This is a genomic window from Corynebacterium sp. UBA2622 (genome assembly GCF_002339505.1).
Lineage (GTDB): Bacteria > Actinomycetota > Actinomycetes > Mycobacteriales > Mycobacteriaceae > Corynebacterium.
In genome coordinates this window covers 113,989-228,963 of record NZ_DDJO01000012.1, presented here as the reverse complement: position 1 = coordinate 228,963, position 114,975 = coordinate 113,989, and the positions used below count along the sequence as shown (strand labels likewise).

Below are 114,975 nucleotides of genomic sequence, written 5' to 3'. Positions count from 1 at the left end.
ACGGATCACGGCACCGAGGTTGCGCGGGTCGGTGATGTTGTCGAGGATGACGAACATACCGGTCTCGCCCCGGTCCTTCACACCTCCGATGAGATCGAAGACGTCCGCGTACTTGTACGGCTGGATCTTCAGGCCGATGCCCTGGTGCATGCCGTTGCCGGTCATGTTGTCCAGGTCGCGCCGCGGCACCTCGTGCACGGGCAGGCCTTTCGAGTTGGCCAGGGTGACGGCCTCGCTGAGCCGGTCGTCGTGGCCGGTGCCCTGCGCGACGTACAGCGCCTCCGCGGGAACCTTCGCGTGCAGGCACTCCACGACGGGGTTGCGGCCCACGACGAGGTCCACGCCCTCGCGCTCGTGGCGCCCGGCGGAGCGGCGCTCCCGCTCAATCTTGCGCTTGTGCGCGGAGTGGTAGACGCGATCCTCCGCCTTCGGGGTCGCCCCCTTGCCCGCCAGGCCGCGGCGGCGCTGGCCGCCGGAGCCTTTGGGGGCGCCTTTCTTGCTGGTCTTCTGCTTGTCGGGGCGCTGGTACGGTTTCGCCATAAATTACATTCTCCTTATTTCAGTGCCCACTGCGGGCCGTCGGGGGTGTCGGTGACCTCGATGCCCGCCGCCGCCAGGCGGTCACGCACCTCGTCCGCGGTGGCCCAGTCCTTCGCCGCGCGGGCGTCCGTGCGCCGTTGCAGCTCCGCCCCCACGAGCACGTCGAGCGCGCCGGTTGCGGCATCGCTTGTCGACGCCCCATCGGCCCACTCCCCCGGATCGATGCCGAGCACGGCGGCCATCGCGCGGACGGCGCCCGCGTGCTCCCGGGCGGCGGCGGTGTCCCCGGCGGCGAGGGCCTTGTTGCCGGCGCGGACGGTGTTGTGGATCTCGGCGAGCGCCTGGGGCACCCCGAAGTCGTCGTACAGCGCGCTGGCGAAATCTTCGGTCCATGCGGTGGGTTCGGGCGTGCCCGCGCGGGCGACGAACTCCTCGATGCGCCGGTAACCGGCGGCCGCCTCCCGGAGAGCTTCCGGGGAGTACTCGAGCACGCTGCGGTAGTGGGCGGAGCCGAGGTAGTAGCGCAGCTCGACGGGGCGGACCGTCTCCAGCATGTTGTCGATGGAGAGCACGTTGCCGAGGGACTTGGACATCTTTTCCCCGGCGGTGGTGACCCAGTGGTTGTGCATCCAGAAGCGGGCGAAGCCGTCGCCCGCGGCGTGAGACTGCGCCTGCTCGTTCTCGTGGTGCGGGAACTGCAGGTCGAGCCCTCCGCCGTGGATGTCGAACTCCGGCCCGAGGTACCAGGTGGACATGGCCGAGCACTCCAGGTGCCAGCCCGGGCGGCCGTCGCCCCACGGGGTGGGCCAGCTCGGCTCCCCCGGCTTGGCGGCCTTCCACAGGGCGAAGTCGTGCCGGTCCCGCTTGCCGTGGGTGTCGCTCTCTCCCTGCTCCATCTCCTCGACCCTGTTTCCGGAGAGCGACCCGTAGTCCGAACCCTCCGCGCGCACCCAGGCATCCACGTCGAAGTAGACGGAGCCGTCGGCGGGGTAGGCGAAACCGCGGGCCATGAGGCGCTGCATGTACTCGACCATCTGGGTCACGTGGCCTGTCGCGCGCGGCTCCACCGACGGCGGCAGCACCCCGAGAGTGGAGTAGGCGCGGGTGAACTCGCGCTCGTACGTGGACACCCACTCCCACCAGGGGCGGTTGTTCTGTGCGGCCTTGTCCAGGATCTTGTCGTCGATGTCGGTGACGTTGCGGACGAAGGCGACGTCGTAGCCCTGTGCCATGAACCAGCGGCGCACGATGTCGAAGGCGACGCCGGAACGCAGGTGCCCGATGTGCGGGTCGGACTGCGGGGTCGCCCCGCACAGGTAGATGGAGACGTGGCCGGGGCGCAGCGGCTCGAACGCGCGCAGCGTACGCGTCGCAGTGTCGAAGATGCGCTGGTTGTGTGGCTGGTCTGCGGTGCCTGTACCTGGATTCACGGCCATCAGCTTAGTTCAACCAGGGCCGTGGCAATTGCCGCCCTGCCCTCACCGGAGCCGGTGAAGCCCATGTGGTCGGTGGTCGTCGCCGAAACCGACACGGGGGCACCGAGCGCCTGGGAGAGCACGCGCTCGGCCTCCTCGCGCACGGGGCCCATCTTGGGCGTCTGGGCGATCAGCTGGGCGGAGGCGTTGAGGACCCGCACCCCGTGGGCGTCGAGAAGCTCCCTGAGCTCCTCGAGCAGGCGGATACCGGTGACCCCGGCGTACTCGGGGCGGCCGACCCCGACGAAGGAGCCGAGATCGCCCAGGCCCGCGGCGGAGAGGACGGCGTCAACGATCGCGTGGCTGACCACGTCGCCGTCGGAGTGCCCCTCGCAGCCGTCGGCCCCCTCGTGGAGGATGCCCGCGATCCAGCACTCCTTGCCCGCCTGGTTCTGGTGGGCGTCGAACGCGTTTCCGACTCGGAGGTTGCTCATTGACCCACCATAGCCGGTCCGCCCCCGGTGAGCGCCTCGGCCAGTCGCATGTCCAGCGGGGTGGTGATCTTGAACGCGAGCGGGTCGCCGGGCACCGTGGTCACGCGCTCGCCGAACCACTCCATCAGGCTGGCGTCGTCGGTGGCGGTGAAGTCGGGCCGCGTCGAGAAGTACTTTTCGTTGGCCCGCAGGAGGGTGCGCAGGTCGAAGGCCTGCGGGGTCTGCACCGCGCGCAGCCTGGAACGGTCGGGCGTGGCGACGACCACCTCCCCCGCCACCTCCTTGACCGTGTCCGCGACGGGCACGACGGGGATGACGGCCACGGATTCCGCCGCGGCGCGCACGACGCGGGCGATCATCTCCGGCGGGGTGAGGGCGCGGGCAGCGTCGTGGATGAGCACGTTGGCGTCCTCCAGCCGCGCGGCGCGCAGACCGTTGTAGATCGAGTCCGCCCTCTCGGCCCCGCCGTGGACGAAGGTCACGCGGTGACCGCCTAGGGACTTGCGCGCCAGCGGCTCCATGTCGGGGGAAACGACAACGATGACCCGGTCGACCACGCCCGCCTTTTCGACGCCCGATACCGCACGCTCGAGCAACGTGCGGCCGCGCAGCTCCACGAACGCCTTCGGCAGGGGCGCGCCGAGACGGGTTCCCCGGCCCGCCGCGGCGACGAGGGCGACAACGGGCCGGCTCACGCGCTTACTTCTCGCCTACTTCTCGTCGTCCTCGACGTCGTCGAAACTGAGGTCGTCGAGATCCACGTCGTCCTCGTCGAAGCCGGCGTCCGGATCGACGGAAATGCCCGCCGCGACCTGAGCCTCGATGATCTTCGCGATCTCGGCCTCCATCTTGTCGGCCTTCTTCTCGTCCACCGGCTGCGCAAGGGCGAGCTCGCCCACGAGCACCTGGCGGGCCTTGCCGAGCATGCGCTTCTCGCCGGCGGAGAGCCCCTTGCCCTGGTCGCGGCGCCACAGGTCGCGGACGACCTCGGCCACCTTGTTGATGTCGCCGGAGGCGAGCCGTTCCTGGTTGGCCTTGTAGCGCCTGGACCAGTTTCCGGCCTCCTCGACGTCCGTCTCGCGCAGCACGGAGAAGACCTTCTGCAGGCCTTCCTCATTGACGACATCGCGCACGCCGACCAACTCCGTGTTCTTCACCGGGACACGGACTTCCAGGTCGGACTGGAGGATGTTCAGCACGAGGAAGTCGAGCTTCTCCCCGCCAATCTCGCGCTGCTCAATGTCGGCGATGCGCGCCGCGCCGTGGTGCGGGTAGACGACAACTTCTCCGACTTTGAATTCCATCAACTCTCCTTGGCAGTGGGCGCGGGGTGCCCCGGCGCGGGGGTGCGTCCGGGCGGTTCGGACGCTCTATACAACCACGCCACTTTAGCATCGCGCAGCGACGCGCGCGTCCGGCGGTTTTTGAGCTGGCCCCACCGCCGTGCCGGCCGTCTCATCGGCTGCCGTGACCCGTGACCGCCGTCATACCGGTTGACGGGGGATTACCCCCGATTGACCCCACCGTGTCTCCCGCCGGTGCCCGCCCAGGCGGACGAAACTGGGAAAAACACCCCGCCACCGGCTAAGGTGAACGGAGATAAATACGTGAACTACAGCTATGGAGGACACTCACGTGAAGTCCCTCAAGTCGGCCGCCGCCGTCTCCGCAATCGCCGCATCCGCGCTGCTCCTCGCCGGGTGCTCCGCAGGTCAGATCACCCAGACCTCCGACCAGGTCGCGGCCGTGGACGGTGCCAGCGCCCAGAGCGAGAACAACGAAGTTGCCGTCCAGGACGTCACCGTGGTCCTCGACGAGAACGGCCAGGCTGCGCTCAAGTTCACCGCCGTCAACCAGAACGAGGCCCGCAAGCCCCACACCCTGGAGTCCGTCACCGTCGACGGCACGCCGGTCCAGCTCGGCGGCCCCGCCGAGATCCAGGCCCGCTGCAGCCTCGTCGGTGACTCCGCCAAGGCCCTCAAGGCCATGCCGCAGTCCAAGGACGGCTGCATCAAGTACGTCGCCACCGCTCTGCAGAACAAGAACTTCGCCTTCGGCGGCAACGTCCCGGTCTCCTTCAAGTTCGACACCGGCATTGTCGACGCCGACGCGACCGTCTCCGCCCCGCACCTCACCTCGGGCGAGTCCGACCGCCGCCCGTCGGACGTCGAGGCCCACTAGGGTTCATTTTCAAGCTTCACGTTTTCAGCCGCCGTCCCGCGCTGCGCGGGGCGGCGGTTTTTCGTGGGTGCGGTGCGGTGCGGTTTCGGGGGCTCAGGGGTGTCGGTCAAACCAGTAAAACTAAAACGGTAAAACCCCAGGATGCCCCAGCGTCCGATTTCTCCGTCCTGCGGTTTTACCGTTGTAGTTTTACGGGTTTACGGGTTTGTTGTCGCCGGTCAGCCACCTTTCCCGATCGCCTGGGCGGTCGTGTCCGACCCGTGTCCTAGAGTGTGCGCATGGCGAAAAAACAGCGCACCCTGCACACGTGCTCCGAGTGCGGTTACTCCTCCCCCAAGTGGCTCGGCCGCTGCCCCGAGTGCGGTTCCTGGGGCACCCTGCAGGAACAGACCCCCCTTGCCTCGGCTTCCTCGGCGGTCTCCTCCGGCCCGGTGCGGATGCAGGCGCTCACCCCCACCTCGCCCGCCACACCCATCACTACTGTCGACGCGACCGCCGCGCACACGACCCCGTCCGGAATCGGCGAGCTCGACCGGGTTCTCGGCTCCGGCGTGGTTCCGGGATCGGTCGTTCTCATGGCGGGTGAACCGGGCGTCGGCAAGTCCACGCTGCTCCTCGAGGTTGCCTCGCGCTGGTCCAAGCTGGGCAACCGCCGCGCCCTCTACGTCACGGCGGAGGAATCCGCGGGGCAGGTGTGCGCCCGCGCGGAGCGCACCGACGCCCTGAACGAGACCCTCTTCCTCGCCTCCGAGTCAAACCTCGACGTGGTGTTCGGCCACGTTGAACAGGTCAAGCCCTCGCTCCTCATCGTGGACTCCGTGCAGACCATGCATGCCCCGGGTGTGGAGGGGGTTCCGGGAGGGGTCGCGCAGTCGCGGGCCGTCACCGCGGCCCTGACCACGCTTGCGAAAACCACTAACCTCCCCATCCTGCTCGTCGGCCACGTGACCAAGGACGGCAACGTCGCCGGCCCCCGCGTGCTCGAGCATCTTGTCGACGTCGTGCTCAACTTCGAGGGTGACCGCCAGTCGAGCCTGCGGATGCTGCGCGGGATCAAGAACCGCTTCGGCGCCACCGACGAAGTCGGCTGTTTCGAACAGACGGCCGAGGGCATCCGGGAGGTGCCCGACCCATCCGGCCTCTTCCTCTCCCACCGGGGCCAGACCCCCGATGGCTCCGCGGTGACCGTCGCAATGGACGGCGTGCGCCCCATGCTGGCGGAGGTGCAGGCGCTGACGGTGGAGCCGGTGAACAAGAGCCCCCGGCGGGTGGTCACCGGCCTGGACTCCAACCGGGTTCCGATGGTCCTGGCCGTGCTTCAGGCCAGGTGCGGTGAGCGGACCAACGACAAGGACGCCTACGTGGCCACGGTCGGGGGCGTGAAGATCACGGAGACGGGCACCGACCTCGCCGTGGCCCTGGCCACGTGGTCCAGCCTCCACGAGCGCCCCCTGCCCCCCAAAACGGTGGTGGTCGGCGAGGTCGGCCTCGCCGGGGAGCTGCGGCGCGTTCCCAGCCTGGAACGGCGCCTGCAGGAGGCCGCGCGGCTCGGATACACCCGCGCGGTGGTCCCCGCGGGGGAGAAGCCACGGGTTCCGGGCCTGCGCATCTCTTCGGCCCACACCCTCCGCGAGGCGATTGAGGCGGTGGGCGGTTAACCGGTCCTCCTACGGGCGAGGGACCGCACCCGCGGGCGGATAGAATGTCATCCCATGACCGAAACCGCCCCCCGCCAGCTGCACGAAACCCTGGAGCGCCTCGCGCCCGGCACGCCCCTCCGCGACGGCCTGGAGCGCATCCAGCGGGGACACACGGGCGGTCTGATCGTCATCGGCGACGGTCCGGAGGTGGTCGAGCTGTGCGACGGCGGTATCACCTTCGACGTGCCCTTCCAGCCCACCCTGCTGCGCGAGTTGTGCAAGATGGACGGTGCGGTCATCCTCTCCGCGGACGGGGAGCGCATCCTGCGCGCGAACGTCCAGCTCGTGCCCTCGCCGATTTACCCGACCGTCGAGTCCGGCACCCGCCACCGGGCGGCCGAGCGCACCGCGCTGCAGACGGGGGTGCCGGTGGTCTCGGTTTCGGCCTCCATGAACACCCTGACCCTCTACGCGGAGGGGCAGCGCCACCTCCTCGAGGAGCCGACCGTGCTCATGCAGCGCGCCAACCAGGCGCTTTCCACCATCGAGCGCTACCGTTCCCGCCTGGACCTGGCCAACCAGCGCCTCTTCGTCGCGGAGATGAACAACTACGCAACCGTCAGTGACGTGCTCAACGTGCTGCAGCGCCAGATCATGCTCGAGCGTGCCGCGCATGACATGGACGAGAACATCGTGGAGCTCGGTGTCGACGCCCGCCAGCTGACGCTCCAGCTCTCCGAGCTGCGGGGTTCCGTGGACGACATCGAGATGCTCGTGCGCGACTACATCGCCGCCGACACCATCCCGGACGACGAGCAGATCGCGCAGGTCATGGCGGGCCTCGGTGAGCTGCCCGACTCCCAGCTGCTCAACGCGGCGGCCCTGGCCCGCGCGCTGGGGCTGCCCGCAACGGAGGAGAACCTCATGCAGGACGTGGTCCCCCGCGGTTACCGCGCACTCTCGCGCATCCCGCGCGTGCAGAAGTTCCTCATGGACCGGGTCGTGTCGGCGTTCGGGGAGCTGCCGAACCTGGTCGGTGCGGAGCTCGACGAGATTGCGGCGGCCGACAACGTTTCGCCGTTGTGGGCCCGCCACATCTACGACGGGCTGCGGCGCTTCGCCTGAGGTACCACCGCGCCGGAACCGGCTACCTCAGCGTGAAGTCCGCCGGGTCCGAGGCGTGGTCGCCGATCACGGCGTGCAGGTAGTAGGAGCCGGCGGGCACATCCGCGCGGCTGGAGCAGTGCCCCGGCGCGGAGTCCTTGCGCGACCAGATCGCCTCGAAGTCACGTGCCTTGTTGGGCAGGAACTTCTCCTCGCCGGTGACGACGGCCGGGTGGCAGTCCGTGTCCGACCAGACGCGCTGGTTGGTTGCCATGTCGTAGACCTCGAAGCGCAGCTGGTCCTTGCTCAGGTCGATGGTGCAGTCCGCGGCGGTCGGGTTGGTCACGCTCATGTAGAACGTCGGCTGCTCACCGGAGGCGTAGCTCGGCGCGTTCGTGCGCGCGGTGATCGCCAGGTCCGTCAGCTCGCAGGTCTTCTTGTCGGCCGCCGCGTTGGGGGTGGTCGTCGCGGTGGTCGAGCCGGAAGGGGAGGTCGTCCCGGACGTTGCTGTGGTCGTCGCCGTGCCCGAGGTGCTGGAGGAGGTCGATTCACCCGGAACGGGCACCGTCGGCTCCGTGGTGATGTTCTCCAGCGCGGAGGTCGTCTGCCCCGCCCCCGACTGCGAACCGGACTTCGCGGCCGCGGTCATTCCCCACACCAGAAGAATCGCGAGCACGAGCAGGATCACCAGCGCGGCGACGCGGCGACGCAGGTAGATCTCGGGTGGCAGCGGCCTGCGGTCTTTCCGGGGGTCTGGGGAATGGTACGTCACGGGGCTTACCTTAGCGCTAGAAGTGGCGCGAAACGGTCTCGACGCGGCCGTCCTCGAGGCGGTATCGTGCGGCGACAACTCCCAGCGTGCCCGCGCGCAGCCCCTCCTGGATGGCGGGGATGCGGTCCACCAGGTGCTCGGCGGTGATGCCCGCGTGCGCCTTCTCAATCTCCGAGCTCTCCCGCCGGCCGTGCGCCTGGGCCTCGATGACGCTCGGGGCGATCTTTTCCACGAACACCCGCTGCAGCCCGAGCGGGATCTCGGCCGCGTCGACGGCCTTGATTGCGGCGCCGACCGCCCCGCAGCCCTCATGGCTGAGCACGATCACGAGGTTGACCCCCAGCGCGTCGACGGCGAAGTCGAGCGAGCCGGACACAGCGGCGTCGACGCAGCCGCCGGCGGTGCGGATGACGAAGATGTCGCCGAGCCCGGCGTCGAAAAGCATCTCGACGGGCACCCGCGAATCGGAGCAGGAGAGGATGGCGGCGACGGGGGCCTGGCCGCCGCGCAGCTCCTCGCGGCGGTTGCGGTCGGAGTTGGGGCGCTTGAGGGAGTCGTCGGCGAAGCGGGCGTTGCCCTCCAGGAGCTGCTCCCAGATTTCTGCGGGTGTGGTTGCGGTGATCATGGCAACTATTCTGGCATTTATTGTGATTCAACAGGACAAGGTGACCGAGTATTTCCGGCGCAACGCCCGCGATCTCCCCTGGCGCGCGCCCGGCACGACCCCGTGGGGCATTCTGCTGTCGGAGGTGATGAGCCACCAGACTCCCGTCGCGCGCGTGGCTCCGGTGTGGGAGGAGTGGATCGCGCGCTGGCCCACCCCGGCAGCCTTCGCCGCGGCCTCACCGGAGGAGGTGCTGCGCGCGTGGGGCACGCTCGGGTACCCGCGCAGGGCGTTGAGGCTGCTGGAGTGCGCCCGGGTGATCGTCGGGAAGCATGGCGGGGCCGTGCCGTCGGATGTCGACGATCTCCTCGCCCTGCCGGGCATCGGCGACTACACCGCGCGGGCGGTGGCGTGCTTCGCGTACAGTGCGAACGTCGCGGTGGTGGACACGAACGTGCGGCGCGTCTACACCCGGGCCGTCGAGGGGCATTTCCTGGCCGCGCCCCGCAGGAGCGAACTCGCGGACGTGGCGGCTCTGCTCCCCCGCTCCGACGGGCCCGTCTTCTCCGCCGGCCTGATGGAGCTCGGCGCCCTCGTCTGCACCGCGGTCAGCCCACGCTGCGGGGAATGCCCGCTCAGGGCCGACTGCGCCTGGGTTGCCGCGGGCATGCCGGCACCGGGCGAGGACGAACTGCGCCGGAAAAAGGTGCAGAAGTTCGCGGGGACGGACCGCCAGGTGCGCGGGCGGATCATGAAGGTGCTGCGCGAAGCGGAGGCACCGGTGCCGCGCTCAACTGTCGACGCGGTGTGGGCCGACCGGGCCCAGCTCTCCCGCGCGCTCTACTCGCTTCTCGACGACGGGCTCGCCGCGCAGGACAGCGCCGGTTACTTCCACTTGCCGCGGTAGGCGGCACCGCCCGGGAGGTTGACCCACACACCACCGCGCGAGTTCAGCGTGACCGGCCCGATCTTCGTGGACACGGACGCGCCGGACTTGGAAATGTTGAGCCAGGAGTTCTTGCCCAGCTTCTTCTTGTCGCGGTAGAGGATTCCCATGGGAGGAAAGTCTAGCGCGCCGGGGCCCGCCTAGTGCTCGTGGAGCAGCAGGACACCCACGGCAATGACGGCCATGCCGGCGAAGGCTCCCCACCCGGCGAGCTCGCGGTGGTCGGTGTCGTAGGCCTCCGGCAGGAGCTTGGACACCGCGATGTAGACCATGGCGCCGCCGACACCGGCGAGGACGAGCCCGGAGTTCACGCCCGCGCCCGTGCCGGAGACGAACTGCACCAGGAGCAGGTAACCCAGCGCGGCGGCAGCCGGCCCAACCAGACCCACGGCGGTCGCCCACCCGGCGGCGCGCCACTTCCGCCCCGTTGCGTGCCGGATCGGGGCCGCGACGGCGATGCCCGCGGGCACGTTGTGCAGGGCCACCGCAATGGCGATGGGCACGCCGACGTGGGGGTCCTCCAGCGTGGCGAGGAACGTGGCCAGCCCCTCGGGCACGTTGTGCAGGGCAAAGGCCAGGGCCGTCATCGCGCCCGCGCCCGAGGAGAGGCGGCCGTGGGGCACGAGGGCGTCGACAAGCGCGATGACCGCGAGCCCCACGAAGAACGCGGCGACCGCGGAGGCCGGGGACGCCTCCTCCGAACCGTGCGCGAGGAGGTCTCCCAGCGAGATGTAGAGCATCACCCCGGCCGCGAAACCCAGCGCGGCGGCGAAGAACCGCCTGCTCGGCTCGCGTTTGAGCGCCACAAGCAGCCCTCCGAGACCCATCGACAGGCCAGCCAGGAGGGTGACCACGAAGGCCGTGGCGATCGCAGCGGGGTCGTGGTGCATTCTGCTCCTCAAACTAAGTATTTGGACGGGCTAATCTTAGTAGTATCCCTTGCATGCCAGCATTTTCCCGCCTGACCTCGATGATTGCGGCCGCGGCCCTCGCCGTGTGCGCCGCAGCGCCAGCCTCCGCACAGAGTTCGACGACCCCGCAGCAGCTTTCCGACGGCCTCACCCACGCCGCCACCACCCCCACCGACAGCCCCATCGCGGGCTATGACCCCTTCTACGATGACCCCGTCGCCGAGCTCGGGGCCCCGGGAAGCCTCCTGCGGACGCAACCCGCTCCCCACCTGCTGAACATCCTCGGCCCGGATTTCCCCGGTTACGCCGAGAAAATTCTCTACACCTCCACCACGGTCCACGGCGACCCGGTGGCCACCTCCGGTTTCGTCATCGAGCCGGCCAACCCGTGGCGCGGGCCGGGGCCGGTGCCGACGGTTGTCTTCGCTCCCGGCACCCGCGGCGCGGGTGACGCGTGCGCCCCCTCCCGCGGACCGTGGATGACGGCGCAGATCGACACCCTCGTACCCGCGCTCGGCGTGAACTACGAGCTCGCCAGCTACGAAGCCGCGTCCCTGCTCGGGATGCGCGTGGTGGTGGCCGACTACATCGGCCTCGGCACGCCCGGCGCGCACACCTACGTCCTGAACGACGAGGAGGGCCACGCGCTCATCGACGCCGCCCGCGCCGTCGTTCCGGCGGGCGACCCGGTCGCGTTCTACGGTTACTCCCAGGGCGGCGGCGCGGCGGCCGCGGCGGCGGAGCTCCAGCCGTCCTACGGCGCGGACATCAACCTGCGGGGCACCTTCGCCGGCGCTCCCCCGGCGGACCTGCTGGCCACCATGCAGGGCGTGGACGCGTCCGGAATCACCGCGGTACTAGGTTACGCACTCAACGGCTGGTACGACCGTTACCCGGAGCTGCGCGAGATCGTCGAACCCCAGCTCAACGACCGGGGCCGCGCCTTCGTTGCCCAGACCGCGAACTCCTGCATCCCCGACGACGCCCTGAGGTGGGGCCTGACCGACAGCCGGACCCTGACCGCCAACGGTGAATCGGTCGGCGACATCGTGGCGCGCGAACCGGTGATCCAGAAGATCTTCGATTCACAGAAGCTCGGCCGACGGGTGCCCACGAGCCCAGTTCTCGTATCCACGGGCGGCAACGATGAGCTGGTACCCACCCCGCAGGCCATCCAACTTGCGCGCGACTACTGCGCCGCAGGCGCGCCGGCATCCCTGCTCAACGAGCACATCCCGTCCATCACCCCCGGCATCAAGATCGGGGTGAACCATGCCACGGGAATCTTCACCCAGGCTGTGCCGTCGATGCAGTGGGTGATGGACCGATTCACCGGTGTCCCGGCCGGGTCCAACTGCGGGACGTTTTAGGCCGGGAACGTGAAGAGAGCCCAGCCTCGCGGCTGGGCTCTCTTTCATTCAGTGCGGGCGCGTGCCCTGCCCGGGTGGGCGGGCATCGGGGCCCGCCCTAGAGGGGCTGGCCTGCCCCGGCGGTTCCGGTGCCCTCGTCACCGTCGCCGGGCTTGCGCTCGGTGACGGCGCCGCCCGCGGGCTCATCCTCGGGGCCCACCTGGTCCCCCTCGAGGGAGTCCTCCGGGGCATCGGGGTAGTCGGAGGAACCCTCGGGCGCGGTTCCCTCGCGGGACGGCTCGATGTCGCGGACCTCCTCTTCCTCCTCCACGTCGAAGGTCTCCGGCGGAAGCGGCTTGGGCTTCGGGGTGAAGGTGAATTTCGCGTCCTCGGCGGCCTTGCCGCGTGCGGCGCGGGCGGCCTCCACGTCGCCGTCCCAGTTCTCTACGTCCACGGTGACGATCTCGCCTGCACCGATCTCGCCGTAGAGGATCTTCTCGGAGAGAACGTCCTCGATCTCGCGCTGGATGGTGCGGCGCAGCGGGCGGGCACCGAGCACGGGGTCGAAGCCGCGCAGGGCGAGCAGGTTGGTCGCCTTCTCGGTGAGCTCGATGCCCATGTCCTGGGCCGCCAGGTTCTTGTCCACCCGGCCGATGAGCAGCTCGACCATCTGGACGATCTCCTCCTGCGTGAGCTGGCGGAAGACGACGATCTCGTCGATGCGGTTGAGGAACTCGGGGCGGAAGTGCTTCTTCAGCTCGTCGTTGACCTTGTTCTTCATCCTGTCGTACTGCGCGTCGGCATCCGTTGCGGTGTTCCCGGAGAAACCGAGACCCACCGCCTTGGAGATGTCGCTGGTGCCCAGGTTCGAGGTGAAGATCAGAACGGTGTTCTTGAAGTCGACGACGCGACCCTGACCGTCGGTGACGTGGCCCTCCTCCAGCACCTGGAGGAGCGTGTTGTAGATCTCCTTGTGCGCCTTCTCGATCTCGTCGAAAAGCACGACCGAGAACGGCTTGCGGCGCACCTTTTCGGTGAGCTGGCCGCCCTCCTCGTAACCGACGTATCCGGGAGGGGCACCGAAGAGTCGGGAGGCGGTGAAGCGGTCGTGGAACTCACCCATGTCGATCTGGATGAGGGAATCCTCGTCGCCGAAGAGGAACTCGGCGAGAGCCTTGGACAGCTCCGTCTTACCCACACCGGACGGGCCGGCGAAGATGAAGGAGCCGGAGGGACGCTTCGGGTCCTTCAGGCCGGCGCGGGTGCGGCGGATGGATCGGGACACGGCGCGCACGGCCTCGTCCTGGCCGATGATGCGTTTGTGCAGCTCCTGTTCCATGCTGAGAAGACGCGTGGACTCGGACTCGGTGAGTTTGAACACGGGGATGCCGGTCCAGTTGGCCAGCACATCCGCGATCTGCTCGTCCCCGACCTCGGCAATCTCCTCGAGGTCGCCGTCACGCCACTGCTTCTCCTTCTCAGAGCGCTCCTCGCCGAGCTTGCGCTCGGTGTCGCGCAGACCCGCGGCCTTCTCGAAGTCCTGGGCGTCGATGGCCGCTTCCTTCTCCTTGCGGACCTCCGCAATGCGCTCGTCAATCTCGCGCAGCCCCTCGGGGGCGGTCATGCGCTTGATGCGCATGCGGGCACCGGCCTCGTCGAGGAGGTCGACGGCCTTGTCGGGCAGGAACCGGTCGTTGATGTAGCGGTCCGAGAGGTTCGCGGCGGCGGCGAGAGCGTCGTCGGTGTAGGAAACGCGGTGGTGCGCCTCGTAGCGGTCGCGCAGACCCTTGAGGATGGAGATCGTGTCCTCCACCGAGGGCTCGTCAACCTGCACCGGCTGGAAGCGGCGCTCGAGGGCGGCATCCTTCTCGATGTGCTTGCGGTATTCATCCAGCGTCGTGGCGCCGATCGTCTGCAGCTCACCACGTGCCAGCTTGGGCTTTAGCAGTGAAGCCGCGTCAATCGCACCTTCGGCCGCGCCGGCACCCACGAGGGTGTGGATCTCGTCGATGAACAGGATGATGTCGCCGCGCTGGTTGATCTCCTTCAGCACCTTCTTCAGGCGCTCCTCGAAGTCACCGCGGTAGCGGGAGCCGGCAACCAGGGAGCCGAGATCCAGGGAGTAGACCTGCTTGTCCTTCAGGGTCTCCGGGACCTTGCCGTTCGCGATGTCCAAGGCCAGACCCTCCACAACGGCGGTCTTGCCCACACCCGGCTCACCGATGAGCACCGGGTTGTTCTTGGTGCGGCGCGAGAGCACCTGCATGATGCGCTCGATCTCCTTGTCGCGGCCCACCACCGGGTCAAGCTTGCCCTCACGGGCGGCCGCGGTGAGGTTACGGCCGAACTGGTCGAGGACGAGCGAGTTGGAGCGCTCCCCCTGCTGACCGCCGCCGCGCGGGCCGGGCCCGCCCATGGATCCCGCACCGGAACCCGCGCCCGCGAAACCACCCTGCTGGGGCGCCTCCGGGTTCTGGCCCTCCCCGCCCTCGTAACCGGAGAGCAGCTGGATAACCTGCTGGCGCACCCGCGGCAGGTCGGCGCCGAGCTTGATCAACACCTGAGCCGCGACGCCCTCGCCCTCGCGAATCAGGCCGAGCAGAAGGAACTCCGTGCCGATGTACTTGTGGCCCATCTGCAGGCCCTCGCGGAGAGACAGCTCGAGCACCTTCTTGGCGCGGGGGGTGAAGGGGATGTGCCCGGTGACGGGCTGGCTGCCGTGGCCGATGATTTCCTCGACCTCGCGGCGCACATCCTCCAGGTTGATGCCCATGGATTCGAGAGCCTTGGCGGCGACGCCCTCGCCTTCCTTAATCAGGCCGAGCAGGATGTGCTCGGTGCCCATGTAATTGTGGTTGAGCGCGCGGGCCTCTTCCTGTGCCAGGACGATGACGCGGCGGGCTCTGTCGGTAAACCGCTCGAACATGTGGCTACCCTTCTCTCAAAGTTAGGTTCGCTAAAAGTTGTCACCCACCATAACGCGCGGGTATGACATCCCTTCCCGGGTTCCGTATTCGCGCCCGCACGTACCCAGTGATTCCCCAGCTCACTGGCCGTGTTCACCGTTAGCGAACAGCATCGGGCGCCCGAAAAGCACGGGGCAAACCGGGGCGGGCGGCTGACCGCCAGTAAGTTTTCACGGGTACACCGGAACTGGACGGGCGTGGAGGCGCAATGTGAATTACCGACGGATAGCCCCCCTGGTGCTTCTGGCGCTCGCGGTAGGACGCTGGTTTGTCCAACCGTCCGGTACCGGGCGTGCGTTCCACCCCAGGTACCACATCGATGTCGATGTCTACCGGGTCGGGGGCAGGGCCCTCCTCGACGGGGCCGACCTCTACTCGTCCTACTTCCCCCTTTCAATCAACTTCGCGTTGCCGTTCACCTACCCGCCGTTCTCCGCCCTGCTGAGCACGGTACTGGCCCCGCTGCCGCTCTGGGGAGCTGGTGCCGCGGTCACGCTGGTGTCGTTGCTCGCGTTGTGGCTCGGCATGTTCCTCCTCCTGCGCGAGCTCATTCCGCACCGGGATTACCTGACGTGGAGCCTGTGGGCGACCCTCGCCGGCGCCCTAACCGAGCCCGTGACGGAAACCCTCTTTTTCGGCCAGGTCAACCTGATCCTCGCCGCCCTGGTGCTCGTCGATTTCTTTGCCGTTCCCCGGGGGTCCCGGTGGCGCGGCTGTCTCACCGGTATCGCGATGGCGGTCAAACTCACCCCCGCCGTGTTCCTCGCGGTCCCCTTCGTCCGCCGCGAGTGGAGGATGTTCGCCACCATCGTGGCGTCGTTCATTACCTGCGGGCTCCTCGGGTTCGCCGTTACGCCGGGCAACTCCCGCGAATACTGGACGGAGACCCTCCGCCACTCCGACAGGATCGGGAACGCCAGCTACGCAGCCAACCAATCCCTGCGCGGCGTACTCACGCGACTGGAGCCGGGCGGGGCCGGAACACTGTGGGCCATCGGTGCCATCGTGGTGGTGGCGGTCCTGTGGGTGATCATGGAGGCGGCCGCCCGGCGGTGCGGCAGCGACGTCGGGCTCGTCCTGCTCGCCTCCAGCGCCGCCCTGCTGTGCTCCCCCATCTCATGGTCCCACCACTTCGTGTGGCTCACCTTCGCGATCGCTGTCATGGCCGCCACCGGGCACCGCGCCGCCGCCGGGCTCACCTGGGCCGTGCTCGTCGCCCGGGGCCACTGGTTGGTGCCTCCCCACCACAGCACCACCGACCACTGGTCCGCGTGGCAGCACATCATCGGAAACGATGACTTCCTGCTGACCTGCGTACTCATCGGCTACGCGGCCTATCTCACCTTCAGTGGCCACCGGGGCCGTCTACACCCCTCCACCGGGGATTCCGGCCGCTCGTCCGCGACGCACCCGCTGGGGGTGGGCGGCGCCCGCTCGGGCGTCGGCAAGCGGAGGCCCCTTCCGGAGCACCCGTAACCTCCGCACCGCCCACGCCGCCACCAGCACGGGCACCAGCATCCACCCGATGGTCGGCCCGAGGCTCCAGCGCAGGGCCCCTTGAGGAACGAAGGAAAACAACCCCGACAACCCGCTGAGGGTGAGGAAAATCCTCGGGGCCCCCGATCTCCCCTCCGTCTGGGAGGAGGCAGAGTCCATTCCGGGCTCGTAGCGGTCGCCGCGCGGCCGGAATCAGCGTCAGTAGCTGGATCAAGTCACCCAGCTCCTTTGAAACCGGAGCGAACCTGGAACCCTGCCACTAGTATCCGTACAACTGGGTAATTTTCCGTTCATGTTGGGAGAAGCCGTACCGTGTTCCGAGATGCTAAACCGGCGATCGCAATTTTCGCATTGTCGCTTCCAGTTTCTATTGCTGCCTGCTCAGGTAGCGACACCCCCCAAGAGCCCGCGTTTCGACCGATCGAAACGCTCCAGCAGCCCAGTACTACGGCTTCCGTTAGTCCGACCCGGGAGGCCAAGACGGAGAAGGAAGCGCCCGCTCCCACCCAGGCAGCAGAACAGGTTTCCTCCCCCTCCCCGGCTGAGAAAAGCCAGCCCACTGATCCCCGCTTTTACACCGCGAGCAATGGACGTGCTCCATCTGCCCCCGCGTGCGACGGCCGCTGGATCCTCATTTACGAATCCGTTTATGGACAGGGGGATGCGACCCCGCAAGAGTTATCCCGCGCACTGGGGGCCTACCCGCAGGCGCAGTACGCACTTCCCGGAGCGTGCCCTTCGATGCGCGCGCGCGTAGATGGACAGGACATTTACCCCGTTTACCGCGACTTCGGGTCCGATGTCAGCGCACTTTGCGCGGCCTGGGTTGCCGGAGGGCGTGTTGCGAACCCCCGCTCCCTGAACACCGCGGGCGACTTCTCCCAACCCTGTTAATTCCGCCCTGCGGGCTCCCGCTTCTACAGGGCCCCGATGGACTCGGGGCCGCCTCAGCGACACCGGGGCAGTTCTGTTATTTGCAGATGGGCAAGTAGAGGAGCTTGTCGGCCGCGTTATTCCCGTTGATGGTGATTGTGTAGCGGTCCAGCGTGTCCTCGGGGGCGAGGATGTAGGCGGGCGGGTTCTGACCCTGCAGCTCGATTTGATCGACCTTGCAGGAACCGGACTGCAAAACCACCCGAGTATCCGTCTGCGGAAGTGCGGCGTCGCGGGCACCTTTGTCGCCGTATTCCGCCACGGTGACTCCCAGGTTCTTGTCGGCGCACCGGATCTTGGCCTTTTGGTCTTGATCAGCACTCTGGCTCGAACAGGGAAGGCTCTCCCAGCCCCGGGCGCCGTCACCCCTGGAGATGATGTCGGGGAACGTCCGCGCCAGGTTCGCGTTCCCGCCACGCCAGGCGTCTCCGACCTCGTTTTTCCTCCACCACCAATACCCGCTCGCGGCAGCTGCCACAAGAAGTAGCAACAGAACGGTGAAGAGTGCGAGCCCCCGGCGACTCTTCCGCTGCACCGGAGCAGCGATTGCGGCGGCGGTGTCCGGTTCCATGGTGTCGTAGGTACCTGTGGCGGGCAGAGTGCCCCACTGCTGGTTCCGCGCCATGTCCGGGTCGGTGTCGGGGAAATACTGGATAGGCCCCGTTTCCACGGCATGCGATCCTGGGGCGGGCTCCGCCGCGGCGGGGATTCCCCAGTCGATGGTCGCGGGCGCGGCGGGGGGCACCAGCGCGTCGAGGAGGCCGGTGGCGGTGGACGCGCCCTGGATCTTCGCACCGTCCACGGGCGAACCGGTCATGAAACCGTACAGCTCGGCAATCGCTTCCCGGCTGTTGACCGGGGAGTCCGGGTGGCGGGGTGCCGGGCCGGTCTTTGCCGCCTGGAGGGAAACGTCCGCACCCTGCCGACGCACCACGATCGTGTCCGGTGTCAAGGACCTGCCCAGAAATCCTGCACACCCCTCCCGCTCGAACTGGTCGGCGGCCTCCGCAAGTGGCCGCAGAAGCTGGGCCGCCTCCTCACCTGTGAAGGGGTTGGACCACTTCAAGCGGGTACCTACAAGATCCCGGAGAGTTTCCCCCGAAACCGGTTCCCGGACCACGAAAACCCTGCCGTCAACTACTCCCAAACCTTCCATTCGAGCGACCGCGGGATGTCGGAGGCGCTCAAGCGACGATGCCTGCTCCTCGATTGCGCCCGCAACCGCTTCATCCGGGTGATCATTCGCGTACTCAACCTCTACCTTGCGGTTTCCCCACTGGTTGGACGCTTTGTAGACGACCGACTCCGGAGTCCGGGATACCTCGGTTAATTGGTACAAACCGTATTCGGATTGGAGGAGGTCGGGCAGGGTTGGCTCTGACATGTTGTGCCTTCAGTTCAGGGTTGGTTGTGGGTACTCGTCAGAAAGACAAGTTGTTCACAATGCTGTCGGGCGTGTTTGACGATGAACCGATGGATACGAGCTTTGCATGCCCATCCTGGACCACGTACGTGAGGCGCTTCTTGCTGTCACCACCGTTCTTGTTATTGACGCGGACCATGTAGAGCCCGTCAAGGTTTTCCCGGTCAAGCGCGTCCTTCCACTGGTCGTCGTCGTACACATTCAGCGCGCGGAAGGTGGGAGCAAAGTCGACAACCTCGCCCACGCTCGGACCCTCCGTTCCGAGCGCCCGGTCCACCCCCTTGAAATCGGAGAGGTCGATGTCATCACTGATCTCGTCCTGCTCGTCGAAGACGGCGTTGTCCTTAACCCACTTCTCCGCTTTCTCCCGATCGTTCAGGCGGAGGAATTGATTGGCCGACTTCGCCACTTTTCTCTCCCCGGCTGCGGTGCGGTCGAACCCGAAGCTGATCAAACCACCGAGGAGGAGCATGGCAACGGCTGTGACCAACGCGGTGCCGATGATGACCCGCTTCGAGGACTGCTTGATTTCGGTCCTGGTGTTATCGACGGTGGGCGCCAGCTTCTCCTGGGCCTCCCGGGCGCGCCGGGAGAACACCGCCGTGCTCCCACTGAGCCGGTCCTTGATTCTCGGTTTCCCGCCCGCCGGCACCCCTGCACCGGGTCCCGGGGCTGCGTCCGAGCCGCACACGGAAGATCCCCCGGGCTGCGGACCGAGATCCGCATCCGCCAACTCACGGAGGGAGCCGATGGTGATGTCGGGCGCGGTGGAATCGTCGAGCTTTGCGTCATATAGGGAACGACGCCGGGGATCACCCAGAATCCGGGACGCAATCGAGAGTTCCTCAGTTCCCCCGGGGTTGGTGACCAGCCCGGAGGTCATGCGGTTCTGGAGGTCCGCCGCGATCGTTTTCGAATCCATGCCGCGGTCCAAACCGAGCGAGGAATAGAGATTGTAGTGGGCCACTGTAAGCGGAACCTTTCTAGAGGACGGCTGCCACGGTGTCGGGGACGGTGGCGGGTAAATCGAATGATGCTAGGGCAAGATTAACTGATAGGACACTGTGCATCCCCGGGAAAATCAATAATAATCGGGCAGCGTCCACACTGGGGGGTCGTGGAGCTGGCCGTGGGGAGCGATCGCGCCGTCGGCGGAAATGGTGAAAGAACCCATGCCGGAAATGCAGGTCAAGGTATTGTCATCGGGGTAGCGGCACAAATTTTCCCGCACGGAAATCGACCGGCCATGGTCGAGGGTCCCCTGAGAGGGGCCCACGCCTTCGAAGACCGTGTAATGCATGCCGTCCTCACCCACGTAGATCGCATCCGCCTTACGGGGCGGGAGGGGGACGGCCGTCACCACCGGCGCGTCTGACGGGGTTGTTCCCTGGCACGTGGCACCGTGCGGGCTAATCGCACAGGTCCCCGTACGGGCTCCCACGATGTAGGTGAAGACGCTCATGCCGGCCCGCTCGAAATCCCCGGGGTTGACGGGGACATCGGGCCGGGGTGTCGCCGGTGTCGCGCGCGTCGTCCCCGTAGACGTGGTGCTGGCCCCAGATGAGGAGGTGGACCCTGCATCGGTGACCACGGTGGCGGTGGACATGGGCACCACGTCCCGGTTGTCACCGGCGAGACCGTCCGTTGCGCACCCCGTCAGTGCGACAACCGCGAAGACGGCCCCCGCTGAGAGAGATCCCAAGGACTGCCTAGTGGACACTGCACTCCGCCTTCTTCTTCACGATTGCCTCGGGAACGCCCATCGACCGGAGCTTGCCGGGCTCCCAGCAGGGGACCTCCATACCGGTGCCCTCCGTCCGACCATCCGGGACCACACTCTCCCACTTCTGCCCGTCCCACCGCGCGATTGCTAACGCGTCCGTGCCCGGCATCCCCACTTCCTGGAATTCACTCGTGCAGTCCTTCCCGAGGAACGTGAATTTTGCCAATCCGGGCGTCTGGTGCAGGACGGCGTCATCACACACCGGGGGCGTTCTCGGCTCGGAGCGCATCGCCCCTGTGGACGTCAATGCCGACGACGACCCCGTCGCTGAACTGGGTGAGCTGCTGGAGGTGGCATCGGTGGACGTTGGTGCCTGCGACGAGTCGCCCGCCCGGGATTCCACCGTGGGCTCGGCCAGGGGTTCCGCCGTCTGCGGGGCACACCCCGCTGCGGCGGCGGCCACGACGACGCTCCCGACAACCACAGATCTCCTGCCACGACACCCCGCCACACTCATCACCTCAACACATCCACGCTCGTGGCTTACGGGTCACCGGCAGGTAATCCGCAGCTCCTGTCAAGAATCTCTATGTGCGAGACTGTAACCGCTTGCACCGCCCTTGTCCGGGGAACCGGCGCAGTACCGTCGAAAGTTGGACTGCCATCCGGTCGTGGCGCTCACCGCCGACGGGTGATCCGGTTCTCCCGCACGGCCCACGTCGCCACCACGACGGGGACGAGGGCCCAGCCGACCGTCGGGCCGAGACTCTCCCGCGAGTCGGCGAGCACTCCCTCGGTGAAGAGGCCGGACAACCCGCTGAGGGTGAGCAGCAGGGCAATCCACATCATCGCCCACCGCATCGGGGTGTGGGGGCAGACGATGGTCAGCGCCATGGGGATGAGCCACATCGCGTAGTACCCCTGCAGCAACCCGCCGGCGAGGAAGACCCCCGCAAAGAGCACGCCGAGTGTGGTGAAGGACCACGCCGCCCGGTTGCGCTTCCGGAGCGGAAACAGCGCGGTGACGGCCACAGCCACGGCCACCAGCACCACACCCATCACCGCGAACTGCACCGCGCCGGAGAACCCGAGATCCCCCACCACGGCCCGCAGAGACCCGTTGTCGTAACCGCGGGGCTGCTTCAGGTACGGCACCAGGCGCTCCGTGTACCACTGCACCTCGGAGGTCGTCGCCCACCCCACGGCGAGAAGCGCACCGTAGAACCCACCGCCGACCAGCAGAACCGGCCACTGCAGGAGCAGAACCGGAAGGGCGGTGAGAACGACGAACTGCGGTTTGATGGTCACCGCGTAACCGAGCAAAACCCCGGCGAGGTACGTCTCGGGCCGGGCGAACTGCCGCTTCATCGGCCCGTCGAGAGCTGCCACCGCCCACACGAAGGTCACCATCACCAGCAGGAGGAAGCCGTTGATGTTGGTGTACTCGACGGTTGATCGCACCGGCTCGGAGGTGTTGAAGAACACCCCGACTGCCAACAGCGCGAGTGGCACCGCCCAGGTCCGCGTCAGCAGCCGTGCGGCGATCCAGATCGCCGTGATGACCGACACCACGGTCGCGGCGATCATCACCCACCGCGCGATGGAGAACGAGCCGAAAAGCGCCAGGGGCGCAAGCACGACGTTCGCACCCGGGGAGTAGAGGTAGTGGGGGTCGAGCGTGGAGTAGTCCTCGTTGTAGACGGGCACACCGTGGACGTAGCGCTGCACCGCCGCCCAAATGGGCTCGAAGTCGGTGCCCCGGTTCGCCCGGGAGGCGATGAAGACGGTACGCACCACGCCCACCACCGCCGCGAACCAGAGCGCGCGCAGCACTAATCGACGCCCCACCTCCGCCTCCGGGGAGGCGGGCGCGGGGGCGTCGTGAAGCGATGCCCGCAGGCCCACGCCGAGGCTAGTTGACCTCGGGCTTGACCAGGGGGAACAGGACGGTTTCGCGGATGCCGAGGCCTGTGAGCGCCATGAGGAGGCGGTCGATGCCCATACCCGTGCCGGCGGTCGGGGGCATGCCCTGCTCCATGGCGGCGAGGAAGCCCTCGTCGAGGACCATGGCCTCGTCGTCGCCGTGTGCCGCCAGGCGGGCCTGGTCCTCGAAGCGTTCGCGCTGGATCACGGGGTCGACCAGCTCGGAGTAACCGGTGGCGAGCTCGAAGCCGCGGACGTAGAGGTCCCACTTCTCGGTCACGCCGGGCTTCTCGCGGTGGTCGCGGGTGAGCGGGGAGGTCTCGACGGGGAAGTTGGTCACGAAGGTCGGCTCGTAGAGCTGGTCCGAGCAGAGGTGCTCCCAGATCTCCTCCACGAGCTTGCCGTGCAGCCAACCCTCGTTGTCGGGGACCTTGAGCCCGATGGCCTCCGCGATGCCGGTGAGTTCCTCCACGGTGGAGTCGATCGTGACCTCGGGCTGGCCCGGGTGCTTGCGCTGCAGGGCCTCGTTGAGGGAGGGGTACATCTCCAGCACCTTCCACTCGCCACCGAAGTCGTATTCGGTGCCGTCGGCGAGCGTGACCTTCTCGGAGCCGAAGACCTCCCGGGCCGCGAACTGCACCAGCCCCTTGGTCATCTCGGCGCAGTCGCGGTAGGTGCCCCACGCCTGGTAGGTCTCCAGCATGGTGAACTCCGGGGAGTGGGAGGAGTCCACGCCCTCGTTGCGGAAGTTCCGGTTGATCTCGAAGACGCGCTCGATCCCGCCGACCACGCAGCGCTTCAGGAACAGTTCGGGGGCGATGCGCAGGTAGAGGTCGATGTCCAGGGCGTTGGAGCGGGTGACGAAGGGCCGCGCGGCGGCACCGCCGTGCAGCGTCTGCAGCATCGGGGTCTCCACCTCGACGAAGTCCAGGCCACCAAGGTATTTGCGCACGGCGGCGATGACCCTGATACGGGTCATTGCGTTGTCGCGGGCCGCCTCGCGCATGATCAGGTCGGTGTAGCGGTTGCGGACGCGCTGCTCCTCGTTCATGTCCGCGAAGGCCACCGGCAGCGGGCGCAGCGCCTTGGATGCCATGTGCCAGGACTGCGCCATGACGGAGAGCTCCCCGCGGCGCGAGGCGATGACGCGTCCGCGAACGGAGACGATGTCACCCAAGTCCACGTCTTCCTTCCAGCTGGCAAGGGCCTCCTCGCCGACCTCGGCGAGGGAGAGCATGACCTGCAGCTGGGTGCCGTTGCCCTCCTGGAGCGTGGCGAAACAGAGCTTGCCCGTGTCGCGCTTGAACATGATGCGCCCGGCGACGGCGACCACGTCCTGGGTCTCCTGACCGGCCTCGAGCACGGTCGCGCCCTCCGGAGCCGCGGTCTCCTCGCCCTCGGCGGCAACGTGGTAGCGCCCGCGCACCTCGGTGAGGGAGTCGGTGCGGTCGACGACGGCGGGGTAGGCATCACGGCCTTCGTCGATAAGCTTCTGGCGCTTCGCGCGGCGGTACTGCTGCTGCTCTGAGAGGTCCTGGGTAGTCACGTCCTCATAGAGTAGTGCCTGCCGCGCGCGAGCTGCTACTGCCCCGGGCACAGGGGCAGCTGGAGGCGCTCCTCGGAGCGGCCCCACGTGACCGGCCCACAAGGCCAGCCACCCCGGGCTCACGACGCGAGGTTGGCGAACCCGATGCCCACCGGCACCCCGACGTTGTCGGTAAGCCGCACGCCACCGAGATCCACCGCCCCGAGCAGCCGGGCGTCCCCCTCCCGGGGCGCGGGGCCGAAGGCGAGGTCGCGCAGCTCCAGGTAGGCGGGCTCCACGCCCGCGGCGGCCAGCACCCCGCGGGCGGTTTCCAGCACGGCGCCGGCGCCGCGCTCCGCGACGTGCGCCCCGGCCGTCAACGCCGCGGGCAGTGCCAGGGCGGCCTCACGGTGCTCCTCTGCGACATCACCGTTGCGCAGCGACATCGCCAGACCATCGGCGGTGCGCACGGTGGGCACGCTGTGCAGCCTGACCTCCACGCGCAGGGCGGAGACAGCCCGTTGCAGCGCGACGAGCACCTCGAAGTCCTTCTCCCCGAGGACCACGTCCGTGGCGTGCGTGGCGTTGACTGCGGCCAGCACCCCGGCGACCTGCGCGGAGACCTCACCGGCATCCTCGAGGTGGTTCATCGGGGTACTCACACGCGCCCCCGCACCCAGCTGGCCGTGGAAGACGACGTCGACCTTTTCGCGGGCGAAGACATCGAGGACCTCCTCACCCTGGTAAGTGACCATCACCACGGAGCCGAGCAGCGAACGCGCCGCCCGAATCAACTGCACGTGGCCCGCGTGCACGCCCCGGCCCAGGGGAACGACCACCACGGATTTGCCGACCTTGCGGAACGCCCGCCCGTACGTCGCCAAGCGGGCGGGGTCCGTGACCACCACTGCCGCACCGGGTTCAAAAGCCATCTATTCGCCGTCCTTCTGCATGTCCGTCTTCGAAATCGCCCACAGTTCCGCGTCGAGCTGGCCGGCGCGTTCCGCCTGGCGGCGCTCGAGATCCACGAAGAGCCGCGCCACGCTCGGATCCTCAATCGACCCGTACGCGGATTCCAACTGCGCCACCGGCCGGGCCCCCATGTCGGTGCCGGGCGGGGAAGCGAGGTATTCGCCCATGAACACTTCCGCATCCGGCACAACCGAGCGCAGCAGCTCGAAGGAGTCCCAGCGCAGGACCCCTTCCAGGCCGCGGAGCCGTTGCGCGGCGAGAATGCGGGGGCGTTGCGCGTCCTCAATGGGAAAGCTCACGCCGCCGGATTCCCCGATGAGAAGGCCGATGATCGTTTCCCCCATCTCGTCCGCGGCGGAGGTGAGCCAGTAGGAGCCGAACACGTTGTAGGCCGCCATGACCACCGCACCCTCGAGCTCGGCGTCGTCGAGCAGCTGCACGCCCTCCTGCAGACAGGAATGGACAAACATCTGCCTGCGGCGGATGAAGGGCACGAGCTTTTCGACGCTCCCGCGCACCCATTCCGGGTCATCCCCGTCAAGCAGGACGAGGTCGGCTCCCCCGATGTCCTGCGGCTCAGCGAGCTGGAACACGCTGTGTCCCGCCCGCTCCAGCTGCGTGGCAAGCGGGCTGGACCGGACGGGACCGACTGAGCAGACGCGCAGACGCGGTGCCATCTACTCGCTTTCTTTGCCGCGGCGGGCCAGCAGCTCGGCAACGGAGACGGCACCGGAGCGCTCGTCGCGGCGGCGGCGGCCACCCCGGCGCTCCTGCTCCGTCGCGGCGGAGGGAGCGGGGGTCGAAGTCGCGGCGGGGGCGGGCTTGGGGGCCGCGGGCCTGGCGGTATCGGCGGGGTTTNNGGGTCTTGACGGGCTGCGATGCACCAGGCGCGGGCTCCGCGGGCTTGGCTGCGGCCGGCCGCGAAACCGGGGCGGGCCGCTGCGGCCCGGGCTTCCACCCGGTGGAGGCACCCTCCGGTGCCTCGTGGGCTCCGTGGTGGGTCTCCTTCGTCTGGCGCTCGCTGATCAGCTGGGACAGCGGGTTGTGCTGCGCCGAGCGCGCGCTGGGCTGCGTGCCCAGGCGACCGGAGATGGCATCTGAGGTGGGGGCCCCGGCGGGGCGTCCACCGTGGCGCCGCTTGGGCTCCGCGGTCTCGCGCACGGGCTGGATTCGCGTGGTGTCGGCGGCGGAGGGCTTGTCAGCGGCATCAACCGATTCCGCCGCATCCGTCGCGCCGACCGGGGAGGGGTTGGAGGAGCGGAAGGAGCTGCCGGCGGAGGCACCGGTCGAGCGGGTCTCGCCGAAGGAGAAGGGGCGCGAGGTGTCGGAGGCGGCGGGTTCGGGAATCACGGTCTCCGTCCGCTGCTCCCGCGGCGTGGAGGCAACAGGCTCGGGCGCGCCGATCTCGGCGATGCGCCGGGCCTCCGCCCGCAGGGCCGCGGGCTCGTACTCGAACTGGCGGCCGGAAATCTCCTCCAGCTGCGCGCGCAGGGCCGCGAGCTCCGCCTGGATCTCGCGCAGCACCTGCACGTCGACCCCTACCGGGATGTCCTCGTCGTTGCGCGCCAGCGCGAGCGCGGCCCGGTCGGCCTCCCCGCGGGCCTGGGCGGCCTCGAGCTCGGCCTTGTGCCGCTCCTCACGATCGTCGAGCTGGCGCTTGGCCTCGTCGCGGTCGCGGCGCAGGCGGCTGGTGAGGATGATGCCGGCCGCCGCCGCCCACAGGGCGAGGATGAGGGAGACCTTGAGCATGTTGGCCGAGTTGGTGAACAGCATGACGATTGTTCCCAGCAACGCGAGCACGAAGGGGACGACAACCCAGAGGTTTCCATTGTCGCGCGGCGAGGTCTCGGCATTCATGCCCAACACCTTACTGAACCCCCTCACCCTCGGTGGGCGGCGACACCTCGCAGGTGCGCTCCAGCACGAGCCCCGCCACGGCGAGCGCGACCCCGCCGAGCACCCCGGAAATGACACCCGGCAGGTCCGCCTCCGCGGCGAGGAGCGTCGAGGCCCGCGGGCCGATGTAGACGAGCATCCCGGTGAAGATGCCCCCGCACACGGCCCCGGACCACGCCGATGCCTTGCCCAGCAGCATGAAGTTCGCTGCCATGAGGGGGTTGAGTTGCGAGCGGTCCAGGCCCACCTTCCCCTCCTCGCGGCGCTTCTTCACCATGAACGCGATGAACAGGCACACCGCCGCGACGATCCACAGCGGCATGGAGAAGGTGAGGTCCACCGAGGTCAGCAGACCGTAGAAACGGCGGACGAGGATGAACGTCGCGGCTGCCAGGAACCCGGCGAGCGCGGTGAGCCCGGCGGTGGAGGTGCGGTTCACAGTCTCCTCACCCCCTGGGCGGCGAACTCCTCGCGGCGCTTTTCGACGATCCCCGCGACCTTCTCCCCGCCGAGGCGGGCCTCCGGGTCCACGTCCAGCCAGGGAATCAGCACGAAGGCCCTCTCACCCGCCCGCGGGTGCGGGAGGGTGAGCTCCGGGTCGTCGGACGTCACGCCCTCGATGTCGATGATGTCCACGTCCAGTGTGCGCGGGCCCCAGCGCACGTCGCGCACGCGGTTGGCCTCCCGTTCCAGGCGCTGGCAACGCGCGAGCAGGTCCCGGGGCGTGCCGGGGGCGTCGATAAGCAGCGTTTGGTTGAGGAAGTCCGGCTGCTCCACGCCTCCCCAGGGGGCGGTGGCGTAGACGGGGCTGGCGGCGACGAGATCCGCGGCGAACTCCTCGACCACGCTGCGCAGGTGGGCGCGGGAATCCTCCATGTTGGAGCCGGCGGAGATCACTGCGCGCACGGACGGGCCTTCCGTGAGCAGCGGGCGACCACGGCCACATCGTCGAAGGTCAGCGGGATCGGGGCGTGGGGCTTGTGCAGGGTGACCTCCACGGCGTGCAGCACGGGGTAGCACCGTAGCGCCTCCTCCGCGATCTCGGTGGCCACGGTCTCGATGAGCTGGCGCGGGGTTCCCGCGGCGATGTCGTGGGCCAGCTGCGCGAGCTCGGCGTAGTTGACGGTGCGCGTCAGGTCGTCGTCCGCGGCGGCCGCGGAGAAGTCCAGCCAGCAGGTGATGTCGAGCGTGAACGCCTGCCCGTGGCGCGTCTCGTGTTCCAGGACGCCGTGGTGGGCGTAGACGCGCAGGCCTTTCAGTTCGATGCGGTCGGCCATTCAGCGGCCCCCGTTCTTCCACGCGGCGACCACGTCGACAGCGTCGCGCGAGACCGCCACCTCATGCACCCGCACGCACCAGGCGCCCGCCTGGGCGGACAGCGCGGTGACCGCGGCCGTGGCCGGGTCGGCGTCCATCGGCGAGTGTGCGAGCCCCCGGTCGCGGCGGATGGCGGTGAGGAAGCGCTTGCGCGAGGCCCCCACCAGCACCGGGAACTCACCCGCGACGAACCCGGGCAGCGCCTCGAGCAGCGCCCAGTTCTCCTCGGCTGTCTTGGCGAAGCCCAGGCCCGGGTCCACGGTGATCCGCTCGCGGGACACCCCCGCCTCCATGGCACGGCCGGCGAGGTCCGCGAGGACGGTGTGCACGTCGCGCACCACGTCGCCGCCGTGGTCGGCGGCACCGGAGGCGTTGACGAAGGCCTCGGCACGCCAGTGCATGAGGCACACCGGCAGTTCCGTCTCGGCCATCGCCCGGTACATGTCCGGATCGGCGAGCCCGCCGGAGACGTCGTTAATCAGGTCCACCCCGGCCTCGGCGGCGGCGAGGGCGGTCGAGGCGCGCATGGTGTCCACGGAGGTGCGGATGCCCTCCGCGTGCAGTGCCTCGATGACGGGGCGCACGCGCCGCGCCTCCACCTCGGCCGGCACCCGCGTCGCACCTGGGCGCGTGGACTCCGCACCGACGTCGATGATGTCCGCACCCTGGCAGACCAGCTCGCGGGCGTGCTCGACGGCATCGTCGACGTGTAGCCACCGGCCGCCGTCGGAGAAGGAGTCCTCCGTGACGTTGACGATGCCCATGACGGTCGTGCGCCCGGGCACGGTGAGGTCCTGCACGGTGGTCATGGGTCAGCTCCTGATCAGGCTCATGACCTCGGCGCGCGAGGCCGCGTTGGTCTTGAATCCGCCTCGCACGGCGGAGGTCGTGGTCACGGCCCCCGGCTTGCGGATGCCGCGCATCGCCATGCACAGGTGCTCGCACTCGATGACCACGATCACCGCCTGGGCCCCGAGCTTGTCCACGAGCGCATCCGCGATCTGCCGCGTGAGCCGCTCCTGCACCTGCGGCCGCTTGGCGTAGAGGTCTGCCAGCCGGGCAAGCTTGCTCAGCCCGGTGACCTTGCCCTCCCCACCCGGGATGTAACCGATGTGCGCCTTGCCATAGAACGGCACGAGGTGGTGCTCGCACGTGGAGTAGATCGGAATGTCACGCACGAGCACGAGCTCGGTGTGGTCCTCGGCGAAGCTCTTGTCCAGCACCTCGGTCGGGTCGGTGTGCAGCCCCGCGAAGACCTCCTCGTAGGCCCGGGCCACGCGGGCGGGAGTCTCCTCCAGACCGGCGCGCTCCGGGTCCTCGCCCACGGCCAGCAGGAGCTCGCGCACGGCGGCTTCGGCGCGGTCGCGGTCGAACGTGGGGTTAGTCATCGGCACCGTCCCGCGGCGGTTCGGGGTGGGAGCTCCCCGGCTTTGCGACGTCCCCCGCGTCCACCCGGGGGATCTCCGACGTCGGGTAATCGGACGGGCCGGTCTCCCTGCTCGGCCGCTCGTTCTCGGGCAGGTGGAAGCCGATCAGCGGCTCCCCATTCGCGCCGCGCTGTGTTTGCTGCTCCCCCGGCTGCTGCTCCGCCGGTCGGGCGGGTGCGGCGTGCCGCGGTGCGGACTCGGGGCGGTACCCCTGCTCCGGGGCGGGCTGGCCGTAGTTGCGCATCCCGGGGTGCTGGCCGGGGTACGGGTTCTGCTGCGGCTGGCCGGGTTCCTGGGGAGGCTGCGCGGGCTGCTGCGGCAGCTGCACCGTGCGCTCCTCGCCCCCGGTGTACGTCCAGTCCGGCGGGGGCTTCGGCCCGCCGTATTCGGGTGTGCCGGCAGGCTTCGTCGCGGAGAAGGGGCGCCACTTGGTGGACCCGTTCTGTCCGCCACCGGGCCCGGGGCGGGTGCTGTCCCCCCGCTCAGCCATGCGCCGCTCGCGGGCCTGGCGCGACATTTCCAGGAGGGTGACCTTCTTCGGCGGTTCCTCACCGCGGGCCTCGGCGATCTCCACGGGGGTCTGCACCGGCTCGCGGCCGGGCTGAGCGGTGAAGCGCATGTCCACGGCGGGAAGGCCGGAGCTCTGCGGCTCGATACCCTCGAAGATGGCCTCCAGGTCGGGGCGGCGCAGCGTCTCCTTCTCCAGCAGCGCGGACGCCAGCTTGTCCAGGTAGTCGCGGTTGGCGGCGAGGATTGAGTACGCGCGCTCGTGGGCGGCGTCGAGAAGCTCGTGCACCTCCCTGTCAATGGTCTCGGCGACCGCGGGCGAGTAGTCGAGCGCGGCCCCGCCACCGCGGCCGGAGAAGGGGTCGCCGTCCTCGGAGCCGTATTTGACGGTGCCGAGCACGCTGGACATGCCGTACTCCGTGACCATCGCGCGGGCAATCTTGGTGGCCTGCTCGATGTCGGAGCTGGCGCCGGTGGTGGGCTCGCCGAAGACGAGCTCCTCGGCGGCGCGGCCACCCATGGCGAAGACGAGGCGGGCGTAGAGCTCGTCGCGGTTGTACATGCCCTTGTCGTCCTCCTGCGCCGTCATGGCGTGCCCGCCGGTGCGGCCGCGCGCGAGGATGGTGACCTTGTACACGCGCTCGATGTCCTTGAGCGCCCAGGCGGAGAGGGTGTGCCCGCCCTCGTGGTAGGCGGTGACCTTCTTCTCCTTCTCGGAGATGATCTTGGAGCTGCGGCGCGGGCCGCCGATGACGCGGTCCGTCGCCTCCTCGAGCGCGTCGGCGGTGATGACGTTGCCGCCGATGCGGGCGGTGAGCAGCGCAGCCTCGTTGAGCACGTTGGCCAGGTCGGCGCCGGACATGCCGGCGGTGCGCTTGGCCAGGGAATCGAGGTCGGCATCGGGGCCGAGCGGCTTGTCCTTCGCGTGAACCTTGAGGATCTGCCGGCGCCCGGCCAGGTCGGGGTTGGTCACCGGGATCTGGCGGTCGAATCGGCCGGGGCGCAAAAGGGCCGGGTCGAGGATGTCGGGGCGGTTGGTAGCCGCAATGAGGATGACGCCCTCGCGGTCGCCGAAGCCATCCATCTCCACGAGCAGCTGGTTGAGCGTCTGCTCGCGCTCGTCGTGGCCGCCACCGACGCCGGAGCCGCGCTGGCGGCCGACCGCGTCAATCTCGTCGACGAAGATGATGCACGGCGCGTTCTCACGGGCCTGCTTGAACAGGTCGCGCACGCGGGAGGCGCCGACGCCGACGAACATCTCCACGAAGTCCGAGCCCGAAATGGTGAAGAACGCCACCCCGGCCTCGCCGGCCACCGCGCGGGCGATGAGGGTCTTGCCCGTGCCGGGAGGTCCGTAGAGCAGGACGCCGCGGGGAATCTTCGCTCCGAGCTTCTCGTAGATCTCCGGGTCCTGCAGGAAGTCCACGACCTCCTGCAGTTCGTCGACGGCCTCGTCGGCGCCGGCGACGTCCGCGAATGTGTTTGTCGGGTGGTCCTTGGTCAGCTGCTTGGCCTTGGAGCCGCCGATGCCGAACATCCCGCCCCCGGCCTGCATGCGGTACATGAAGAAGGACAGCAGGCCGAAGACAAGCACCATCGGCAGCATGAAGCCCAGCATGGACATGAGGAAGGACTCCTGCGTCACCTTCGTCTTGTAGGAGTCCGCGCCGGAGTCGCGCACCGCGTCGAAGATTTCGGGTGTGGTGCGGGCCGGGTACTGCGCCATGACGGACTTCACACCGTCATGGTCCTTGACGGTGATGGGTTCCCGCAGGTCGATGCGGACGCGCTGCTCGCGGTCGTCGATCTGCACCTTCTCCGCGTTGTGGCCCTGCAGCTGCTCGATGGCCACCGAGGTGTCCACCGTCTGGTAGGTGCGCGTGTCGTCCCCTATCAGCGTGAACAGGTAGAGAACCATGAGGGCGACGGCGCCGGTGAGGCCCCACCGCAATACTTTTTTGTTGTCCATGTAGTCCTGGGTTCTGTTGTTCGGGGGAAGTCTAAATTTCGGATTCCAGGGGCGCGGCGTCCCCGACTGCCCCGGTCTCGGCCGGCTCGGCGGTCTCCCCGCCGTAGACGCGCGGGTGCAGCGTGCCCACGTAGGGCAGGTCGCGGTAGCGCTCGGCGTAGTCGAGCCCGTAGCCGATGACGAACTCGTTGGGGATGTTGAAGCCCACAGCCATGAGGTCGATCTTCGCTGTCTGCACCTCGGGCTTGCGCAGCAGGGTGATCACGTTGAGCGAGCGGGGCTGGCGCCCGCGCAGGTTCTTCATCAGCCAGGACAGGGTGAGGCCGGAGTCGATGACATCCTCCACGATGAGCACGTCGCGGTCCTGGATGTCCTTGTCCAGATCCTTGAGGATGCGCACCACACCCGAGCTGGTCGTCGAGTTGCCGTAGGAGGACACGGCCATGAACTCCAGCTGGCACGGCACACCGAGCTTGCGCGCGAAATCCGTGAGGAAGAAGACCGCACCCTTGAGCACGCAGACGAGGATGAGGTCGTCCGGGGTGTCGCGGTAGCGCTCCGTGACCATGTCCGCCAGCTCCTGGATGCGCGCCTGGAGGTCCCCCTCCGAGATGAGCACCGCCTCGACATCGTCGCCGTAACGGTGGGCGGGGACGTTGAAGTCCTTCTTGTTGTGCAGCTCGTCGTTGAGTCCGTCATGCAGCTCGTGGTGCAGCTCCTGGTGCAGCTCGGTCATCGGTGCCCTTTCTCGCAAGCCCGCGCGTGTCGCGTAACTTCCTCATCTTGCCACCTACCCGGCACTGCCGACAACCACCAGCGGGTTCGTCAGCGGCACCGGACCAACTCCAGCATCCCGCCCACCCGGCGGACCGCCCGACCCCCGCCGACGTCAACCGGGCCCTGCCCGTGCCAGCCCGTGACCAGCGCCTCCACCGCCGCGAGCTGCGAACCCTCCACCGCCACACCGTGGGAGACGAGCCACGCGGCGATCCTCCGCCTCCTCACGGGCCCCGGGTCCAGGGCGAGCTCCGCGCAGCTGTCGGTGGGTCCGAGCTCGCTTATCGACGCAATCAGCTCCCCGTCCCGGGCAATCCTGTCCGCCGTCCTCGCCAACGCCGGCACCGCGTCTCCCCCGATGAGCTCCCCGAGCTGCGGTATCACCTCGCGCCGCACCCGCACCCGGCGGAAGGCCGGATCCGCGTTCATCGGGTCCTCCCACGGCTGCACCCCGAGCTCCCGGCACGCCCCGGCCGTGTCCGCGCGGCGGACGCCCAAGAAGGGACGCACCACCCGCCCGGCACGCGGGGCCATGCCGGAGGGGTTTCCCCGCAGCGCCCCGAGGATGAGCGTCTCCGCCTGGTCGTCGGCGGTGTGGGCGACCCAGACGTCCCAGCCGGGCTCGAGGAGCGCAGCGTAGCGCACCCGCCGCGCCTGCGCCTCGACGTTCCCCTCCCCCACCTGCACCCGGACGACCTCGGCGGGGATGCCCCACGCCCGGGCCTTCCCGGCGGCGGCCTCGGCGACCCCGGCGGAGCCGTCCTGCAGCCCGTGGTCGACAACCACCGCGCGCACGTTCTTGCCCTCCGCCGCGGCGGCGGCGGCGAGGGCCAGGGAGTCCGCGCCCCCGGACAACCCGATCACAGCGGGTCCGTCGAAGGGCCGCACCGCCCGGCGGCACTCGAGGAAGTGCGGGGAACGGCGCGGCCAGAACGGGCGCATCAGTATTCCCGCAGCGCCGATGCCAGCTCGTCGAGCGCCTGCCGGGCTGCGTTGACATCGCTGCCGTTGGACATCAGGGCGAAGGTGTAGATGTTGCCCACCCGGCTGGTCACCGTACCCACCAGGGCCGAGGTCTCGTCGAGGGTGCCCGTCTTCGCGCGCACCCAGCCGCGCCCGGGGAGGTCGGTGTAGCGGTCCTCTAGCGTTCCCTCGCCGGCGGCGACGGGCAGGGTACCCAGGAGCGGGCGGAGCGTGTCCTTGCGCGCGGCGTCGAGGATGAGCTGATCGAGAAGACGCGGGGGGATGAGGTTGTTGGTGGACAACCCCGAGCTGTCGGAGAGGGTGACGTAGGACAGGTCGTAGCCGTTCTGCACCAGGACGTCGAGGGCGCCCTGGGGGCTACCCGTTCCCCGGTGGCGGCCGATCTCGCGGCCGATGGCCTCGGCCATGACGTTGTCGGAGTCCTTCATCATCGCGTGCAGGCGGGTGATCAAGTCGGGCGACTGCACGCTGCCCACCACCCGGGCACCGGCGGGGGCGGGGCCGAAGCCGACGGTCTCCGCGCCCACCCTGTCCGCGAGTGCCCGGGCGACGTCAAGGGCGGGGGTGTGCGAGCGCGGCACGTCGCCCTCGGTGGCGCCGATGCGCGCGCCGTGCAGCATGATCGGCTCGAGCGGGGCGACGAATCCGCCGTCGATGTCCGCCGGGTCCCACCCCGACAGCATGGTTTCGGAGGGCCACGCCGAGGTGTCGACGTACACCGCCTGGGCCGAGCCGATCTGGCGGGCGAGGTTGTCGAGCTTGTCCTCGTCCAACCAGACATCGCCGGCGGCCTTTATCACCACGTCGCCCGGGTGGGTGCCGGCAACCACGTCGGTGGTGATCCGGTCGTCCGGGCCCAGCTCGAGGATCGCCGCCGAGGCGGTGAGCACCTTCGTCGACGAGGCGGGCCGCAGCGGCTCCGCGGAGAGCTTGTCGAAGACGACGTCCCCGGTGTCGGCGGAGGAGATGCGCGCGTGGAAGGTGGCCAGGGCGGGGTTGTCGGCGAGCCGCGCGAGGGTGGCATCGCGCTGGGCGACGTCGACAGGCGCCGGGCTCGCGGGCTCAATGACCTGCGTCGGCGTGGGGAGGGCAAACGCGGGCGCGTGCTCGAGGTTGGCGCGCTGCTGCTGCGCGGTCACGCCCACCCCGGCGGCGGTGCCCACCCCGAGGACGGCGACGGCGCCGACGACCCATGTCCATACCTTCATCGGGCTAAAGATTATCCCACGTATGATGGTGGGCGATTATCCGCTGGCGGAGTGCCACGGTGGCAGACAAAAGGAGCAGCACATGAGCATTGAGGTCATCGTCGAGATCCCGAAGGGTTCCCGCAACAAGTATGAGGTCGATCACGAGTCCGGCAGGATCTTCCTGGACCGCTACCTGTTCACGCCGATGGCGTACCCGGCGGACTACGGGTTCATCGACAACACCCTCGCCGACGACGGCGACCCGCTGGACGCGCTCGTGATCACCCCCGAGCCCGTCTTCCCCGGTGTCACCGTTATCGCCCGCCCGGTCGGCGTGTTCAAGATGACCGACGAGGCCGGCGGCGACGACAAGCTGCTCTGCGTCCTCGACGACGTGCGCTACGAGTCCTTCCAGGACATCGACGACATCGACGACTTCACCAAGGACGAGATCGAGCACTTCTTCGTCCACTACAAGGACCTAGAGCCGAACAAGGAGGTCAGCGGGTCCGGCTGGGGCAACCGCGAGGAGGCCGAGCGCATCCTGCAGGAGTCCCTGGACAACTTCAAGAAGGTCGGTGACAACTCCCGCGAGTCCCTCGAGGAAGAGAAGGAAGCCAAGACCAGCAACTAGCTTGTCGACGGCCCCCGCGGCCGCCCGGAGTGCCTCTTAGGAACCCGCCCACCACAAAGGGCCAAAACTAAAGGGCCAAAACCCCAGGTGAGAAAATCCGCCGAAATGGCGACCTGGCGTTTTGGCCCTTTAGTTTTGGCCCTTTGACTTTCTGAGCGCGCGAAACCCCGCGGGGACGGGTTGTCCCGGCGGGGTGCGGAGGGCGGTTGCCCTAGACGAGCTGCTTCCGGCCGAAGTGGAACGCCGCGGCACCCAGCACGGAGGCGAGGAGCAGGGCGAACAACCCGCGGGCGAAGCCGTTGGAGCCGGTCTCGGCACCGATACCGCGGAACTCGTCCTCGGCGGTGGCCTGGGTCTGGTCACCGTTGTTGGAGCCCTGGCCGGAGGAGCCGAGCGCCGAGGAACCCAGAGCCGAGGAGCCGAGGGCCGACGAGCCGAGCGCGGAGGACTGGCGCTGGACCTCGGAGCGGTTGCTGCTCAGCATGTTCATCGACGAAGCGCGCTCCTGCTCGGTCGGCGTCTCACCGGTGCGCGACGAGCTCTGCATGTAGGTCATGCCGTCGTTGTTGAGGAACCAGGAGATGCCGCCGATGATGAGGATGGCCGGCAGGGCGACCTGCACGAGGCGGCCGAGCTGGGAGCTGCCTGCGTTGAGCTGGGCGTTGGTGGTCCCGTTCGTGGTCTCGGTGGTGTTCTCGGTGCGCTGGGTCCCGTTGCCGGAGGATCCCTGCGGTGCTGCCGGGGCGGTCGGCGTGCCGGGCGCCGGATTGCTGGACAGGCCGTCGACAACGACGTTGATCGGCAGGCTCCGCTGGATCTCGCGGGCGAAATCAATGGTGAGCTTCACTCCGGCCTCGCCCTGCGTGACGGTCCGGTTCACGAGGTCCTGGGAGTTGACCACGTAGTTGATGTCCCGGTTGTAGTACCACTTTGAGCCGTTGAGCTCGCCCACCACCTCACCGACGCGGGCGAAGGGCAGCATCTCGGAGGAGAGCTGGGAGGAGGCGGGTGCAGGGGAGGTGGTGGGCTCGGACGTGGTTCCCGGGCGCTGGTAACCGGCCTGGTCGGCGAAGTCCTTGACGGTCAGCACATTATCGGGATTGACGACGCTAAGGTCCTTGGCGACATCCTCGATCTTGAGCACCACGTGCTGCTTGTCGGTGTGGTAGTACCAGTCCACACCCTCCCACTGTCCGGCGACACCGCCGGCCACCCAGGGATTGAGCGGCTTCATGTCCTCCTGACCGGTGGCGGAGGACAGCGGCGCTGCAGCCGTCGTGGACGCGGTGGTGGTCGTCGCACCGGCGGAGACGGCACTGCTGCCACCGGAGGACTGGGCGTCGGCGGCGGGGACGACGGCGAGGGTCATGGCGCCCGCGATGGCGAGGGCGGGAAGGGTGATGTGCTTCATCGGTAGCTCCAAGGGGTCAGTCCAACCTCTCGAGAAACCTCAAGTCTCAAGCGAGGGTTTAGGGTCGAGCCCAAATGTATGGTAAGTCCACCGAAATCACATTAGTCACAGCAGTAACTTTCAGGTTTACCCCCATCCGGGGTTAGCCACCCATGTTCGCCTTGACCTGCCCCTCACTCACCACCTTGCTGAACTGCCAGCCCACCACGGCGTTCTGCACGGAGTCCGCCAGCGGGTTCGCCGGCTGGATGCAGCTGATGGTGAGCAGACGGCCCGGCGTGGCGCCCTCCCCCCAGATCTCCTTCGACGCCGCGAGTCCCTCCTTCTTCGGTTCGTGGAGGTCTGTGGCGGTGTACGCGAGCCAGTCGCTTCCCGACGCCTCCGTGCGCACGTAGAGGACATCGCCGATGCTGACGTTGTGGCGCTTGGCCTTGCCGTCGTAAAGCGGGTTGAACACGGCGGATACCCCGGCACCCGTGTGCCCCGCGATGACCACGACATCCGGCGCGTCGCTGCCGGGCAGGGAGTAGGGGCGGTCGGGGGCCGTGTACGCGCAGGCCTCGCGAAGCGTCGCCGGGTCGATCGCGTCATCGGAGACGTGGCAGTCCTTCTTTTCCACGTCCGCCTTGAGGCCTATCGACGGCACCGCAAGCTCCACGGGGCGGCTCACCGCGACCGTGGTGGCGGTAGGCAGGGCGACCGCCGGCGGCGCGGTGAAGGTCGGTGAGGCGGGTGCGCTGCTGGTACTGGGCTCCACCGGAGGCTGCGGCGGCTCCTGCGTGGCGGTGGCACCCCTTCCCCCGCCCGCGCACCGGCTCAGGAGCACGAGAAGCAGAAGCACGAGAACCCCGAGCGCGACGGCGCGGCGCACGAGGAAGACCCGCCGCGCCGGTTGGGTGCGGCGGGGTTGCGGGTGCGTTGCACGGGGGCCGGGGGTCACCCGCGGTGGGGTACGGGGAACGTAGCCGTAGTCAGGCATGGCGTTTCACCGGGAAGCAGGGCATGGCAAAACGGTAGCGCGAGACGCTGTGGCGGGAGCGCTCGGGACACGCCCCGGGGACGTAAATGGCCGGGCCTAGATGAGCGTGCGGCGGGCGAAGGCAAAGAGCGCGGCACCGGCGACCGAGGCGAAAACCAGGGCGAAGAGGCCCCGCGCCGCGGTGTTGGAACCGGTCTGCGCGCCCATGCCGCGTTCGACCGCCGGGACCTGGGTGGTCGGGGCGGCGGGTGCGGTCTCGGCGGCAGGCGCCTGCGCAGGCGTGGTGGCCTGCGCCGTTGCCGCCGCAGCCGGAGCTGCACCCGCTGCGGGGGCCGCCTTGCGCTCGCCCGCCTTGGCCTCGGCGATCGCCTGGCGCGCCGCCTCGGCACTGTTCTGGGCCAGCAGGGCCTTGGAGGCGTCGACCTCGGCAGCAGTGGGCTCGGCGTTGATGCGCCCCATGTCGGTGACGTACGTCTGGCCGTCCTTGTTCAGGTAGTACGTCGTCCCGCTGATGGTCAGCACGTCGGGCAGGGCGACGAGGCCCGCGGCGACGGGCTGGCCGTTGTCGGTGGCATCCCCCTTGGAGAAGGGCTTCTCAGCCGGAGTCCCCTCGCCTGCCGGGGAGGTGACCTCCGTGGCGGGCATTTCCTGGCCGGTGGCGGCAGCCGGGCTCGGCGCGGGGCCGGACGTTTCCTCGGCGAGCGCGGCGGGGGCGGCGGCGAGGGTGAGCGCTCCGGCCATGCCTGCGGCCAGGAGGGAAGTGCGGGTGCGCGTCATGGTGCCAAACTCCTCGATGTTGGGGCGGCGGGCCCGGGAAGGACCAGCGGCCCGAAATAAAGTCTCACTTGCAACTTTAGCCTCTCACCGGCGCTGCGGACAGCGCCCCGCCTGTAGCATCGGAAAAATGAAATCCGTTTCGGTTCACGAAGTCCCCTCCGACGCACAGCTCATCGACGTTCGCGAGCGCGGCGAGTACGCAGTCGTCCACGCCGCCAACGCCGTGAACATTCCGCTCAGCGAGCTGACCGCGCAGTACGGGTCCATCGACCCCGACCGCGACATCTACGTCATCTGCCAGGCCGGCGGGCGCTCCGCCCAGGCGTGCGAGTACTTCGAGCACGCTCTCGGCTGGGACTCCGCCATCAACGTGGAGGGCGGCACGGGCGCGTGGGTCGAGGCCGGCCTGCCCACGGAGTAGGCCCGCTGCCATCCGGAGCGCGCCGCGCCCGGTTCACTCAAAGCCCGGTTTGCGGCAGACACCCACGCGACCGCCGGTCGCCCGCACCGTCTACGCGTGCATTGCCCCAATGATGGGTACCTCCCATTTTTTGCCCTTCCCCACACCCGCGCTATGCTGGCGATATGGCATCGTCTGTTGAGCTTCCCTCCGGTCTGACCAAGTCCCCGTCCTTCCAGATCGAGCGGATCCGCCGCCACACGCGCGACGAGGTCGAGCGCACGCTGGCCACCCACAACTCCACCATGCGCGAGTTCTGGATCCTCACGTGCGTGAGCGAAAACCCCTGCTCCCAGACCCAGCTCTCCGAGCTGCTCGCCATCGACGCCTCCGACATGGTGCGGTTGATCGACTCCCTGGAGTCGCACGGCTGGGTCACGCGCGACCGAGACCCGAAGGATCGCCGCCGGCAGATCGTCACCCCCACCAAGAAAGGCAGCAAGGCGCAGGCCGAGCTGGCGGCGAACGTCGCCGCCGCGGAGGAGCGGGCGCTGGATGCCTCGTCACAGAAGCACCTCAAGAGCCTGAAGAAGCTCTCCAAGGCGATCCTCCAGGACGGCGAGTAACCCCTTTACTGGAACTGGGCCAACTATTTCCACTCTCCATCATTACGGGATATTCTGTGCGCCATGACCTCCACCGATAAGCTCCAGCGCAGTCACCTCGCCCCTCCGCCGCGCACGCTTATCGACGTCCTCACCGCCACCGCCTCGCGCTACCCGGATGCCGCAGCCATTGACGACGGGGACGTACTCACCTATGCCGAGCTGATCGAGCGTGTGCGGGAGGTGGCGGCCTCTCTCCACGAGCAGGGCATCCGCCGCGGCGACCGCATCGGCGTGCGCATGACCTCCGGCTCCCGCGAGCTTTACGTCGCCATCCTGGGCACCATGTGGGCCGGTTGCGCCTACGTGCCGGTCGACGCCGACGACCCCGACGAGCGCGCCGAGGTCGTCTTCGGGGAGGCCCGGATCAACGGCATCTTCACCGACGAGGGCTTCCGCCCCCTCACCGCCCCCCGCTCCGGCGACACGGGCCTGCCGGAGCTCGACGATGACTGCTGGATCATCTTCACCTCCGGCTCCACCGGCACCCCCAAGGGCGTGGCCGTGAGCCACCGCAGCGCTGCCGCCTTCGTCGACGCGGAGGCGAGGCTGTTCTGCCGCGAGGAGCCGCTCGGCCCGGACGATCGTGTTCTGGCCGGGCTCTCCGTCGCCTTCGACGCCTCGTGCGAGGAGATGTGGCTCGCCTGGGGTCACGGCGCCTGCCTCGTCCCCGCCCCGCGCTCCCTCGTCCGTTCCGGGCAGGACCTCGGGCCGTGGCTGATCCGCCGCGACATCTCCGTTGTCTCCACCGTGCCCACCCTCGCCGGTCTGTGGCCGGCCGAGGCACTGGACAACGTGCGCCTGCTCATCGTCGGCGGGGAGGCCTGCTCCCAGGAGTTGGTCGACCGCCTGGCCACCCCGGACAGGGAGATGTGGAACACCTACGGGCCGACCGAGGCCACCGTGGTCGCCTCCGCCGCGCGCCTGCGCCCCGGCGAGCCCGTCACCATCGGCTGGCCCCTGGACGGCTGGGATCTCCGCGTCCTTGAGGCCTCCCCAGGGGAGGGCGGGGAGCTCGTCATCGGGGGCGTGGGCCTGGCCCGCTATCTCGACCCGGCGAAGGACGCGGAGAAATACGCCCCGTTGGACGACTGGGAACGCGCCTACCGCACGGGGGACAACGTGCGCGTGACAGATAATGGCCTGGCGTTCATCGGCCGCGCCGACGACCAGGTCAAGATCGGCGGGCGGCGCATCGAGCTCGGCGAGGTGGAGGCCAACGTCGCCTCCCTCGACGGGGTGTACAACTCCGCGGTGGCCGTGCAGACCACCGGCGCCGGCGACAAGGTCCTCGTCGGGTACGTCTCCCTGGACCGCCCTGACGAGCCGTGGGATGTCACGGAAGCCCGGGAGCGCCTCGCGGAGCTCATGCCCGCGGCGCTCGTGCCCCGGCTGCACGTCATGGAGGAGCTGCCCATCCGCACCTCCGGCAAGGTGGACAAGAAAGCGCTGCCGTGGCCCCTCCCCGCCTCCGCGGAGCTCGAGGGCATGACGCCCACCGAGACCTGGCTGGCCCGGGTATGGCTCGACGCGCTCGGTGCGCCCGTGGAGTCGCGCGACGCGGACTTCTTCGCCCTCGGCGGGTCCTCCCTGGCCGCCGCCTCGCTCGTCGCAAAGCTGCGCGAGCGCGTGCCCACCATCGCGGTGCGCGACCTCTACGACCACCCCCGGCTCGAGGCACTGGCCACCTACATCGACTCGCTCGGCGCAACCTCCCCCGCCGCCGTGCGCGAACGCCCCGTGGCCCCCGTGGGCGCCGCCACCCGGGTGGCCCAGACGCTGATCCAGATCCCGGCGATGACGCTCCACGCCGCCACCTACGTCACGTGGTGGGCCATCCTCGCCAACGCGCTCGGGTTGCTCCACTTGAGCTGGGTCACGCTGGCCGTCCTCTTCGTGGTCCTGTGCACCCCCCTTGGCCGGTTGCACGTCGGCGCCCTGGGCGCCCGCCTGATCAGGGGCCGCATCGCCCCCGGGGAGTACGCGCGTGGGGGGGCGACGCACCTGCGCCTCTGGGCGGCGGAGCGCTGGGTCCTCGCCTCCGGGGCGCTCAACATCTCCGGCTCCACCTGGGTGGCCTACTTCGCCCGCCTTCTCGGCGCGAAGGTGGGTTCCGGTGTGGACCTGCACACCCTGCCGCCGACCACCGGCTTGCTCACCCTGGGCCCGGGTGCTGCCGTCGAGCCCGAGGTGGACCTCACCGGTTACTGGCTCGACGGGGACATCCTCCGCGTCGGCGCCATCACCATCGGCGCGGAGGCGCGCATCGGCGCCCGCTCCACCCTGCTGCCCGGCGCGGACATCCACGCCGACGCGCACGTCGAGGCCGGTTCCACCGTCACCGGTGACAAACCGGTGAAGAAGGGCGCGCGCTGGGCGGGCTCTCCCGCCCGCAAGGTCGGCCGCTCGAAGCACAGCTTCCCCGATGAGCGCCCGCCGCGCCGCGCGTGGTGGGTGTGGATCTACGGGGTGACCTCCCTGATCCTCGCCGCGCTGCCCGTCGCGGCGGCCGCGGCGGGTGTCGCGGTTGCCCTCGCCCTCATCTCCCTGACGGGTGGCAACCCCGTGCTGGGTGCGCTCCTGTTCGCCCCGCTCGGAGGGCTCGTCTACCTCGGGGTCTCCATCGCACTGACATGGTGCGGGGTGCGCGCACTCTCCCGCCGCGTCCGCCCGGGCGTGACCCCGGTGCGCTCGGCGCAGGGCTGGCGGCTGTGGACCATCACGCGCCTGCTTGACGACGCCCGAACCCGCCTCTTCCCCCTCTACGCCGGTGCCCTGACCCCGCGGTGGCTGCGCTCCCTCGGTGCAACCGTGGGCGAGGACGTGGAGATCTCCACCGCGGTGATGGTCCCCACGCTGACCACCGTCAAGGACGGCGCCTTCCTCGCCGACGACACCCTTGTGGGCACCTATGAGCTGGGCCACGGGTGGATGCGCACGGGTGAGACCACGGTGGGCAAGCGCTCCTTCGTGGGCAACTCCGGCATCACCGCCCCCGGCCGCAAGCTGGCCAAGAACTCGCTGGTGGCGGTTCTGTCCTCCACTCCGAAGAAGTCGAAGGCGGGTTCGAACTGGTGGGGCTCGCCGCCGGAACGGATGCGCCGCGTGGAGGTTGAGGCCGAGGGCGGGGAGTCGCTGACATACAGGCCGTCGCCAAGCGTGAAGCGCAAGCGCGGCGTGATCGAGACAATGCGCCTTCTCGCGCCGATGGGGCACGCCATGCTGGTCGCCGCGTTCCTGGCCGGGGTGCACACCGCGCTGGTCCGCCTCGAGTTCGCCGCCTACGCGCTGGGCGGGCTCGTGTACATGGCGTGCGCCGTGGGCGCGCTGGCCATGACGTGCGTGGCCAAGTGGGTGTGCGTGGGCCGGCACGTGCGCGGCGAGCACCCCCTCTACAGCTGGTTCGTCTGGCTCAACGAGCTGCAGGACCAGTTCGTGGAGCTGGTCGCGGCGCCGTGGTTCTTCGTCCACGCCTACGGCACGGGTGAGATGAACCTCGCGCTGCGTGCGCTGGGAGTGAAGGTCGGACGCGGCGCGTGGGTGGATTCCTACTGGTTCCCCGAGACGGACCTCTGCTCCGTGGGCGGGGGCGCGAGCGTGGGGCCCGGCACTGTGGTGCAGACCCACCTGTTCCAGGACCGCGTGATGAGCCTGGACACCGTCACCATCGGGCCCGGTGCGACCCTCGCCGCCCACTCGGTGGCCCTGCCCGCGTCGACGATCGGCGCGGGGGCGACCGTCCGGCCCGGGTCGCTGATGATGCGCGGCGACCAGGTTCCAGCCGGGACGGCGTGGCAGGGCAACCCCATCGAACCGGTTTAAGCGCTCGTTCAGTTCCCTCCGGGCCGGGGCTGGATTAAGATTCCGTTAGTGGAAGGAAAAACTTCGTCCGGCTGGCTGCTTCCCGCGCGGATGACGGCCGCGGGCTTTCTCATCCTGATCCTCACGGGCACGTTCCTGCTGTGCATGCCCTTCTCCTCCGCCGACGGGTCGATGACCTCGCCAATGTCGGCACTGTTCACCGCGACATCTGCGACCACGCTGACAGGACTTGTGGTGGTGGACACCGGCAGCCACTTCAGCGTGTGGGGGCAGATCATCGTCCTGCTGCTCATCCAGACCGGCGGCTTCGGCATCATGTCCATCACCTCGCTGACGGGCATGCTCATCACCGGGCGAGTGAAACTTCGCGCCCGCCACTCCGCCGCCGCCGAGGGGCGCCCGCTCTCCCAGGGCGGCGTGCGCAAGACGCTCTTTTCCACGCTGGCGTTGACGGCCTTCTTCGAGCTCGCCGTCGCCGTCATCGTGGGCACCCGCTTCGCCGTCGAGTACGGCATGTCGCCGGGCCGGGCTGCGTGGGAGGGTGTGTTCCACGCCGTGTCCGCGTTCAACAACGCCGGCTTCGGCCTGCGCGAGGACAGCCTGATCTCCTACAACACCGACGGGTGGATCCTCATCCCCCTGGCCGGTGCGCTGATGATCGGCGGGTTGGGCTACCCGGTGCTGGTGGAGCTCATCGTGCGCCTCAAGGAGCGTCTCCGCGGGCGCTTCTACAACCAGCCGGTGAGCACCCGCAGGCTGTCCGTGACCACCCGCATCACCCTGGTGGGCACGCTCTTCCTCATCGTCTCCGGCATGCTCATGGCCTCCGTCTTCGAGTGGCACGGGGTGCTGGGCGGGATGTCCTTCGACTCGAAGATCCTCAACTCCTTCTTCATGAGCGCCACCCCGCGCACCGCCGGCTTCAACTCCATCGACTACGGCCAGGCCAACCCGGTCACTCTCATGGGTACCGACGTACTCATGTTCATCGGCGGTGGCTCGGCGGGTACCGCTGGCGGCGTGAAGATCACCACTGTGATCGTGCTCCTCGCCGCGATGGTCGCGGAGTTCACCGGCCGCAACGACACCGCCGTGAGCCACCGCACCGTGCCCAAGACCGTGGTGCGCCAGGCCATGACCGTCGCGGCGGCGGGTGTCGGTGCCGTCACGCTCGCGGTGGGTGCCCTGCGTATCCTGGAACCGCAGTTCACCGCGGACCAGATCAGCTTCGAGGTCATCTCGGCGTTCGCCACTTCCGGGCTTTCCACCGGGATCACGTCGTCGCTGAACACCCCGGCGCAGCTCATTCTGTGCCTGCTCATGTACCTGGGCCGCGTGGGCCCGTTCACCCTCGTCGCCGCCCTGGCCACCCGAAACGTTGCCCGCAGGTTCGACTACCCAGTAGAAAGGCCCTTCATTGGCTAACTTTCCCGGCTCCCTGTTGCGGAGTAAGCAGAAGATCGACATCCCCCCGGTTGTCGTCATCGGCCTGGGCCGCTTCGGCGGCGCCCTCGCCGACGAGCTGACCCGCTATGGCGTGGAGGTTCTCGGCATCGACGCAGACGAGCGCCTGGTGCGCGACCACGCGGCTGGCTTGGCCGACACCGCGGTGGCCGACACCACCGATGCGGAGGCGCTGCGCCAGCTCGGCATCGACGAGATGGAGCGCGTGGTGCTGGCAATCGGCACCCACCTCGAGGCGTCCATCCTCACCGCCTCCAACCTCGTCGAGCTCGGGGTGCCGGACATCTGGGCGAAGGCCGACTCAGAGTCCCACGCGCGCATCCTGCGCCAGATCGGCGCGCACCACATTGTGCGCCCCGAGCGCGACACGGGCCGCCGCGTGGCGCACCTTCTCGGTGGGCGCTTCCAGGACTTCGCCGAGCTGGACGAGAACTACGGCGTGATTAAGCTGACCCCGCCGCGCGTCCTACTCCAGGGCCCCGTGGACATCGAGCGCGTGTGGCGCAAGCACCACGTGCACATGGTGTCCGTGCGCACCGGCCCCGGAGAGTGGCAACCGCTGCTCACGGGCGACCACCTCTCCCCCACCGACCTCATCGTGGTGGCGGGAAGCCCCGAGGACCTCGAGGCGTTCTCACGCATTTAGGAGCTTTGCGACGCCCCGCGGCCAGCGCTGCGGGGCCTATTCCGCCTCGGACGCTGCGGAGGCTTCCGCGGCCCTAGCCTCGGCCGCCTTCTGGGCGGCCTTCTTCTTGCGCCGCCTGCGCCACTCGCGCCAGAGGATAAGCAGGGGGACGATAAGAACGAGCAGCACCACCGCGATCATCCACCAGGACCACGCCCACTTGCCCACGTCCGGCTCGGGCGCGTTCGGATCCAGCGGCGCGCGCACCGCGTGCACGAGCAGGCGGTCCGTGTTCAGCCCGTAGGGGGTGCAGGTGATCAGCGTGATCTTGTCCTGCCCCGGCTCGTAGGTCACAGCGTCGTACTTGTCGGGCTTGACGACCTCGCGGCTGACCATCCGGTACCGCAGGCGCTCGCCCATGACGTCGATGTAGATGTCATCGCCCTCCTTGAGCATCGGCAGCTGGTCGAACATGGATGCGTTGACCATGCCGGTGTGCGCGGAGATTACCGAGTTGGTGCCGTCGCCACCCACGGGGAGGGTGGACCCGTACATGTGGCCGGCGCCGTCGTAAAGCACCTTGGGGTCCGTGGTGTGGAAGATGGGCAGGTCCACGTTGATGGCCGGGATGCGAATGCGCGCGATGACGCTGAAGTTCTCCGGGAGGACCAGCTGGGACATGTAGTAGTCGAAGCCGTCGTCGCCGGGGCGTGGCGCGCGGGCGTGGGTGCCCGTCTTCAGCAGCCAGTCGTTGTACTCGTGGGCGAGGCGGAGCTGTTCTGCCTTCTGCTCGTCGCTCAGGCTCTCCACCGCGCCCGCGTACTCCTCGTTCTGGCGGATCTGGGTCAGGTGGTTCGCCAGGGTGGAGACCACCGGGTAGAGCAGCAGCGCGGCACCCAGGAGCAGGACGAGCAGCGAGACAATGTCGCCGCGCGTCTTCTTTTTCGCCGGCTTCGGCGCGTCGGCGTGGCTCATTCGCCATCCCCGTTCCGGCGGCGGCGCAGCCACAGCCCGAGGAGGATCAGCAGTACGGCGACCCCGACGAGGCCGAGCACGCTCGCACCGGTCGACGCGAGGGGGCCGGTGCGCTTTTCGCTACTCGACGCCCCACCACCGCCGTTGCCGTCATTGGAACCCCGACTCCCGGAGCCACCGCTACCGGAGCTGGTCCTCTGCGACACCCCGCTGCCGTTGTTGCCGGTGTTGTTGCCGCCGCGTCCGTCCGAACCAGCGTTGTCGCCGCCGCTTGTGTTGGACGGGTTCCTCGACGGGCGTGAGGAGGAGCCGTCACCCGGCACCGGCGGGTTGTTCGCGTCCCCCGCATTGAGGAAGCACAGGCCGCGTTTGACCACGTTGATGTGGCTCGTCTTGGCCACCTCCACGGGCGTGCGCTTCGCATCCATTCCGTCCGTGCGCAGCGTGGCGGTGGCTTCGAGCGTGCCCAGCACGTTTGCGCTCACCGCCGTTCCCCACGGGCCCTCCGTGTTGGCCTTTGCGGGCACGCGGATATGCACCGTGGTGTTGGGATCCTCCATCCGCAGCTTGGCCAGCTCGGCGCGCGCGGCATCGGTGAGGATGAACGTCGCGGAATCGTTACCGGAGCGCGTCACGGTGTAATCCACCCCCTCCGCCAGGGTGCGTGTGTCCCCGTCGCCCGTCATGGTCAGGGTAGGAGCCTCAAGCTTGACGACGTTCTCGTCCTTCCGCGACTTCCCGATCAGCTTCGTCCACCACGGTTCCCCCTCCGCCTCCACGTGTTGCTGCGATGCCGCGGCGGCGAAGGTGAAGGACGGATGGCCGGCTGCGGCAGCGACGGCCTCGATGGAGGTCTCGGGTTCCGTCTTCTTCCACTGCACAGTGTGGCCGACGGAGAACTCGAACGTCAGGGCGTAGACGCCGATGGTTCCGTTGTAGCTGGGGTTGGGCACCGATGCCGTGTAGTCGTACTCGACGTAGGTGCCCGGGGCTGCCGCGTCTTTCCAGGCGGGGGTGTTGCACGCGGTGAGGGGCTCGGAGCTGATACCCAGCACCTGCGCCTTCGGGGCGACGCTGAGGCTGGGGCTCTTGGCGGTGAGAGCGAGCACCATCGGCGCGTAGGAGACACGGGCATCACCGGTTGGACTGTCCTCCACCGTCAGGTAGTACACACCCGGGGCGAGGCCGGTGAACTCCGCGACCCCGTCGACGGTGGTCGTCCGGGCCACCTCCTCCAGCTTCGTGCCTGCCGGAAGATCAACCTCTCCCCCGCCGCCCCACGGGACCTTCGTGGGGTCGAGGCCGGGGGCGCGGCTAAGGATCAGGGTGCGGTCACCGATGGACTCGAACCACTGCTCGCCGACCGCTTCCACGAGGCTCACCCGAACCGAACCGGCCGCCTGCGCGTGGGCGGCCGGAACCGGACCGGGCACAACGGCGGGCGCGGCGCCGACCGCGATGGCGGCTGCGGCGCACGCCGCCGTGAGACCCCGTAGATCTCGGACCATGGACGTTTCCTTCTTCCCCGGTGGTGCGCTGCGCGTGCCTTAGGCGTTCTTGCGGCGCAGCTGGTAGGCGGCACCGCCGCCGAACAGCACGAGGCCGAGGGCGAGCATGATGAGCATTGTGCGCTCACCTGTCGCAGGGAGACGGCCCCAGATGTTGTCGCGGACGTCGTTGACGGTCACGGTGTAGAGGGGTCGTCCCGCAGGGGTTGCTCCGGTCTGGGAGAGCGGCTTCGGGTCCGGGTTGATGAGGAACTTCGCGGGAGCCTTGGTCTCCACGGCGCAGTAGGTCTTTTCCGGATCGAACTGCAGGGCGTAGCCGTTGGCGACGGCCGCGCTTGGAACGGCTCCCTGCGCGGTGAGGGTGGCACCGGCCTTCTCGTTGCCCGTTTCGATGGTGCCCACCACGGGCTGGGCGCCAGCCTCGACCGTGTACTTCCCGTCTGCCCCGGTGCAGGCGAAGATCTGGAACTCGGCACCGGCACCGTTGGCGTTGTCGTCGACGGCGTTGTCGTTGAGGGTCTTGGTCACCTGGACGTTGGCGTAGGTGGTCCTGGTGTCGTTGCCGGTTCCGTCGTTGGTGGATTCCGGCACCGTCTGGATCGGCGGGCGGTTGGGGAGCTTCACCTCGGCGGTGTTGTTGATCTGGCCGTTGGCCGGGATCGAGTTGACCCGTGCCTGGAACTTCAGCACCACCTGCAGGCCGGGGTTTGCTGCGCGGTCCGTGGCCAGCTTCGCCAGGCCGGCCGGGGTGAACACGACGCTGACGGTGTTATTGGTATTAGTGGTCAGCTTGTAGTCGGTGTCGGCCACGGGGTCCGTGAGCCCGTTTGCACCGGTGTAGGTAACCGTTGCGGTGTTCGCGGCGTAGGACAGGTCCGACTGCAGCGGATCCGTGATGGAGAACTCGGAGATGGTGCGCGTGCCGTCCCGGAGGACGTCACCGGCGGGGACGGGCGCGTTGATGGTGTAGGTGATGTTGTCGCCCACGTTGACGTTGGTGTCCTGGGCGCCCTTGGTGGGCTTGATCTCCTGGTTCTTGGGGGAAATCGTCGGGGTGTAGTTGGGGGTGCCGTTGTCCATCAACGGAAGGGTGACGAAGAACGGGGCGGCCACGGTGTATTTGCCGTTGACAAGCTCGGTGACGCGGTACATTCCCACCGCGAGATCGCCGAAGACAGCTTGACCCGCGGCGTCGGTTGTCTTCTCAATGGGGGTGCCCTCAATCGTTGCCGCACTCACGGCGCCCCCCGCAATGCGTGACACGTCAGCCCATCCGGCCGCGGTGTTGAGTGGCCCGGTGGTGACGCGCTCGAGACGGAACGTGGTGCCCTCAAGGGGGGTCGTGCTGCCCACCTCGCCGTTCCGCTTGTCGATGGTGAGGCGGCCAGTCCGGTTGATGTCGATCGCCTGCGCGTTGGGCGCCGCCGTCGTCGTGGCGGCGGGGGTTTCCTGAGCCGTGGACGAGGGGACGAACGCAAGGGGGGTGGCTACCGTGAATGCGGCGGTCGCTGCGAGTGCGATGGACTTGGTTGCGATACGGGACATGATCGTTTCCTTTATGGGGAGTTCAGGGGAGCTCCGGGCGGCGTCTCCCGCTGGCGAGCTCCTGGGATTTATTGGTTGTTCGGGGTGACCGTTCGGGGCGATGCCACGTCATGGCACGCAGCCAGCACAGGTGCTTTCGGGTCTTAATCGGTCCCATAGTGCCCCCTGTCTTCCACTGCATCTTCATCGTCGTTGCGGCGCAGCACGCGGTAGGCACCGTAACCGAACACCAGCAGGCCCAACACCAGCAACCAGACCAGGGTCTGGGCACCCGTAGCGGGCAGCAGGGCACCGAGCACTCCGGAGAGCCGGAGAACGCCGAAGCTATCCGTCGCGGCAATCGTCTGATTGTCAACCTTGCCCGACACCTCCACTGCACCGAAATAACTGAAATTCTTGTCCGTGGGTTCCTGGGAAATATCAACCGTGATGGTGCAGGAGGTTGTGGCTTCCGGTGCCAGTGTCCCCGACAGGCCGATGCAAACGTCGGACGGGATCACTCCGTCGCTCCCAACGACATACGTCTTTCCGGTTGTCGAGGTTACTGTCCGGCCCGCCAAAGTGGGTTCCTTCAGCTGGATCTCACGTATGTCCATCACTCCTGAGTTGGACACCGTGTAGGAAATGTCGAAGGAGGCCGCTTTTTCTCCCAGAAGTGCCCGGTCCGCCACCGCGCCGGTCACCGCGCTGATAGGCGCGCCTGGTATTCGCTTCTCCACCTTCATTCCGGGGAAACTGTTGGTGGCGGTCAGAGCCCACCTCGAACCGCTGGTGGCGGTGTCCGCCCCGGACGTGGGGTTCACCACGAAAGAGACCTCTCTCGTCGATTCAGTCCCCTGCTCGGCGGACGGCTGGTTGTTCGTTCCGATGTTTCCCAGAAGCGAGCCGTCGTCATCCGCTTGCGCGGACAGAACGGAGTTGACCTCGTCGTTGCCATCGGTAGTCTCCGCGATGGTGCACGTGCTGTCGACGGGCACCTGCTTGATCATTCGGGTTTCCCCGTCTTTCAGAGCGAAAGTGCCATCGCCGTTAGATTCACCGCAGGCGGCGCTGAATTCGAATCTCTTACCCTCGCCTTCCGATCCCTTGGAGAGCTTGCGGAATGCAACATCGTATTTTGCCCGCGGATGGAAGAATTCGGCACCGAGGACGAATTCCGTGGCTGCGCTCGAGGGGACAGTGAAGGAGTACGTGTACATCGACGCTGTCTTCTTGACGTCCTTGAACGGGGTGTTCAGCAGTTGCCGGTCAGCACCGGAGTACTGCCCATCCGTCCACGAGGCGTACCGCATGTAAGGTCGCCGATTCCCGTCAACCACTTCAATCTGGCCCCGGGGGTTGAGCGCGGGGCTGCCGTCGAAGCTCACCTGGCACTTCGCGCCAGCCGGCAGCTGCGCATTCCACCCGCCGGCGACAGGTGCACCGTTCGTGGGCAACTGCCCGGTTGCGACATCGCTCAGGGGAACCGTCAGGGTTTGCGGCGAGCCGTCGCAGGTGAAGGTGGCGGAGTAGCCGGAAGCGTCCGCTCCTGCCAGGTAGCCGCCCTGTCTCATGACAACGCGGACAGTGCGGTCCTGGCGCTTGAATGTGTCAACGAAAGCGAACTCCGTCGGCTGGGCAGCTTCGGGCGCGGGCGCGCGACCCACCGCCACGTTCGGCTTCCGCACTGAACTATCTGGATCCTCGTTCGATCCTGCCTCGATGGTCATCCCCAGCTCCTCCGGCACGCCCGAAGGTGAGAGCTCGGTGAACGTGCACAGTGACCCGGCGGGAACCATGGCGCTTCCAGAAACAAAGGTCCTGCCGGACGACAGATCATGTACGCCTAGCGACGTCGGAATAGTCTCGTTCCCGCCACCGAGCGTGTTTGTCTGGTACCCGATCACCTCGCACTTGGTGGCGAAATGGAATTGGGTGTCCTTGGAAAGCAACTTCAGGTCAGCGTCATTGCCCGCGACCGTCTTCCGCAGGGTTACGGGCGCCATTTGGTATTCGTAGTGGTTCGTGAGCGCAATCTGATTCGGGCTCGCCGTCGGGTCGTTCACGGTGAAGTCGGGTGACGTGGTTGTGTCGTCCGAAAGGTTCTCCTGTGCGTCGCCGCCGGCGGGATCAGTCACCCAGTCGACATACGCTGGTTTGATGTACGCGGTCAAATCTTGTCCAGCAGCATTCTTCCGGGGCTGGAGTTGAAGGGATCCGAAGTGGTCTCCGGTGATTTTGCAGGTGACCCCCTCAGGCACACCCGGGAATGTCGTTCGGCCTTCACCCTTGATGTAGCTGGTCGCGGTGAAGATCGGCCCCTCTCCCTCGTATCCAGGGTCGAAGCACGACATTTGGAACGTGTGCGTGTTCAGAATCTGCTGGAGATCCTCCTGCGAACCGTACTCCTGGCGGATATTTCCGGGGAAGAATGCCTTCTTCTCCATCGAGACGTCCGCTACCTGGCGGGTGTAGAGGTTGGTGAAAGTGATGGTGTCATTGCCCTCGAAGGCTGTGAACTCAATGCCTGGGCCATCTTTCGCGATAGCCTGCCCGTTGTTCATATCCACTTTCACGGACGTCGCCAGGGAAACGCCGGTCGAGGTGGTGGTGGATCCTTCGTTTGCCCCGCACACTGACCCCTCGGGAACAATGTTCTGCTGCTCGATCACCTGGCCGTCTTTGACCGACGTAGAGATGTTGAATTCGTCGTCCCCAGCGGGACTCTTGCACCACATCTTGACAGGGAACAACCGCTCCCGTTTGGATGCCACTCGGCCATCAGAAAAATACTCCGCTGTAACCGGATCGATGGCGACATGCTTGGTGAGAGAAATCGATGAAGGTTTATAGCTGTAGGTGTCGGTGATATTTATGACGGACTGGCTGCCGATCACGAAGGGCGCACCGAGGCCTACACCCTCCGGATCGCTCGTCGTGACAGTAGTCTCACGATCGATGTTGTAGGTTTCCCCCTTGAAGTTTGTACGCACCAGATTGTCCGGCGTTTCTTCTTGGAGTACGCAGGTACTGCCTTTGGGCAGACTGTCGGCATCGATGTGCACGGATTCCCCGTTCTTCAATGCGATCCTCAGAGGGCTGAGTTCGGTGGGCGCAGCCGCTGCGAACGCCCCGACCGCCTCCGCGTTGGCTTCGCCGTCAACAGGATCCCCGTCTTTCTGATCTTTCTCCGGCACAGCTTCGTTCCGCGCCAATGTGGGGGATGCCGCAGCAGCCGAGCAGGTGAGGGTATAAGCGATCTCGCCAGGATTGGGGAAGATCGAAGTTTCTCCCACAAAGGACTGCGAAATAGTCAGCCCGTTACCGGCACCGTTGAACGTGTTGGTCATTTCGACGGAGTACGACGAAGCGCCGACAGTCAGCTTCTTGTTCGCCGCGTCGGAGGACATCACAATTCCGGGGCCAACGGCGGGCTGGTCCTCCCGGAAAGTACAGGTGTTCCCGTAGGGCACCTGCATTGCCCGGCCGGAGTCGTTTGCCGAGTTGTCGTTCGCGGACAGGGTGACGGTTTGGCCGCCCTGAACGATCGCGGTGCCGGTAAGGGGCACGACCTGGCTGCCGATGTTTCGGACACCACAGTCGAACCGGAACGTGAAGGAGCTGGGCACGCCGACGGGTACGTGGCTGTCCACATTCTTCTTCAGCGTGACGGGAGTCAGCTTGTAGTCGTACGTGTTGGTGACGTTCACCAGGTTTCTCTGGGTGCCCTGAGACGGCCACACCTTGAGGACGGCCGTTTTCTGGCCCTCGCTGTTGTTGACGGTGGTGACCTTTTCGGAACCGTCCGCTGAGGTCAAGACAGTTCCTTTGTACTGGGTGTTGGCGGTGTCGCCCTGCGGCTCCTCCCAAATATTGCAGTCAGATCCGACGGGAATGTCCTTGATGACGTTTTCACCCTGATCGCCCGTCAGGACCACCGTCCCCGTGAATTCTTTTCGGGCGGGAGTGGTGCATTTGTAATTGACGGTGAAAGAGAGATTGTCGAAATCTTTGCTGCTCGCCGCCGGCCCGTCGATATTCTTGTGGACGGTGATGTCCCGCACCTGGTACGCGTATGCGGTGGAGAAGTGCATCGTTGAAGATGCCCCCTGAACGTCGGGGAGAACGAATGGGTACCCGTTGTTGGCCGAGCGGTCCGGAAGAATTTCATTGCCGTTCAACGTCGCAGTTCTGGACACGAACCGGTAAGTCTTACCCTGCTCATCCGTGAGGTCGGTGAGTGGGCGAATAGTGCAGCTCTGTCCAACGGGGACGTTACGGAATACGACCGAACCCTGGGTCCCCCCAGACATGGTCATCACTTCTTCCCGCCTGGGCATGTTCGTAGCGGGGCACAACAGCTCAAACCGGTATTCCGGCATCCTGAAACCATCATCGACAGGGGGGCCGACGATCCCCTTGGTGAGCGTCAGGGTCCCCGAGCGGTAGTCGTAGCGGTTGGTGGCGGCCGCCTTGTCGACCGCGTTGGAGGGTTGCTGGGACCCGAGAGTCACCTGGTACGGGTTGGTTCCATTGTTCGGGCTCGCCGGCGGAGTGCCGGGCAGCGTCGCCTGGTTCCACTGCAGATCCAGGCTGGTTCCAGGCGGCGGTGGCGACGACGTCTTTTCCGTCACCGTGCACTGAGCTCCCTTGGGGAGTGAAACCGTCTGGGACGTTCCCCGATCCACACGCACGGTGTTCGTGAGTTTGACATCCGGGTAAGCGGTGCTGAAGTTGATCCCCCCGCTGTTGACATCCTTGCAAGCATATGTGAGATCAAAGCTCGTGGCGAGCATGTCCCGGAAGCCGGCAGCGTTTCCCGCCACATTCTTCCCCAATTCCAAACTCGCAGGCTGGAACCGGGACTGCCATTTGACGGAGCAGTCCACCTGACGGTTTTCCGGAGCCGAAACGACAAGCTCCGAAGTTCCGGTGTCCTGGTTCTTATTCAAGGTGAACCCTGCGGGCACGGATCCTTCCTGTACCGCGAACGTGGATGCATCGCCGCTGGCTGTGGTCAAAGTGCACGACCACACCGGGTTGTACCGGTTGAAGGCATCGGCGGGGCGTTGTGTGCTCAATTTCGATTTGAACACGAACGCGTCGAGCGGCACACCCTCCGCCCCGAACTGCCTCACAACGGGCACAGTAGAGTTGGGGGAAACGTTGAGGGGGGCATCGCCGCTCTTCGAACGGAGAAACAGTGCGTAGTCGGCAGAGGGTGCAGTGCCGGCTGTGGCTTTTTCGAAGGCCGAATCCACCGTCGCCAACTGGTCATTTGCGCCAGCGGCGACGCGGCCCAGCCCAATACCCAGCGCGATAGCTTGCGCACCGCGGGGACCGTTCGTCCCCATGGAAATCTCCACGCTCGGGTTGTTTCCGGTCATGGGTGCCGAGGCAACAAAGGTTCCGTAGGTGCCGGTTGATCGGTTGTAGCAGACAAAATCGCGGCTTCGTCCTCCGGCATAGGCCCACGAACCGGGCTCGTTGCCTTCCCCATACATTCCCGGGCACGCGTCGCGGGAGCCGGACGGTGTCAATCGGTCCAGCTTCTCTACCCCGCCCGACGAATTATCAACGCTTATGAGCTCTCCCGGCCCACCGGCGCCCGTTGATTCCGCATCCGCGACCATCAGCCTGAAGTCGGGAACGGCCTTGCCGCTGGGGTCGGTCAAGGTGACGTTGTTCAGGGTGATGCGGCTGGAGGCGTTGCTGCCTTTCGCCGTCAACTGGAGGACATCGTTGACGGTGGAGCTTTGGTACCGCTCGAAGAAACCCGTGCCAACCTTGCCGAACGCCGCTTGATCCCAGCTCGGATTGGTCGCAGTACCCAGGTTTCCGTCTGTGGCTACGGCGGTGTCGAACGTCAGCGTGTACCCGCCGATCTTCTTGATGACTCCTTTAGACGTGGCGGTAAGCCCGGAGGCGTCTATCCAGCAGATTTCGTTGGCCCACCTTTGGGTTCGGACGGCACCCGCCCCCTTGCGGAAAGAGCAGTCGCCCAAGTTGGTGGAACTCGTTGCTGCGTGGGCGCGTGGCGCTGCGGGAGCCACGACGAGGACCACGGCAACAATCAGTGCGGAGAGCATGGCGTATGCTGCTCGAGCCGCTCCATTGCAAGAGCGGGGTGAGACTGCAGGCATATTAGGTTTTTACCTTTCGAAACGGCTCCGCCACCTGAAATGAGGGCGCCCAGCACTTTATGCTCGTTTTACGCGACTTTGCACAAAGCACGGAGATTTTGAGCATGAAATTATCAGCAAACGCTCATGGATGCAACGCGGTCCGAACTAGGTGATGAGTGCACAATGCCGCAGTCGGCATGGTCCTTCTAACCCGCTCCACGCCTTCTTCAGATGCACCCGGCCAACTCAAGCCGTAAAGACTCTTACCGCAGGCCGTCAATGAAGACGTCGACCAGCCAGCTCATTTCGTCCGGAAAAATCTTGTCCGCCGGTGGCGGCAGGGGCCGCGATAGGGCGATGATGCCGAGGTGGAAGTGGACGGCGTCGAGATCGGGCGCGCAGAACCCGTGCTCGGCGGCCCTAACGAGGAAGGGGCGGTAGATGCGTTCGAGGATGGAGGTTTTGCGCACCACCAGCTCCGGGTCGAGACCCGTCGCGAGGGAGGGCATGACCTGCTGGGCAACGATCGGGAGGGAGAGGCCGACGATGGCGTGGATGGTGCTCCTCCAGGCATCTTCCGGGTTATCGGTGAAACGGGGCAGGGACGCCTGCACGAGCTCGTCGACGCTGGCCAGCCCCTGCTCGACCACCGCGTGCAGCAGGCAGGCCCGGTCGGGGAAGTGGCGCGTCACCGTGGCGACGCCGACTCCCGCCTCCTTGGCGATGGCGCGCATCGACACCTCCACGCCGTCGCGGGCAATGAGCTCCCGTGCCGCCCCCACGATCGCGGCCCGGTTGTTGGCGGCATCCTTCCTCATGGCTTCAGGATAGGTTGACACGCCCAAAAATGAAACACTATGCTCCATTTAGTCTATCGGAACACAGTGTTCCACATGGTCGGTACGGCACTGAAGCAACGGTTCCACACTCAGAGAAAACAGAGGCAGACATGAGCACCTCAGTAGTTACGGCTCCCCAGGCGGAACCCACCACGACCGAGCCGGTGAAGGCGGGGCCGGACAGGGCGACCGTCGGCAAGGCTCTCGGCATCACCTTCGGCATCCCCCTCATCATCGGGCTGATGCTGTGGGCGTTCCTCGCCCCCACCTTCCACTCCGGCCCCACCGGCGTACCCATCGCCATCGTGGGCCCGGACCAGGCTGTCACTCAGCTCACCCAGCAGGCGGAGCAGCAGGAAAAGCACCCCGACTTCGTGCGCGCGGACAGCGACGGGGACGCGCAGCGCATGATCCACGACCGCGAGGTCGTCGGCGCCGTGGTCATGGCCCCGCAGGGTTCAACCATCTACACGGCGACCGGCAACGGCGCGCCCTACGTGCAGATCCTCAATGGAATGGCACAGCAGATGCGCGCGGCCGGCCAGCAGGTCGAGGTCACCGACCTCGCCCCCACCACCCAAGCCGACCCGCAAACCTCGGGCCTGACCCTCCTCGGCCTGCCCCTCGCCTTCGGCGGCATCATCTCCGCCGCGGGCGCGACCTTCCTGCTGCGCGGCCACAAGTGGCTGAAGCTCCCCGCCCTGCCCGCCATCGCGGCACTGGGCGGCGGCATCGCGGTGTGGATGCTTCACCACGTCTACGGCACCCTCGGAGGCAACGCGTGGGAGGAGTGGCTCGGCATCTCCATGGGCATCGCCGCAACCTCCATGCTCACCGCCGGCCTCGCGGCGCTGATCGGTACGGCGGGTGTACCCATCGGCGCGGTGCTCACCATCTTCGTGTCCAACCCCCTGTCGGGTCTGGCCACCGGCCCGTGGTTCCTGCCAGCCGGCTGGTCCACCCTGGGCCAGTCCATGCCCATCGGCGCGACGGGCTACCTCATCCGGTCGCTGTCCTACTTCGCCGGCGGCGGCGCGACCCGCGCGTGGTGGGTGCTCAGCCTGTGGATCGCCACCGGCCTGGTCATGCTGGCCTTCGACCGCTCGGAGCGCCACCACCCCGCCGGACAGCAGGGCCGCCACGAGTCGCACCACCAACCGGAGCACCTCGCCGGCCAGCACGCTGCGCCCCACACCGGGCAGCAGGTCCAGCCAGTTTAACGGCCCCTCCCCCGACGCGCCTCGCTCCCGCCGCTACCTGCCGGTGAAGCGCGGGGCGCGTTTTTCTGCCCGGGCGCGGGCGGACTCGCGCACGTCCTCGGAAGCGAAGGCCGCGTCCTGAGCCGCCTGGCGCTCCTGCCGGCTGAAGAGATCGGGCGCGAACTCCATCTTGATGTCACGCAGGGTCAGGGGCGCCTTCGAGGACAGCAGCTGCGCAACGTCCAGGGCGTCCGAAAACGAGGAACCCCGCACGGCGTAGCCGGCGGACACAGCCTCCCCCGCGTCCATCTCCAGGCCGCCGAACAGCATCGCCCGGGCCCGGGAACCGCCGATGAGCTCAATCAGGGCACGCACGGTCCACTCGTTGACCCCGATAGCCATGTCACCCAGCGGGATGCGGAAGCGCGCGGAGGGATGGGCCACGCGGATGTCGCAGGCCATGGAAACCATCATTCCGGCACCGATGGCCGGCCCGTTGACGTAGGCGACCACGGGCACAGGGCAGCCTCGCACCGCGCCGACCAGCTCATCGAAGACCTCGAAGAAGCCCCCGGCCAGCTTGTCCTCGCCGAGGTCCGCACCCGCGGAGAAGCAGGAGCCGGCACCGGTGAGGAGGACGCAGCGGGAGGTCTCCTGCGCGGCCCGGAGGGCGTCGATAAGCGCTTGCGCGAGGTCGACGCTGATGGCGTTGCGCTTCTCGTCGCGGTTGAGGGTGAGGACCGCGACATCACCGCGCGCCTCTGTGGTGACCAACATTTAATCGCCGATCTGGTCGCGGCCGCGCTTGACGATCAACGGGTCGGGCTCCCCCACCACCTCATGGTCCTTGTTGGTGTACTCGAACTTGCTCAGGATGTAGCGCATCGCGTTGATGCGGGCGCGCTTCTTGTCGTTCGACTTGATGGTGATCCACGGCGACTCGTCGGTGTCCGTGTACCGGAACTGCTCCTCCTTCGCGCGGGTGTAGTCATCCCACTTGTCCAGGGAGGCCAGGTCCATCGGGGAAAGCTTCCACTGGCGCACCGGGTCCACCTGGCGGATGGCGAAGCGCGTGCGCTGCTCCTTCTGCGTCACGGAGAACCAGAACTTGGTCACCGAAATGCCGGAGCCGAGGATCATGTTCTCCAGCATGGGCACCTCGCGGAGGAACTCCGCGTGCTGCGACTCGGTGCAGAAGCCCATGACACGCTCGACGCCGGAGCGGTTGTACCAGGACCGGTCAAAGAAAACGATCTCGCCAGCAGACGGGAAGTGCTGGATGTAGCGCTGGAAGTACCACGAGGTGCTTTCGCGTGGCGACGGCTTCTCCAGCGCGACCGTCCGCGCTCCGCGCGGGTTGAGGTGCTCGTTGAACCGCTTAATCGTGCCGCCCTTGCCGGCGGCATCGCGGCCCTCGAAGATGATGACGTGCCGCTGGCCGGTGTCCTTGGTCCAGTTCTGCCACTTCAGCAGTTCGATCTGGAGGGCGCGCTTCGTCTTCTCGTACTCGTCGCGGCTCATGCGCTCCTCGTACGGGTAGTTCTCGCGCCACGTCTCGATGGGTGTGCCGTCCGCTCGGAGGAGAACCGGATCGTCCTCGTCGGAGTCGTCGACCCAGTAACCCTCGGTCTGGGCGAGGTCGAGCATCGGCATGTCATCATCGTTGCTAGCCATACAGGTGATGATACGTGCGCCAACGTTCGCGCGCCGGTCAAAAGGGCAGAAGCACGTCACACATTTGCGCCTGATACTGCGGCCAATCGGAGAACACAGCCATAAAAAAACTCCACCCCGGACGGGGTGGAGGAAAGCGATGCTTTATTACTTGACGAACATGCCCATCAGCTGGGAGATGCCGTCAGCGATGGAAACCAGCGGCTTCCACAGATCGGTGATGGCGTTGCCGAGCTGGAATGCGGAGGAGCCGAGAGCGGAAAGGGTCTGCATGTGAGTTTCTCCTTATTGGAAGAGGGTGGGGGGTTTAGGACTTGGTCGGGGTGGAGGAGGCGCTGAAGATGCTGGTGATAGCCTTGATCGCACCGGTCAGGCGGTTCTCGCCGTAAGCGGAGGAGGTGAGGCCGTCGAAGATCTTGCCCCAGCCCTGCCAGGTGTCAACGAAGTTGTCGAGGTGCATCTTGATGGTAGAGAGATCCATGTTTTCCCCTTATGGAGTAGGTGCCAGATAATCTGGCGGACTTGACAGTGTCTGACACCCCGGAGAGCGTCACGCGGATCATTGTGCCACAGTTCCTGCCAGCGTCAAGGCTTTCCGCTCATGGATTTCACATAATCCCGTCACGCGAACGTTACAAATGCGTAAATCGCCATTACCGGGCGAGCAGAGCCCGCAGCCCTGACCTGGGACGTTGACCATGGACGGGTGAACAGTGCGTTAAATCGCCAACCGCTACGTAATGGTTTCTCCCGGCCACCCGATTTCTTGAACCCTCGTCCGCCCCTGCACACCCCAACATATGCCCCCAAAGTGGGGGTGCTAAGGGCCGCCTGGCCACTCCCGACTCCCACCACGGGCTCCGTGCCACCCGGTCAAACGGCCCCTTGCCGGGCAGCCAGAGCCTAGAGTGTGACGCGGAACAATTCGTACGGGTGGCTAAACCCCCAAACGTCGACAATTCACGGAGGATGAGCGATGACAGAGCAGGCCCAATGGTCCGAGGTGTCCACTGACGAGGTGCCCGCCGCACCGCGGGGTGCCGCCACATTCCGTGTCCGCTACACCGCCCAGGGAGCGCGCGGCCCGGTGCCGATGACGGGCCTGGTTACCGTACCGGCACACCGCCGGGAGGACGGCGCCATCTTCAGCTGGGCCCACGGCACCACGGGCCTGTCCACCAACAGCGCTCCCTCACTGCACGTTTCGGGCGACTCCATCGAGCGCTACATCACCCCCTGGACGCAGTACCTGCAACATTGGGTGGACGCGGGTTACGTGGTCACGCAGCCCGATTACGAGGGTCTCGGAGTCGAGGAAGTCGGTGCGACCTACATGCACAAGGCGTCCCTGGCATCCTCCATCAACCGCCTCGTGGAGGAGTCCCGCGACAAGTTCGGCGGGAGCGGGACGTGGGTCAACGTCGGGTTCAGCCAGGGCGGTTACGCGGCGCTGGCCGCCGCGGACAACCCCACGGAGGGAATGGCTGCCACCGTCGCCATCGCGCCCGGTGACACCGAGCTGGTGAACAAGAACCTGCGCATCATGGGAGTGCGCCCCGTGGACGTCGCCCGCATGCTCAAGGGCACTGCGGTGCGCTTCTTCCCCATCGTCATCGCCGGCGCGCTCAACGCCTTCGAGGGCGTCCACCCCGATGACTTCCTCAGCGAGCGCGGCAGGGAGCTCGTGGAGAAGGCCGAGCAGCTCACGCTGCCGCAGCTTCGCGACGAGGTGGCCAACACCTCCGGCGGTGAGCTGTTCATCTCCAAGGCCAACACCAAACCGATGCAGGACCTCCTGGACGAGCAGCGCCTGGAGCTCATGCACCCGCAGGGTCCTGTCTTCATCGTGGCGGGTGACCAGGACACCACCATCAACCGCGAGTCCCTCAAGACCGTGATCAAGGGGTGGACCTCCGCGGGTGGCGCGGACGTGGAGTACCGCGAGATCGCGGACGCCACGCACAGCGACACCGTTCCGCAGAGTTACGAGCTGCAGCGCGAGTGGCTTTCGGCACTAAACGGCTGAAACAAGTGTCTTGAGTGTGAGATGATTAGTGGAGCAAGTGATCACTCGGTCCTCAATCTACGAAAGTCCCTATAAGGCCACTTCTGGTCAACGCCTTTCGTTATCACTCTTCGAAATTGAGTGTCGGTGATTTCATCAATACACCGGTTCGCCTTCACTAACTGACGCACAGTTTTGTAGCGAATCATAAATAGTTGGAAGGTGTCCCGACCGTGCAACAGTACAAATCTGAAATCCGTCCTAGCACGATTCATAAGCTCGAGAGGCGCGTTCGCGAAGAGAAATACGCCAATTACCTCAAGAGCATGCGTCTCTTAAAAATCCGCGGCTTCCAGGGTGCATCGATCCGATTCGATTTCCCCGTCACTGCTCTCATCGGCCCAAACGGGGCCGGAAAGACCACGGTACTCGGGGCCGCGGGTTTAATTTACCGTGATGTGCAGCCTCGTCGATTTTTCGCTAAAAGCGGCTCCTACGATGACTCGATGCGTGACTGGAAAATTGAGTACAACGTCTTAGATTCTCCGGGAAAATCGGACAAACCAGGGAGCATGTTGACTCGAACGGCGAGTTATTTGAAAGCCAAGTGGAATCGAGATGCCCTGGAGCGTTCGGTTCAAATTATCGGCATCAACCGAACTTTGCCAGCGAGCGAGCGAAAAGACTTATACAAGTTCCTCGGAGCCGAATTCAGGGGAATTGCAGAAACGCAGCTTAGTGACCCAGTAGTAAAGGCTGTACGGCGCATCCTGGGAAAATCGGCTAGCAATTACCTATCGGTGAGGGCAGATCGGGGTAAAACTGAAATTTTTGCCTTGCGCGACTCTGGGGACTCCAGTGGAAACTATTCTGAGTTTCATTTTGGAGCTGGCGAGGCCAGCATCATTCGCATCGTTACGCAGATTGAAGCGGCACCTGCAAACTGTTTGATACTGATTGAGGAAATCGAGAATGGTTTGCACCCCGTCGCAACCATGAAACTCGTCGAATATCTGATCGATGTCGCCCTTCGAAAGTCCTGCCAGGTGATTTTCACGACCCACTCGAACGCAGCACTTGCGCCCCTCCCCGAAATAGCTGTTTGGGCATGTTTCAGAGGAGAATTGAATCAAGGGAAGCTTGATGTCGAGGCCCTGCGCGTTTTGACAGGGGAGGTCGATTGCGAGCTCGCAATATTCACAGAAGATCGATTTGGGGAATTGCTAGCAGACCTAACGCTTCGATTTCTGACTCCTAAGCACAATATCAAACGCCGCTCCATTGAAATTTACGCCATGGGTGGTGCGGCCCAAGTCAGGGATCACGTGCGGTTCCACCGCAACAACCCTTCTGTTGGTTTCCCAGCGATTGGGTTTCTCGATGGCGACCAGCGCGAAGCCGATGGGTTTGAACCAGAAGTTCTTCAGTTTGGCGAGAGATCAGGCCATGACCTAGTTTTCGGCCCCGGCGATTCACACCCCGAGGCGGCGATTTTTGAAGATGTTGCTTCTAATTTAGAAACGGGCGCACGGGTCCTGGGCAAACTGACCCAACGCTTAATGCTAAATACCGAATCGCAAGAGCGCGTTAAAGAGTCAATTATCACACGGCTTAACACTAACCAGGATCCCCACCTACTATTTGCGCAGGTGGGTGACGATTTGGACTTTCTTCCGGCAGACTCGGTGGCTCAAGCGTTTATTACGATCTGGGCGGACGCTTTCCCGGAAAAAGTCGACGAAATGTGGAAGGAGGCACTACCCCTGCTGCCTTCATGAGCTATGCCATCCCTCAGAATGAATGACGCGCAGACACTGTCTTTACGAGTTTGCCGCAATTCCATGCCCGCCATTCTTTTCCTATCAACGCACGACAAAGGCGCGCGCCCCGCGGTGACGGGGTGCGCGCCTTTTGAGCGTCGATAAGCGAATGCTTACATCATGCCCATGGCCTCGGGGTCCATGCCCGCGCCAGCGCCGGCCGGCTCGGGCTTGTCCGCCACGACGGCCTCGGTGGTGAGGAAGAGCGCGGCGATGGACGCAGCGTTCTGCAGGGCGGAGCGGGTGACCTTGGCCGGGTCGTTGATACCCGCCTCCATCATGTCGACGTACTCGCCGGTGGCCGCGTTGAGGCCCTGGCCGTCGGGAAGGTTTGCTACCTTGTCGGCCACGACACCGGGCTCAAGGCCGGCGTTGAATGCGATCTGCTTCAGCGGTGCGGCGAGGGACTCGCGGACGATCTTCACGCCCGTGGCCTCGTCGCCCTCCAGGCCGAGGTCGCCCTCGAGCTCCTTCGCGGCCTGCAGCAGGGCCACGCCGCCGCCGGCGACGATGCCCTCCTCGACGGCAGCCTTGGCGTTGCGCACTGCATCCTCGATGCGCAGCTTGCGCTCCTTGAGCTCCACCTCGGTGGCTGCGCCGACCTTGATCACCGCAACACCGCCCGCCAGCTTGGCCAGGCGCTCCTGCAGCTTCTCGCGGTCGTAGTCGGAGTCGGAGTGCTCGATCTCGGCGCGGATCTGCTTGACGCGGCCGTCAATCTGGGCCTGCTCGCCGGCACCCTGGACGATGGTGGTCTCGTCCTTGGTGATGACCACCTTGCGGGCTTGGCCGAGCAGCTCGAGGCCGGCGGTCTCGAGGGAGAGGCCGACCTCCTCGGAAATGACCTGGCCGCCGGTGAGGATGGCGAGGTCCTGGAGCATGGCCTTGCGGCGGTCGCCGAAGCCCGGTGCCTTGACGGCGACGGACTTGAAGGTGCCGCGGATCTTGTTCACCACGAGGGTGGACAGGGCCTCGCCCTCGACGTCCTCGGCGATGATGAGCAGCGGCTTGCCGGACTGCATGACCTGCTCGAGAACCGGGACGAGCTCCTTGACGTTGGAGATCTTCGCGGAGACCAGGAGGATGTACGGGTCCTCGAGGACGGCCTCGCCGCGCTCCATGTCGGTGGCGAAGTAGGCGGAGATGAAGCCCTTGTCAAAGCGCATGCCCTCGGTGACCTCGAGGTCCACGCCGAAGGTGTTGGACTCCTCGACGGTGATAACGGACTCCTTGTTCACCGCACCGTTGCCCACGGCGTACATCGCCTCGGCGATCTTGGCACCGATCTCCGGGTCGGAGGCGGAGATGCCGGCGGTGGAGGCGATCTGCTCCTGGGTCTCGACTTCCTTGGCGTTGTTGAGCAGGTAGGAGGAGACCTTCTCGGTGGCGGCCTGGATGCCGCGCTTGATGCCCATCGGGTTGGAGCCGGCCGCGACGTTGCGCAGGCCCTCGCGCACGAGCGCCTGGGCTAGGACGGTGGCGGTGGTGGTGCCGTCGCCCGCGACGTCGTCGGTCTTCTTGGCGACCTCCTTGACCAGCTCGGCGCCGATCTTCTCGTAGGGGTCCTCGAGCTCGATTTCCTTCGCGATGGTCACGCCATCGTTGGTGATGGTCGGGGCACCCCAGGACTTCTCCAGAACGACGTTGCGGCCCTTGGGGCCGAGGGTGACCTTAACGGCGTCGGCGAGGGTGTTCAGGCCGTTCTCCAGGCTGCGGCGCGCTTCCTCGTCGAATGCGATCATCTTTGCCATGTGAGTTTGTTGCTCCTCTTAGCTAGTGAGAGTTTGTGTTGAGCGACGACACTCCACCGCCCGGCCCCTCTCCCTGCGGGGAGCGGCTGGGCGATCGTCAGCGGCTAAGCAGGCGCCCGCGACGGCCCGGCTGATGAGTGGTGTCAGCCTCACCCGCTTAAGTGTTCAGGTGTTAGCACTTAAATGGCTCGAGTGCTAGACACCATTTTTAGCACTCCCGACCTACGAGTGCAACGAGGCCGCGGTGCCCGCCTCGGTGGCTGGTCCGGTGCCCTCCCCGGGGTTGTCGGCCGCGCGCGACGCGGTGGCCCGGTAGACCAGCGCGATAAGCGCGGCAAAGACAATGACCCCGAGGACGTTCGCCCCCGTGCCACCGGAGAAAATCGCCAGCGGGCTCTCGCCACCGGTCGCGCCGATGATCGCGGCGTTGACCACTCCGAAGAGGGACTCGCCGACGATGAGGCCCGTCGCCGCCAGGGTGCCCATACGCTTCGCAAAGTCGGGGCGGGCGCGCCCGGCGGCCCAACGGTTGTAGAACCATCCGATGAAACCGCCCACAGGGATGATCACGGTCAGGGCCACGGGAAGGTACATCCCCATTCCCACCGCCAGCGGCGGCAGGGAGTACTTCCCGGTGGTACGGGTGAGAATCTCGTCGATGAGGATGACCACGGCACCGATGCCCGCCCCGAGGAAGATGAGGTTCCAGTCCAGGGAGTTCGAGAAGATACCGTTAGCCACCGATGACATGAGCGCGGCCTGGGGCGCGGCCAGGGCGTCGGGGCCGGCGCCCTCCATGCCCTGGAAGCCGAAGCCGTTGAGCATGAGCTGCAGGATGGGCGGGATGACCAGGGAGCCGAAGACGACGCCGATGATCAGCGCCACCTGCTGCTTCCACGGGGTGGCGCCGACCAGCTGGCCGGTCTTGAGGTCCTGCAGGTTGTCGTTGGAGATGGTCGCGATGCCGAAGACAATCGCCGCAGTGAACAGCGTGTAGGCCACGAGCGATGCCGGGTTGGCGCCGGAGCCGGACATGAAGGCCGCGATGAGCAGCGCACACGAGAGCACGGCGATGATGCCCACGGACGAGATCGGGGAGTTCGAGGCGCCGATCAGGCCGGCCATGTACCCGCAGACGGAGGCGATGATGAGGCCGACGACGAGAATGAACACAACCGAGATGAGGATCAGCGAGACCGCGTGCTGGTGGATGTCCGTCCCCGAGAGGAAATCCCACAACAGCAGGCCGATCGGCAGCATTGACGCGGCGATCACGCCCGCGACGACCGGGAAGGGGATGTCGCGCTCGGTGATGTCGACGACCTCACCGTCGTGGCGCTTGCGTGACGACGCCAGGGAGGCCGTCACGCCGGAGACGACCGGGCGGGAGATCTTCACCAGGGTCCACAGCGCCGCGATGGCCATGGTGCCCACGCCGATGAAGCGGATCTCGGAGGAGAAGGTGGTGGAGACGATGTCCGCCAGCTCCACTCCCCCACCGAGGTCACCCGAGGTGCGCATGGGAAGGAGGATGACGAAGGAGATGAACACGCCCACGAGCATGGCGATGCCCACGGTCAGACCCACCAGGTGACCCACGCCGATCAGCGCCAGGGAGAGGGAGCCGCCCAGCATGGTCGCGCCGCTGCCGAAGCGGAAGAACCCCATCACCTCACCGGCCACGGCCTTCATCGCGGCCAGAAGGGAGTACCCCGCGGAGGCCAGCGCGCCGAGCACGATGATCCGCAGGCCCTTCGCGTTTTCCTCGTGGGCCGCGGAGGAGGTCTCGTTGTCGGAGTCACCCACGCGCAGCACCTCGGCCGCGGCGACGCCCTCCGGGTAGGGGAGATCAGACCCGGTGACGAGTGCGCGGCGCAGCGGGATGGAGTACATCACGCCGAGCACGCCGCCCATGATGCACACCAGGGACGTGACCCAGAACGGGAACCCGGACCAGTAGCCCACCATGACCAGGCCCGGCAGAACGAAGATGATGGCGGAGAGCGTTCCGGCTGCCGAGGCGATCGTCTGCACGATGTTGTTCTCGCGGACGTTGTGCCCGGTGAAGCGGCGCAGGATCGCCATCGAGATCACGGCTGCCGGGATCGAGGTGGCAAAGGTGAGGCCCACTTTCAGGCCCAGGTACACGTTGGCGGCGGTGAACACCAGGGTGATCAGACCACCGATGATGATGCCGCGCAGCGTGAGCTCGCGGGTGCTGGGCAGGGATGCCGGATCTCCCGGCGCGGATGTCGATGCCGCAGTGGAGCCCGCGGCCGATCCCGATTCAGCCATGGTGAGGCCTTCCTCATATATAGGGAAATGAACCCGAAAATTGTAACCCCGGCCACCTTTGATTATGCATTTGAGCCGATAAAACCCGCCCCATCCACGGTGGTAGTTTCGGGGGCATGTCTGATCTCCAGCCGCAACGCGAACGCATCTTCACCGACCTCTCCGCCCTCGTCTCCTTCAACTCCCCGCACTCGGTCCCGGAGCTCGCGAGCCAGCACGAGGCAGCCTGCGCCTGGGTGGCCGCGGCACTCAAGGAGCGCGGGTTGGAGGTCACCCGCCACGAGACGGTGGACAACGCCGACACCATCATCGCGGTGAAGGAACCCGTCGGTGGAGCCCCGACCGTGCTGCTCTACTCGCACTATGATGTCGTGCCCGCCAACAACCCGGAGGCGTGGACCAGCGACCCGTTCACCCTGACCGAGCGCGGCGGCCGCTGGTACGGCCGCGGTGCCGCGGACTGCAAGGGCAACGTCGCGATGCACCTGGAGGCGCTGCGCCTTCTCGAGGAGCAGGGCGGAACCGACCTGGGCCTCAAGGTCGTCGTGGAGGGCTCCGAGGAGGCCGGTGGGCTTGACGGCCTGGTGCGCCTCATCGAGGCCGACCCGGAGCTCTTCCGCGCGGACGCGATCATGATCGCCGACTCCGGCAACGTCGCCGTGGGCGTTCCCACCCTGACCACCTCGCTGCGCGGCGGGGCCCAGCTGAAGGTCTCGGTGGAGACCCTCGAGGGCGCGGTTCACTCCGGCGGCTTCGGCGGGGCCGCCCCGGATGCGGCGCACGCCCTGGTCCGCATTGCGGACTCGCTTTTCGACGAACACGGCCGCACCTCCATCGAAGGAGTGAACTGCCTGGAGAAGTGGGAGGGTGACCCCTACTCCCGCGCGGACTTCCGCGACGACGCCGGTGTCCTCGAGGGCGTGCAGCTGCTGGGCACCGTCGAGGACGAACCCGCCGACATGGTCTGGGCCCGCCCTGCAGTGACCATGACCGGCTTCACCTCCACCCCGGTGGCCGAGGCGGTCAACGCCGTCAACCCCCGCGCCGAGGCCAAGTTCAACCTGCGCGTACCCGCAGGCATGGACGCCGCCTTCGTGGCGGAGAAGATGCAGGAGCACATCCTCGCCCACACACCCTGGGGCGCCAAGGTGGAAGTGGCGATCTCCGAGGTCGCCCAGCCCTTCGCCACGGACGCCGGGAAGCCCGTCGCAAAGCTTCTCGGCGAGTGCCTGCGCGAGGCGTACGGCACCTCGGACCTCGCTGTCGTGGGATCCGGCGGCTCCATCCCGCTGACCACCACCCTGCAGGAGCAGTTCCCGGACGCGGAGATCGCCCTGTACGGCGTGGAGGAGCCGGTGTGCGGCATCCACGGGGTGGACGAGTCCGTGGACCCGACCGAGATCGAGCGCATCGCGGTGGCCGAGGCGCTCTTCCTGCAGCGCTACTCCTAGGGAGCGTTGTGCTCACTCAGTGAGAAAGAATTTCCGCCGGGTGAGCAGGGGGAACGTCGAAAAGCGAAACTGAAGTGTTGCAGGTCACCTTTTTCCGCGCTAATGTGACCTGCATGACACGAGCAATCCTTCTCTGGGGCGTAGAGCTAGCCAAGCTAGCCGGCTCCGCTAGCCGAATTCAGGTAATTCAGGCTACGCACCCCGGTCACACATAGCCGGTTCATGTGGCTCGGGGAAGTAGTCGGTAAGCAAAACCAGAACTCGTTTGGACCGGTCATCCACACCCTCCCCGCCACAGAAGGAATGTTTCGACCATGGCTACCCAGCCCACCTCCCTGACCGATTTCGACTCCTTTACCCGCTACTTCGAGTCCCAGTTCGGCACGGCGCTCCACGACGAGTCACACACCCAGCGCCACACCACCAAGGTCTTCCGCGAAACCCGCGACCCCCTCCAGGCGCGCTACGACATCGACGCGAAGCTGCCGCGGGCACTGCGCGAGGAGGCGGAGGGAATGGACTGGGGGTTGTTCATGGCCACCTACGCCCCCGCGCCGACGCTGCACATCGGCATCATCTCCACCGACAAGGTGTCCTGGCTGGACAACCGCTACACCGCGACCGTCGCGGAGCTTTACAAGACCCGGGCGGCGCACACCTCCACCGCCGAGGTCACGGCGACGGGCCCCGCCGCAGCCGTCAGCGCTATCCTCAACGAGCGTGGCCGCTACGTGGAGATGCTCTCCTTCCACCAGATCGAGCTCTACGAGGCGACCGTCACCTGCGTCGAGGTCTGCCACCAGGTCGACCACACCCGCACCTCCTGGGCCATCGGCTTCGGGCCCTCCCCCGCCCACTCGGTCGCCGCAGCGCTGTCCTCCGGGGCTCAGCGCATTTACGGCAACCTGTAACCGGGACCGGGGGTTGGGCCTTCGCCAAAGGCCCGCCCAAACGCTAGAATCGACCCAGTTGGCCGCGCCACGACGGGACGCGCCTTTTATCTTGTATAACTCAAACGCAAGTTATTGTGGTGATGTTTTCACGCCCCCGCGGGTGGTTGTCGGAGAGTGCTCGGTCGCATCCCGGAAACCCGTGCACCCCATGCACTAGAACCGCACTAGGAGGGCCCACCACGTGCTGACGCTGCTGGCCGCGCTTGTCGCCGCGACCTTCGCCGCACCCCCACTGATCCGCCGGTTCGGCAGGGTCGCCTTCGTCCTGCTCTCGCTGGTGCCTCTCGGCGGCTTCATCTGGATGGCCAGCCTCTTCCACAGCGGCGTATTCAGCGACGGTGGCGAGATTTACGCCGTCTACGAGTGGATGCCCAGCGCCCACCTGAATTTCGAGCTCCGCCTCGACGCGCTCGCGGGTCTGTTCAGCCTGATCATCCTGGGCGTGGGCGCGCTCGTGCTGTTCTACTGCTGGGGGTACTTCGACTCCAACCCGCGGCGCCTCGCCGTCTTCGGCGGGGAGCTCACCGCCTTCGCGGCGGCGATGTATGGGCTGGTCATCTCGGACAACTTCCTGCTCATGTACGTCTTCTGGGAGCTCACCTCCGTCCTGTCCTACCTCCTGGTGGGTTACTACGGGGAGCGCGCCTCGGCCCGCCGCTCCGCCCTGCAGGCGTTGCTGGTGACCACATTCGGTGGGTTGAGCATGCTCGTGGGCATCATCCTCCTCGGTCGCCAGACGGGGATCTGGCGCCTCTCCGAGATACCGCTGTTCTCCGACATCGCCGCCACCCCGGCGATCTCCGCGGCAATCGTGCTCATCATGCTGGGCGCGTTGACCAAATCCGCCCAGGCGCCGTGGCACTTCTGGCTGCCCGGCGCGATGGCCGCGCCCACCCCGGTCTCCGCCTACCTGCACGCCGCGGCGATGGTCAAGGCCGGCATCTACCTCGTGGCCCGGCTTGCCCCCGATCTCTCGGCCGTGACCACCTGGCACATCGTGGTCATCGGCACCGGCATCTTCACCATGCTCCTGGGCGGCTGGATGGCCCTGAAGCAGAAGGACCTGAAGCTCATCCTCGCCTACGGCACCGTCTCCCAGCTCGGCTTTATCACCGCGGTGATTGGCGTGGGCTCCCGGGAGGCGACCCTGGCGGGGCTGGCGCTGACCTTCGCGCACGCTCTGTTCAAGGCCGCGCTGTTCATGATCGTCGGCGCGATCGACCACACCTCCGGCACCCGCGACATCCGCGAGCTCTCCGGGCTGGGGCGGCGCGAGCCGCTGCTCATGGCGCTGGCGGTGATCTCCGCGGCGTCGATGGCGGGCATCCCGCCGCTGTTCGGCTTCGTGGCCAAGGAGGCCTCGCTCGAGTCGGTCCTGCACGAGGAGCTGCTGCGGGGGATGCCGGGCGAGATGATGCTCGTGGGTCTCGTCGCCGGCTCGGTGCTCACCATGGCCTACTCGCTGTACTTCCTCCACGGGGCCTTCGCCACCAAGGGCGACGGCGTGGTCTCCGCGGCGGTGGCCGGCATGGAGCGTATCAGCCCGAGGCTGTGGATCTCCCCGCTCCTTCTGACGGGCGCGACCGTGCTCTACGGCCTCTTCCCGGCGCGCCTGTCCGGCCCCTTCGGCGAGTACCTCGACGTGCGCTTCCCCGACGTGGAGGGCTCACCGTTGAAGCTCTGGCACGGGTTCACGGTACCGCTGCTGCTCACCGTGGTGATCGTCACCCTCGGCGCGATCATGTTCTGGCAGCGTGGGTTGGTGGCCAAGCTGCAGTTCGAGACCCCGGCCCTGGGTGACGCGGACTCGGTGTGGGACACCATCATCGGGCACCTGCGCACCTGGTCACTCAAACTCACCGCCTCCACCCAGCGCGGCTCCCTGGCCATCAACCTCGCGGTGATCTTCACGGTGCTCATGACCGTGCCGCTGGCGGCGCTGGCGCTGGGGCGCTCCAACTCGATCCGGATGATCGTCTGGGACAGCCCGCTGCAGGGCATGGTCGTGGTGTTCATGGCGCTGATCGCCGTGGCCACCACGGTGCAGCGCAACCGCCTGTCCAGCGTGATCATGGTGGGCCTGACCGGGTACTCCCAGGCGCTGCTCTTCGCGCTGCACGGCGCGCCCGACCTGGCGCTGACGCAGGTGCTGGTGGAGACCATTTCCATGGTCGTGTTCATGCTCGCACTGCGCAAGATGCCCACCGAGCTCGAGCCGCGCCGCGAGGACAACCGTCTGCGCGCGTGGCTGTCCATCGGCACCGGCATCTCCGTGGTCATCGTCGCCATGACCGCCATGTCCGCCCGCGTCGCCGAGCCCATCTCGACGGCCATGCCCGACCTGGCCCACGACATCGGCCACGGCCGCAACACCGTCAACGTCCTGCTGGTGGACCTGCGCGGCTTTGACACCTTCGGCGAGATCTCGGTGCTCGTCATCGCCGCCACCGGCGTAGCCAGCCTCATCTTCGGCACCGGCTCCTTCGACCGCGAATCCCGCCGTCCCGTGCTTCTGACCAACAAGCCGCGCTGGCTCGCCTCAAGCGTCGACTCAGAGACGGCGCAGAACCGCTCGATCATGGTGGACGTAGCCACCCGCCTGCTCTTCCCCGCCATGATTATGCTCTCGCTCTACTTCTTCTTCGGCGGCCACAACGCCCCCGGCGGCGGTTTCGCCGGCGGCCTCGTTGCGGCGCTGGCTCTCGCCCTGCGATACCTCGCCGGCGGGCGCCGGGAGATCGAGGAGGCGCTGCCGGTGGACCCCGCCAAGCTGCTGGGTTCAGGCCTGCTCATCTCCGGTGCCGCCGCCGTCGCACCGATGCCGCTCGGTTACCCCCCTTTGACCTCCGGCTACGTCGAGCCCGATCTGCCGCTCATCGGCCATGTCACCGTGACATCCGCGCTGTTCTTCGACGCTGGGGTGTACATCATCGTCATCGGCCTGATCATGCACGTGCTCACCTCCCTCGGTGCCCACCTGGACTACGAGGAACAGGTGCGCAAGGACCGGGCGCGGCGCCGCGCCCGCGAGCTCCAGGCCAAGAACGAGCGGCGGCGCGAGGAACAGGCGCGCAAGCGCCGGCAGCGCGCCGCCGAGCGGGAGGCGGAGGCCCGGGCCGGGTCCACCGTGGTTACCGCGGCGTCAGGTGGGGCGTCGACAAGCGAAAGGAAGGATGGCTAGATGGAAGCGAACCTCTTCCTGCTCATCGGCTCGGGCGTGCTCATCGCGTGCGGGGTCTACCTCATGCTCGACCGCGCCATGACCCGCATGATCATCGGCATCATGCTCCTGGGCAACGGCGCCAACCTGCTCATCCTCCAGTCCGGGGGGCGGGCGGGTTCGCCCCCGATCCGCGGGCGCGAGAGCGTGCTCTACGGCGACCGCATTGCGGACCCCCTAGCGCAGGCGATGATCCTCACCGCCATCGTGATTTCCATGGCGATGGTCGCCTTCATGCTCGCGCTGGCGTACCGGCAGTACCGCTACCGCACCGCGGACGTGATCGAGCGCGACGAGGAGGACAAGGCCATCGCAGCGCGCCCGGCCACCCCCTCGGCCGCACCGGACCACGACGCCTCCGACGATCCCCGCACCGGGCGCATGAACCCCTCGGGCGACAACTTCGGCCCGCGCTGCTTCGAGGAGCCCGTCAAGGAGGCCGACGATGACCAGTAGCCTCGTCTCCTACGCCGCGTGGGCCCAGCCCTACGCGCACGTGCTCATTCCGCTGATGGTTCTCTTCCCCGCCGTTGCGGCGGCCGTCATCCTCGTGGCCGGCAAGCGGGTGCAGCTGCAGCGCACGGTGGCGTTCTTCGCCCTCCTCGCGCTCACCGTCGCCTCCGCGACGCTGCTGCTCATCGCGGATGTCTACGGCATCCAGACGGTGCAGATCGGCGGGTGGGACGCGCCCATCGGCATCACGCTCGTGGCAGACCGCCTGTCCACCATCATGCTGCTCGTCTCCTCCATCGTCCTCTTCGCCGTCATGTGGTACGGGATTTCGCAGGGGCTTCGCGACGGCGACGAGGACGACCCGGTCGCCGTCTTCCTGCCCACCTACATGCTGCTGTCCATGGGTGTGAACGTGGCGTTCCTCGCCGGCGACCTGTTCAACCTCTACGTGGGCTTCGAGATCTTCCTGGTCGCCTCCTACATCCTGCTCACCCTGGGCGCCTCCCCGGGGCGGGTGCGCTCGGGCATCAGCTACGTGATGGTGTCCATGGCGTCCTCGTTGGTGTTCCTGCTGGCCCTGGGCCTGGTCTACTCCGCGGTGGGCACGGTGAACATGGCCCAGGCGGGCATGCGGATGGAGGGGATTCCGGCCGGGACGCGCTCGGCGATCTTCGCCACCCTGCTCATCGCCTTCGGCATCAAGGCCGCCATCTTCCCCCTCGATGCCTGGCTGCCGGACTCCTACCCCACCGCCGCCTCGCTGGTCACCGCCGTGTTCGCGGGCCTGCTGACCAAGGTGGGCATCTACTCCATCATCCGCATGCGCTCCACTGTGTTCACCGACGGCTCGCTGGACACCATGCTGATGTGGGTGGCGCTGGCAACCATGATTGTGGGCATCATGGGCGCGCTGGCCCAGAACGAGATCAAGCGTCTGCTCTCCTTCACCCTGGTCAGCCACATCGGCTACATGGTCTTCGGCGTTGCGCTGGGAACCCTCCAGGGGCTGTCCGGGGCGATCTTCTACGCGGTGCACCACGTTCTGGTGCAAACCTCCCTGTTCCTGGTGGTGGGGTTGATCGAGCGCCAGGCGGGCACCTCGCAGCTGCGCCGGCTGGGCTCGCTGCTCTACACCGCTCCGGTGATCGCCATCCTCTACTTCATCCCGGCGCTCAACCTCGGCGGCATCCCGCCCTTCTCCGGTTTCTTGGGCAAGATCATGCTGATCGAGGCCGCGGCCAACGAGGGATCATGGCTCAGCTGGGTGCTCATCGCCGGCGCGGTGGTCACCTCCCTGCTCACCCTCTACGTGATGGTCCTGGTCTGGTCCAAGGGGTTCCTGCGCGATCGGGCCGACGCACCCGAGGGGGATGTCGCCGTCGCCCGCCCATCGGCCCTGTCCGACTTCAACGAGACGGTGTCAATGGAGGAGCGTGACGACGTCGGGCGCCTGCCCATGGGCATGCTGCTGTCCACCGCGATGCTCGTGCTCGCCTCCCTGTCCATCACCGTGCTCGCCGGGCCGATGACCTCGGTGACCGACCGCGCCGCGGAGTCCGCTAACGACCGCACCATCTACCGCGGCTCCGTGCTGCGCCCGGAGGACGGGGAGCCGACCCGGCACCTGGACCGCAACGACGACCCCGTCGACGGCGACAGCCGCGGCGACTTTGACGACCCCGCCCAACACATGGGTGAGACCGGGGACACGGTCATCGACCACGGCTCCCAGCCGACATCGACGGGCGTGACGACGTTCCCGGTGCCCGCGCCGATCGACGCCAAGAGCAACGTCGGGGAAGGTGAGCGGTGACCATGAGTGGATTCCTGAACCGCCTCCGCCCCGCCTTCGTGCTGTGGCTGGCCTTCATGTGGGTGCTCCTCCAGGGCGAGCTCACCGTGGGCAACGTCCTCGCGGGTCTGGCTCTTGGCACCCTCGTCGTGGTGGTGCTTCCGCTGCCGCCGGTGCCTCGCAGCGGCAACAAGGTGCACTGGGGCCGTCTCATCCGGTTCCTCTGCATCTGGTTCGGCGACCTCATCCTCGCCTCGGTGAAGGTGGCGTGGCTCGCGCTGCGCCGGGAGGATCCGCCCCGCAGCGCGATCCTCCGGGTGCCGATGCGCGTGTCCAGCGAGCTGGTGCTCTACCTGGCCGCCTGCGCCTACAACCTGCAGCCGGGCGGGACGGTCTCCGACATCGACATCGCCAACCGCGAATGGACCATCCACGTCCTCGACGCCCACGCGGACGAGGACATCGAACGCGAGATAGCCAACGTGCTGAAGCTGGAGCGGCAAATGATCGACATCTTCGAAAGCAGGAGGTAGCAGCGTGGACACCACCCTCTACACCGTCTTCCTCGCCATCGCGGCGGCGTTCCTCGTCGTCGGGTTCTTCATCCTCTGCTGGCGCATCATCGTCGGCCCCGACTCGCTCGACCGCGTCATCGGTAACGACGGTGTGACCGCCTCCCTGCAGTGCGTGCTGGCGCTCTACATCGCCTGGACGCTGGACACCACGGTGGTCACCGTCATGATGGTGATCGCCCTGCTGGGGTTCATCTCCTCGCTGGCCGTGGCCCGCTTCCGCAAGAGGGATGGTTCGCTGTGAGCGTGAACTGGCACTTCGTGGCGGACGTGGTATCGCTGCTGCTCATCCTGCCCGGCGCGTTCATGGTCTTCTCCGCGGCCGTGGGCGCCGTGCGCTTCACGTCCACGATGGCGCGCATCCACGCCGTCACCAAGCCGCAGACCACGGGTCTGGTGCTCATGGTGGTGGGAACCGTCATCCGCGTGGTGTGCAACCCCGACTTCAGCCCGCACAACCGGGGCGATGTCGGCGTGCTCCTGCTGCTCGTGGTCTTCGCGCTGATGACCAACCCCGTAACCGCGCAGCGCCTCAGCCGCATCGCCCGGCGCGAGGGGCTCTACGGGGACGACTCCGTCATGTCCGTCAACCAGCGCCCGGCGCAGCACCACCCGCGCCTGCCCGTCGCCCCCGCGCGAGGGGAAGATGCCCCGCGCGAGCGGGAATAGGCCGCTCCGTTAGGGCCAGGTCAGCTCCACCATCTCGCGGCAGGAGGCGTCCACGACGGGCTTCCAGTCCCCCTCGCGCTGGTAGATGCGACGCTGGCGCTGGTAGCCGGCACCGCGCTCGAGGATCTCCAGAACGAGGTTGAGCTCCTCCACGCATCCGAGGTCGCGGGCGACGGGCTGGAGGACGTCGACAAGCTCGGCGAGCTCCTCCGTGACCCACCGCTCCCGTGTCTCCCGCGAGGTGATCACGAGGGCCTCGAGGCCGTAGCGGGCACCCCGCCACTTGTTCTCCGCGACGTGCCAGGGCTGCAGGGTGGGCAGTTCCTCGCCGGCGTCGATCATCCGGTCGTAGTGCACCACCAGGCAGTGCGTGAGCGCGACGACGGCCGCGAGCTCGCGCAGGTTGGAGGTGGCGTCCGAGATGCGCACCTCGATGGTCCCCCACTTTGCGGCGGGGCGGACGTCGAAGTGCATGGAGCCGGTGTGGTTGATCACCCCGGACGTGCGCTGGTCCGACATGAACTCCACCCATTGCTCCCAGTTCTGGAACTGGTACGGCATGCCCGCGGTGGGCAGCTGCTGGTAGAGCATCGTGCGGTTGGAGGCGTAGCCGGTGTCCTGGCCGTCCCAGCCCGGGCTCGAGGCCGAGAGGGCGAGCAGGTGCGCGTACTTGGTCAGCAGAGCGTTGATGATGGGCCACACGCGGTCCTCGTGGCGGATGCCCACGTGGCAGTGGATGCCCCAAAGAAGCATCTGCTGGCCCCAGTACTGGGTGCGGTCGATGATCTCCTGGTAGGTGCCCTTGGCGCTGAGGGGCTGGGTGCGGAAGTCCGAGAACGGATGGCCGCCGCCGGCCCAGAGGCGCATGCCCTTCTCCTCGGTGACCTCGCGGACCTTGGTCAGAGTGTCGGCGAGGTTGCGCACCGCCTCACCCGTGTTGTCGCACACGGGGGTGACCAGCTCGATCGTGTTCTGCAGAAACTCTCGTTCCAGCTGCAGATCGGGGTGGCGGGCGGCGACCTCCTCGATGACCTCGTCCGCGCGCGGGACCAGGTCGCGCGTGGTGGGATCGGTCAGACAGATTTCCCACTCAACCCCCAGCGTGGGGCGCGGTGACCGGGTGAACTCGCGGAACGGATCCATGCGAGAAGTTTAGCGCCCCCGCCCCGCCGGTTCGGCGGAGTGGGGGCCTAACTGTCGGTCGACCGGTGGTTAACCGGCGAGGACGACGGTGACGGCGTTGCCGTTGCCCACCACCTCGCGGGGCAGGGACGCACCCTGCGGCAGGTCACGCACGGAGCGCGGGGCACCACCGACGCGCTGGGCCACGTCAGCGGCCACCTGCTCGGCACCTGCGACGGAGGGGTCGTAGAAGACGAAGGTCTGCGGGAAGATGCCGTAGGTCTGCTCCGGCAGGTTCATCTGCGCGGCGTCCGCGGACTTGTTCTTCACCTTGAAGTCACCCGCCAACTTCTGGGCGGTGGTGCCGGCCAAATCCGGGGTCGGTGAGTTGTTGTAGACGGAGACCTCGGCGTTCTCGCGGGTCAGCTGACCGGCCTGACCCGGCTGCGCGGGGGCTGGGGCGGCGGGCTGGCCGGGCTCACCGGGCTGCCCGCTCGGGGACGGCTGGCCGTTCGGCGCCGACTGACCGGAGGGGCTCGCCTGGCCGCTCGGGGCGGCCTGGCCCGGCTGCGCGGGTTGGGGGGCGGACTGGCCGTTGGCGGGGGCGCTCTGGCTGGCGCTCGGTGTGGCCACCGCGTTCTGCGTTTCGGCGTCGCGCTGGGTCAGGGCGTACAGGCCCCAGAGCAGGAGAATCGCGCCGACGGCGATGAGGATCATCCCCAGGCCGCGCTTTGGCAGACCACCGGCTGCGGCGGCGGTGCTCCCGCCGGCGGCGAGGGGGGCAGCGCCGTCCTCGTCCACCGCACCCTCAGCGGGTTCCTCCGGGCGCACGCGGTGGGCCCCCCGGTACCCGTCGTCGCGATAGCCCTCCTCGTTGTAACCCTGCTCGGGGTACTCCTCGTACTCCGCGTCGGCGTATTCGACGTGTTCGGCGTCGGGGTCCGCGAACTCCGTGAAATCGGCATCGTTGTACGGGGTGTCATCGATGTCGTCGTAATCGGCGTAGTGGTCGCGCTTGGGGCCGCGCCGGAAGCGGCGGCCCTCGTTCCCAGGATTCACATTAGTCACATGCGCCACTCTAGTTCGGTGTGGCGGAGGTGGCGAAAGCGACGCGCCGGAGGGACACAGGGAAGCGGAAAACGCGGTCTACGACCGCGCGTCGCGGATCCGCTGGAGCCGCCGCACCAGCTGCGGGCGTGCGGCGAGTGCCTCGGGGGAATCGAGCAGATTGTTCAGCCGCTGGTAGTAGCGCACCGGAGCCATCCCGAGGCGGTGCCGGATGGCCTCCTCCTTCGCGCCGAGGCTGCGCGGGGCTGTGGCCTCGAAGTCGAGCACCGCTAAATCATCCGGGGTGAGCATGCCTAATATATTAGGCATGACAATTCGACCCATCGTGATTCACGGCGACCCAGTCCTGCACACGCCCACCAAGCTGGTGGAGCAACCCGTGGAGGAGCTGCAGGAGCTCATCGCCGACATGCACGAGACCATGGACGCCGCCCACGGTGTGGGCCTGGCCGCGAACCAGGTGGGGGTGCCGCTGCGCCTCTTCGTCTATGCCTGCCCCGATGACGGTGAGATCCGCCGCGGTACCGTGATCAACCCGGTGCTGGAAACCAGTGAGATCCCCAAGACCATGCCCCGCGACGACGGCGAGGACGACGAGGGGTGCCTGTCCGTTCCCGGTGAGGGTTGGCCCACGGGCCGCGCGGACTGGGCGAAGGTCACCGGCCTCGACGAAAACGGCAACCGCATCGAGGTCGAGGGCGAGGGTTTCTTCGCCCGCTGCCTGCAGCACGAGGTGGGCCACCTGGACGGGTTCGTCTACACCGACGTGCTCACCGGCCGCTACAAGCGGGAGGCGAAGCGCGTGATCCGCGACAACGGCTGGACCGTCCCGGGGCTGACCTGGCTGCCGGGCACGGACGAGGACCCGTTCGGGCACTAGATGTCGCGCTTCTTCCGCTCCGACGACATCGCCGTCGGCGACCGGGTCGTGGTACGCCGGCGCCGCGGGGAACACGCCAGCGACGTGATCGGGCACGTCGTCACGCTCGATCCGCTGGTCGTCCGCCCGCAGGAGGTCGGCGGCCTGCCCTCGTTCAGGGAGGCCATCGAGATCGGCGAGGCGCACATCGTGAAGAAGCTCTCGCCGCGCACGGTGCGCAACTCCGACATCCGCGCCGTCGAGACCGCGTACGCCAAGGCCTTCCCGGGTCAGGAGCAGAAGCTTATCGACGGCTGGCTCGCCCGCTCCGGCGCCGACATCGCTGAGCGCTCCAACTCCGCCGTCCCGATCGGCCACAGCGCGGGCTTCAACCCCGCGCCCCTGGACGCGCTGCGCGAGTTCTACGCGGCGCACGGCCAGCCGGTGCAGCTGCTCATCCCGGAGCGCATCGGCAAGCCCGCGCTGAAGCTGCTCGACGAGAGCTGGACCCTCGGCGAGGAAATCCTGGTGATGACGCACCACCTGGACGCCGGTGACGCTGGAGAGATCTCCGCGCGCTTCCGCGCCGACGACTCCCCTGATGAAGCCTGGCTGTCCATGTACCACTACCGCGGCCGGACGCTGCCAGCCCCCGCGCTCATGGCCCTGTCCGAGCGCATTGACGGCCGCATCGCCTTCGCCCGCCTGGTCGAGGGCGGTGAAACCGTCGCCGTCACCCGCGCCACGCTCACCGAGTCCGCCGACGGGCGCGTCTGGCTGGGCTACTCCGCCGTGGAGGTCCACCCCGCCCACCGCCGCCGGGGCCTGGGCACGGAGCTGACCCGCAGCCTGCTGGCCTGGGGTGCGGCCAACGGGGCGCAGGCCGCCTACCTGCAGACGCGCGTGTCCAACACCGCGGCAGTGGAGATGTACCGCAAGGCCGGCTTCATCGAGCACCACCGGCACCGCTACGCCCGGCTGGGTTAGGGTGTAAAACATGCGCATAGCCACCTGGAACGTCAACTCGGTCCGCACCCGCGCCGAGCGTATTGCGGCCTTCCTCGAGCGGAACGACATCGACGTGCTCGCTATGCAGGAGACGAAGGTCTCCGACGACAAGTTCCCCCGCTCCGTCTTCGAATCCGCGGGATACGAGGTCGCCCACGTGGGCCACTCGCAGTGGAACGGGGTGGCCATCGCCAGCCGCGTCGGCCTGGACGACGTGCGCGGCTCCTTTCCCCGCCAGCCCAGCTTCGCCAAGACGGGTGACCCTGTCGTGGAGGCCCGCGCCGTGGGCGCCACCTGCGGCGGGGTGGACGTGTGGAGCCTCTACGTGCCCAACGGTCGCTCCATCGGTGACCCGCACTACGACTACAAGCTCGAATTCCTCTACTGCCTGGGCGACAGCATCAACCCGTCCGTACCCGCCGTCTACGGCGGCGACTTCAACATCGCCCCGCGCGACGAGGACGTGTGGGACATTTCCTGGTTCGAGGGCAAGACGCACGTCACGGAGCCGGAGCGCGCCGCATTCCAGATGCTCACCGAGGCGGGTCTGGAGCCCGTCACGCACGCCGAGCGCTTCTCCTTCTGGGACTACAAGTCCATGCGCTTCCAGAAGAACGAGGGAATGCTCATCGACTTCCAGCTGGTCACGCCGCCTTTGGGGCGTCGATTAGCGAAGGCCTGGGTCGATGTCGACGAGCGCCGCGGCAAGGGTGCGAGCGACCACGCGCCCGTCATCGCGGACTACGATACGCGCACGCTCTCGCTTGACGACGTCAAATGATGCCCACCCTCGACATTTCGCTCTGGCAGTTCCTGCTGATGGTGCTGGAATACGGCATCAAGTTCGTGATGATCGGCGTCGTGCCGTCCAACCGGCGCCCCTCCAGCGCCAACGCCTGGCTGCTGCTCATCCTCCTGCTGCCCGTGGTGGGCCTGCCGCTGTACCTGATGATGGGCTCGAACTACGTCTCGCGGCGCCGCCACGGTATCCAGCAGCGCGCGATCGCCGAGCTCAACAATATCCACCTCGGGGTCGACGACTACCCCGCCGGAGAGCTCGACTCTCCCGAGACCGAGGCCATCGTCCGGCTCAACCGCAGGCTCACCGGCTTTCCCGCCGTCCACGGCCGCGCCCGTCACCTGTGGTCCGACTACGACCGCACGATGGCGCGCATCGCCGAGCTTATCGATTCCGCCGAGGACTACGTAGACATCGAGATCTACGCCGTGGCCTGGGACGACACCACCGATCCGGTGTTCCGCGCCATGCAGCGCGCCGTGGGCCGTGGGGTGCACGTGCGCCTGCTCTACGACCACATCGGCTCGCTCAAGTACCCCGGCTACCGCCGGCTGCGCAAGCGCCTCACCGCCATCGGCGTCGACTTCCACCGCATGCTGCCGCTTGACGTGTTTCACGGACGGTGGCGACGCCCCGACCTGCGCAACCACCGCAAGGTGATCATCGTCGACGGCCGCGTGGGCTTTCTGGGCAGCATCAACCTCATCGACCGCAGTTACCTCCTGCGCAAGCACCGCAGCGCCGGCCGCCAGTGGGTCGACGCGTTCGTGGAGCTCGAGGGGCCGATCGTCGCCTCACTCGAGTCCATGTTCGCGGTGGACTGGTTCACCGAATCGGGCGAGGTCATCGAGCTCGAACCGCCCAGCGCCCCCGACGAAGGCTGCTCCAGCGTGGTGCAGCTCGTTCCCTCCGGGCCCGGATACCAGGCCGAGCCGAACCTGCGGATGTTCAACACCCTCGTGCACCACGCCAACGAGCACATCATCCTCTGCTCCCCCTACTTCGTCCCCGACGACACGCTCCTCGAGGCCATCACCACCGCCTGCTTCAGGGGCGTGCGCGTCGACCTCCTCGTCGGCGAGCGCTCCGACCAGTTCATGGTGCAGCACGCCCAGTCCGCCTACTACCAGCAGCTTCTCGAGGCGGGCGTGCGCATCTGGGAGTTCCCCGCCCCCTACGTGCTGCACACCAAGTTCGCCCTGGCGGACCCGGGCCGTTCCTCGTGCGTCGGCGTCATCGGCTCCTCGAACATGGACATGCGCTCCTTCACGCTCAACTATGAGAGCTCGCTGTTCGTCTGCGACGGTCCGCTCCTCGACGACGTTCACGCCCTCTCCCGGGCGTACCTCTCAGTGTCCCGGCAGCTCACCCTCGAGCGGTGGGCTCGGCGCCCGTGGCACCGCCGCTACATCGACAACGTGATGAAGCTGACCTCGGCGCTGCAGTAGGGGTGGTTTTGGGGGGTTTCGCGCCAGAGGGCCAAAACTAAAGGGCCAAAACCCCAGGTCGGGTTTTTCGGCGTTTTTTGCGACCTGGGGTTTTGGCCCTTTAGTTTTGGCCTTTTAGTTTTGGCCCTCCGCTCAGCACCCCTATTTAACCGGGAGGCGGGGAAATCCGGCGGGCACGCTCCACCTCGCACGCTGTGCGGATCCGGGCAAGAACGCCCGGCAGATCGTTAAACAGTTCCCACGGTTTGAAGCGCAGGAGGTAGTAGCCCTTGTTCTGGATCTGTTTTTCCCGCTGGCGTTCCGCGGATTCAGTGCTCCGGGCATCAGCCAGGTACTTCACATTGCCGTCAATCTCAACCGCGACGGTTTGTCCCACCAGCAGGTCAATGTAGTAGCGACCCGCCCGGTGCTGCACCTCGATCGGGCCGATACCGGCCTCAATCAAGCGGGCACGAAGATAGGATTCGGGTGCCGAGCCGGAATTGCGAACCATATGCTCCAACGCCTGCCGGGCGTACCGAACCCCCCGCAGCCCCCTCATCCGCTCGCACCGCGCGTGCAGCTCCACCCACACGACCCGCTGCTCCTCGATTGATTTGCCGTGGAAGAGCGAATCGACTGCAACCACGCCCTCGGCAAATCCGTACGCTCGGGCAATCTCCAGGGCGTTGTGGAGTGGGTGGAGGCAGCGCACCCCCTGAACATCCAGGATGTCGTCGGCGCGGACCGCCAGCTTCACGTACCGCCGCCCCTCCCGATGCATCCGGTGGCCAGGTGCTCGCCCGCTTGGCAGCGCGATTTCGACGAGCTCCGCGGAGGTCGGCGCCACCCAGACGCCCGTGAGGCGGGCCGCCGCCCGGAGCACCAATACCCCCCGTGTGAGCCCACGCCCCACCGCGTACGCCTGCACGGCCCGTTGTCGCCAGATGGGGAGCTCGGGGCAGTCAGGGATGTGGTACCGCGGCACGTCGGGAAGCGATGCGAAATCCATGCCCCCACCATGGCCGCCCGTCCCACAAAGTGACACCCGGGCCGATCTGTCTGTGGATAACCCCTAGACGTCGCGCCTCTCCAGCACCACCAGCCCCGCGATCCACAACCCCGCCGCCCACAGGATGAAAATTCCCAGCGACGCGCCGACGGTGAACCCGGCCACGGGATTGTCGTACAGGAAGGCGTAGAGGTTGGAGAAGGGCAGGTAGCGCGCGAGCCGCCCGCCCGCACCCGGCAGCAGCCCCCCGATGGAGTCCAGCACAAACTGGAACGCGAACACGAGGACCACCGCTCCCGCCGTGTTGCGGGTGATCCACCCCAGCCCCTGGGAGAACACCGTCACCAGCACCGCGGCGAGCGGGAGGGCCCACAGTCCCCGGTTCGCGGTCGGATTCCCGGTCCACCCGGTCCCGCGACCCGCCACGACGTCGCCCAGCAGGAACGCCAGCAGCAGCCCTACGGCCACGAGCACGGCCGCAAGAACCGCGTAGAGCACGAGCTTGGCGACGCCCACCCTCCACCTCACCGGGGTCAGGCGGAAGGTGGTGGCAGGCACGCCGTAGCGGTAGTCGGTGGTGACGGTCATTGCGGCCTGCACGGTGACGATGATGAGGACGGGGATCGCGGAGAGCGTCACCACGCTCACCGGGAGGAACTCGAGCGGGTTGCCGGTGTTGAACCCGGCGAACACCCCCGCCAGCGCCACCGGAATGAGGAGGATCAGCGCGCTGGTCCACCAGAACGAGGCGGTGGAGCGCAGCTTGGTCCACTCGGCGCACATCGTGTCAGGCATCGCGGCCCTCCCGGGAGGCGTACTGGGTCTGGCCCTCCGTGGAGAGCATGTAGGCATCCTCGAGGGAGGCGCGGCGCTCGCCGAGCTCGCCTAGCTGGACGCCGTGCGCGAAGGCGAGGGCGCCGAGCTCGTCGCTGGTGCGCCCCTCCACGGTGTACACCGCGCGCCCGGCACCGTCCACCTCCCTGGTGTAGGCGACCCCCTCGGCGGAGAGCGCGGCCTCCAGCGCCGGCGGAGAGGAGGGCCGCGCCACCGCGGCGACGGCGGAGCCCGAGGCGACGAACTCCGCCACCGAGGCCTCCGCGACCAGGCGGCCGCGGCCGATCACCACGAGGCGCTCGGCGGTCTGCGCCATCTCGGCCAACAGGTGGGAGGAGACCAGGACGGTGCGCCCATCGTCGGCAAGCGAGCGCAGGAGCCCCCTCACCCAGCGGATTCCCTCGGGGTCGAGGCCGTTGACCGGTTCATCGAGGATGAGCACGCCCGGGTCGCCGAGCATGGCGGAGGCGATGCCGAGGCGCTGGCTCATGCCCAGCGAGAAGCCACCGACGCGCTTCTCAGCCACGCCGCCCAGGCCCACCAGATCCAGCACCTCCTCCACACGCGCCGCGGGGATCCCGGCGGCGCGGGCCTGCCACAGGAGGGTGTTGCGGGCGGAGCGGTTCGGGTGCACGCCCTTCGCGTCGAGCAGTGCGCCGACGGTGCGGGCGGGGTTGCGGAGGTTGCGGTAGGGGGTGCCGTCGATAAGCGCCGTTCCCTCCGTCGGCCTATCCAGGCCCACCATCATGCGCATCGTGGTGGACTTTCCGGACCCGTTCGGCCCGAGGAAGCCCGTGACCGCGCCGGGTGCGACGGTGAAGCTCAGTCCGTCGACGGCGCGCACGCGGCCGTAGACCTTGGTCAGCCCGCGCGCCTCAATCATGGGACCCGACACGCTCGAGCAGCGTGCCCAGCGACGCTTCCAGCCCCGGGTGCAGCGGGAGCTCGCGCATCCGCGCAATGGGCACCCACCGCAGCTCCTCGCTCTCGGCGTTGGGCGTGACCCCGATGGGCTCACCCGTAGAGGTCACTCCCATGACGGTGGTGTAGCTCCACCCGGACTCGAACGGCCCGGAGGTGACCAGCTCCCCGCGGACCTCCACGAGGGCGGGGTCGATGGCGCACTCCTCCACCGCCTCACGCAGCGCGGCCTCGGCGACCGTCTCGTGCGAGTCCCGCGCACCACCGGGCAGGCCCCACGTGCCGCCCTGGGCGGTCCACACCGCGCGGTGCTGCAGCAGAACAAGGTCTCCCGCCTGCAGAAACAGCCCGGCGGCGCCGAAGCGCCCCCACATCTTCTGTCCGTTCGGGCCGGGAACCCAGCCGTTGCCGTCGCCTTCCATATCCCCCACAATAGGCAAAACAGCCACCTGCCCACCGCGCCACGATATTCTTGGTCGTTATGCGTGAGGCTACGGGTCCCCGGCGCGGCGACGAGGCCGCTGCCGCCCCCGCGCGCGGCGCGCAGAGCCCCGGAAACGCGCTGGCCGAACCCGACGACGCGCGCGGCCCCTGGCCCGACCGACAGGCCTGGGGGGACTGGACCTCCTGGGATGACGCGCTCGATGAGCAGGCCCGGGACGGCGGCCCGGAGCTGGACACGACCGGCGACGAGTGGCTCGACGCCCTCGAGGCCCGCCCGGAGAACCGCGGCGCCCGCTCCTTCGTCACCGACACCTTCACCGGTCCGCTGCGCTGGGTGCGCCGCCTCCTCGACTTCACCGTCACCACCCCGGGGCGCATCATCGCCATGATGACTGTGCTCACCCTGGCACTGTTCGCCGCCGGGTGGGCGATGAGCCAGTCCATGGCCCAGCGCCAGGACTCCCTCAACGTGCTGATCAACTCCACCGAGCCGATGAGCAACTCCGCGCACGTGCTGTTCACCTCCCTCTCCCAGGCGGACACTGTCTCCACCACCAGCTTCATCTCCCCCGGGATGGTCTCCGAGGAGGACATGAAGCTCTACCTCTCCTCCCTGGACCGCGGGGTCGTGGCGGCCAACGAGGTGCTGGAGGGCACCGTCGACGCCGATGCTGACGCGAAGCGGGAGGAGGTGCGCACGCTGGTCACCCAGATCCAGCGCGACGTGCCCGTCTACGCCGGGCTCATGGAGCGCGCCAAGACCAACCAGCGGATGGGCAACCCGGTGGGTGTGGCCTACATGTCCGAGGCGTCCGGGATGATGCGCGAACGCATGCTTGACGACGCCTCCTCCCTCTTCGAACTCAGCCGCGAGCAGGTCGGCGACGAGATGGCCCGGCTCTCCTCCCCCCAGTGGATCCCCCTCTCCGGGCTGGTGGCGGCCCTGGGCTTCCTCGTCCTGGCGCAGCTGTGGCTCTGGAAGGTCTTCCGCCGCCGGCTGAACAAGGGCTTCCTCGCCGCCACCGCCATGATGATCGTGGCGATCACCTGGGTCAGCGTGTCCAACTACGCCGCCTTCCAGTCGGGGGTGGTCGGGTTCGAGAAGGCCTCCAACCCGTGGCAGGAGCTCACCACCGCGCGCATCAACGCCCAGGAGACGCGCACCGACGAGATCTTCGCCCTCCTGCGCCGCCAGTCGGTGGACCAGACGGAGACCTCCTTCAACACCACCTACGGTGAGGTGCAGCAGGCCCTCGACGCCGCCGCACCGACCGCCGACCCGCAGCTCATCCAGTCCGGGCGCGACGCGCTGGAGCAGTGGTCGGTTTCGCACAACGACCTGGTGACCACCCTGAACGAGGGGCGCTTCGACCACGCCATCGACATCCTCACCGACACCAACCTGCAGAGCGGGCAGGCCTCCTCGGCGGCGGCGTACTCCCAGCTGGATTCCGTCTTCTCCGAGCTGATCAACAACTCCCGCGGCAACATGCGCGAGTACATCAGCGCCTCCCTCGACGCCACCCGCGCCGTTTCGGGCGTGGTCCTGGTGCTCACGCTCCTGTCCATCGTGTCCATCTGGCTGGGCATCCGCCGGCGCCTGAGGGAGTACCTGTGATGACCCGCCGCGTCCTCGCCCCTCTTGCGCTGCTCTGCGCCTGTTCTCTCAGTGCCTGCGCGGGCGGGCCCGCCACCCACGGCAGCGCCCCGCCCTCCCCGCCGCCGCTGGGGTACGCCGGCCTGCCCCTGCCGCCCGGAGCCCAGCTCGACCCGGCCGGGGTGCACCCCCGGCGCGGCTTCTCGGACGACACCGGCTGGTCCGGCTCGCTGCGCCCCGACGCGGCCGCGCCCGAGGACCGCATCCCCGACATCGTGCGCCGCGGCCGCATCGTCGTCGGCGTGGACCAGTCGCAGTACCTGCTCTCCTTCCGCGACACCTCCGTCGGCGACCTTCGGGGGTTTGAGGTGGACCTCGCCCACGAAATCGCCCGGGACATCTTCGGCGACCCGGGCAAGGTCGACTTCCGCTTCGTCGACTCCGGCAAGCGTCTCACCTCCCTGGAGGACGAGGACGTGGACATCGTGGTGCGCACCATGTCCATCACCCCCGAGCGCGCGGAGCGGGTGGACTTCTCCGTGCCCTACCTGACCAGCTCCGTGAGGCTGCTCACCCCCCTCAACCGTGGTATCAACGGAATCGCCGACATGGGCGGCAAGACCGTCTGCGTCGTGGACGGGTCCAACCTCCTCGAGCTGGCCCGGGAGGTGACCCCGTCGTCGAACATCCTGCGCACCCGTACCTGGGCCGACTGCCTCGTGGCCACTCAGCAGTACCAGGCCGACGCCGTCCTCGCCGACGACGCCATCCTGGCCGGGATGAGCGCCCAGGACCCGCACACCAAGGTCCTCGGCGAAACCTTCGGCTCGCAGAGCTACGCCGTGGGGGTGCGCAAGGGCCAGGATGGGCTCGTGCGCCAAGTCAACTCCACGCTCGAGCGCATCCGCGCCGACGGCACGTGGAAACGCATGCACAACGAGTGGCTTGGCGATGCCCTCTCCAGCTCCGACACCCCGCCCGCGCACTACCGGAACGAGACCGAGGGAGGCAGCAATGGCGGATAGCCCCGAAGCGCAGAACCCCGAAGCGCAGAATCCCGAACCCGAAGCCCCCGCAGCCCCCGAGGCAACCGAGGCCGTGCTCTTCGACCCCTTCGCCGACGACGAGGACCCCGCCACCGAGGCCGTCCCCTACGACCCCTTCGCGGATGATGCGGATGACGGGGAGGACGAGGACACCGAGCGCCACCACGTCGACAGCGCCCCGGGCGAGGAATACGCCGGCCTGGGTGACATGGCGGGCCTGCTCAAGGACCTGGATAAGCTCCGCGAGGCCCGCGCCCGGGAGAGCTCCTCCCAGCGCTCGCGCCGCGAGGCCCTGGACAAGTTCCGCGAGCTGCGCGGGGCCAAGCGCGCCTCCCGCATCGTCGCCGACGGAATGGTGGAGCTGCCCTGGATCCCGCCCGGTGACCCGAGGGACGCACTGCGCGAGCCGGAGGTCGCCCACGTGGAGAAGGGTATCCCCATGCCCCAGCTCCACCCCGGCGACATCGTGGCCGGCCAGTACGAGATCATGGGTGTCATCGCCCACGGTGGCATGGGCTGGATCTATCTCGCTCACGACCACCACGTCGCCGACCGCGTCGTGGTGCTCAAGGGCCTGCACTCGGCAAAGAACGAGGACGAGGCAGCCGCGGCGGCCGCGGAGCGGGAGTTCCTCGCGGACGTGACCCACCCGGGCATCGTGAAGATCTTCAACTTCATCGACGACCCGCGGGTGCCCGGCGGGTTCATCGTCATGGAGTACGTGGGCGGGCCGTCGCTGCGCGAGCGCCGCAACGAGCAGCCCAGCCGCCTTCTCCCGGTGGACGTGGCCATTGCGTACCTGCTGGAAATCCTGCCCGCGCTCGGGTACCTGCATTCGCGCGGCGTGGTCTACAACGACCTGAAGCCGGACAACATCATCGTCACCGAGGACCAGGTCAAACTCATCGACCTCGGCGCGGTTTCCGGCATCGGGGCCTTCGGCTACATCTACGGCACCAGGGGGTTCCAGGCGCCGGAGGTGGTGTCGGAGGGGCCGTCGATAAGCAGCGACATCTACACGGTCGGCCGCACGCTCGCGGCGCTCGTGGTGGACCTGCCGCGGGAGGGCAAGGCCTACGCGCCGGGGATCCCCTCGCCGACGCACGAGCCGACTTTCCGCCGGTACCTCTCGCTGTACCGGCTGATCATGCGCTGTTGCGACCCCGACCCGGCGCTCCGCTTCGGCAGCGTGCGCGAGCTCGAGGCGCAGATGCTGGGTGTGCTGCGCGAGTGCCTCGCCATCCGCGACGGTGTGACCTACCCCGCCCAGCACTCCCTGTTCTCCCCGCAACGTACGACCTTCGGCACGAAGCACCTCGTGTTCCGCACCGACCAGCTCATCGACGGCATCTCGCGCACGGTGGAGATCACCCCGCAGGAGGTCGTGGCGGCCCTGCCCTCCCCGCTTATCGACCGCACCGATGTCGGGGCATCGATGATCCAGGGCACCTCCTACCAGGAGCCCCAGGAGACCCTGGAGAACCTGCGCCAGGCGATGCAGACCCCGCAGTACGAGCAGTCCACCGAGATCCCCTTCGGAGTGGTGCGCGCCATGCTGGACATGGGCCTGACCTACCAGGCCCGGACCTGGCTGGCCTCGCTGACCGAGCACCTCGTGCACAACTGGCGCTACCCGTGGTACTCCGGGGTGATCAATACACTGCTCGGCGAATACCGCGACGCGCAGCGCGACTTCACCCGCGTGCTGGACCAGGTCCCCGGCGAGGCGGCGCCGAAGCTCGCCATCGCCGCCATCGACGAGCTGATCTGCCAGCAGACCGGCCCGTACACCACGGACTTGTTGCGCGACGACATCGCCCGCGCCACCGCCGGGATCCGCACCAACCTGGCCGACCTGCCAAACTCCGTTTTCGAGGAGTGGGAGGAACGCGGCCTGCTCACCCCCGGGTGGGAGCTGCTTGGCGACGACCCCGCCATCCTGCGCTACAACGCCCTGCGCCTCTACGCCCTCGTGTGGCAGACCAACCCCACCACGGTCTCGGCCGCATTCGGCCTGGCCCGGCTTCTCATGGCGGAGTCCGAGGTGGAGCTCGCCGTCGCGGCGCTCGACCGCGTCCCGCAGTCCTCCCGGCACCACCGCATGGCCAAACTGACCTCCATCCTCGACCTGGTCTCGGCGGAGCTGACGGAGTCGCGCATCCGCCGCGCGGCGCGGCGGCTGGAGGAGATCCCCAACAACGAGCCACGGTTTTTGCAGATCAAGGTGTACGTGCTGCGCGCCGGGCTGACCTTCCTGCGCGAGGCCGGGGTGGAGAAGGCGGCATCGGAGCACCACCTCTTCGAGTACCCCTTCACCTCCCGCGGGTTGCGCCGCGGGCTCGCGGTGACGCTCCGGGAGCAGGCGCGCCTGGCCCCGTACCCGCAGCACCGCTACGCGCTGGTGGACATGGCCAACAAGGTGCGGCCGCCCACCTGGTTCTGAGCCGGGGGCGGCCGGGAAACGGCGGGCCGGTGCGCTACAGGGCCTTGGCCAGGTGCGCGGCCTTCTGCGCGATGGCGAGCTCCTCGTTGGTGGGCACCACGAGGACGGTGACGGCGGAGTCGTCCGCGGAGATGACCCGGGGGCCGTCGTTGGGCTGGTCGTTGCGCTCGGGGTCGATTCTGATGCCGTACATCTCCAGGTTGTCCAGTGCATCGCGGCGCACGAACTTGTCGTTCTCCCCCACCCCGGCGGTGAAGGTGATGGCGTCGACGCGGCCCAGGGCGATCATGTAGGAGCCGATGTAGCGGCGCAGCTGGTTGATGTAGACGTTGTACGCCAGCCAGGCATCCTGGTTCTCCTCGTCGATCATGGCGCGCAGCTCGCGGAAGTCGTTCACGCCCGACAGGCCCTTGACGCCCGACTGGCGGTTGAGCAGGTTGTCGATCTCGTCGATGCTCATCCCGCCCTGGCGCGCCAGGTGGAAGATGATGCCCGGGTCGATGTCGCCGCTGCGGGTGCCCATCACCAGGCCGGCCAGCGGGGTCAGGCCCATGGAGGTGTCAATCGGGTGGCCGTTGGCCACCGCCGAGCAGGAGGCGCCGTTGCCCAGGTGGAGCACGATCTGGCGGGTGTGGCGCGGGTCGCGGCCGATGATGCCCGGCACCTGCGAGGAGACGAACTCGTGCGAGGTGCCGTGGAAGCCGTAGCGGCGGATCTGGTTGCGGCCGGCCACCTCGGCGTTGATGGCGTAGACCGCAGCCGCCGGCGGCAGGTGCCGGAAGAAACCCGTGTCGAACACCGCGACGTGCGGGATATCCGGCAGCAGCTCGCGGGCCACCTCGATGCCGTCGATGTTGGCCGGGTTGTGCAGCGGAGCAAGCGGGATGAGCTCGCGGATGCGTTCGACAACCTCGTCGACGATGAGCTCCGGCTCGGAGAAGACCATGCCGCCGTGAACGACGCGGTGGCCCACGGCGGTGATGTCCAGCTGCGTCGGCCCGAGGCCCCTGGAGTCCAGGATGCGGAACGCTTCCTGCAGGCCCACCTTGTGCGTCGGGATGGGCTTCTGCGTGACTTCCTTGCCGTCGGCATGCTTGATGGTGACGCGCCCGGAGGGCTCACCGATCTGCTCCACCAGGCCCGAGACGAGGGGCGGCTGCGCCGCGTCGGCGGTGGGGTCGAGGATCTGGAACTTGATCGAGGAGGAACCCGAGTTGATGACCAGCGAGTACATTTAATTTCCCCCTGCCTGGATGGCGGTGATGGCCACGGTATTGACGATGTCGCGCACCGTCGCGCCGCGGGAGAGGTCGTTGACCGGCTTGTTCAGGCCCTGCAGGATCGGGCCCACCGCGAGCGCGTCGCCGGTGCGCTGGGCGATCTTGTAACCTGCGTTGCCCGCCTCGAGGTCCGGGAAGATGTAGACGCTCGTCTCGCCCGCCACCGGGGAGTCGGGGGCCTTCTTCTTTCCCACGCCCGGGTCGCACGCGGCATCGAACTGCAGGGGCCCGTCGACCTTGAGCTGCGGGTCGGCGGCACGCGCCGCCTCGACGGCCGCGACGGCGCGGTCCACATCCGGGCCCGAACCGGACGTGCCGGTGGAGTAGGAGAGCATGGCGACCTTCGGGTCGATGCCGAACTGCGCCGCCGTCTTCGCCGAGACGACGGCGATTTCGCCGAGCTGCTCAGCGGTGGGGTTGGGGTTGACTGCGCAGTCCCCGAACGCCCAGAGCCGCCCGCGCATGACCATGAGGAAGATGGAGGAGACCACCGAGGAACCCGGGGCGGTCTTGATGATCTGGAAGGAGGGCTTGATCGTGTGCGCCGTGGTGTGGGCCGCGCCGGAGACCATGCCGTCCGCGAGACCCTTGTGCACCATCATGGTGCCGAAGAAGGAGATGTCGCGCATGGTCTCGCGCGCCTGGTCGAGCGTGACCCCCTTGGCCTTGCGCAGCTCCACGAAGTCCGCGGCGAACTCCTCGAGGAGGTCGGACTCGAGATGGTTGATCACGTCGGCCCCGGAGAGATCCACGCCGAGCTCACCGGCGCGGCGCGTGATGTCTGCGGGCTCGCCGAGGATGGTCAGCTTGGCGACGCCCCCCGCCAGCAGCTCCCCCGCCGCCTGCAGGATCCGGTCGTCCTCGCCCTCCGGCAGGACGATGTGCGCCTGCTTCTCCTTCGCGCGCTTGAGCAGCCACGACTCGAAGACCACCGGCGACATCACCTGCCCGGGCTCCCCCGCCTCCCCCGCCTCCCCCGCCTCCGCGAGGGCATCGGCGAGGCCGTCGGCGGTGACCACGGCCGCGACCGTCGCCCCCAGCTCGGCCGCCCGGCGCTGCGCCAGGCCAGCCCTCCCCGCGTTGTCCGCGAGGATCACGACGGGCACGCCGAGCGCCGAGGCGAGATCTGCGTCGAAGGGCAGGTCGCCGGTTCCCGCGACGAGGGCGGGGCCGTCGGCAAGCGGCTCGCGGGCGTAGACCGCCGAGAGGTCGGTGGCGTCCTCCCCGAGGGAATCGAGGCGCACCAGGCGCAAGCCGTTCTGCGAGGCCACCTGTTCCAGGTCAATCCCGTCAAAGTTACGGTTGGCCAGGGTCAGGAGTACGGACTGTGAAGCTGCCATTTATCAACCTTTCGGTTCCGCGCCCCGCAGGTAAGGCGGGGCACGGGCGGGACGAACAAACTCGGCCCCAGTCTAACCGGGTGATAACTTTCGGATAGCAAAATACCTGTGAACAAGGTCACAGGTTAAACCCCGCAGTGACGTATCCGCAGGTGGCGCACCCGAGACCGCGCCTACACCGGCACCTCCGCCAACGCCTCCGCGGCGCGCGCCGCGCGTTCCCGGGCCTCTCCGACCGTGTCCGCGGTGGAGCGGACCATGACGGTGTCCCCCACGAAAACGATCCCGGTCTCCTCCACGGCCATCGCCCGGGCGAGCCCGGCGCGCCCCACATCCCCGGCCGGAACGTAGCGCGCGGCCCCCGGGGAAACGAGGGTGACATCGATGGGCAGCCCCAGGACCGCGCGGGCGTGCAGGTCGAACTCGTTGATGCGCTGCGTCGCCCCCGTGATCATCCCGTCGAGGCTCGGGCGCGGGCTGACCTGCGAGAAGTAGACCTCGTCGCCGTCGACGAATAGGTCGATCGCGTAGATCCCCTGCACCCCGATCGCGCCCGAGATGCGCGCCGCGATCGAGCGGGCGTTCTCCATCGCCGCCGTTGACAGGGGCGCGGGTTGCCACGTCTCCACTAGGCGGCCCTGCTCGTGGCGGGTGCCGATGGGCTCGCAGAACCACGTCGACAGGTGCCCCGTCACCGGGTCGATGGAGCGGGCGGTGAGGATGGTGCACTCGTAGTCGAAGTTGACGTAGCGTTCCACCGCCACGCGGCCGTCGCGCTCCGGGTCATAGGCCTTCTCCCACGCCGCCGCGAGGTCCTGGGGGCCGGTGACCACGGTCTGGCCCTCTCCCCCGGTCGAGGTGCAGGGCTTCACGACGCACGGGTACCCCACCCGGTCAGCGCAGGGCTCCAGGTCATCGAAGGTGCTGACAAACTCGTACGCCATGGTGGGCAGCCCGTGCTCCTCGGCGGCGGTGCGCCGGATGCCCTCCCGGTTGCGGGTGATGCGGCAGGCCTCGACGGAGGGGATGAGCTCGGTGCCGGTCGCGGCCTCCAGCTCGGCCAGCTGGTCGGCGGGGGCGGGCTCGCACACCACGGTCAGCGCGGGGCGCACGCCCTCGGGGACGCCGAGGGCGGTGCCGAGCTTGACGCTGCCCACGACGGGCACGAACCCGAGGCGGCGAAACGAGGACGCGAGCTCCTCCGCCAGCATCCCGCTCCCCAGGATGAGCACCTGGTTGTTTTCTGCCGAGATCATGTGGTTGTCTGCACCTTTCGCTGAAATATCCACCACACCCTAACGCAGGGCGCGGCGGGAGCGAAAAGGTGGCGGCGGGCGAATGTCAGCGTTGCATCACGTCGTGGCGCACGATGGTCTGGTCGCGGCCCGGGCCGACGCCGATGTAGCTCATCGGCGCTCCCGAGAGCTCCTCCAGGCGCAGGACGTAGTCCTTCGCCTTCTGGGGAAGGTCGTCGAAGTCGGTGATGCCCGTGATGTCCTCGTCCCAGGCCGGCATCGTCTCGAAGATCGGCACGGCGTGGTGGAACTGGGACTGCGTCGGCGGCATCTCGTCGAAACGCTCGCCGTCGACGTCGTAGGCCACGCAGATCGGGATTTCTCCGATGCCGGTGAGCACGTCGAGCTTGGTCAGGAAGTAGTCCGTGAAGCCGTTGACACGCGAGGCGTAGCGGGCGATGACGGAGTCGTACCAGCCGCAGCGGCGCTTGCGCCCGGTGTTGACGCCCACCTCGCCGCCGACCTCCTGGAGGTAGTCGCCCCACTTGTCAAAGAGCTCCGTGGGGAACGGGCCCGCGCCGACGCGGGTGGTGTACGCCTTGATGATGCCCAGCGACGCCGTGATCCTCGTCGGGCCGATGCCCGCGCCGACGCACGCGCCGCCGGCGGTCGGGTTGGAGGACGTGACGAAGGGGTAGGTGCCGTGGTCGACGTCGAGCATGGTGGCCTGGCCGCCCTCCATGAGCACGTGCCTGCCCTCGTCGAGTGCCGTGTTCAGGGTGTACTCCGCGTCGATGACCATCGGCTTGAGCCTTTCGGCGTAGCCCATGAAGTAGTCCATCACCTCTTCGACGGAGATGGCCTTGCGGTTGTACATCTTCACCAGCATCTGGTTCTTCACGTCCAGCGCCGACTCGATCTTCTGGCGCAGGATGGACTCGTCGAAGATGTCCTGGGTGCGGATGCCCACGCGCGCAACCTTGTCGGCGTAGGCGGGGCCGATGCCGCGGCCGGTGGTTCCGATGGCCCGCTTGCCCAGGAACCGCTCCTGCACCCTGTCGAGGGTCTGGTGGTACGGCGCGACCAGGTGCGCGTTGCCGGAGATGCGCAGGCGCGACGCGTTGGCACCGCGCTCCTCCAGGCCGTCGATCTCCTCGAACAGGGCCTGCAGGTTAATCACCACGCCGTTGCCCAGGATGGGCGTGGCGTTTTCCGAGAGCACACCCGCCGGGAGAAGCTTCAGCTCGTACTTCTCTCCGCCGACAACCACGGTGTGACCCGCGTTGTTGCCGCCGTTCGGCTTCACGACGTAATCGACCTTGCCGCCGAGAATATCCGTGGCCTTGCCCTTACCTTCGTCGCCCCACTGGGCGCCGACGATGACGATGGCGGACATGTCCTCTCCTTAAATAGGGTGCTTGCCAGCGTTATTGTAGCGTGAGGGCCATGCGGCTCCTCCATTGCGCGTGCGCATCGCCATTGCTTATCGACGGCGCGGCCAACGTCACACTTCCCGCCGTGCCCTCCCGCGCGGACCTGCGGTTCCTGGATGAGGCGGCCCGGGAGCTCCTGCCGGTGGACCCGACACCCTCCCTCGACGAGATCGCGGCCTCCCCCTCCGTGGCCCACATGGGTGAGCCCACGTTGGCCCCGCAGCACCCCGCCGAGCGTCTCCGCGTGGTGGTCTCCGGCTCGGATGCCGCGCTCGCCGCCGTGCTCACCCGCATGATGCGCGCGGACTACCTGTGGGCCGAGGTGGCCTACATTCCCCTCGACCCGACCTCCGCCGCCGCCGCCGTGTGGGGCGTGGCCGGGCTGGCCCGGGCCGAGCTGATGGACGCGGCGGTGGAGGCCGAGGTTGCGCCCTCCCCCTGCATCCGCACCGACCGGTCCGAGGTGATCGCCGGTTCCGCGACGCTGAGCAACATCGACCCCGGAAAGGAGTACGTCGGGGAGATCGTCGTCGACTCCGCCGTCCTTCTCTTCCGGGAGGATTCGGGGGAATCCGGCCGTTTCCACGGGTCGTTCGGCGCGAGGGTCGTTCCCATGAACACCGCCCCGGGCATTGCGGCGACCCGCCTGGTCACCCCGCTTTCCTCCGGTGGCCGGCGGGGTCGCCGCTCCCCGGAGGAGCTGGAGAGGCTCTCCCGGCTCCCCCTGGGCGGGTGGCTCACCCGCCGGGCGGGCGTCGCGCCGGGCCAGGTGGACCCCGGGAGCGTCCTCACGGGGCGGGCGGTGCAGTCCGGAGGCGTGGGCATCCGCGTTTCCATCGACGGAGTGGAACGGCCCCGCCCTGTGGACCGCGTCACCTTCTACCGCCACTTGCGCGACCTCCAGAGCGTGAACTTGAGCCCCGTAGCCACGGTGTGAACTAAATCACACCTACCGTTTGAGGCGCTCGATGCCACTATTTTCCGCCGGTTTCCAGCCTAAAGAAACCTGAACGTTGGCGTAGATTATCCGCGTTTTCGCAGTTCAGAGGGGACGACGGGGGGATTGTACCGAAGGTACCCGGCCGGTTCCACTAACTTTTCGGTAACGGGACCCGATCCGTCAACCCCCGCTGCACGGCCCCGGAAACCTGCATACGTTGGTCCTTGTTCGCATGAACCGCGGAGATCGCACCGCGACCGGCTCCACAGCCGGACGCAGAGGTGGATACCGCGCACATAGACAAAGGAGATTCAACGACTCATGGCTGATTACAACCGCATTGAAGACCTTGCCCGCGCAACCGCCTACGACGTTGACGGCGACAAGATCGGTTCCGTCAAGGACGTCTACGTTAACGACAACTCCGGCCAGCCGGACTTCGTTTCCGTGAGCCACGGCATGTTCGGTGGCGGCGATTCCATCGTTCCGCTCCGCGGCCACAGCCTGCGCGACGGCGAGCTGCACCTCGCCTTCCCGAAGGACCGCATCAAGGACGCTCCGGATCTGGACGAGAACGGCCACCTGACCAATGAGGACCAGGAGGCGTTCTACCGCCACTACGGTCTCGAGGGCACCAAGGATGTCACCACCTACGAGACCGGCCGCCGCGATGTTGCCGGTGTCGACCGTGACCGCGAGGTGCGCGACCACGACGTCGTCGACCGTGACCGCCGCGACAACACCGACGGCATCGTCCGCTCCGAGGAGCAGCTCAACGTCGACAAGGAGCGCGTCGAGACCGGCCAGGTCCGCCTGCGCAAGTACGTCGTCAACGAGACCGAGACCGTCGAGGTTCCGGTTGAGCGCGAGGAGGTTCGCGTGACCCGCGAGCCCATCACCGATGCCGACCGCGCAAACTTCCGCGGTGACCTCGGCAACGACGAGGCTTCCGTCACCCTCCACGAGGAGCGCGTGAACGTCAGCAAGGAGTCCGTGCCGGTGGAGAAGGTCTCCCTCGACAAGGACACCGTCCGCAGCACCGAGCGCGTTTCCGAGGAGCTCGCCAAGGAGCGCATCGAGACCGAGGGCAACGTTGTCGACGAGACCAACGGTCGTCACTGCGACGATGTCCGTGGCCGCGACGTCCGCCCGGACACCGACTTCGGTGCCGACAAGCGCTAAACACGCCGGGTCCTAAGAAGCCCGCACCTTAAGCGAAGCCCCCGAGCCACCGGCTCGGGGGCTTCGTCGTGCGCCACCTACACCGGCCCACCCGCCAGCCGGGTCCGCCAGCGCGAACAGCTACTCCGGGCGGTAAATCTCCGGCGGGTATTTCGGCGTCTCGGAGGTGGGGACGAGCACGGCCACGGCGGATTCGCGGGACATGCCGCACACCTGGAGCAGGTCGACAATGATGGAGCGGGACTGGGCGAGGATGACGTAGGCGGAGAGCACCGCCCCGTTCTCCACCACGTCCATGCCGGCAGCATGGCCCAGGGCGCGCAGTTCGTTGACGGCATCCGGGATGACGCTCGCGGGAATGCGGCGGGCCCGCACCTCGTAGACCTCCGAGATGTCCAGACAGATCTGGGCGAGGGAGTCGATGATCTCCACCTGCGCGGGTGTGACGCGGTCGTTGTCCTCGCACAGGACGTGCGCCCGCCGGGCGAGCACGCGGGTGCTGCGCACCGCCTGGTCCATGGGCAGGATCACCCGGTTGAGGGACTGGAGGTAGCGTCGCGCCCCCCAGAGGAACGGTGACAGCTTGGCGGACTCCTGCCCCGAGCGGATGGCGCTGGCCATGTCGTCGACATCGTGCTGGCTGTCGCGGATCGCCTCGAGGGCGTCGGTGATCGTTTTCTCGTCGCCGGTCCTCAGGCCCTCCGCGACGTCGTCGAGCACGGAGGACATGAGCCCCAGGACCTCCGCGATTTCCGATCGGGCGCGCGACATGGGCCACTGCGGGATGAGCGCGAGGGTGAGCATTGCCACCACCGAACCGATGATGGCGTCCACCGTGCGGTCCAGCCCGGTGACCTCCCCCCCGGGCGGCATGATCGTGGCGATGAGAATCGAGCCGATGGCCACCTGGTTGCTCACCAGCTGCGACTTGGAGAAGAACGACGCGATGAGCAGGGAGCCGCCCACGATGACGGCAATCTGCCACCCTCCCTTGCCGATGTGGGCGAAGATGAGGTCCCCCACCAGCACGCCCAAGATGCAACCGATGGAGATGTCCAGGGCCTTCTGGATGCGCTCGCCGCCCATCATGCCGATGACGATGATGACGGAGATCGGCGCGAAGAAGGGCTGCTTGTGGCCGAAGACGTGGGAGGCTATCCAGAACGCGAAGCCGGCGGCGACGGCGATCTGGGTGATGGGGAGCAGCCGGTTTCGCACGCGGGTCACGCGCGCGTGGATGGAGCTGTCGATTTGCCGCAGGCGGTCCCGGGTGCCCATTCGTGTCTTGGCCATGGGCTTAGACTAGCCCGCCGCCCGGCAACGCAAAACGTCCCACCGGGCGGGCCGGCGGGACGTCGATAAGCGGGCGTTACTTGTTCAGGGAGGAACCCACGGAGTGCAGGTCGTGGCACGCCTCGATGACGCGCTCCGACATGGACTGCTCCGCCTTCTTGAGGTAGGAACGCGGGTCGTAGGCCTTCTTGTTGCCCACCTCTCCGTCAATCTTGAGCACTCCGTCGTAGTTCTCGAACATGTGCGAGGCGATCGGGCGGGTGAACGCGTACTGGGTGTCGGTGTCGACGTTCATCTTGATCACGCCGTAGCGCAGGGACTCCTCGATCTTCTCCTTCTCGGAGCCGGACCCGCCGTGGAAGACGAAGTCGAAGGGCTTGTCGCCCTCGTTGAGCCCGAGCTTTGCGACGGCCGCCTTCTGGCCCATGTCGAGCACCTCGGGACGCAGCTTCACGTTGCCCGGCTTGTACACGCCGTGGACGTTGCCGAAGGTCGCGGCAAGCAGGTAGCGGCCCTTCTCACCGGTGCCGATGGCGTCGATGGTCTTCTCGAAGTCCTCCTGGGAGGTGTAGAGGTTCGCACCGGCCTTCGCCTCGATGCCGTCCTCCTCGCCACCGACGACGCCGATCTCGACCTCGAGGATGATGTTGGCCCGGCGCGCCTTCTCCAGCAGCTCCTGGGCGATCTCGAGGTTCTCATCGATCGGGATGGCGGAGCCGTCCCACATGTGGGACTGGAACAGGGGCAGCTCACCGCGGTCGACGCGCTCCTGGGAAATGGCCATGAGCGGGCGGACGTACTCGTCGAGCTTGTCCTTCTGGCAGTGATCGGTGTGCAGCGCAATGTTGATGTCGTAGTGGTCCGCCACCTCGTGGGCGAACGCCGCGAGCGCCTGGGCGCCGATAACCTTGTCCTTCAGCGCCAGGCCCGAGCCGAACTCGGCACCGCCGAGGGAGAACTGGATGATGCCGTCGGACTCAGCCTCGGCGAAACCCTTGATGGCCGCGTTGATGGTCTCCGACGAGGTGCAGTTGATCGCCGGGAAGGCGAAACCCTGCTCCTTCGCGCGGTCGAACATCGCGTTGTAGACCTCTGGGGTGGCAATGGGCATGCTGGAAACCTCCGGTTTGCGAGTTGCGTACAACCCCCAGTATGCCTTCTTTACCGGGCGTTCGCAGCCGCCACTTTCGCCGCGGCCTCGAGCAGCATCCATCCCGCGAGCTGCACCGACAGGTCCCGCTCGTCGATGCGCACGAGCCCCACGGCCTCGCTGATCGACGACGGCCCCACCCCGTAGTTGTGCGGCAGCCGCGCGTCCTCCGTCCAGTCCGAGGCGAAGATCGGCAGGCCGTCGACCTCCAGGCGGTGCTCCCAGAGCGACTCCGCGGAGGCCATGACGAGGCGCGCCGCGAGCTGCTTCGTCGCGAGGTTTTCCCGGCTGTCCTCCGGCATGCGCACGGCCACGTCGGCGAGGTAGCGCACGAGGATGCCCTGGAACAACCCCCCGTCGCCGTCGCGCGTCTCGTGCGGCGGGCACATGATCACCCCTCGCGGCGTGGCGAGGTTGCGGTCGATGGCGCGCACCAGGGCGCGGATGTGGGTGATGTAGAAGACGGAGGCGTCCGCGCGGTGGGAGTGGTCGAAGGAGTCGATCGGCTCGTCGTCCGCCAGTCCGACGTCGTGGCGCAGGGCGGTGGCGATCTCCAGGCTCGCGCCCAGGACGGTTCCCTGGTTGTAGGTGTAGATCTTGTCGACGATCTCGGGGCCGTGCATGCGCATGCGGATGCCGTCCTGCACCAGGCCGGTGTCGGCCATGAGGTTGTCGTAGATCCAGTCCACCATCTCGCGGGACTTGTCCAGCCTGCCGGTGCGGGCGAAGAGGATCGCGGCCGGGCCGTTGGAGGGGACGTTGTAGAAGGTCTCGTTCGCCCGCCACGGCAGCACGCCCATGTTCGGGTCGATCCCCTCGAGGATGTCGAATTCGAGGGCCGTGAGCTGCTTGGTGCGCGTGAAGCCCTCGAGCGCGAGGGCGCGGTTCCACGCGAGGGCCAGCCACGACTTGTCGTCGTAGTAGCGGTTCGCGGTCAGTCGTCCCCGGCTGCGCAGGTAGATCCCGCGGATGGTGTGGCGGATACGCCTGCGCCGCAGCTTGGTCGAGCGGCGGTAGGCGGCGTCGATGAGGCACTCGAGGTAGTGGGCCTGCCACCAGTAGTGCCAGTGCAGGAAGGTGGTCTCCCTCCAGCTCGGGGGCCAGGCGACCCGGGCCAGGTTGGTGCGGGGGATACCCAGCAGGCGGGCGGCGTGGCGCTCCTCGATGGCCGATTCCGCCAGGTCAGCGCGGTGGGACCACGTTTCGGGCAAGGCTACCTTCTCTCCAAATAACGGTGCTGCCATGTATATTGCCAGAATTACCAGGAATGTTTCAGGTTCGCGTGCTGCCGGATCCACGCGTGCATGGCGATCCCGGCGGCCACACCTGCGTTGATGGAGCGCGTGGAGCCGAACTGGGCGATGGAGCAGATCATCGCCGCCTGGCTCTGGGTGGCCTCCGTGATCCCGGGGCCCTCCTGCCCGAACACGAGGACGCAGTGCTCCGGAAGCTCGGCCGTCTCCAGCGGAACCGAGCCCGGGGTGTTGTCAATCGCGACCACGGCCAATCCCCTATCCCGCGCCCACTTCATCAGGTCCGCCACGGTTTCGTGGTGGTGGATGTGCTGGTAGCGGTCCGTGACCATCGCGCCACGGCGGTTCCACCGCCGCCGGCCCACGATGTGCACGGCCTCGGCGAGGAACGCATTCGCCGTGCGCACGACCGTGCCGATGTTCATGTCATTCTCGAAGTTCTCGATGGCGACGTGGAACGGGTGGCGCCGGGAGTCAAGGTCGGCGTTGATGGCCTCGAGCGACCAGTAGCGGTACGCGTCGACGACGTTGCGGGTGTCGCCCCCCGCGAGGAACGCCGGATCGTAACGGGGATCCCGCGGCCAGGGCCCCTCCCACGGGCCAACGCCGTGGCGTCCCTCCGCCCACTCGGTGGGCCCGCGCTGCTCGCTAGGCGAGTCCAAGATCACCGAGCCCGAGCAGGTAGCGGTATTCCAACCCGGCCTCCTCCAGCACTTCCTTCGCACCGGTGGCCCGGTCGACGACCGTGGCCACCGCGACGACCTCGGCCCCCTCGTTGCGGCACGCCTCGACAGCCGTGAGCGGGGAGTTGCCGGTGGTGGTGGTGTCCTCGACCACGAGAACCCGCTTGCCCTCGATGCCCGGTCCCTCGATCCGGCGCTGCATCCCGTGCTTCTTGGCCTCCTTGCGCACCACGAAGCAATCCACGCCGCGCCCGCCCGCGTGCATCACCGCCGTGGCGACGGGGTCGGCGCCCAGGGTGAGGCCGCCGACGGAATCGAACTCGAGGTCCGAAGTCAGCTCGGTGAGCAACTCGCCGATCAGCTTCGACGCGCGGTGGTGCAGTGTCGCACGCCGCAGATCCACGTAGTAGTCGGCCTCCTTGCCGGAGGACAGCGTCACCCTGCCGTGCACGACGGCGAGCTCCTTGACCAGCTCCGCCAGCTCGGCCTTCTTGGCCTCATTCACATTTCCCATGCCCACCAACCTTAGTCACCGAAGATCGAGGGTGGGGTCTGGTCCCGGCGCACTCGCGTGAGATCACCCGACGCGTCATCCCGCGCCGCGCCGTCGGCGATGGCCTCGACCTCGTCGCCGCCCACCGCGCGGTGGTCCATTACACCGCGCACCGCGCCCGTCGCGCGAGTCGGCAGTTCGAGGGGTTCCTCGGGCCGCTGCACCTTCGGCGCGGGTTCCTCCCGCTTGTCGACCTCCACCCCGGCATCAATCCTCTCCCCCATCTCCCGGGTCGGGTACTCGGGCACGACGACCTGCCACGTCTGCGGCGGCAGCACTCGGGCCGCGTCGGCGAGCAGGGCGAGCGGGGCGAGCATCGCGTCCCACTCCGCGGGTGAGGTGCCGTGCCCGGTCTCCGCGAGCACCCACTCGGACTCGAACCACACGGCTGTCACGGCCGCGGGCAGACGCTCCAGCGCGGTGCGCACCCGGATGTCCAGGAAGCGCTGCGCGGGGCCCACCTCGGTGGCGTGGACGGTGAAACCCTCCGCCTCACCGATCTCCACCAGGTCCGCGGAGGAGTCGGCACTGAACCCCCGCCGGCGCATGTCGACGACCACGTCGCTGACCTCGCCGGTACGCATGGCCATGACGGTCACACCGCCCAGGTCCATGACGAAGGTGTCGTGGCCGTACATGAGCCCCGAGGCGATGTCCTTGGCCACGGCCCCCGAGGCCGCCGCGCCCCGTGACCACTCCCCGTTGAGGAACTCGTCCTGCTTGGCGAACTCGAAGTTGTTGCGCTCCGCCCACGCCCGGCGCTCCCGGCGCGAGGCACCGGGGAGCTGCAGGCCCGAGCGGCGGTGCGGGCGCGGGGCGGGGGCCGGTTCAGGCTCGGGTTCGGTTTCGGTCTCGGTCTCCTCCGCCGGCGGTTCCCACTTGCGGAGTGTGATCGGCTCGGCCTGAGGTTCCGGCTCCGCGGGTTCCACCGGCACCCCGGCCTCGTCCTCTTCTGTGCTGCCCGGAATCTCGGCGGCCACCGGTTCAACAGGCTCCGGCCGGGTGGGACCGCCCTCGACGGCCTCACGCGGGGCCGAATCGAGCTCGACGGGTTGAACCTCAAGGGGTTCAACCACGGCAGGCTCGTCCTCTTCCGCGGAGAGGTCGGCGTCCGGCTCGGGCTCCGGCCGGGCGCCCGTGTCCGGGGCGGTGGAGGGGGCGTCGTCAAGCGGGGCGGGCTTGGCGGGACGCGAATCCGTGAGCAGCAGCGCCAGGGCCGCGAGAAGGGTAAGCGCGCCCAGAGAGAGAAGTATGTAGGCCATCGCGGTTAACTGTAGTTCGTGGTCGGGGGCCTAAAGATCACTGGCCACCGGGTTCGTGTGATCGCCGCTCCACTGCGACCAGCCCCCGATGTAGTGCGTGATCACGGGCAGGCCCGCGTGCTCCATCGCGGCGAGAAGGAGCGCCGAGTGGTTGCCGGAACCTGAGTAGACGATGGCATCCGCGGGGTCGGTGTTCTGGGTGATACCGATGCCGAAGAAGCGGTCGCGGATGTAGTCGACGTCCTTGACCTTGCGCGCCGTGTCGTCGAAAAGGTCGTAGACTGGGAGGTTCACGGCCTGCGGGATGTGGCCGGCCTTGAGGTCGAGCCGCTCGCGCCGCCCGCTGTAGCGGTTCGCCCCGCGGGCGTCGATGAGCAGACCCCCAAACTCCTTGACCTCATCGATGGTGGCCACGGGGATATTGCCGGGTTCGATCTCCACGTTGCCGAACACGGCGATGTTGCCGGGCCCGGCAACGGTTTCGTAACCGGCGCCATCCCAGGCGGCGAACCCCCCGTCGACGATGTGGACGTCCTCGATGCCCAGCCAGCGCAGGGTCCACCACAGCCGCGCGGAGAAGACCCCCGACCCGGTGTCGTAGATGTAGGTGGGGTGGCCGTTTTCAAGACCCCACTTGCGCACGGCCTTGAGCAACGTCGCGGGCTTCGGCAGCGGGTTGCGTCCCACGCGGCGGCCCGGCATGCCCGCCAGCTCCGAGGCCGGGTCGCAGAACATGGCGGTGGGAATGTGCTCCGACTGGAACTTCGACCATGCCTTGCCCTCCTCCGGTTCCCAGAGGGCCGCGATGACGGCCTGGTTGCGGCCGGAGTGGATGCGCTCGCGCAGTTCTTCAGCGGGGACAAAAACGCTCATGGGGCCCAGTGTAGGGTTTTGCCCGCTCTCACGCCGTGTAGCCGGGGGCCAGCTGGATGACGCCGTCGTCCTCGAGGCCGTCGAGCCACTCGGTGATTCCTTCCCGGGGGCAGTCCGCGCCGATGCTGGCGGCGAGCATGCCGCCGGGACCCACCTCCACGCGGCACCCGAAGGCGAGGAGGGTCTCGGCGATGTCGTGCGGATGCTCCTCGTTAGGCAGGATGCGCACCGTCGAGGCCCCGCCGCGGACGATCACCCGGTCGACGTGGAAGTGGCGGTTCACGCGGACACACTCGACGATGTCGCCGAGAGCGAGCGTCGTGTCGACGAACGGAACGCTGGCCACCACAAACTTGTTCTCGCCCAGCTGGTGCGCCGCCAGGTGCTCGTTTTCCACACCGGGAACGGCCACGCGGGTGATGATCGTCGTCGTCGGCTGCATGGTTCGTACCTTAGCCGGTGGGTCAAGTCTGCGGGCCGTCAATTCCCTGTGCACGTGGGCCCCGGACGCGACCCGACCGGGGCCGGTGCGCTTCGGCGCGGGCCCGGTCGGGTCGCGTCCGGGGCCCTGGTTGCGGGCTAGTAGCGGATGGACATGCGCCCGTCGATGGAACCCCGCTCCATCCGGTCGAAGACATCGTTGATGTCATCGAGCGAGCACTCCGTGACGTGCGGTTGGACCTCGCCGCGGGCGTAGAAGTCCAGTGCCTCCGCCATATCCTGGCGGGTGCCCACGAGGGAACCGCGGATGGTGATTCCGCGCAGGACGATGTCGAAGATCGGGGCCGGGAAATCCCCGGGGGGCAGGCCGATGAAGACGACGGTGCCGTTGGAGCGGGTCATTCCGATCGCCTGGCCGAAGGCCTCCGGGTGTACGGCGGTGACGAGGATGCCGTGGGCGCCGCCCTCGGTGAAGGCCTGCACCGCCTCTGCCGGATCAGTCTCCTGCGCGTTGACGGTGAACTCCGCTCCGAGGCGGGTGGCCAGTTCCAGTTTGTCGTCGGCGACATCCACTGCGATCACGCGCATGCCCATGGCGCGGGCGTACTGCACGGCCAGGTGCCCGAGGCCACCGATGCCGGAGATGACCACAAACTGCCCGGGCTTGGTCACGGTCTCCTTCAGGCCCTTGTACACGGTGACGCCGGCGCAGAGGATTGGCGCAACCTCGACGGGGTCCACCCCCTCCGGGATGCGCGGGGCGTAGCGGGTGTCGACGAGCATGTACTGGCCGAAGGAACCGTTGACGGTGTAGCCGCCGTACTGCGCCTGCGGGCAGTACGTCTCGCGGCCGGTGCGGCAGAACTCGCACTCGCCGCAGGCGGACCAGAGCCAGGCGTTGCCGACCATGTCTCCGACCTTGACGGTGTGCTCACCGGGGCCGAGCTCCACGACCTCGCCGACGCCCTCGTGGCCCGGGACGAACGGCGGGGCAGGTTTGACCGGCCAGTCGCCGTGGGCGGCGTGGAGGTCGGTGTGGCAGATACCCGAGGCCTTCAGTTTCACCAGCGCCTGGAACGGGCCGGGGGTGGGGAGGTCCATTTCGGTGACCGCGAGCGGGGAGCCGAACTGCTCGACTACCGCGGCGCGCATGGAGGTGGGTGCGGACATGGGAAAACTCCTTGTTTCGGGGAAGGTGTCCCCGCCACGCTAACGACGTTTTGTTAGGCGCGCAATAGAAATTCCCGGCGCGGGAGCTCCTCCCGTACCGCAGACGGGAGGGACCCCGCCGGATCCCTCCCCGCTGCGGTGATGCCCTAGGCGGCGTCGACGGTGAGGGACTCCCCGCCCTCGGCGACGTCCACGTCGACCGTGTCACCGTCGCGGATGTAACCCGCGAGCAGCTCCTTGGCCAGGCGGTCGCCGATTGCCTGCTGGATCACGCGACGCAGCGGACGGGCGCCGTAGGCCGGGTCGTAACCGCGGTCCGCCAGCCACGCCTTCGCGGCATCGGAGACGTGCAGCGTCAGGCGGCGCGAGGCCAGCCGGTCGGCGAGGAAGCCGAGCTGGATGTCGACGATGCCCACGAGCTGCTCCTCGGTCAGCGGGTCGAAGACCACGACGTCATCCAGGCGGTTGATGAACTCCGGCTTGAAGTGCGCCTTGACCGCCTGCATGATCTGATCGCGGCTGCCGCCCGCACCCAGGTTGGACGTCAGGATGACCACCGTGTTGCGGAAGTCCACCGTGCGGCCCTGGCCGTCGGTGAGGCGACCTTCATCAAGCACCTGGAGCAGAACGTCGAAGACGTCCTGGTGCGCCTTCTCAACCTCGTCGAAAAGCACGAGCGAGTAGGGGCGACGGCGCACCGCCTCGGTGAGCTGCCCGCCGGCGTCGTAGCCGACGTATCCCGGAGGGGCACCGACGAGACGGGCGACGGAGTGCTTCTCCCCGTACTCCGACATGTCGATGCGGATCATCGCGGCCTCGTCGTCGAAGAGGAACTCCGAGAGCGCCTTCGCCAGCTCCGTCTTGCCCACGCCGGTGGGGCCGAGGAAGAGGAAGGAGCCGATCGGGCGGTTCGGGTCCGCCACGCCCGCGCGGGAGCGGCGCACTGCGTCGGAGACGGCCGTGACCGCCTCGGCCTGCCCGATAACGCGCCCGCCGAGGACCGTCTCCATGTTGAGCAGCTTCTCGGTCTCGCCCTGCATCATCTTGCCGGAGGGGATGCCCGTCCAGCTGGACACGACGTCGGCGATCACGTCCGGGGTGACCTCCTCCGTGAGCATGGTGCGGGTGGAGTCGGAGGCCTCGGACTCGGCATGGGCGACCTCCTGCTCCAGCTCGGGGATGCGCCCGTAGCGCAGCTCGGAGACCTTGGCGTAATCACCCTCGCGCTCGGCGATCTCGGACTCGTTGCGCAGCTTCTCCAGCTCCTCCTTGGCCTGCTGGACGCGGTCGATCTCGGACTTCTCGTTCGCCCAGCGCGCCTTCATCTCACCCAGCTTCTCGCGCTGGTCGGCGAGCTCCTGCCGGAGGTTGACCAGGCGCTCCTGCGAGGCGGCGTCGGTCTCCTTCTGCAGGGCGATCTCCTCGATCTCCAGGCGGCGGACCACGCGCTCAAGCTCGTCGATCTCCTGCGGCGAGGAGTCGATCTCCATGCGCAGGCGGGATCCGGCCTCATCGACGAGGTCGATCGCCTTGTCCGGCAGGAAGCGGTTGGTGATGTAGCGGTTCGACAGCTCCGCGGCGGCCACCAGGGCGGAGTCCTGGATGCGCACACCGTGGTGCACCTCGTAGCGCTCCTTCAGTCCGCGGAGGATGCCGATGGTGTCCTCCACCGTCGGCTCACCCACGTACACCTGCTGGAAGCGGCGCTCGAGCGCGGCATCCTTCTCGATGTACTTGCGGTACTCGTCCAGGGTGGTCGCGCCGACGAGGCGCAGCTCGCCGCGGGCGAGCATCGGCTTGATCATGTTGCCGGCATCCATCGCACCCTCGCCCGTCGCACCGGCGCCGACGATGGTGTGCAGCTCGTCGATGAAGGTGATGATCTCGCCCTCGGAGGACTTGATTTCGTCGAGCACCGCCTTGAGGCGCTCCTCGAACTCGCCGCGGAACTTCGCACCCGCAACCATCGAACCCAGGTCGAGGGAGATGAGGGTCTTGCCCTTCAGGGACTCGGGGACGTCACCCGCCACGATGCGGCGCGCGAGGCCCTCGACGATCGCGGTCTTACCCACTCCCGGCTCACCGATCAGGACGGGGTTGTTCTTCGTCCTGCGCGAGAGCACCTGGACCACGCGGCGGATCTCCGAGTCACGGCCGATCACCGGGTCGATCTTGCCTTCGCGGGCGCGGGCGGTGAGGTCGGTGGAGTACTTCTCCAGGGCCTGGAACTGCCCCTCCGGGTCCTGCGAGGTGACCTTCTTGTTGCCGCGCACAGACGGGAAGGCGCCCTTGAGCACGTCGTAGGTGGCGCCCCGCTTCTTCAGCAGCTCGGCAGCCTCGTCGCTTCCGCGGGCGATGGCCGCGAGGAGCACCTCGGTGGAGACGTATTCGTCGCCGAGCTCGCTAGCCAGTTCCTGGGCGGTGTTGATCGCGTTGAGGGCGTCCCGGTTGAAGTTGGGGTTGGCCATGTTCTGGCCCTCCGCCTTGGGGTAACCGTCGACGATCTCACCGGCCTCGCGGGCCACCGTCAGGGGGTCGACACCGGTGGCCTTGAGCACCGGGGCGGCAATGCCGTCCTCCTGGGTGAGGATGGCCTCGAGGAGGTGGGCTGGGTGGATGTCCGGGTTGCCCGCGGAGGAGGCGCGCTGGAGCGCCTGCTGGATCGCCTCCTGGGTTTTGGTCGTGGGGTTGAAAGATGCCATGAATGCATCATCCTTTCTCGGGGTTCTTTTCACTCTAAATGTTTGTCGCATTAGGTGTAACGCGCCACAAATTGAGTGTGTTCCACTCAAGAGAAAATTTCTTCGCGGAAAGTTGAGCCACACCAGCTCAAGCTCGGAGGCGGCACGAAAAAGCCCCTCCACCGGGGCGGAGGGGCGGCAAGCAGGGTCGGCCGCTAGTCGGAGTTGATCAACTTGGCGCGCGTGATGCCGCCGTCGGGCCCGCCGAGCACCTCTCCGCGAGTCTTCCAGGCGGTGCCGTGCTTGTCCGCGGGCACCCACTTCAGGGCAAATGCGACCACCAGCACGGCCACGGCGATGGCGAAGGACGCCCAGCCGAATGCCGTCGTGAAGCCCGCGATGACCGCGATGGGCGCGAGGATCGTCATGCCGATCTCGAAGGGGGCGAAGCCGACGTAGGCCACGCCGTACTCGTTGAGGGTGCCCGACTTGAGCTTCGGGTCCACCATCTTGAGCAGGGCGATGCCCGTGGCGACGGCCGCCGTGGCCCAGCCCCAGCCGAAGATGCCGCGCTCGAGCCAGTACTCGCCGAAGAAGAGCGGCCCGGCCCATAGCATCCACGCCACGCAGAAGATGGTGCCCAAGACGAACATAAGCACTAGTGCCTGCCAGTACCCCGCCAACGCCGCCGGGACAATGGAGGCGATGCCGAAGGCGATCATGTAGTCCGTCGCCGCGCCGGAGATGGTGGTGATGGTTTCCTTGTCCAGGAACTCGTGGCGTCCGGTCGCGCGCAGCAGGATGCGGCCGACGAGCCCGACGATGAAAGACATGGCGAACAAGGGGATGGAGACGTTGGACCACTGGTCCTTGATCGCGCTGTTGGCCAGGTAGGCGATCAGCACGGTGAAGATGATGAAGCCGCCGTGCAGGGCGAGGGGCTCGATCGATGAGGGGTTCGTGGTCGCCTTGCCGATCGACGGGCGGTCGTCGAGGTTGCCGATGTAACCGGTGCGCAGGTCCTCCGGCAACTTACCCTGCAGCTCGGTGGCCTTGCCCTTGCGGATACCCCAGTTGGCCACGATCACGCCGCCCACGATGGCCACGAGCGTGCCCACCGTCGCGGAGGTGAAACCGATCGAGGACGCGTCGGCCACCCCGATCTCCCCCAGCGAGGAACCGACGGCGGCTGCGGTGCCGAACCCGCCCACGAAACCGACGGGCAGCATCATGCCGAACCAGGGTTCGGTGCCGAACAGAGGGGCGAACAGGTAGAGGCCGAGAAGGACGAACAGGCCCCACTGCCCCATGAACATCGAGGTGGAGTAACCCCACATGTTGCGCGCACCCGAGGCCACCGAGCCGCCGAGGTCCATGGAATACGCCATCGAGGCGAAGACCACCGCGATGAGGATCGTCGTGTAGGTGCCCATCTGGTCCGACCAGTCGATCACACCCGCGACCTCCGGGCCTAGGACGAGACCGATGAGACCGGCCGTGATCGGCGCGGGCAGGAGCAGCGACTGCAGCAGCTTGATCCGGTTGCGCAGCGCGTTGCCGACGATGAGGAGGATCGAGATCCAGCCGATGTCGAGCAGCAGCGTGTACGGGGTGTATTCCATTGACGGTCCCTCCCGGAGACACGGGAGCCCGCGAGCCCCCTGACTGAGCGGATATATACGTGAGCCTAACTGAACCTTGCGGCTTTCCCTCAATCAGTACCCTGGCATTCATGGGCGATTTCACAGCTTTGACAGGGCGCCTCGACGCCGCCGCGCCATTGCTCCGGGAGCGGTTCCTCACGACGCTCATCAGCGAGTTCCCCGCCGCGCGCGGCTTCTTCCCCGAATCCTCCACGGCAGTTCCACGCTCGCTTGTCGACGCCCTCTCCTGGCTGCTCCGGAACACGGACCCCGACACCCCGGACGGGCCGATGTTCCCGGAGGTAGTCCGCCGTCTGCACGCCGCGGCGCTCGACCTGCGCCGGTTCGGCTTCCCGCCCGAGGCCTACCCCACCTTCGCCGAGGTGGCGGGCCGGGTTCTGGCCGACACCGTTCCCGCCCCCGCCGACGAAATGGGGCGCGCCACCTGGGTGATCAACGCCGCGGCCGCGGAGATGGCCCGCGAGGCCGCCGCCGCCGACCTGGCCGGCATCCCCGCCGCCACCGCCGCGCGGGTCGTCTCCGTCGACGGGCGCGGGCCCGGTGGGCGCGTCAAGGTGGTGCGTCTCGAGGCGAGCATGCCCCTGGGCTACCGCCCCGGCCAGTGCGTTCCGGTGATGCACGTGGACCGCCGCGGGGAGTGGACAACCCTCGCCCCCGCCCTGCCCTCGAACCCCTACGGCCAGCTGGAGTTCCATGTCACGGACGAGCTGCCCGCCGGGGTGGGCGATTACGTCACGCTGGGTGCCGCCCGCGGACCCGTGGTCGCGTGCGGGGAAGGCGACCAGCTGGTCATCGTCGCGGCGGGCACCGGCACCGCGGCGGCCAAGGCCCTGGTGTTCGGTTTCCTGGAACAGGAGGCCAGGCCACGGGTTCACCTCGTCCTCCTGCCCGGCGGGGCCGGCTCGGTCGATGCGGGGTACGACACGGAGGTCTTCGGGGCTCTGGCACACCTGCACCCGTGGCTGCGGGTGACGCAGGCGGAATCTCCGGAGGTTCTCGCTCTCGATCTGGTGGGCGGGCGCCGCGTGGCGGTGTGCGGGCCGTCGAAAAGCGTCGGCACGCTCGCGCACTCCCTGCGGGGATCCGGTGCCGCGGAGGTGATCGAGCTGGCGTCCGATGCTCCGGCGGACTGGGGTTAGGGAAGGGTAAGGAGCCGGTGCGGGAGAACCAGCCGGTGCCTGCCGGGGACCGCACTCAGCGGTGGCGACGTGCGCGGCCGCTACCCCGGGAAAGTAAAGCCGCGGTGCCGGCAAGCAGCGCGAGGGAGACGTAAAGGTAAACGGCCGCGTAACTCAGCGGCGGAAAGTGGACGAGAATAAGCCCGGTGCCGAGCAGTGTCACGGCGGCGGCGACCCACGTAACCTTTCTGATCGCCCCGTGGAATGCGGCTTTCCCCGGCGTGGGCCGGGCGGCTACCCACGTTAGAAGCATCGCCAGGGTGACAGCGTCGGACATGAGCGTGAGAATCAGAGCCGCGACCAGGGCGAGTCCGCCGCCCACGTTCGTGTCCATCCCCTTGTGGCCCATGACCGCGTAGGCGAGAAAAGCAACCGCGGTCAGCCCCCAGATCAGGTGCGAACCCCACGCTGAAACGGAGCAGGATGCGCCCGCCATTCGGGAACGGGAGCCCGCCCCGGGGGTCCCGCTTGGGCCGTGGATTGGACGCGGTCACGCCAGTGACTCCGGCCCGCACTGTTTGACCCCCGCAGCGCGGATCCGGGACACAACCAATGCCAGCGCGGCGGTAACGACCGCGCTGGCCAGCAGGTATATGGAAGGGGAACTCGTCACGGGGAAATCGGTCATCAACGTCAACCAGGCGAAGAAAGTGGTCCCCGCTGCCACCCGTAAGACGAACCCCGGCCGGGGGAGTGTGGTGCCCCCTCCGCCGTCGGCAGGCGACCACGCCCACGCAACCAGCAGGGCCAGGGTGACCGCCTGGGCGAGACGGACAAGGTCGTAACCCAGAACGAAAGCGGCCGCCGCACCGAAATTCGTCTCGGTTCCCCTGTACCCGGTGATGAGAAACACCAGGAACGACACAAAGACAAGAAACCAGAGAGTCTTGGCCAGGACGGTGCACATTGTGGACAATCCGCGCATGTTCGGGCCACCTTTCGTTTGCCCAGCGAACGGTTAGTTTACCCTAAGCAGTTTCGCGTACGGGCCGAACGAGTGAACGGCTTTCCGCCCGCCTTGAAGCAGCCCAATAGCGCCCCTAAAGCAGGGGAAGCGCCCGGCGCGCTTCCGCGACCTCCCCGAGATCAATGTCCGCGTAGAGGATCTCCTCGCCGTAGCCGGCCTCCGCAATGCGCTTGCCCGTCGGCGACACCACAACGGAGTAACCGATCCCGGTCGGCCCGCTGGCCTCCCCCGCCTCCGCCTCCCCGCCGGGGCGCGCCTGGTCGGCGGCCGCGATGTAGACCCCGGTGTCGAGTGCGCGTGCGACGGTCAGGGTGCGCCACTGCTCGAGCTTGCCCTCCCCGTCCGCCCAGCTGGTGGGCACCACGATGACCTCGGCGCCGAGGCGGGCGAGGTCCTTGAACTGCTCGGGGTAGCGGATGTCGAAGCACGTGGCCACCCCCACCACGGTGCCTTCGTGGGCAAACGTGACCAGGTCCGATCCCGGCTTCACGGTGTCCGACTCGCGGTAGTCGTAGGCGTCGTAGCAGTGGATCTTGTCGTACCCCTTGTGCACACCGTCACCCGTGATCAACGCGGTGTTGTACACGCGGTTGAGCTCCCCATTTGAGTCCGCCGGGCGGAACATGCCCGCCACAATCGTCACGCCGAGCTCCGCCGCCAGGTCGCGCATCGCCGTGGCGAACGTACCGTCAAGCTCCTCGGCTTGGGTGTCCAGGCGCCCCTGGTCGAAGGCCTGCATCGTCGCCTCGGGTAGCACGATGAGAGTCGCGCCCGCCCCGGCGGCCTCGCGGACCTTCGGCGAGATAAGCTCGAGGTTCTTTTCTTTATCACCCGTGGTGGTGACCTGCAACAGCGCAATCTTCATGCAGCCACAATATGTGGAAAACACGCGGCCCACCATGAGTTGTCCACAACCCCGCGGGCGCACCCTTGTTCGCACCCGACGCCGCCCGCATCCTGTCCACATGGATTTCCTGCAGATCAGCTCGGACACCGCACCCACCGCCCGCACCTCCCTGCCAGATTGGCCCGACCTCCCCACCGCCCACCTTTCACCGGGCAAGCTGTCCTCGGCACTGGCGGAGGAACAGCAGCGCTGGGCGGCGCTTATCGACGACACCACCACCGCAGTCCGCGCCCACACCGCCGCCCTCGCCGACTTCGCCGAAGATGTCCGCGACCTCGATGAGGATCTCGCCACCGCCCTGGGAGGAGGCCTGTGACCGCCAC

101 protein-coding genes (2 of these 101 cut by a window edge) are annotated in these 114,975 nt (G+C 67.6%); 35 read left to right on the top strand and 66 right to left on the bottom strand.

Going from position 1 to position 114,975, the window contains the following annotated elements:
• The 5 genes in view from rlmB to B3611_RS05385 are tightly spaced (at most 15 nt apart) and all read right to left on the bottom strand, a layout consistent with a single transcriptional unit that may run on beyond the window.
• On the bottom strand, positions 1-540 hold the 5' portion of the coding sequence (rlmB, locus tag B3611_RS05405; protein ID WP_291314061.1) for a 23S rRNA (guanosine(2251)-2'-O)-methyltransferase RlmB. Its footprint begins 402 nt before the window's first position; 540 of the gene's 942 nt are visible here — the first part of the coding sequence; its start codon is at positions 538-540; the stop codon falls past the left edge of the window.
• A gap of 14 nt (positions 541-554) precedes the next feature.
• A complete protein-coding gene (gene cysS, locus B3611_RS05400; protein ID WP_291314060.1) occupies positions 555-1,970 on the bottom strand; it encodes a cysteine--tRNA ligase in 1,416 nt (471 codons plus the stop codon).
• Positions 1,971-1,975: 5 nt separating this feature from the next.
• Complete coding sequence (gene ispF / locus B3611_RS05395) at positions 1,976-2,449, bottom strand: 2-C-methyl-D-erythritol 2,4-cyclodiphosphate synthase (protein ID WP_291314059.1); 474 nt, start codon at positions 2,447-2,449, stop codon at positions 1,976-1,978.
• Positions 2,446-3,144 carry a 2-C-methyl-D-erythritol 4-phosphate cytidylyltransferase gene (gene ispD / locus B3611_RS05390; RefSeq protein ID WP_291314058.1) on the bottom strand — a complete coding sequence of 233 codons (699 nt, stop codon included), beginning with the start codon at positions 3,142-3,144 and terminating at the stop codon, positions 2,446-2,448. The genes ispF and ispD overlap by 4 nt, the downstream gene beginning before the upstream one ends.
• Positions 3,145-3,159: 15 nt before the next feature.
• The gene (locus B3611_RS05385) at positions 3,160-3,753 is read right to left on the bottom strand and encodes a CarD family transcriptional regulator (RefSeq protein ID WP_291314057.1); all 594 of its coding nucleotides are present in this window, start codon (positions 3,751-3,753) and stop codon (positions 3,160-3,162) included.
• Between the two features lie 316 nt (positions 3,754-4,069).
• Here B3611_RS05385 and B3611_RS05380 point away from each other — a divergent pair, with 316 nt between their 5' ends.
• From B3611_RS05380 to disA, 3 genes are all read left to right on the top strand, one after another.
• Positions 4,070-4,630: a hypothetical protein gene (locus B3611_RS05380; RefSeq protein WP_291314056.1), complete on the top strand. Its 561-nt coding sequence runs from the start codon at positions 4,070-4,072 to the stop codon at positions 4,628-4,630.
• A gap of 278 nt (positions 4,631-4,908) precedes the next feature.
• Positions 4,909-6,288, top strand: coding sequence for a DNA repair protein RadA (gene radA, locus B3611_RS05375; protein WP_291314055.1), 1,380 nt, complete (start codon positions 4,909-4,911; stop codon positions 6,286-6,288).
• A 54-nt stretch (positions 6,289-6,342) separates the two neighbouring features.
• Entirely contained in the window at positions 6,343-7,395 is a 1,053-nt protein-coding gene (disA, locus tag B3611_RS05370) for a DNA integrity scanning diadenylate cyclase DisA (protein ID WP_291314054.1), read from the top strand.
• A 22-nt stretch (positions 7,396-7,417) separates the two neighbouring features.
• Here the strand turns inward: disA and B3611_RS05365 are convergent, their stop codons facing one another.
• Together B3611_RS05365 and B3611_RS05360 are read right to left on the bottom strand one after the other, a co-directional pair.
• Positions 7,418-8,146, bottom strand: coding sequence for a hypothetical protein (locus tag B3611_RS05365; RefSeq protein ID WP_291314053.1), 729 nt, complete (start codon positions 8,144-8,146; stop codon positions 7,418-7,420).
• A gap of 16 nt (positions 8,147-8,162) precedes the next feature.
• Positions 8,163-8,771, bottom strand: a complete 609-nt coding sequence (locus B3611_RS05360; protein WP_291314052.1) for a carbonic anhydrase — start codon at positions 8,769-8,771, stop codon at positions 8,163-8,165.
• On the opposite strand from B3611_RS05360, the gene B3611_RS05355 reads away from it, so the two are divergent.
• Positions 8,770-9,657, top strand: a complete 888-nt coding sequence (locus B3611_RS05355; RefSeq protein WP_291314051.1) for an A/G-specific adenine glycosylase — start codon at positions 8,770-8,772, stop codon at positions 9,655-9,657. The two genes, B3611_RS05360 and B3611_RS05355, sit on opposite strands and share 2 nt — an antisense overlap.
• Here B3611_RS05355 and B3611_RS05350 read toward each other — a convergent pair.
• Both B3611_RS05350 and B3611_RS05345 read right to left on the bottom strand, forming a co-directional pair.
• Positions 9,636-9,806 carry a DUF4236 domain-containing protein gene (locus tag B3611_RS05350; protein WP_291314050.1) on the bottom strand — a complete coding sequence of 57 codons (171 nt, stop codon included), beginning with the start codon at positions 9,804-9,806 and terminating at the stop codon, positions 9,636-9,638. The genes B3611_RS05355 and B3611_RS05350 overlap by 22 nt on opposite strands.
• A 30-nt stretch (positions 9,807-9,836) precedes the next feature.
• Positions 9,837-10,586: a ZIP family metal transporter gene (locus tag B3611_RS05345; protein ID WP_291314049.1), complete on the bottom strand. Its 750-nt coding sequence runs from the start codon at positions 10,584-10,586 to the stop codon at positions 9,837-9,839.
• Between the two features lie 53 nt (positions 10,587-10,639).
• Here B3611_RS05345 and B3611_RS05340 point away from each other — a divergent pair, with 53 nt between their 5' ends.
• A complete protein-coding gene (locus tag B3611_RS05340) occupies positions 10,640-11,977 on the top strand; it encodes a lipase family protein (protein WP_291314048.1) in 1,338 nt (445 codons plus the stop codon).
• A 97-nt stretch (positions 11,978-12,074) separates the two neighbouring features.
• On the opposite strand, the gene B3611_RS05335 is transcribed toward B3611_RS05340, so the two are convergent.
• Positions 12,075-14,882, bottom strand: a complete 2,808-nt coding sequence (locus tag B3611_RS05335; protein ID WP_291314047.1) for an ATP-dependent Clp protease ATP-binding subunit — start codon at positions 14,880-14,882, stop codon at positions 12,075-12,077.
• A gap of 250 nt (positions 14,883-15,132) precedes the next feature.
• Here B3611_RS05335 and B3611_RS05330 point away from each other — a divergent pair, with 250 nt between their 5' ends.
• On the top strand, positions 15,133-16,398 hold the full coding sequence (locus tag B3611_RS05330; RefSeq protein WP_291314046.1) for a glycosyltransferase 87 family protein: 1,266 nt from the start codon (positions 15,133-15,135) through the stop codon (positions 16,396-16,398).
• Positions 16,399-17,389: 991 nt separating this feature from the next.
• Here B3611_RS05330 and B3611_RS05325 read toward each other — a convergent pair.
• The 17 genes from B3611_RS05325 to dacB all read right to left on the bottom strand — a co-directional run bounded on the left by B3611_RS05325 (position 17,390) and on the right by dacB (position 35,003).
• Entirely contained in the window at positions 17,390-18,736 is a 1,347-nt protein-coding gene (locus tag B3611_RS05325; RefSeq protein WP_291314045.1) for a hypothetical protein, read from the bottom strand.
• Positions 18,737-18,773: 37 nt separating this feature from the next.
• Positions 18,774-19,697 (bottom strand): hypothetical protein, encoded by a 924-nt coding sequence (locus B3611_RS05320; protein ID WP_291314044.1) that lies wholly within the window; start codon positions 19,695-19,697, stop codon positions 18,774-18,776.
• 159 nt (positions 19,698-19,856) lie between these two features.
• On the bottom strand, positions 19,857-20,075 hold the full coding sequence (locus tag B3611_RS05315) for a hypothetical protein (protein ID WP_291314043.1): 219 nt from the start codon (positions 20,073-20,075) through the stop codon (positions 19,857-19,859).
• 1,101 nt (positions 20,076-21,176) lie between these two features.
• Positions 21,177-22,403 (bottom strand): glycosyltransferase family 87 protein, encoded by a 1,227-nt coding sequence (locus B3611_RS05310; RefSeq protein ID WP_291314042.1) that lies wholly within the window; start codon positions 22,401-22,403, stop codon positions 21,177-21,179.
• Between the two features lie 7 nt (positions 22,404-22,410).
• Positions 22,411-23,967 (bottom strand): lysine--tRNA ligase, encoded by a 1,557-nt coding sequence (gene lysS / locus B3611_RS05305; RefSeq protein WP_291314041.1) that lies wholly within the window; start codon positions 23,965-23,967, stop codon positions 22,411-22,413.
• Positions 23,968-24,086: 119 nt separating this feature from the next.
• Positions 24,087-24,878, bottom strand: coding sequence for a pantoate--beta-alanine ligase (locus tag B3611_RS05300; protein WP_291314040.1), 792 nt, complete (start codon positions 24,876-24,878; stop codon positions 24,087-24,089).
• A complete protein-coding gene (locus tag B3611_RS05295) occupies positions 24,879-25,511 on the bottom strand; it encodes a hypothetical protein (protein WP_291314039.1) in 633 nt (210 codons plus the stop codon).
• Entirely contained in the window at positions 25,495-26,775 is a 1,281-nt protein-coding gene (locus tag B3611_RS10150) for a DUF6779 domain-containing protein (RefSeq protein ID WP_349676580.1), read from the bottom strand. The genes B3611_RS05295 and B3611_RS10150 overlap by 17 nt, the downstream gene beginning before the upstream one ends.
• A gap of 10 nt (positions 26,776-26,785) precedes the next feature.
• Entirely contained in the window at positions 26,786-27,253 is a 468-nt protein-coding gene (locus tag B3611_RS05290; protein ID WP_291314038.1) for a DUF3180 domain-containing protein, read from the bottom strand.
• Positions 27,250-27,720 (bottom strand): 2-amino-4-hydroxy-6-hydroxymethyldihydropteridine diphosphokinase, encoded by a 471-nt coding sequence (gene folK, locus B3611_RS05285; protein WP_291314037.1) that lies wholly within the window; start codon positions 27,718-27,720, stop codon positions 27,250-27,252. The genes B3611_RS05290 and folK overlap by 4 nt, the downstream gene beginning before the upstream one ends.
• Positions 27,708-28,091, bottom strand: coding sequence for a dihydroneopterin aldolase (gene folB / locus B3611_RS05280; RefSeq protein WP_291314036.1), 384 nt, complete (start codon positions 28,089-28,091; stop codon positions 27,708-27,710). Before folB ends, folK begins: the two co-directional genes overlap by 13 nt.
• Positions 28,092-28,940, bottom strand: a complete 849-nt coding sequence (gene folP, locus B3611_RS05275; RefSeq protein WP_291314035.1) for a dihydropteroate synthase — start codon at positions 28,938-28,940, stop codon at positions 28,092-28,094.
• Between the two features lie 3 nt (positions 28,941-28,943).
• The gene (gene folE, locus B3611_RS05270) at positions 28,944-29,519 is read right to left on the bottom strand and encodes a GTP cyclohydrolase I FolE (protein ID WP_291314034.1); all 576 of its coding nucleotides are present in this window, start codon (positions 29,517-29,519) and stop codon (positions 28,944-28,946) included.
• Positions 29,512-32,034: an ATP-dependent zinc metalloprotease FtsH gene (gene ftsH / locus B3611_RS05265; protein ID WP_291314033.1), complete on the bottom strand. Its 2,523-nt coding sequence runs from the start codon at positions 32,032-32,034 to the stop codon at positions 29,512-29,514. The genes folE and ftsH overlap by 8 nt, the downstream gene beginning before the upstream one ends.
• A 31-nt stretch (positions 32,035-32,065) precedes the next feature.
• Positions 32,066-32,713, bottom strand: coding sequence for a hypoxanthine phosphoribosyltransferase (gene hpt, locus B3611_RS05260; protein ID WP_291314113.1), 648 nt, complete (start codon positions 32,711-32,713; stop codon positions 32,066-32,068).
• A 146-nt stretch (positions 32,714-32,859) separates the two neighbouring features.
• Positions 32,860-33,753, bottom strand: coding sequence for a tRNA lysidine(34) synthetase TilS (tilS, locus tag B3611_RS05255; RefSeq protein WP_291314032.1), 894 nt, complete (start codon positions 33,751-33,753; stop codon positions 32,860-32,862).
• Entirely contained in the window at positions 33,753-35,003 is a 1,251-nt protein-coding gene (gene dacB / locus B3611_RS05250) for a D-alanyl-D-alanine carboxypeptidase/D-alanyl-D-alanine endopeptidase (protein WP_291314031.1), read from the bottom strand. The genes tilS and dacB overlap by 1 nt, the downstream gene beginning before the upstream one ends.
• Positions 35,004-35,085: 82 nt before the next feature.
• Between dacB and B3611_RS05245 the strand changes: the two genes are divergently transcribed.
• A complete protein-coding gene (locus B3611_RS05245) occupies positions 35,086-35,619 on the top strand; it encodes an inorganic diphosphatase (RefSeq protein ID WP_291314030.1) in 534 nt (177 codons plus the stop codon).
• 211 nt (positions 35,620-35,830) lie between these two features.
• Here B3611_RS05245 and B3611_RS05240 read toward each other — a convergent pair whose 3' ends face one another.
• The 3 genes from B3611_RS05240 to B3611_RS05230 all read right to left on the bottom strand — a co-directional run bounded on the left by B3611_RS05240 (position 35,831) and on the right by B3611_RS05230 (position 38,786).
• Entirely contained in the window at positions 35,831-37,030 is a 1,200-nt protein-coding gene (locus B3611_RS05240; RefSeq protein WP_291314029.1) for a hypothetical protein, read from the bottom strand.
• Between the two features lie 142 nt (positions 37,031-37,172).
• Positions 37,173-38,009: a hypothetical protein gene (locus tag B3611_RS05235; protein ID WP_291314028.1), complete on the bottom strand. Its 837-nt coding sequence runs from the start codon at positions 38,007-38,009 to the stop codon at positions 37,173-37,175.
• Positions 38,010-38,105: 96 nt separating this feature from the next.
• Positions 38,106-38,786 carry a hypothetical protein gene (locus tag B3611_RS05230; RefSeq protein WP_291314027.1) on the bottom strand — a complete coding sequence of 227 codons (681 nt, stop codon included), beginning with the start codon at positions 38,784-38,786 and terminating at the stop codon, positions 38,106-38,108.
• 127 nt (positions 38,787-38,913) lie between these two features.
• Here B3611_RS05230 and B3611_RS05225 point away from each other — a divergent pair, with 127 nt between their 5' ends.
• The 5 genes from B3611_RS05225 (at position 38,914) to B3611_RS05205 (ending at position 45,783) form a co-directional block, all read left to right on the top strand.
• Positions 38,914-39,207: a rhodanese-like domain-containing protein gene (locus tag B3611_RS05225; protein WP_291314026.1), complete on the top strand. Its 294-nt coding sequence runs from the start codon at positions 38,914-38,916 to the stop codon at positions 39,205-39,207.
• A 164-nt stretch (positions 39,208-39,371) separates the two neighbouring features.
• Positions 39,372-39,812, top strand: coding sequence for a MarR family winged helix-turn-helix transcriptional regulator (locus tag B3611_RS05220; RefSeq protein ID WP_291314025.1), 441 nt, complete (start codon positions 39,372-39,374; stop codon positions 39,810-39,812).
• Between the two features lie 63 nt (positions 39,813-39,875).
• Complete coding sequence (locus B3611_RS05215) at positions 39,876-43,673, top strand: Pls/PosA family non-ribosomal peptide synthetase (protein ID WP_291314024.1); 3,798 nt, start codon at positions 39,876-39,878, stop codon at positions 43,671-43,673.
• Between the two features lie 48 nt (positions 43,674-43,721).
• Positions 43,722-45,098: a TrkH family potassium uptake protein gene (locus B3611_RS05210; RefSeq protein ID WP_291314023.1), complete on the top strand. Its 1,377-nt coding sequence runs from the start codon at positions 43,722-43,724 to the stop codon at positions 45,096-45,098.
• Entirely contained in the window at positions 45,091-45,783 is a 693-nt protein-coding gene (locus tag B3611_RS05205) for a potassium channel family protein (RefSeq protein ID WP_291314022.1), read from the top strand. Before B3611_RS05210 ends, B3611_RS05205 begins: the two co-directional genes overlap by 8 nt.
• A 36-nt stretch (positions 45,784-45,819) precedes the next feature.
• Here B3611_RS05205 and B3611_RS05200 read toward each other — a convergent pair whose 3' ends face one another.
• The 5 genes from B3611_RS05200 to B3611_RS05180 form a co-directional block, all read right to left on the bottom strand.
• Entirely contained in the window at positions 45,820-46,737 is a 918-nt protein-coding gene (locus B3611_RS05200) for a class C sortase (RefSeq protein ID WP_291314021.1), read from the bottom strand.
• On the bottom strand, positions 46,734-48,245 hold the full coding sequence (locus B3611_RS05195) for an LPXTG cell wall anchor domain-containing protein (RefSeq protein WP_291314020.1): 1,512 nt from the start codon (positions 48,243-48,245) through the stop codon (positions 46,734-46,736). The genes B3611_RS05200 and B3611_RS05195 overlap by 4 nt, the downstream gene beginning before the upstream one ends.
• Before the next feature lie 39 nt (positions 48,246-48,284).
• On the bottom strand, positions 48,285-49,790 hold the full coding sequence (locus B3611_RS05190) for a SpaH/EbpB family LPXTG-anchored major pilin (protein ID WP_291314019.1): 1,506 nt from the start codon (positions 49,788-49,790) through the stop codon (positions 48,285-48,287).
• A gap of 143 nt (positions 49,791-49,933) precedes the next feature.
• A complete protein-coding gene (locus B3611_RS05185) occupies positions 49,934-55,858 on the bottom strand; it encodes a CshA/CshB family fibrillar adhesin-related protein (protein ID WP_291314018.1) in 5,925 nt (1,974 codons plus the stop codon).
• Positions 55,859-56,157: 299 nt separating this feature from the next.
• Positions 56,158-56,712, bottom strand: coding sequence for a TetR/AcrR family transcriptional regulator (locus tag B3611_RS05180; RefSeq protein ID WP_291314017.1), 555 nt, complete (start codon positions 56,710-56,712; stop codon positions 56,158-56,160).
• Positions 56,713-56,843: 131 nt separating this feature from the next.
• On the opposite strand from B3611_RS05180, the gene B3611_RS05175 reads away from it, so the two are divergent.
• Entirely contained in the window at positions 56,844-57,953 is a 1,110-nt protein-coding gene (locus B3611_RS05175) for an ABC transporter permease (protein WP_291314016.1), read from the top strand.
• Positions 57,954-57,986: 33 nt separating this feature from the next.
• Here B3611_RS05175 and B3611_RS05170 read toward each other — a convergent pair whose 3' ends face one another.
• The 4 genes from B3611_RS05170 to B3611_RS05155 all read right to left on the bottom strand — a co-directional run bounded on the left by B3611_RS05170 (position 57,987) and on the right by B3611_RS05155 (position 60,087).
• A complete protein-coding gene (locus B3611_RS05170) occupies positions 57,987-58,709 on the bottom strand; it encodes an enoyl-CoA hydratase-related protein (RefSeq protein ID WP_291314015.1) in 723 nt (240 codons plus the stop codon).
• Complete coding sequence (gene ppk2, locus B3611_RS05165; RefSeq protein ID WP_291314014.1) at positions 58,710-59,606, bottom strand: polyphosphate kinase 2; 897 nt, start codon at positions 59,604-59,606, stop codon at positions 58,710-58,712.
• 147 nt (positions 59,607-59,753) lie between these two features.
• Positions 59,754-59,879 (bottom strand): hypothetical protein, encoded by a 126-nt coding sequence (locus tag B3611_RS05160; RefSeq protein WP_291314013.1) that lies wholly within the window; start codon positions 59,877-59,879, stop codon positions 59,754-59,756.
• Between the two features lie 34 nt (positions 59,880-59,913).
• Positions 59,914-60,087, bottom strand: a complete 174-nt coding sequence (locus B3611_RS05155) for a hypothetical protein (protein WP_291314012.1) — start codon at positions 60,085-60,087, stop codon at positions 59,914-59,916.
• A 495-nt stretch (positions 60,088-60,582) separates the two neighbouring features.
• On the opposite strand from B3611_RS05155, the gene B3611_RS05150 reads away from it, so the two are divergent.
• Positions 60,583-61,632: an alpha/beta hydrolase gene (locus B3611_RS05150; RefSeq protein WP_291314011.1), complete on the top strand. Its 1,050-nt coding sequence runs from the start codon at positions 60,583-60,585 to the stop codon at positions 61,630-61,632.
• 212 nt (positions 61,633-61,844) lie between these two features.
• On the top strand, positions 61,845-63,389 hold the full coding sequence (locus tag B3611_RS05145; RefSeq protein ID WP_291314010.1) for an ATP-dependent nuclease: 1,545 nt from the start codon (positions 61,845-61,847) through the stop codon (positions 63,387-63,389).
• Positions 63,390-63,544: 155 nt separating this feature from the next.
• Here B3611_RS05145 and groL read toward each other — a convergent pair whose 3' ends face one another.
• The gene (gene groL / locus B3611_RS05140) at positions 63,545-65,182 is read right to left on the bottom strand and encodes a chaperonin GroEL (protein ID WP_291314009.1); all 1,638 of its coding nucleotides are present in this window, start codon (positions 65,180-65,182) and stop codon (positions 63,545-63,547) included.
• Between the two features lie 222 nt (positions 65,183-65,404).
• Positions 65,405-67,477, bottom strand: a complete 2,073-nt coding sequence (locus tag B3611_RS05135; RefSeq protein WP_291314008.1) for an OPT family oligopeptide transporter — start codon at positions 67,475-67,477, stop codon at positions 65,405-65,407.
• A 116-nt stretch (positions 67,478-67,593) separates the two neighbouring features.
• Here B3611_RS05135 and B3611_RS05130 point away from each other — a divergent pair, with 116 nt between their 5' ends.
• The 8 genes from B3611_RS05130 (at position 67,594) to B3611_RS05095 (ending at position 76,587) form a co-directional block, all read left to right on the top strand.
• A complete protein-coding gene (locus tag B3611_RS05130; RefSeq protein ID WP_291314007.1) occupies positions 67,594-68,928 on the top strand; it encodes a dipeptidase in 1,335 nt (444 codons plus the stop codon).
• Between the two features lie 314 nt (positions 68,929-69,242).
• A complete protein-coding gene (locus tag B3611_RS05125; RefSeq protein WP_291314006.1) occupies positions 69,243-69,839 on the top strand; it encodes an acetyl-CoA acetyltransferase in 597 nt (198 codons plus the stop codon).
• A gap of 223 nt (positions 69,840-70,062) precedes the next feature.
• Positions 70,063-73,062, top strand: a complete 3,000-nt coding sequence (locus B3611_RS05120) for a Na+/H+ antiporter subunit A (protein ID WP_291314005.1) — start codon at positions 70,063-70,065, stop codon at positions 73,060-73,062.
• Entirely contained in the window at positions 73,063-73,557 is a 495-nt protein-coding gene (locus B3611_RS05115; RefSeq protein ID WP_291314004.1) for a Na(+)/H(+) antiporter subunit C, read from the top strand. It begins immediately after the preceding gene.
• On the top strand, positions 73,547-75,367 hold the full coding sequence (locus tag B3611_RS05110; protein ID WP_291314003.1) for a Na+/H+ antiporter subunit D: 1,821 nt from the start codon (positions 73,547-73,549) through the stop codon (positions 75,365-75,367). The genes B3611_RS05115 and B3611_RS05110 overlap by 11 nt, the downstream gene beginning before the upstream one ends.
• 2 nt (positions 75,368-75,369) lie before the next feature.
• Entirely contained in the window at positions 75,370-75,879 is a 510-nt protein-coding gene (locus B3611_RS05105; protein ID WP_291314002.1) for a Na+/H+ antiporter subunit E, read from the top strand.
• Between the two features lie 4 nt (positions 75,880-75,883).
• A complete protein-coding gene (locus B3611_RS05100; RefSeq protein WP_291314001.1) occupies positions 75,884-76,162 on the top strand; it encodes a monovalent cation/H+ antiporter complex subunit F in 279 nt (92 codons plus the stop codon).
• Positions 76,163-76,164: 2 nt separating this feature from the next.
• Positions 76,165-76,587 (top strand): monovalent cation/H(+) antiporter subunit G, encoded by a 423-nt coding sequence (locus tag B3611_RS05095; RefSeq protein ID WP_291314112.1) that lies wholly within the window; start codon positions 76,165-76,167, stop codon positions 76,585-76,587.
• Between the two features lie 9 nt (positions 76,588-76,596).
• Here the strand turns inward: B3611_RS05095 and B3611_RS05090 are convergent, their stop codons facing one another.
• The 3 genes from B3611_RS05090 to B3611_RS05080 all read right to left on the bottom strand — a co-directional run bounded on the left by B3611_RS05090 (position 76,597) and on the right by B3611_RS05080 (position 79,068).
• Positions 76,597-77,730: a glutamate--cysteine ligase gene (locus B3611_RS05090; RefSeq protein WP_291314000.1), complete on the bottom strand. Its 1,134-nt coding sequence runs from the start codon at positions 77,728-77,730 to the stop codon at positions 76,597-76,599.
• A gap of 69 nt (positions 77,731-77,799) precedes the next feature.
• Complete coding sequence (locus B3611_RS05085) at positions 77,800-78,777, bottom strand: LytR C-terminal domain-containing protein (protein WP_291313999.1); 978 nt, start codon at positions 78,775-78,777, stop codon at positions 77,800-77,802.
• A 78-nt stretch (positions 78,778-78,855) separates the two neighbouring features.
• Complete coding sequence (locus B3611_RS05080) at positions 78,856-79,068, bottom strand: DUF3263 domain-containing protein (RefSeq protein ID WP_291313998.1); 213 nt, start codon at positions 79,066-79,068, stop codon at positions 78,856-78,858.
• Positions 79,069-79,084: 16 nt separating this feature from the next.
• On the opposite strand from B3611_RS05080, the gene B3611_RS05075 reads away from it, so the two are divergent.
• Genes B3611_RS05075 through cls form a run of 4 tightly spaced genes read left to right on the top strand, consistent with a single transcriptional unit; the run spans position 79,085 to position 82,891 of the window.
• The gene (locus B3611_RS05075) at positions 79,085-79,657 is read left to right on the top strand and encodes a peptide deformylase (RefSeq protein ID WP_291313997.1); all 573 of its coding nucleotides are present in this window, start codon (positions 79,085-79,087) and stop codon (positions 79,655-79,657) included.
• Positions 79,658-80,623 carry an N-acetylglutamate synthase, CG3035 family gene (locus B3611_RS05070; protein ID WP_291313996.1) on the top strand — a complete coding sequence of 322 codons (966 nt, stop codon included), beginning with the start codon at positions 79,658-79,660 and terminating at the stop codon, positions 80,621-80,623.
• Positions 80,624-80,633: 10 nt separating this feature from the next.
• The gene (locus tag B3611_RS05065) at positions 80,634-81,425 is read left to right on the top strand and encodes an exodeoxyribonuclease III (protein ID WP_291313995.1); all 792 of its coding nucleotides are present in this window, start codon (positions 80,634-80,636) and stop codon (positions 81,423-81,425) included.
• On the top strand, positions 81,422-82,891 hold the full coding sequence (gene cls / locus B3611_RS05060; RefSeq protein ID WP_291313994.1) for a cardiolipin synthase: 1,470 nt from the start codon (positions 81,422-81,424) through the stop codon (positions 82,889-82,891). The genes B3611_RS05065 and cls overlap by 4 nt, the downstream gene beginning before the upstream one ends.
• A gap of 145 nt (positions 82,892-83,036) precedes the next feature.
• On the opposite strand, the gene B3611_RS05055 is transcribed toward cls, so the two are convergent.
• From B3611_RS05055 to B3611_RS05040, 4 genes are all read right to left on the bottom strand, one after another.
• The gene (locus B3611_RS05055; protein ID WP_291313993.1) at positions 83,037-83,882 is read right to left on the bottom strand and encodes an endonuclease domain-containing protein; all 846 of its coding nucleotides are present in this window, start codon (positions 83,880-83,882) and stop codon (positions 83,037-83,039) included.
• Between the two features lie 63 nt (positions 83,883-83,945).
• Complete coding sequence (locus tag B3611_RS05050; RefSeq protein WP_291313992.1) at positions 83,946-84,677, bottom strand: ABC transporter permease; 732 nt, start codon at positions 84,675-84,677, stop codon at positions 83,946-83,948.
• Positions 84,670-85,599: an ABC transporter ATP-binding protein gene (locus B3611_RS05045; protein ID WP_291313991.1), complete on the bottom strand. Its 930-nt coding sequence runs from the start codon at positions 85,597-85,599 to the stop codon at positions 84,670-84,672. Before B3611_RS05045 ends, B3611_RS05050 begins: the two co-directional genes overlap by 8 nt.
• Positions 85,592-86,059, bottom strand: coding sequence for an NUDIX domain-containing protein (locus B3611_RS05040; protein WP_291313990.1), 468 nt, complete (start codon positions 86,057-86,059; stop codon positions 85,592-85,594). Before B3611_RS05040 ends, B3611_RS05045 begins: the two co-directional genes overlap by 8 nt.
• Positions 86,060-86,118: 59 nt before the next feature.
• On the opposite strand from B3611_RS05040, the gene B3611_RS05035 reads away from it, so the two are divergent.
• The 3 genes from B3611_RS05035 to B3611_RS05025 are packed head-to-tail and all read left to right on the top strand — an operon-like array spanning position 86,119 to position 91,167.
• The gene (locus tag B3611_RS05035; protein WP_291313989.1) at positions 86,119-87,699 is read left to right on the top strand and encodes a hypothetical protein; all 1,581 of its coding nucleotides are present in this window, start codon (positions 86,119-86,121) and stop codon (positions 87,697-87,699) included.
• On the top strand, positions 87,699-88,703 hold the full coding sequence (locus tag B3611_RS05030; RefSeq protein WP_291313988.1) for a glutamate ABC transporter substrate-binding protein: 1,005 nt from the start codon (positions 87,699-87,701) through the stop codon (positions 88,701-88,703). Before B3611_RS05035 ends, B3611_RS05030 begins: the two co-directional genes overlap by 1 nt.
• Entirely contained in the window at positions 88,693-91,167 is a 2,475-nt protein-coding gene (locus B3611_RS05025) for a serine/threonine protein kinase (protein WP_291313987.1), read from the top strand. Before B3611_RS05030 ends, B3611_RS05025 begins: the two co-directional genes overlap by 11 nt.
• A 34-nt stretch (positions 91,168-91,201) precedes the next feature.
• Here B3611_RS05025 and B3611_RS05020 read toward each other — a convergent pair whose 3' ends face one another.
• The 4 genes from B3611_RS05020 to B3611_RS05005 all read right to left on the bottom strand — a co-directional run bounded on the left by B3611_RS05020 (position 91,202) and on the right by B3611_RS05005 (position 96,418).
• A complete protein-coding gene (locus tag B3611_RS05020) occupies positions 91,202-92,401 on the bottom strand; it encodes an acetate kinase (RefSeq protein WP_291313986.1) in 1,200 nt (399 codons plus the stop codon).
• Positions 92,402-93,787, bottom strand: a complete 1,386-nt coding sequence (pta, locus tag B3611_RS05015) for a phosphate acetyltransferase (protein WP_291313985.1) — start codon at positions 93,785-93,787, stop codon at positions 92,402-92,404.
• 173 nt (positions 93,788-93,960) lie between these two features.
• A complete protein-coding gene (locus B3611_RS05010) occupies positions 93,961-95,043 on the bottom strand; it encodes an ATP-grasp domain-containing protein (protein ID WP_291313984.1) in 1,083 nt (360 codons plus the stop codon).
• An 85-nt stretch (positions 95,044-95,128) separates the two neighbouring features.
• Positions 95,129-96,418 (bottom strand): adenylosuccinate synthase, encoded by a 1,290-nt coding sequence (locus tag B3611_RS05005; RefSeq protein WP_291313983.1) that lies wholly within the window; start codon positions 96,416-96,418, stop codon positions 95,129-95,131.
• Between the two features lie 50 nt (positions 96,419-96,468).
• Between B3611_RS05005 and B3611_RS05000 the strand changes: the two genes are divergently transcribed.
• Complete coding sequence (locus tag B3611_RS05000; RefSeq protein ID WP_291313982.1) at positions 96,469-97,392, top strand: hypothetical protein; 924 nt, start codon at positions 96,469-96,471, stop codon at positions 97,390-97,392.
• Between the two features lie 324 nt (positions 97,393-97,716).
• Complete coding sequence (locus B3611_RS04995) at positions 97,717-98,577, top strand: PRC and DUF2382 domain-containing protein (protein ID WP_291313981.1); 861 nt, start codon at positions 97,717-97,719, stop codon at positions 98,575-98,577.
• 120 nt (positions 98,578-98,697) lie between these two features.
• Here the strand turns inward: B3611_RS04995 and B3611_RS04990 are convergent, their stop codons facing one another.
• The 11 genes from B3611_RS04990 to B3611_RS04940 form a co-directional block, all read right to left on the bottom strand.
• Positions 98,698-99,870, bottom strand: a complete 1,173-nt coding sequence (locus B3611_RS04990; protein ID WP_291313980.1) for an FUSC family protein — start codon at positions 99,868-99,870, stop codon at positions 98,698-98,700.
• 76 nt (positions 99,871-99,946) lie between these two features.
• On the bottom strand, positions 99,947-100,981 hold the full coding sequence (gene fbaA, locus B3611_RS04985) for a class II fructose-bisphosphate aldolase (RefSeq protein ID WP_291313979.1): 1,035 nt from the start codon (positions 100,979-100,981) through the stop codon (positions 99,947-99,949).
• A gap of 50 nt (positions 100,982-101,031) precedes the next feature.
• A complete protein-coding gene (locus B3611_RS04980) occupies positions 101,032-102,231 on the bottom strand; it encodes a glycoside hydrolase family 76 protein (RefSeq protein ID WP_291313978.1) in 1,200 nt (399 codons plus the stop codon).
• 47 nt (positions 102,232-102,278) lie between these two features.
• A complete protein-coding gene (locus B3611_RS04975) occupies positions 102,279-102,935 on the bottom strand; it encodes a TrmH family RNA methyltransferase (protein WP_414646300.1) in 657 nt (218 codons plus the stop codon).
• Positions 102,922-103,470, bottom strand: coding sequence for an orotate phosphoribosyltransferase (gene pyrE, locus B3611_RS04970; protein ID WP_291313977.1), 549 nt, complete (start codon positions 103,468-103,470; stop codon positions 102,922-102,924). The genes B3611_RS04975 and pyrE overlap by 14 nt, the downstream gene beginning before the upstream one ends.
• An 11-nt stretch (positions 103,471-103,481) precedes the next feature.
• Complete coding sequence (locus B3611_RS04965; RefSeq protein ID WP_291313976.1) at positions 103,482-104,771, bottom strand: hypothetical protein; 1,290 nt, start codon at positions 104,769-104,771, stop codon at positions 103,482-103,484.
• A gap of 30 nt (positions 104,772-104,801) precedes the next feature.
• Positions 104,802-105,644, bottom strand: a complete 843-nt coding sequence (locus B3611_RS04960) for a sulfurtransferase (protein WP_291313975.1) — start codon at positions 105,642-105,644, stop codon at positions 104,802-104,804.
• A 28-nt stretch (positions 105,645-105,672) separates the two neighbouring features.
• Positions 105,673-106,086 (bottom strand): DUF4265 domain-containing protein, encoded by a 414-nt coding sequence (locus tag B3611_RS04955; RefSeq protein ID WP_291313974.1) that lies wholly within the window; start codon positions 106,084-106,086, stop codon positions 105,673-105,675.
• Between the two features lie 137 nt (positions 106,087-106,223).
• Positions 106,224-107,255: an alcohol dehydrogenase AdhP gene (gene adhP, locus B3611_RS04950; RefSeq protein WP_291313973.1), complete on the bottom strand. Its 1,032-nt coding sequence runs from the start codon at positions 107,253-107,255 to the stop codon at positions 106,224-106,226.
• A gap of 146 nt (positions 107,256-107,401) precedes the next feature.
• Positions 107,402-109,957 carry an ATP-dependent chaperone ClpB gene (clpB, locus tag B3611_RS04945; protein ID WP_291313972.1) on the bottom strand — a complete coding sequence of 852 codons (2,556 nt, stop codon included), beginning with the start codon at positions 109,955-109,957 and terminating at the stop codon, positions 107,402-107,404.
• A gap of 194 nt (positions 109,958-110,151) precedes the next feature.
• On the bottom strand, positions 110,152-111,558 hold the full coding sequence (locus B3611_RS04940; protein WP_291313971.1) for a sodium/glutamate symporter: 1,407 nt from the start codon (positions 111,556-111,558) through the stop codon (positions 110,152-110,154).
• A gap of 110 nt (positions 111,559-111,668) precedes the next feature.
• On the opposite strand from B3611_RS04940, the gene B3611_RS04935 reads away from it, so the two are divergent.
• A complete protein-coding gene (locus B3611_RS04935) occupies positions 111,669-112,739 on the top strand; it encodes a hypothetical protein (protein ID WP_291313970.1) in 1,071 nt (356 codons plus the stop codon).
• A 55-nt stretch (positions 112,740-112,794) separates the two neighbouring features.
• Here the strand turns inward: B3611_RS04935 and B3611_RS04930 are convergent, their stop codons facing one another.
• The 3 genes from B3611_RS04930 to B3611_RS04920 all read right to left on the bottom strand — a co-directional run bounded on the left by B3611_RS04930 (position 112,795) and on the right by B3611_RS04920 (position 114,610).
• On the bottom strand, positions 112,795-113,214 hold the full coding sequence (locus B3611_RS04930; protein ID WP_291313969.1) for a hypothetical protein: 420 nt from the start codon (positions 113,212-113,214) through the stop codon (positions 112,795-112,797).
• A 54-nt stretch (positions 113,215-113,268) separates the two neighbouring features.
• Positions 113,269-113,703, bottom strand: coding sequence for a hypothetical protein (locus tag B3611_RS04925; RefSeq protein WP_291313968.1), 435 nt, complete (start codon positions 113,701-113,703; stop codon positions 113,269-113,271).
• Between the two features lie 115 nt (positions 113,704-113,818).
• Positions 113,819-114,610: a carbon-nitrogen hydrolase family protein gene (locus B3611_RS04920; protein WP_291313967.1), complete on the bottom strand. Its 792-nt coding sequence runs from the start codon at positions 114,608-114,610 to the stop codon at positions 113,819-113,821.
• Positions 114,611-114,710: 100 nt separating this feature from the next.
• Here B3611_RS04920 and B3611_RS04915 point away from each other — a divergent pair, with 100 nt between their 5' ends.
• Together B3611_RS04915 and B3611_RS04910 are read left to right on the top strand one after the other, a co-directional pair.
• Positions 114,711-114,968 carry a hypothetical protein gene (locus B3611_RS04915; protein ID WP_291313966.1) on the top strand — a complete coding sequence of 86 codons (258 nt, stop codon included), beginning with the start codon at positions 114,711-114,713 and terminating at the stop codon, positions 114,966-114,968.
• On the top strand, positions 114,965-114,975 hold the start of the coding sequence (locus tag B3611_RS04910; RefSeq protein ID WP_291313965.1) for an alpha/beta hydrolase. 1,171 nt of this gene lie beyond the right edge of the window; only the first 11 of its 1,182 coding nucleotides appear in the window; the start codon lies at positions 114,965-114,967; its stop codon lies beyond the right edge, outside the window. The genes B3611_RS04915 and B3611_RS04910 overlap by 4 nt, the downstream gene beginning before the upstream one ends.

Excerpts from the sequence above, each read along its gene's own strand:
- B3611_RS05000 (WP_291313982.1), top strand. The coding sequence starts at position 96,469 with ATGCGGCTCCTCCATTGCGCGTGCGCATCGCCATTGCTTATCGACGGC.
- B3611_RS05080 (WP_291313998.1), bottom strand. The coding sequence starts at position 79,068 with ATGCTCACCCCGGATGATTTAGCGGTGCTCGACTTCGAGGCCACAGCC.
- B3611_RS04995 (WP_291313981.1), top strand. The coding sequence starts at position 97,717 with ATGGCTGATTACAACCGCATTGAAGACCTTGCCCGCGCAACCGCCTAC.
- ispF (WP_291314059.1), bottom strand. The coding sequence starts at position 2,449 with ATGAGCAACCTCCGAGTCGGAAACGCGTTCGACGCCCACCAGAACCAG.
- B3611_RS05245 (WP_291314030.1), top strand. The coding sequence starts at position 35,086 with ATGAGCATTGAGGTCATCGTCGAGATCCCGAAGGGTTCCCGCAACAAG.
- dacB (WP_291314031.1), bottom strand. The coding sequence starts at position 35,003 with ATGAAGGTATGGACATGGGTCGTCGGCGCCGTCGCCGTCCTCGGGGTG.
- B3611_RS05065 (WP_291313995.1), top strand. The coding sequence starts at position 80,634 with ATGCGCATAGCCACCTGGAACGTCAACTCGGTCCGCACCCGCGCCGAG.
- B3611_RS04940 (WP_291313971.1), bottom strand. The coding sequence starts at position 111,558 with ATGGAATACACCCCGTACACGCTGCTGCTCGACATCGGCTGGATCTCG.
- folB (WP_291314036.1), bottom strand. The coding sequence starts at position 28,091 with ATGGCCGACCGCATCGAACTGAAAGGCCTGCGCGTCTACGCCCACCAC.
- cls (WP_291313994.1), top strand. The coding sequence starts at position 81,422 with ATGATGCCCACCCTCGACATTTCGCTCTGGCAGTTCCTGCTGATGGTG.
- B3611_RS05220 (WP_291314025.1), top strand. The coding sequence starts at position 39,372 with ATGGCATCGTCTGTTGAGCTTCCCTCCGGTCTGACCAAGTCCCCGTCC.
- B3611_RS04930 (WP_291313969.1), bottom strand. The coding sequence starts at position 113,214 with ATGGCGGGCGCATCCTGCTCCGTTTCAGCGTGGGGTTCGCACCTGATC.
- groL (WP_291314009.1), bottom strand. The coding sequence starts at position 65,182 with ATGGCAAAGATGATCGCATTCGACGAGGAAGCGCGCCGCAGCCTGGAG.
- B3611_RS05175 (WP_291314016.1), top strand. The coding sequence starts at position 56,844 with ATGAGCACCTCAGTAGTTACGGCTCCCCAGGCGGAACCCACCACGACC.
- B3611_RS05135 (WP_291314008.1), bottom strand. The coding sequence starts at position 67,477 with ATGGCTGAATCGGGATCGGCCGCGGGCTCCACTGCGGCATCGACATCC.
- B3611_RS05325 (WP_291314045.1), bottom strand. The coding sequence starts at position 18,736 with ATGTCAGAGCCAACCCTGCCCGACCTCCTCCAATCCGAATACGGTTTG.
- B3611_RS05335 (WP_291314047.1), bottom strand. The coding sequence starts at position 14,882 with ATGTTCGAGCGGTTTACCGACAGAGCCCGCCGCGTCATCGTCCTGGCA.
- B3611_RS05350 (WP_291314050.1), bottom strand. The coding sequence starts at position 9,806 with ATGGGAATCCTCTACCGCGACAAGAAGAAGCTGGGCAAGAACTCCTGG.
- B3611_RS04990 (WP_291313980.1), bottom strand. The coding sequence starts at position 99,870 with ATGGCCAAGACACGAATGGGCACCCGGGACCGCCTGCGGCAAATCGAC.
- B3611_RS05225 (WP_291314026.1), top strand. The coding sequence starts at position 38,914 with ATGAAATCCGTTTCGGTTCACGAAGTCCCCTCCGACGCACAGCTCATC.
- B3611_RS05200 (WP_291314021.1), bottom strand. The coding sequence starts at position 46,737 with ATGAGCCACGCCGACGCGCCGAAGCCGGCGAAAAAGAAGACGCGCGGC.
- adhP (WP_291313973.1), bottom strand. The coding sequence starts at position 107,255 with ATGTCCGCACCCACCTCCATGCGCGCCGCGGTAGTCGAGCAGTTCGGC.
- B3611_RS05110 (WP_291314003.1), top strand. The coding sequence starts at position 73,547 with ATGACCAGTAGCCTCGTCTCCTACGCCGCGTGGGCCCAGCCCTACGCG.
- B3611_RS05090 (WP_291314000.1), bottom strand. The coding sequence starts at position 77,730 with ATGGATCCGTTCCGCGAGTTCACCCGGTCACCGCGCCCCACGCTGGGG.
- tilS (WP_291314032.1), bottom strand. The coding sequence starts at position 33,753 with ATGCGCCCGTTCTGGCCGCGCCGTTCCCCGCACTTCCTCGAGTGCCGC.
- B3611_RS05125 (WP_291314006.1), top strand. The coding sequence starts at position 69,243 with ATGGCTACCCAGCCCACCTCCCTGACCGATTTCGACTCCTTTACCCGC.
- pyrE (WP_291313977.1), bottom strand. The coding sequence starts at position 103,470 with ATGGGAAATGTGAATGAGGCCAAGAAGGCCGAGCTGGCGGAGCTGGTC.
- disA (WP_291314054.1), top strand. The coding sequence starts at position 6,343 with ATGACCGAAACCGCCCCCCGCCAGCTGCACGAAACCCTGGAGCGCCTC.
- B3611_RS05240 (WP_291314029.1), bottom strand. The coding sequence starts at position 37,030 with ATGAAGCACATCACCCTTCCCGCCCTCGCCATCGCGGGCGCCATGACC.
- B3611_RS05320 (WP_291314044.1), bottom strand. The coding sequence starts at position 19,697 with ATGGATTCGAAAACGATCGCGGCGGACCTCCAGAACCGCATGACCTCC.
- B3611_RS05150 (WP_291314011.1), top strand. The coding sequence starts at position 60,583 with ATGACAGAGCAGGCCCAATGGTCCGAGGTGTCCACTGACGAGGTGCCC.
- B3611_RS05155 (WP_291314012.1), bottom strand. The coding sequence starts at position 60,087 with ATGGATCTCTCTACCATCAAGATGCACCTCGACAACTTCGTTGACACC.
- B3611_RS05360 (WP_291314052.1), bottom strand. The coding sequence starts at position 8,771 with ATGATCACCGCAACCACACCCGCAGAAATCTGGGAGCAGCTCCTGGAG.
- B3611_RS05030 (WP_291313988.1), top strand. The coding sequence starts at position 87,699 with ATGACCCGCCGCGTCCTCGCCCCTCTTGCGCTGCTCTGCGCCTGTTCT.
- B3611_RS05340 (WP_291314048.1), top strand. The coding sequence starts at position 10,640 with ATGCCAGCATTTTCCCGCCTGACCTCGATGATTGCGGCCGCGGCCCTC.
- B3611_RS05025 (WP_291313987.1), top strand. The coding sequence starts at position 88,693 with ATGGCGGATAGCCCCGAAGCGCAGAACCCCGAAGCGCAGAATCCCGAA.
- B3611_RS04915 (WP_291313966.1), top strand. The coding sequence starts at position 114,711 with ATGGATTTCCTGCAGATCAGCTCGGACACCGCACCCACCGCCCGCACC.
- B3611_RS05230 (WP_291314027.1), bottom strand. The coding sequence starts at position 38,786 with ATGACGCGCACCCGCACTTCCCTCCTGGCCGCAGGCATGGCCGGAGCG.
- radA (WP_291314055.1), top strand. The coding sequence starts at position 4,909 with ATGGCGAAAAAACAGCGCACCCTGCACACGTGCTCCGAGTGCGGTTAC.
- B3611_RS05380 (WP_291314056.1), top strand. The coding sequence starts at position 4,070 with ATGGAGGACACTCACGTGAAGTCCCTCAAGTCGGCCGCCGCCGTCTCC.
- B3611_RS04920 (WP_291313967.1), bottom strand. The coding sequence starts at position 114,610 with ATGAAGATTGCGCTGTTGCAGGTCACCACCACGGGTGATAAAGAAAAG.
- B3611_RS05300 (WP_291314040.1), bottom strand. The coding sequence starts at position 24,878 with ATGGCTTTTGAACCCGGTGCGGCAGTGGTGGTCACGGACCCCGCCCGC.
- B3611_RS05215 (WP_291314024.1), top strand. The coding sequence starts at position 39,876 with ATGACCTCCACCGATAAGCTCCAGCGCAGTCACCTCGCCCCTCCGCCG.
- B3611_RS05075 (WP_291313997.1), top strand. The coding sequence starts at position 79,085 with ATGACAATTCGACCCATCGTGATTCACGGCGACCCAGTCCTGCACACG.
- B3611_RS05185 (WP_291314018.1), bottom strand. The coding sequence starts at position 55,858 with ATGCTCTCCGCACTGATTGTTGCCGTGGTCCTCGTCGTGGCTCCCGCA.
- B3611_RS05045 (WP_291313991.1), bottom strand. The coding sequence starts at position 85,599 with ATGATTGAGGCGCGCGGGCTGACCAAGGTCTACGGCCGCGTGCGCGCC.
- ppk2 (WP_291314014.1), bottom strand. The coding sequence starts at position 59,606 with ATGGCTAGCAACGATGATGACATGCCGATGCTCGACCTCGCCCAGACC.
- pta (WP_291313985.1), bottom strand. The coding sequence starts at position 93,787 with ATGGCAGCTTCACAGTCCGTACTCCTGACCCTGGCCAACCGTAACTTT.
- B3611_RS04925 (WP_291313968.1), bottom strand. The coding sequence starts at position 113,703 with ATGCGCGGATTGTCCACAATGTGCACCGTCCTGGCCAAGACTCTCTGG.
- B3611_RS04955 (WP_291313974.1), bottom strand. The coding sequence starts at position 106,086 with ATGCAGCCGACGACGACGATCATCACCCGCGTGGCCGTTCCCGGTGTG.
- B3611_RS05170 (WP_291314015.1), bottom strand. The coding sequence starts at position 58,709 with ATGTTGGTCACCACAGAGGCGCGCGGTGATGTCGCGGTCCTCACCCTC.
- B3611_RS05195 (WP_291314020.1), bottom strand. The coding sequence starts at position 48,245 with ATGGTCCGAGATCTACGGGGTCTCACGGCGGCGTGCGCCGCAGCCGCC.
- B3611_RS05070 (WP_291313996.1), top strand. The coding sequence starts at position 79,658 with ATGTCGCGCTTCTTCCGCTCCGACGACATCGCCGTCGGCGACCGGGTC.
- B3611_RS05190 (WP_291314019.1), bottom strand. The coding sequence starts at position 49,790 with ATGTCCCGTATCGCAACCAAGTCCATCGCACTCGCAGCGACCGCCGCA.
- B3611_RS05315 (WP_291314043.1), bottom strand. The coding sequence starts at position 20,075 with ATGCATTACACGGTCTTCGAAGGCGTGGGCCCCTCTCAGGGGACCCTC.
- B3611_RS05055 (WP_291313993.1), bottom strand. The coding sequence starts at position 83,882 with ATGGATTTCGCATCGCTTCCCGACGTGCCGCGGTACCACATCCCTGAC.
- B3611_RS05130 (WP_291314007.1), top strand. The coding sequence starts at position 67,594 with ATGTCTGATCTCCAGCCGCAACGCGAACGCATCTTCACCGACCTCTCC.
- folE (WP_291314034.1), bottom strand. The coding sequence starts at position 29,519 with ATGACTAACCCCACGTTCGACCGCGACCGCGCCGAAGCCGCCGTGCGC.
- clpB (WP_291313972.1), bottom strand. The coding sequence starts at position 109,957 with ATGGCATCTTTCAACCCCACGACCAAAACCCAGGAGGCGATCCAGCAG.
- B3611_RS05385 (WP_291314057.1), bottom strand. The coding sequence starts at position 3,753 with ATGGAATTCAAAGTCGGAGAAGTTGTCGTCTACCCGCACCACGGCGCG.
- B3611_RS05180 (WP_291314017.1), bottom strand. The coding sequence starts at position 56,712 with ATGAGGAAGGATGCCGCCAACAACCGGGCCGCGATCGTGGGGGCGGCA.
- B3611_RS04960 (WP_291313975.1), bottom strand. The coding sequence starts at position 105,644 with ATGAGCGTTTTTGTCCCCGCTGAAGAACTGCGCGAGCGCATCCACTCC.
- B3611_RS05105 (WP_291314002.1), top strand. The coding sequence starts at position 75,370 with ATGAGTGGATTCCTGAACCGCCTCCGCCCCGCCTTCGTGCTGTGGCTG.
- B3611_RS05040 (WP_291313990.1), bottom strand. The coding sequence starts at position 86,059 with ATGGAAGGCGACGGCAACGGCTGGGTTCCCGGCCCGAACGGACAGAAG.
- B3611_RS05035 (WP_291313989.1), top strand. The coding sequence starts at position 86,119 with ATGCGTGAGGCTACGGGTCCCCGGCGCGGCGACGAGGCCGCTGCCGCC.
- B3611_RS05020 (WP_291313986.1), bottom strand. The coding sequence starts at position 92,401 with ATGTACTCGCTGGTCATCAACTCGGGTTCCTCCTCGATCAAGTTCCAG.
- B3611_RS05005 (WP_291313983.1), bottom strand. The coding sequence starts at position 96,418 with ATGTCCGCCATCGTCATCGTCGGCGCCCAGTGGGGCGACGAAGGTAAG.
- fbaA (WP_291313979.1), bottom strand. The coding sequence starts at position 100,981 with ATGCCCATTGCCACCCCAGAGGTCTACAACGCGATGTTCGACCGCGCG.
- folP (WP_291314035.1), bottom strand. The coding sequence starts at position 28,940 with ATGACCACCGTGCAGGACCTCACCGTGCCCGGGCGCACGACCGTCATG.
- ftsH (WP_291314033.1), bottom strand. The coding sequence starts at position 32,034 with ATGGACAACAAAAAAGTATTGCGGTGGGGCCTCACCGGCGCCGTCGCC.
- B3611_RS05235 (WP_291314028.1), bottom strand. The coding sequence starts at position 38,009 with ATGCCTGACTACGGCTACGTTCCCCGTACCCCACCGCGGGTGACCCCC.
- B3611_RS05345 (WP_291314049.1), bottom strand. The coding sequence starts at position 10,586 with ATGCACCACGACCCCGCTGCGATCGCCACGGCCTTCGTGGTCACCCTC.
- B3611_RS04965 (WP_291313976.1), bottom strand. The coding sequence starts at position 104,771 with ATGGCCTACATACTTCTCTCTCTGGGCGCGCTTACCCTTCTCGCGGCC.
- B3611_RS05160 (WP_291314013.1), bottom strand. The coding sequence starts at position 59,879 with ATGCAGACCCTTTCCGCTCTCGGCTCCTCCGCATTCCAGCTCGGCAAC.
- B3611_RS05355 (WP_291314051.1), top strand. The coding sequence starts at position 8,770 with ATGGCAACTATTCTGGCATTTATTGTGATTCAACAGGACAAGGTGACC.
- B3611_RS05010 (WP_291313984.1), bottom strand. The coding sequence starts at position 95,043 with ATGATCTCGGCAGAAAACAACCAGGTGCTCATCCTGGGGAGCGGGATG.
- B3611_RS04935 (WP_291313970.1), top strand. The coding sequence starts at position 111,669 with ATGGGCGATTTCACAGCTTTGACAGGGCGCCTCGACGCCGCCGCGCCA.
- B3611_RS05050 (WP_291313992.1), bottom strand. The coding sequence starts at position 84,677 with ATGCCTGACACGATGTGCGCCGAGTGGACCAAGCTGCGCTCCACCGCC.
- B3611_RS05115 (WP_291314004.1), top strand. The coding sequence starts at position 73,063 with ATGGAAGCGAACCTCTTCCTGCTCATCGGCTCGGGCGTGCTCATCGCG.